This is a genomic window from Achromobacter denitrificans NBRC 15125, from assembly GCF_001571365.1.
Taxonomy (GTDB): Bacteria; Pseudomonadota; Gammaproteobacteria; order Burkholderiales; family Burkholderiaceae_B; genus Achromobacter; species Achromobacter denitrificans.
This window is the reverse complement of record NZ_BCTQ01000001.1, coordinates 56,458-167,966: the sequence shown is the minus strand read 5'-3', so window position 1 is coordinate 167,966 and position 111,509 is coordinate 56,458. Positions and strand designations below refer to the sequence as shown.

104 protein-coding genes (1 of these 104 running past the window's edge) are annotated in these 111,509 nt (G+C 66.6%); 65 read left to right on the top strand and 39 right to left on the bottom strand.

From position 1 onward, the window contains the following. Nucleotides 1-299, top strand: the final stretch of a protein-coding gene (locus ADE01S_RS00785) for a phosphatase PAP2 family protein (protein WP_062679551.1). The gene continues 469 nt to the left of window position 1, outside the view; the window shows 299 of its 768 coding nt (coding positions 470-768); its start codon lies off the left edge, out of view; its stop codon occupies nt 297-299. Here the strand turns inward: ADE01S_RS00785 and ADE01S_RS00780 are convergent. Genes ADE01S_RS00780 through ADE01S_RS00770 form a run of 3 tightly spaced genes read right to left on the bottom strand, consistent with a single transcriptional unit; the run spans nt 270 to nt 1,758 of the window. Further along, nucleotides 270-707: an NAD(P)-binding domain-containing protein gene (locus tag ADE01S_RS00780; RefSeq protein WP_062679550.1), complete on the bottom strand. Its 438-nt coding sequence runs from the start codon at nt 705-707 to the stop codon at nt 270-272. The genes ADE01S_RS00785 and ADE01S_RS00780 overlap by 30 nt on opposite strands. After that, nucleotides 704-1,147, bottom strand: coding sequence for a PaaI family thioesterase (locus tag ADE01S_RS00775; RefSeq protein ID WP_062679549.1), 444 nt, complete (start codon nt 1,145-1,147; stop codon nt 704-706). Before ADE01S_RS00775 ends, ADE01S_RS00780 begins: the two co-directional genes overlap by 4 nt. Next, complete coding sequence (locus tag ADE01S_RS00770; protein WP_062679548.1) at nt 1,144-1,758, bottom strand: TetR/AcrR family transcriptional regulator; 615 nt, start codon at nt 1,756-1,758, stop codon at nt 1,144-1,146. The genes ADE01S_RS00775 and ADE01S_RS00770 overlap by 4 nt, the downstream gene beginning before the upstream one ends. Before the next feature lie 469 nt (nt 1,759-2,227). On the opposite strand from ADE01S_RS00770, the gene ADE01S_RS00765 reads away from it, so the two are divergent. The 17 genes from ADE01S_RS00765 to ADE01S_RS00685 all read left to right on the top strand — a co-directional run bounded on the left by ADE01S_RS00765 (nt 2,228) and on the right by ADE01S_RS00685 (nt 21,329). Continuing rightward, nucleotides 2,228-3,343 (top strand): porin, encoded by a 1,116-nt coding sequence (locus ADE01S_RS00765; RefSeq protein ID WP_062679547.1) that lies wholly within the window; start codon nt 2,228-2,230, stop codon nt 3,341-3,343. A 289-nt stretch (nt 3,344-3,632) separates the two neighbouring features. Next, on the top strand, nt 3,633-3,992 hold the full coding sequence (locus ADE01S_RS00760; protein WP_006217959.1) for an NADH-quinone oxidoreductase subunit A: 360 nt from the start codon (nt 3,633-3,635) through the stop codon (nt 3,990-3,992). A gap of 39 nt (nt 3,993-4,031) precedes the next feature. Then, nucleotides 4,032-4,508: a NuoB/complex I 20 kDa subunit family protein gene (locus ADE01S_RS00755; protein ID WP_006217960.1), complete on the top strand. Its 477-nt coding sequence runs from the start codon at nt 4,032-4,034 to the stop codon at nt 4,506-4,508. A gap of 75 nt (nt 4,509-4,583) precedes the next feature. Then, nucleotides 4,584-5,210, top strand: coding sequence for an NADH-quinone oxidoreductase subunit C (locus ADE01S_RS00750; protein WP_062679546.1), 627 nt, complete (start codon nt 4,584-4,586; stop codon nt 5,208-5,210). Nucleotides 5,211-5,213: 3 nt separating this feature from the next. After that, nucleotides 5,214-6,470: an NADH-quinone oxidoreductase subunit D gene (locus ADE01S_RS00745; protein WP_062679545.1), complete on the top strand. Its 1,257-nt coding sequence runs from the start codon at nt 5,214-5,216 to the stop codon at nt 6,468-6,470. 47 nt (nt 6,471-6,517) lie between these two features. Further along, a complete protein-coding gene (gene nuoE, locus ADE01S_RS00740) occupies nt 6,518-7,012 on the top strand; it encodes an NADH-quinone oxidoreductase subunit NuoE (protein WP_043543414.1) in 495 nt (164 codons plus the stop codon). Then, nucleotides 7,009-8,376: an NADH-quinone oxidoreductase subunit NuoF gene (nuoF, locus tag ADE01S_RS00735; RefSeq protein ID WP_062679544.1), complete on the top strand. Its 1,368-nt coding sequence runs from the start codon at nt 7,009-7,011 to the stop codon at nt 8,374-8,376. Before nuoE ends, nuoF begins: the two co-directional genes overlap by 4 nt. Nucleotides 8,377-8,391: 15 nt before the next feature. Further along, nucleotides 8,392-10,719 carry an NADH-quinone oxidoreductase subunit NuoG gene (gene nuoG, locus ADE01S_RS00730; RefSeq protein WP_062679543.1) on the top strand — a complete coding sequence of 776 codons (2,328 nt, stop codon included), beginning with the start codon at nt 8,392-8,394 and terminating at the stop codon, nt 10,717-10,719. After that, nucleotides 10,719-11,792, top strand: coding sequence for an NADH-quinone oxidoreductase subunit NuoH (gene nuoH / locus ADE01S_RS00725; protein WP_062679542.1), 1,074 nt, complete (start codon nt 10,719-10,721; stop codon nt 11,790-11,792). The genes nuoG and nuoH overlap by 1 nt, the downstream gene beginning before the upstream one ends. 21 nt (nt 11,793-11,813) lie before the next feature. Next, nucleotides 11,814-12,302 (top strand): NADH-quinone oxidoreductase subunit NuoI, encoded by a 489-nt coding sequence (gene nuoI, locus ADE01S_RS00720; protein WP_043543405.1) that lies wholly within the window; start codon nt 11,814-11,816, stop codon nt 12,300-12,302. Between the two features lie 17 nt (nt 12,303-12,319). Further along, on the top strand, nt 12,320-12,967 hold the full coding sequence (locus ADE01S_RS00715; protein WP_062679541.1) for an NADH-quinone oxidoreductase subunit J: 648 nt from the start codon (nt 12,320-12,322) through the stop codon (nt 12,965-12,967). Further along, nucleotides 12,964-13,272, top strand: coding sequence for an NADH-quinone oxidoreductase subunit NuoK (nuoK, locus tag ADE01S_RS00710; RefSeq protein WP_025137065.1), 309 nt, complete (start codon nt 12,964-12,966; stop codon nt 13,270-13,272). Before ADE01S_RS00715 ends, nuoK begins: the two co-directional genes overlap by 4 nt. Before the next feature lie 17 nt (nt 13,273-13,289). After that, a complete protein-coding gene (gene nuoL, locus ADE01S_RS00705) occupies nt 13,290-15,320 on the top strand; it encodes an NADH-quinone oxidoreductase subunit L (protein WP_062679540.1) in 2,031 nt (676 codons plus the stop codon). Beyond that, entirely contained in the window at nt 15,317-16,819 is a 1,503-nt protein-coding gene (locus ADE01S_RS00700) for an NADH-quinone oxidoreductase subunit M (RefSeq protein WP_062679539.1), read from the top strand. Before nuoL ends, ADE01S_RS00700 begins: the two co-directional genes overlap by 4 nt. 9 nt (nt 16,820-16,828) lie before the next feature. Beyond that, nucleotides 16,829-18,313: an NADH-quinone oxidoreductase subunit NuoN gene (nuoN, locus tag ADE01S_RS00695; RefSeq protein ID WP_062679538.1), complete on the top strand. Its 1,485-nt coding sequence runs from the start codon at nt 16,829-16,831 to the stop codon at nt 18,311-18,313. Between the two features lie 15 nt (nt 18,314-18,328). Continuing rightward, nucleotides 18,329-18,658, top strand: a complete 330-nt coding sequence (locus tag ADE01S_RS00690; RefSeq protein ID WP_062679537.1) for a DUF2818 family protein — start codon at nt 18,329-18,331, stop codon at nt 18,656-18,658. A gap of 430 nt (nt 18,659-19,088) precedes the next feature. After that, a complete protein-coding gene (locus ADE01S_RS00685; RefSeq protein WP_062679536.1) occupies nt 19,089-21,329 on the top strand; it encodes a TonB-dependent receptor in 2,241 nt (746 codons plus the stop codon). Between the two features lie 344 nt (nt 21,330-21,673). Here the strand turns inward: ADE01S_RS00685 and serB are convergent, their stop codons facing one another. Beyond that, on the bottom strand, nt 21,674-22,531 hold the full coding sequence (serB, locus tag ADE01S_RS00680; protein WP_062679535.1) for a phosphoserine phosphatase SerB: 858 nt from the start codon (nt 22,529-22,531) through the stop codon (nt 21,674-21,676). Between the two features lie 23 nt (nt 22,532-22,554). Then, complete coding sequence (gene mfd / locus ADE01S_RS00675) at nt 22,555-26,037, bottom strand: transcription-repair coupling factor (RefSeq protein ID WP_165695646.1); 3,483 nt, start codon at nt 26,035-26,037, stop codon at nt 22,555-22,557. Between the two features lie 29 nt (nt 26,038-26,066). Here mfd and ispD point away from each other — a divergent pair, with 29 nt between their 5' ends. Both ispD and ispF read left to right on the top strand, forming a co-directional pair. Beyond that, entirely contained in the window at nt 26,067-26,750 is a 684-nt protein-coding gene (ispD, locus tag ADE01S_RS00670; RefSeq protein ID WP_062679534.1) for a 2-C-methyl-D-erythritol 4-phosphate cytidylyltransferase, read from the top strand. Then, complete coding sequence (gene ispF, locus ADE01S_RS00665; RefSeq protein ID WP_062679533.1) at nt 26,747-27,232, top strand: 2-C-methyl-D-erythritol 2,4-cyclodiphosphate synthase; 486 nt, start codon at nt 26,747-26,749, stop codon at nt 27,230-27,232. The genes ispD and ispF overlap by 4 nt, the downstream gene beginning before the upstream one ends. A gap of 105 nt (nt 27,233-27,337) precedes the next feature. Here the strand turns inward: ispF and ADE01S_RS00660 are convergent, their stop codons facing one another. The 4 genes from ADE01S_RS00660 to risA all read right to left on the bottom strand — a co-directional run bounded on the left by ADE01S_RS00660 (nt 27,338) and on the right by risA (nt 30,699). Further along, the gene (locus ADE01S_RS00660) at nt 27,338-27,856 is read right to left on the bottom strand and encodes a carboxymuconolactone decarboxylase family protein (protein ID WP_042796792.1); all 519 of its coding nucleotides are present in this window, start codon (nt 27,854-27,856) and stop codon (nt 27,338-27,340) included. Between the two features lie 75 nt (nt 27,857-27,931). Next, on the bottom strand, nt 27,932-28,480 hold the full coding sequence (locus ADE01S_RS00655; RefSeq protein ID WP_006389231.1) for a peroxiredoxin: 549 nt from the start codon (nt 28,478-28,480) through the stop codon (nt 27,932-27,934). A 55-nt stretch (nt 28,481-28,535) separates the two neighbouring features. Then, nucleotides 28,536-29,930 carry a sensor histidine kinase RisS gene (gene risS / locus ADE01S_RS00650; protein WP_043543387.1) on the bottom strand — a complete coding sequence of 465 codons (1,395 nt, stop codon included), beginning with the start codon at nt 29,928-29,930 and terminating at the stop codon, nt 28,536-28,538. 34 nt (nt 29,931-29,964) lie between these two features. Beyond that, nucleotides 29,965-30,699 (bottom strand): response regulator transcription factor RisA, encoded by a 735-nt coding sequence (gene risA / locus ADE01S_RS00645; RefSeq protein ID WP_003813882.1) that lies wholly within the window; start codon nt 30,697-30,699, stop codon nt 29,965-29,967. A gap of 131 nt (nt 30,700-30,830) precedes the next feature. Here risA and tsaB point away from each other — a divergent pair, with 131 nt between their 5' ends. Both tsaB and ADE01S_RS00635 read left to right on the top strand, forming a co-directional pair. Continuing rightward, nucleotides 30,831-32,087, top strand: a complete 1,257-nt coding sequence (gene tsaB, locus ADE01S_RS00640) for a tRNA (adenosine(37)-N6)-threonylcarbamoyltransferase complex dimerization subunit type 1 TsaB (protein ID WP_062679532.1) — start codon at nt 30,831-30,833, stop codon at nt 32,085-32,087. Next, nucleotides 32,084-33,040 (top strand): uracil-DNA glycosylase, encoded by a 957-nt coding sequence (locus ADE01S_RS00635; protein ID WP_062679531.1) that lies wholly within the window; start codon nt 32,084-32,086, stop codon nt 33,038-33,040. The genes tsaB and ADE01S_RS00635 overlap by 4 nt, the downstream gene beginning before the upstream one ends. 63 nt (nt 33,041-33,103) lie before the next feature. On the opposite strand, the gene lplT is transcribed toward ADE01S_RS00635, so the two are convergent. Continuing rightward, a complete protein-coding gene (gene lplT / locus ADE01S_RS00630) occupies nt 33,104-34,417 on the bottom strand; it encodes a lysophospholipid transporter LplT (RefSeq protein WP_062679530.1) in 1,314 nt (437 codons plus the stop codon). Between the two features lie 264 nt (nt 34,418-34,681). Between lplT and smc the strand changes: the two genes are divergently transcribed. From smc to ligA, 3 genes are all read left to right on the top strand, one after another. Then, on the top strand, nt 34,682-38,215 hold the full coding sequence (smc, locus tag ADE01S_RS00625) for a chromosome segregation protein SMC (protein WP_062679529.1): 3,534 nt from the start codon (nt 34,682-34,684) through the stop codon (nt 38,213-38,215). 46 nt (nt 38,216-38,261) lie between these two features. Further along, the gene (locus ADE01S_RS00620) at nt 38,262-39,344 is read left to right on the top strand and encodes a cell division protein ZipA C-terminal FtsZ-binding domain-containing protein (protein ID WP_062679528.1); all 1,083 of its coding nucleotides are present in this window, start codon (nt 38,262-38,264) and stop codon (nt 39,342-39,344) included. Nucleotides 39,345-39,481: 137 nt separating this feature from the next. Next, nucleotides 39,482-41,587, top strand: a complete 2,106-nt coding sequence (ligA, locus tag ADE01S_RS00615) for an NAD-dependent DNA ligase LigA (RefSeq protein WP_062679527.1) — start codon at nt 39,482-39,484, stop codon at nt 41,585-41,587. A 59-nt stretch (nt 41,588-41,646) separates the two neighbouring features. On the opposite strand, the gene ADE01S_RS00610 is transcribed toward ligA, so the two are convergent. From ADE01S_RS00610 to msrB, 4 genes are read right to left on the bottom strand one after another with little or no spacing between them, the layout of a single operon-like run. After that, on the bottom strand, nt 41,647-42,423 hold the full coding sequence (locus tag ADE01S_RS00610) for a peptidylprolyl isomerase (RefSeq protein WP_062679526.1): 777 nt from the start codon (nt 42,421-42,423) through the stop codon (nt 41,647-41,649). A gap of 17 nt (nt 42,424-42,440) precedes the next feature. Continuing rightward, a complete protein-coding gene (locus ADE01S_RS31035; protein ID WP_075873222.1) occupies nt 42,441-42,710 on the bottom strand; it encodes a BolA family protein in 270 nt (89 codons plus the stop codon). A 60-nt stretch (nt 42,711-42,770) separates the two neighbouring features. Beyond that, nucleotides 42,771-43,352, bottom strand: a complete 582-nt coding sequence (locus ADE01S_RS00600; RefSeq protein WP_062679524.1) for a septation protein A — start codon at nt 43,350-43,352, stop codon at nt 42,771-42,773. Continuing rightward, nucleotides 43,353-43,751 carry a peptide-methionine (R)-S-oxide reductase MsrB gene (msrB, locus tag ADE01S_RS00595; RefSeq protein ID WP_062679523.1) on the bottom strand — a complete coding sequence of 133 codons (399 nt, stop codon included), beginning with the start codon at nt 43,749-43,751 and terminating at the stop codon, nt 43,353-43,355. 52 nt (nt 43,752-43,803) lie between these two features. Between msrB and ADE01S_RS00590 the strand changes: the two genes are divergently transcribed. The 7 genes from ADE01S_RS00590 to ADE01S_RS00560 all read left to right on the top strand — a co-directional run bounded on the left by ADE01S_RS00590 (nt 43,804) and on the right by ADE01S_RS00560 (nt 50,864). Beyond that, the gene (locus tag ADE01S_RS00590; RefSeq protein ID WP_062679522.1) at nt 43,804-44,481 is read left to right on the top strand and encodes an energy-coupling factor ABC transporter ATP-binding protein; all 678 of its coding nucleotides are present in this window, start codon (nt 43,804-43,806) and stop codon (nt 44,479-44,481) included. Further along, nucleotides 44,478-45,077 (top strand): energy-coupling factor transporter transmembrane component T family protein, encoded by a 600-nt coding sequence (locus ADE01S_RS00585; protein WP_062679521.1) that lies wholly within the window; start codon nt 44,478-44,480, stop codon nt 45,075-45,077. The genes ADE01S_RS00590 and ADE01S_RS00585 overlap by 4 nt, the downstream gene beginning before the upstream one ends. A 28-nt stretch (nt 45,078-45,105) precedes the next feature. Further along, nucleotides 45,106-45,660, top strand: coding sequence for a biotin transporter BioY (locus tag ADE01S_RS00580; RefSeq protein WP_062679520.1), 555 nt, complete (start codon nt 45,106-45,108; stop codon nt 45,658-45,660). A gap of 237 nt (nt 45,661-45,897) precedes the next feature. Beyond that, entirely contained in the window at nt 45,898-47,061 is a 1,164-nt protein-coding gene (locus ADE01S_RS00575; RefSeq protein WP_062679519.1) for an ABC transporter substrate-binding protein, read from the top strand. A gap of 163 nt (nt 47,062-47,224) precedes the next feature. Then, on the top strand, nt 47,225-48,262 hold the full coding sequence (locus ADE01S_RS00570; RefSeq protein ID WP_062679518.1) for a branched-chain amino acid ABC transporter permease: 1,038 nt from the start codon (nt 47,225-47,227) through the stop codon (nt 48,260-48,262). A gap of 5 nt (nt 48,263-48,267) precedes the next feature. Continuing rightward, the gene (locus tag ADE01S_RS00565) at nt 48,268-50,103 is read left to right on the top strand and encodes a branched-chain amino acid ABC transporter ATP-binding protein/permease (protein ID WP_062679517.1); all 1,836 of its coding nucleotides are present in this window, start codon (nt 48,268-48,270) and stop codon (nt 50,101-50,103) included. Beyond that, nucleotides 50,103-50,864 carry an ABC transporter ATP-binding protein gene (locus ADE01S_RS00560; protein WP_062679516.1) on the top strand — a complete coding sequence of 254 codons (762 nt, stop codon included), beginning with the start codon at nt 50,103-50,105 and terminating at the stop codon, nt 50,862-50,864. Before ADE01S_RS00565 ends, ADE01S_RS00560 begins: the two co-directional genes overlap by 1 nt. A gap of 51 nt (nt 50,865-50,915) precedes the next feature. On the opposite strand, the gene ADE01S_RS00555 is transcribed toward ADE01S_RS00560, so the two are convergent. From ADE01S_RS00555 to fdxA, 14 genes are all read right to left on the bottom strand, one after another. After that, nucleotides 50,916-51,338 (bottom strand): ASCH domain-containing protein, encoded by a 423-nt coding sequence (locus ADE01S_RS00555; protein ID WP_062679860.1) that lies wholly within the window; start codon nt 51,336-51,338, stop codon nt 50,916-50,918. Continuing rightward, a complete protein-coding gene (locus ADE01S_RS00550; RefSeq protein WP_062679515.1) occupies nt 51,335-53,488 on the bottom strand; it encodes a phosphocholine-specific phospholipase C in 2,154 nt (717 codons plus the stop codon). Before ADE01S_RS00550 ends, ADE01S_RS00555 begins: the two co-directional genes overlap by 4 nt. 71 nt (nt 53,489-53,559) lie before the next feature. Next, nucleotides 53,560-54,405 carry a branched-chain amino acid aminotransferase gene (locus tag ADE01S_RS00545; RefSeq protein ID WP_062679514.1) on the bottom strand — a complete coding sequence of 282 codons (846 nt, stop codon included), beginning with the start codon at nt 54,403-54,405 and terminating at the stop codon, nt 53,560-53,562. 92 nt (nt 54,406-54,497) lie between these two features. After that, complete coding sequence (locus tag ADE01S_RS00540) at nt 54,498-55,523, bottom strand: ABC transporter substrate-binding protein (protein WP_062679513.1); 1,026 nt, start codon at nt 55,521-55,523, stop codon at nt 54,498-54,500. A 123-nt stretch (nt 55,524-55,646) separates the two neighbouring features. Next, nucleotides 55,647-56,630 carry a branched-chain amino acid ABC transporter permease gene (locus tag ADE01S_RS00535; protein ID WP_062679512.1) on the bottom strand — a complete coding sequence of 328 codons (984 nt, stop codon included), beginning with the start codon at nt 56,628-56,630 and terminating at the stop codon, nt 55,647-55,649. Beyond that, nucleotides 56,627-57,514: a branched-chain amino acid ABC transporter permease gene (locus ADE01S_RS00530; RefSeq protein WP_062679511.1), complete on the bottom strand. Its 888-nt coding sequence runs from the start codon at nt 57,512-57,514 to the stop codon at nt 56,627-56,629. The genes ADE01S_RS00535 and ADE01S_RS00530 overlap by 4 nt, the downstream gene beginning before the upstream one ends. A 92-nt stretch (nt 57,515-57,606) precedes the next feature. Then, a complete protein-coding gene (locus ADE01S_RS00525) occupies nt 57,607-58,821 on the bottom strand; it encodes an ABC transporter substrate-binding protein (RefSeq protein WP_062679510.1) in 1,215 nt (404 codons plus the stop codon). 60 nt (nt 58,822-58,881) lie between these two features. Then, nucleotides 58,882-59,592: an ABC transporter ATP-binding protein gene (locus ADE01S_RS00520; protein WP_013392192.1), complete on the bottom strand. Its 711-nt coding sequence runs from the start codon at nt 59,590-59,592 to the stop codon at nt 58,882-58,884. Then, nucleotides 59,589-60,362: an ABC transporter ATP-binding protein gene (locus ADE01S_RS00515; RefSeq protein ID WP_062679509.1), complete on the bottom strand. Its 774-nt coding sequence runs from the start codon at nt 60,360-60,362 to the stop codon at nt 59,589-59,591. The genes ADE01S_RS00520 and ADE01S_RS00515 overlap by 4 nt, the downstream gene beginning before the upstream one ends. 352 nt (nt 60,363-60,714) lie before the next feature. After that, entirely contained in the window at nt 60,715-61,350 is a 636-nt protein-coding gene (nth, locus tag ADE01S_RS00510; RefSeq protein WP_062679508.1) for an endonuclease III, read from the bottom strand. Continuing rightward, on the bottom strand, nt 61,347-61,988 hold the full coding sequence (gene rsxB, locus ADE01S_RS00505) for an electron transport complex subunit RsxB (protein WP_062679507.1): 642 nt from the start codon (nt 61,986-61,988) through the stop codon (nt 61,347-61,349). Before rsxB ends, nth begins: the two co-directional genes overlap by 4 nt. A gap of 199 nt (nt 61,989-62,187) precedes the next feature. Further along, nucleotides 62,188-63,414 carry a polyhydroxyalkanoate depolymerase gene (locus ADE01S_RS00500; protein ID WP_062679506.1) on the bottom strand — a complete coding sequence of 409 codons (1,227 nt, stop codon included), beginning with the start codon at nt 63,412-63,414 and terminating at the stop codon, nt 62,188-62,190. Between the two features lie 211 nt (nt 63,415-63,625). Next, a complete protein-coding gene (locus tag ADE01S_RS00495) occupies nt 63,626-64,426 on the bottom strand; it encodes a ferredoxin--NADP reductase (RefSeq protein WP_062679505.1) in 801 nt (266 codons plus the stop codon). A gap of 50 nt (nt 64,427-64,476) precedes the next feature. After that, nucleotides 64,477-64,800, bottom strand: a complete 324-nt coding sequence (fdxA, locus tag ADE01S_RS00490; RefSeq protein ID WP_062679504.1) for a ferredoxin FdxA — start codon at nt 64,798-64,800, stop codon at nt 64,477-64,479. A gap of 155 nt (nt 64,801-64,955) precedes the next feature. On the opposite strand from fdxA, the gene pncB reads away from it, so the two are divergent. Together pncB and ADE01S_RS00480 are read left to right on the top strand one after the other, a co-directional pair. Next, nucleotides 64,956-66,131: a nicotinate phosphoribosyltransferase gene (gene pncB / locus ADE01S_RS00485; protein ID WP_062679503.1), complete on the top strand. Its 1,176-nt coding sequence runs from the start codon at nt 64,956-64,958 to the stop codon at nt 66,129-66,131. A gap of 71 nt (nt 66,132-66,202) precedes the next feature. Continuing rightward, nucleotides 66,203-66,553: a RidA family protein gene (locus ADE01S_RS00480; RefSeq protein ID WP_062679502.1), complete on the top strand. Its 351-nt coding sequence runs from the start codon at nt 66,203-66,205 to the stop codon at nt 66,551-66,553. Between the two features lie 94 nt (nt 66,554-66,647). Here the strand turns inward: ADE01S_RS00480 and ADE01S_RS00475 are convergent, their stop codons facing one another. Next, nucleotides 66,648-67,157, bottom strand: coding sequence for a flavodoxin family protein (locus ADE01S_RS00475; RefSeq protein ID WP_062679501.1), 510 nt, complete (start codon nt 67,155-67,157; stop codon nt 66,648-66,650). Further along, a complete protein-coding gene (locus tag ADE01S_RS00470; protein WP_062679500.1) occupies nt 67,154-67,987 on the bottom strand; it encodes a M90 family metallopeptidase in 834 nt (277 codons plus the stop codon). The genes ADE01S_RS00475 and ADE01S_RS00470 overlap by 4 nt, the downstream gene beginning before the upstream one ends. A 104-nt stretch (nt 67,988-68,091) precedes the next feature. Between ADE01S_RS00470 and ADE01S_RS00465 the strand changes: the two genes are divergently transcribed. After that, complete coding sequence (locus ADE01S_RS00465) at nt 68,092-70,359, top strand: RelA/SpoT family protein (protein WP_062679499.1); 2,268 nt, start codon at nt 68,092-68,094, stop codon at nt 70,357-70,359. Nucleotides 70,360-70,397: 38 nt separating this feature from the next. Here ADE01S_RS00465 and ADE01S_RS00460 read toward each other — a convergent pair whose 3' ends face one another. Continuing rightward, nucleotides 70,398-71,711 carry an MFS transporter gene (locus ADE01S_RS00460; RefSeq protein ID WP_082775642.1) on the bottom strand — a complete coding sequence of 438 codons (1,314 nt, stop codon included), beginning with the start codon at nt 71,709-71,711 and terminating at the stop codon, nt 70,398-70,400. Between the two features lie 134 nt (nt 71,712-71,845). On the opposite strand from ADE01S_RS00460, the gene argE reads away from it, so the two are divergent. From argE to ADE01S_RS00425, 7 genes are all read left to right on the top strand, one after another. After that, nucleotides 71,846-72,997, top strand: a complete 1,152-nt coding sequence (gene argE, locus ADE01S_RS00455; protein ID WP_062679497.1) for an acetylornithine deacetylase — start codon at nt 71,846-71,848, stop codon at nt 72,995-72,997. A 131-nt stretch (nt 72,998-73,128) separates the two neighbouring features. Beyond that, a complete protein-coding gene (trpB, locus tag ADE01S_RS00450; protein ID WP_062679859.1) occupies nt 73,129-74,328 on the top strand; it encodes a tryptophan synthase subunit beta in 1,200 nt (399 codons plus the stop codon). A gap of 17 nt (nt 74,329-74,345) precedes the next feature. Then, the gene (gene trpA / locus ADE01S_RS00445; protein ID WP_062679496.1) at nt 74,346-75,209 is read left to right on the top strand and encodes a tryptophan synthase subunit alpha; all 864 of its coding nucleotides are present in this window, start codon (nt 74,346-74,348) and stop codon (nt 75,207-75,209) included. 35 nt (nt 75,210-75,244) lie between these two features. Next, nucleotides 75,245-76,120 carry an acetyl-CoA carboxylase, carboxyltransferase subunit beta gene (gene accD / locus ADE01S_RS00440; RefSeq protein ID WP_062679495.1) on the top strand — a complete coding sequence of 292 codons (876 nt, stop codon included), beginning with the start codon at nt 75,245-75,247 and terminating at the stop codon, nt 76,118-76,120. Between the two features lie 268 nt (nt 76,121-76,388). Continuing rightward, on the top strand, nt 76,389-76,937 hold the full coding sequence (locus tag ADE01S_RS00435; RefSeq protein ID WP_062679494.1) for an acyloxyacyl hydrolase: 549 nt from the start codon (nt 76,389-76,391) through the stop codon (nt 76,935-76,937). Between the two features lie 293 nt (nt 76,938-77,230). Beyond that, a complete protein-coding gene (locus tag ADE01S_RS00430; RefSeq protein ID WP_062679493.1) occupies nt 77,231-78,238 on the top strand; it encodes a Bug family tripartite tricarboxylate transporter substrate binding protein in 1,008 nt (335 codons plus the stop codon). A 59-nt stretch (nt 78,239-78,297) separates the two neighbouring features. Continuing rightward, a complete protein-coding gene (locus ADE01S_RS00425; protein WP_062679492.1) occupies nt 78,298-79,845 on the top strand; it encodes a UxaA family hydrolase in 1,548 nt (515 codons plus the stop codon). Between the two features lie 68 nt (nt 79,846-79,913). Here the strand turns inward: ADE01S_RS00425 and ADE01S_RS00420 are convergent, their stop codons facing one another. Further along, nucleotides 79,914-80,849 carry a dihydrodipicolinate synthase family protein gene (locus ADE01S_RS00420; protein WP_062679491.1) on the bottom strand — a complete coding sequence of 312 codons (936 nt, stop codon included), beginning with the start codon at nt 80,847-80,849 and terminating at the stop codon, nt 79,914-79,916. Nucleotides 80,850-81,020: 171 nt separating this feature from the next. On the opposite strand from ADE01S_RS00420, the gene ADE01S_RS00415 reads away from it, so the two are divergent. Then, the gene (locus tag ADE01S_RS00415; protein ID WP_062679490.1) at nt 81,021-81,953 is read left to right on the top strand and encodes a LysR family transcriptional regulator; all 933 of its coding nucleotides are present in this window, start codon (nt 81,021-81,023) and stop codon (nt 81,951-81,953) included. Between the two features lie 95 nt (nt 81,954-82,048). Here the strand turns inward: ADE01S_RS00415 and ADE01S_RS00410 are convergent, their stop codons facing one another. After that, entirely contained in the window at nt 82,049-85,099 is a 3,051-nt protein-coding gene (locus ADE01S_RS00410) for an Rne/Rng family ribonuclease (RefSeq protein WP_062679489.1), read from the bottom strand. Nucleotides 85,100-85,625: 526 nt separating this feature from the next. On the opposite strand from ADE01S_RS00410, the gene ADE01S_RS00405 reads away from it, so the two are divergent. The 4 genes from ADE01S_RS00405 to msrQ all read left to right on the top strand — a co-directional run bounded on the left by ADE01S_RS00405 (nt 85,626) and on the right by msrQ (nt 89,024). Then, the gene (locus ADE01S_RS00405) at nt 85,626-86,588 is read left to right on the top strand and encodes an RluA family pseudouridine synthase (RefSeq protein ID WP_305954981.1); all 963 of its coding nucleotides are present in this window, start codon (nt 85,626-85,628) and stop codon (nt 86,586-86,588) included. A gap of 1 nt (nt 86,589) precedes the next feature. Continuing rightward, complete coding sequence (locus ADE01S_RS00400) at nt 86,590-87,261, top strand: HAD family hydrolase (protein ID WP_062679487.1); 672 nt, start codon at nt 86,590-86,592, stop codon at nt 87,259-87,261. A gap of 154 nt (nt 87,262-87,415) precedes the next feature. Continuing rightward, entirely contained in the window at nt 87,416-88,378 is a 963-nt protein-coding gene (gene msrP / locus ADE01S_RS00395) for a protein-methionine-sulfoxide reductase catalytic subunit MsrP (protein WP_062679486.1), read from the top strand. A 7-nt stretch (nt 88,379-88,385) separates the two neighbouring features. Continuing rightward, nucleotides 88,386-89,024 carry a protein-methionine-sulfoxide reductase heme-binding subunit MsrQ gene (gene msrQ, locus ADE01S_RS00390; RefSeq protein ID WP_062679485.1) on the top strand — a complete coding sequence of 213 codons (639 nt, stop codon included), beginning with the start codon at nt 88,386-88,388 and terminating at the stop codon, nt 89,022-89,024. An 11-nt stretch (nt 89,025-89,035) separates the two neighbouring features. Here the strand turns inward: msrQ and ADE01S_RS00385 are convergent, their stop codons facing one another. The 3 genes from ADE01S_RS00385 to ADE01S_RS00375 are packed head-to-tail and all read right to left on the bottom strand — an operon-like array spanning nt 89,036 to nt 91,137. Continuing rightward, nucleotides 89,036-89,821, bottom strand: a complete 786-nt coding sequence (locus ADE01S_RS00385) for an N-acetylmuramoyl-L-alanine amidase (protein WP_062679484.1) — start codon at nt 89,819-89,821, stop codon at nt 89,036-89,038. 3 nt (nt 89,822-89,824) lie between these two features. Further along, nucleotides 89,825-90,535: an SAM-dependent methyltransferase gene (locus ADE01S_RS00380; RefSeq protein ID WP_062679483.1), complete on the bottom strand. Its 711-nt coding sequence runs from the start codon at nt 90,533-90,535 to the stop codon at nt 89,825-89,827. After that, nucleotides 90,532-91,137 (bottom strand): Maf-like protein, encoded by a 606-nt coding sequence (locus ADE01S_RS00375; protein ID WP_062679482.1) that lies wholly within the window; start codon nt 91,135-91,137, stop codon nt 90,532-90,534. Before ADE01S_RS00375 ends, ADE01S_RS00380 begins: the two co-directional genes overlap by 4 nt. Nucleotides 91,138-91,254: 117 nt before the next feature. Between ADE01S_RS00375 and ADE01S_RS00370 the strand changes: the two genes are divergently transcribed. The 18 genes from ADE01S_RS00370 to ADE01S_RS00280 all read left to right on the top strand — a co-directional run bounded on the left by ADE01S_RS00370 (nt 91,255) and on the right by ADE01S_RS00280 (nt 108,281). Then, on the top strand, nt 91,255-91,872 hold the full coding sequence (locus ADE01S_RS00370) for a YceD family protein (protein ID WP_062679481.1): 618 nt from the start codon (nt 91,255-91,257) through the stop codon (nt 91,870-91,872). Between the two features lie 52 nt (nt 91,873-91,924). After that, a complete protein-coding gene (gene rpmF / locus ADE01S_RS00365; protein WP_043543314.1) occupies nt 91,925-92,107 on the top strand; it encodes a 50S ribosomal protein L32 in 183 nt (60 codons plus the stop codon). Nucleotides 92,108-92,166: 59 nt separating this feature from the next. Next, nucleotides 92,167-93,234, top strand: coding sequence for a phosphate acyltransferase PlsX (gene plsX, locus ADE01S_RS00360; RefSeq protein WP_062679480.1), 1,068 nt, complete (start codon nt 92,167-92,169; stop codon nt 93,232-93,234). Next, the gene (locus tag ADE01S_RS00355) at nt 93,234-94,220 is read left to right on the top strand and encodes a beta-ketoacyl-ACP synthase III (protein WP_062679479.1); all 987 of its coding nucleotides are present in this window, start codon (nt 93,234-93,236) and stop codon (nt 94,218-94,220) included. The genes plsX and ADE01S_RS00355 overlap by 1 nt, the downstream gene beginning before the upstream one ends. A 96-nt stretch (nt 94,221-94,316) precedes the next feature. After that, complete coding sequence (gene fabD, locus ADE01S_RS00350; protein WP_062679478.1) at nt 94,317-95,255, top strand: ACP S-malonyltransferase; 939 nt, start codon at nt 94,317-94,319, stop codon at nt 95,253-95,255. A 2-nt stretch (nt 95,256-95,257) separates the two neighbouring features. Then, nucleotides 95,258-96,010, top strand: coding sequence for a 3-oxoacyl-ACP reductase FabG (gene fabG / locus ADE01S_RS00345; RefSeq protein ID WP_062679858.1), 753 nt, complete (start codon nt 95,258-95,260; stop codon nt 96,008-96,010). A gap of 213 nt (nt 96,011-96,223) precedes the next feature. Further along, on the top strand, nt 96,224-96,463 hold the full coding sequence (acpP, locus tag ADE01S_RS00340) for an acyl carrier protein (RefSeq protein WP_003813816.1): 240 nt from the start codon (nt 96,224-96,226) through the stop codon (nt 96,461-96,463). Between the two features lie 192 nt (nt 96,464-96,655). Next, on the top strand, nt 96,656-97,885 hold the full coding sequence (fabF, locus tag ADE01S_RS00335) for a beta-ketoacyl-ACP synthase II (protein WP_062679477.1): 1,230 nt from the start codon (nt 96,656-96,658) through the stop codon (nt 97,883-97,885). A gap of 495 nt (nt 97,886-98,380) precedes the next feature. Next, nucleotides 98,381-98,980, top strand: a complete 600-nt coding sequence (gene rpoE / locus ADE01S_RS00325; RefSeq protein WP_062679475.1) for an RNA polymerase sigma factor RpoE — start codon at nt 98,381-98,383, stop codon at nt 98,978-98,980. A gap of 12 nt (nt 98,981-98,992) precedes the next feature. Continuing rightward, nucleotides 98,993-99,505 carry a sigma-E factor negative regulatory protein gene (locus ADE01S_RS00320; protein WP_062679474.1) on the top strand — a complete coding sequence of 171 codons (513 nt, stop codon included), beginning with the start codon at nt 98,993-98,995 and terminating at the stop codon, nt 99,503-99,505. Beyond that, nucleotides 99,505-100,569, top strand: coding sequence for a MucB/RseB C-terminal domain-containing protein (locus ADE01S_RS00315; protein ID WP_082775641.1), 1,065 nt, complete (start codon nt 99,505-99,507; stop codon nt 100,567-100,569). The genes ADE01S_RS00320 and ADE01S_RS00315 overlap by 1 nt, the downstream gene beginning before the upstream one ends. Before the next feature lie 39 nt (nt 100,570-100,608). Then, nucleotides 100,609-102,084, top strand: coding sequence for a DegQ family serine endoprotease (locus ADE01S_RS00310; RefSeq protein ID WP_062679473.1), 1,476 nt, complete (start codon nt 100,609-100,611; stop codon nt 102,082-102,084). 337 nt (nt 102,085-102,421) lie between these two features. Next, complete coding sequence (gene lepA / locus ADE01S_RS00305) at nt 102,422-104,215, top strand: translation elongation factor 4 (RefSeq protein ID WP_062679472.1); 1,794 nt, start codon at nt 102,422-102,424, stop codon at nt 104,213-104,215. A 23-nt stretch (nt 104,216-104,238) separates the two neighbouring features. Continuing rightward, nucleotides 104,239-105,123: a signal peptidase I gene (lepB, locus tag ADE01S_RS00300; RefSeq protein ID WP_062679471.1), complete on the top strand. Its 885-nt coding sequence runs from the start codon at nt 104,239-104,241 to the stop codon at nt 105,121-105,123. A 2-nt stretch (nt 105,124-105,125) separates the two neighbouring features. Beyond that, the gene (gene rnc, locus ADE01S_RS00295; protein WP_062679470.1) at nt 105,126-105,887 is read left to right on the top strand and encodes a ribonuclease III; all 762 of its coding nucleotides are present in this window, start codon (nt 105,126-105,128) and stop codon (nt 105,885-105,887) included. Next, the gene (gene era / locus ADE01S_RS00290; protein WP_062679469.1) at nt 105,884-106,774 is read left to right on the top strand and encodes a GTPase Era; all 891 of its coding nucleotides are present in this window, start codon (nt 105,884-105,886) and stop codon (nt 106,772-106,774) included. The genes rnc and era overlap by 4 nt, the downstream gene beginning before the upstream one ends. Then, the gene (gene recO, locus ADE01S_RS00285) at nt 106,767-107,354 is read left to right on the top strand and encodes a DNA repair protein RecO (RefSeq protein ID WP_062679468.1); all 588 of its coding nucleotides are present in this window, start codon (nt 106,767-106,769) and stop codon (nt 107,352-107,354) included. Before era ends, recO begins: the two co-directional genes overlap by 8 nt. A gap of 18 nt (nt 107,355-107,372) precedes the next feature. Further along, nucleotides 107,373-108,281 carry a LysR family transcriptional regulator gene (locus ADE01S_RS00280; protein ID WP_062679467.1) on the top strand — a complete coding sequence of 303 codons (909 nt, stop codon included), beginning with the start codon at nt 107,373-107,375 and terminating at the stop codon, nt 108,279-108,281. 72 nt (nt 108,282-108,353) lie between these two features. Here ADE01S_RS00280 and ADE01S_RS00275 read toward each other — a convergent pair whose 3' ends face one another. Genes ADE01S_RS00275 through ADE01S_RS00265 form a run of 3 tightly spaced genes read right to left on the bottom strand, consistent with a single transcriptional unit; the run spans nt 108,354 to nt 111,438 of the window. Continuing rightward, entirely contained in the window at nt 108,354-109,451 is a 1,098-nt protein-coding gene (locus tag ADE01S_RS00275; RefSeq protein WP_062679466.1) for a pyridoxal-phosphate dependent enzyme, read from the bottom strand. Nucleotides 109,452-109,457: 6 nt separating this feature from the next. Beyond that, the gene (locus ADE01S_RS00270; protein ID WP_062679465.1) at nt 109,458-110,438 is read right to left on the bottom strand and encodes a M14 family metallopeptidase; all 981 of its coding nucleotides are present in this window, start codon (nt 110,436-110,438) and stop codon (nt 109,458-109,460) included. Between the two features lie 31 nt (nt 110,439-110,469). Next, nucleotides 110,470-111,438, bottom strand: a complete 969-nt coding sequence (locus ADE01S_RS00265; RefSeq protein ID WP_062679464.1) for a Bug family tripartite tricarboxylate transporter substrate binding protein — start codon at nt 111,436-111,438, stop codon at nt 110,470-110,472. Between the last annotated feature and the right edge of the window lie 71 nt (nt 111,439-111,509).

Below are 111,509 nucleotides of genomic sequence, written 5' to 3'. Positions count from 1 at the left end.
GCTATGCCACCGCGGTGGGCTGGAGTTTCCCCAGCGGCCACTCGTCGGCCGCCATGGCCGTCTACGGCACGGCCTGCTATCTATTATGGAAGCTGGCGCCGCCGGCGTGGCGGCTGCCGGCCGTCGCGACGCTGGCTGCGCTCGTCATGGCGATCGGACTCAGCCGCATCCTGCTGCAGGTCCATTTCGCCAGCGACGTGGCCGCGGGTTTCGCCGTCAGCCTGGGCTGGCTGGCGGTGTGCGTCGCGGTGGCTCGGCGCTGGCGCGTCTCAGGCGACGAGCCCCAGCGCCCGCAATAGGCGCGCTTCCGCGCCGCCGGCCGCCGCGGCTGCCGGAAGGGGCGCGCAGGTGTAGCGCCCGCCCGCCGCCACGATAGCCTGGTCCAGCCGGCGCGCGCGCTCGGCGGCCGGAGGCTCCAGGTCCACGATCAGCTTGCCCGCGACCGGCGCCGTCACGTTGCCGTCGCTGAAGCGCTCCAGGGTGCGGTCGATCTCGCGCTCGCGCGGCAGCGCCAGCACGATGGTGTCCGATTCTTCCAGCGCCTCGCGCGCGGACGTGGCGAGCGTGGCGCTGCCGCGGAAGTCCTCGCAACGGTCGGGTTCGATGTCGAAGAGGGTCAGCGCGATGTCCGGCTCGGCCTCCAGCAGGCGCCGGGCGGCCTGCGTGCCGGTCCTTCCCATGCCGACGATACTGACTCGCAGGTTCATGGCTTGGGCACCGACCAGGTGCTCACGATATGGGCCAGGGGCTCGTCCGAGCCTTCGCCGGTCAGGATGACTTCCCCGGCGGACAGCCGCCCCACCTTGAGCAGCCGGGCATCGGCGTAGATCGCGCCGGCCGGGCTCTTGCGCAGGAAATTGATCGTCAGGCTGGCCGTCACGGCGTGCGCCTGGCCGGTGGCGCCGACGACCGCCGCATACATGGTCAGGTCGGCCAGGCCCATCAGCATCGGCCCGGCGACGATGCCGCCCAGGCGCTGGTGGGCGTCGCGCGCGGGCAGCACGGCGCGCGCGGTGCCGTGGCCGATGCGCAGCACGTCGATGCCGAGCAGCAGCGAAAACGGATGCTGGTCCGCCAGCAGGATATGAAAATCAGCCAGGCTGATCAGCGGGGCGTCGGTCCGGGTGTCCAGGTCGGTTGCGGTCATCGTTCTTCCAGGGCGAGGCAATAGGCGTCCAGCAGCGCGTCCGCGCGCTGGCCCAGGGATTTCAGGCGATGGGTGTGCTGCAGCAGCAACAGGCCCATCAGGTAGGTGAAGAGATTCATCTGTTCCACCTCGACCAGGGCGGCTTCCCAGGACTTGGTCCGCGCCAGCGCCAGGCCCAGCAGGTCGACGCACTCGCGCAGGCGGGCATTGAGCCGCTCGTCCATCTCGCGGCCCAGTCCGCGCGGGCCCAGGCCCTGGAACAGGTACATGCCCAGCGAGAAATCGGTGCGGCGCTCCGCGTAATAGCCGAAGAAGGCGTGGATGGCGTTGCGCGCGGCGGCCCGGGGATCGCCGGTGTGGGCGGCATTGCTCAGGTGGGCGTGCAGCCGCTGCAGGGAAGCTTCGAGCAGCGCGCCATAAATGGTTTCCTTGCCCGCGAACCAGGGGTAGATGGCGCCGGTGGTGCAGCCGGCTTCCTTGGCGATCGCGCGGATCGTCGTCTTTTCCAGGCCGTCGCGCTCGAACACGCGCTGGGCGGCATCGAGGATGAGCTGGCGGCGCAGCGCGTTCAGGCGTTCATTGCGGCCGGTGCGGGGGGAAGGTGAGGGCATGGCGCCAGGACAGGGATGCGATGCACTCGATCATATCGGTGATTTTTATTAATAACAATGTTATCAGTCTGGCGCGCGGCGCCCGCTGGACTTGCGCGGAATCGAAACGCGGGGAGGGCCGGAAGGTGGCGCGGGCAGCGCCCGAAATCAGGGCATGCGGACCGGAAATCCGCCGAAGCGGCAGGCGCCCCAAAGGCTCAAAAAATTAGGGGCAGGGCTGAAAGTCGCATGAATAGGACCTTGCCTAGTTTTGTAAGGGTAAGCCCTAGCGGGATCGCCAGCCCCTCCGTGTGATGTTGCAATATCCCAACAGGCCTGTCGCAAACCTGCACTTTTCTGATGCCGACCGTAGCCATCCCCCCTGATTTTTGATGCAATAGCGTCAACTTCCCTTCGCGGAGTTAGGGGGGCGGCAGGCTGGTTTGCTGGATTGCTGCTCTTGTCACTCAAATCAACGGAGATTTCTTAAATGAAAAAGACTCTGCTCGCTGCCGCCCTGCTCGCCGGTTTTGCCGGTGTCGCCCAGGCAGAAACGTCTGTCACCCTGTACGGCATCATCGACACGGGTATCGGTTACAACAAGGTCAAGGGCAACGGCTTCGACGGCAGCCGCATCGGCATGATCAACGGCGTGCAGAACGGTTCGCGCTGGGGTCTGCGTGGTTCGGAAGATCTGGGTGACGGCCTGCGCGCTGTTTTCCAACTGGAATCGGGCTTTGATTCGGGCAACGGCAAGTCGGGCCAAAACAGCCGCCTGTTCGGCCGTCAAGCCACGATCGGTCTGGCCTCCGACAGCTGGGGTCAACTGGACTTCGGTCGCCAAACCAACATCTCGTCGAAGTACTTCGGCTCGATCGACCCGTTCGGCGCTGGCTTCGGTCAAGCTAACATCGGCGTTTCGCTGAGCGCAGCGAACACCGTCCGCTACGACAACATGGTCCTGTACCAAACCCCGTCGTTCAGCGGCTTCCAGTTCGGCCTGGGCTACTCGTTCAACGCCGACGACCAAAACGCCCGTCAAACCGGCTGGCGCACCGCCGACAACACCCGCGCGATCACCACCGGTCTGCGCTACGTCAACGGCCCGCTGAACATCGCTTTCTCGTATGATCAGCTGAACGCTTCGAACAACCTGACGCAAACGGAAGTCGACGCCACCCCGCGTATGTACGCTCTGGGCGCTTCGTACGACTTCGAAGTGGTCAAGCTGTCGTTGGCCTACGCTCGCACGACCGACGGCTGGTTCGGCGGCCAAGGCGTTTCCGGTCCGGCCGGCAACATCAACTTCGGCAACAACATCTTCGCTGACGGCTTCAAGGCCAACTCGTACATGGTCGGCCTGTCGGCCCCCATCGGCGGCGCCAGCAAGCTGTTCGGTTCGTGGCAGATGGTTGACCCGAGCAACGATCGCCTGAACACGGCTCCGGGTGCTGACGAGACGATGAACGTCTTCTCGCTGGGCTACACCTACGACCTGTCCAAGCGCACCAACCTGTACGCCTACGGTTCGTACGCCAAGAACTACGCCTTCATCGACGACGTCAAGTCGACCGCCGTCGGCGTCGGTATCCGCCACCGCTTCTAATCCAAAGCAGGGTGCAAGCCCTGCCTGGATTCAAGCGTGCGAACGGGCTTCGGCCCGTTCGTATGAAGCCACCCTTCGGGGTGGTTTTTTTCGTTCCGCGAGCGGTTTTTTCGCGTTTTTCACGCAGGGTTGCGCGGAGTGTTGTAAGCTTGCCGCGTTGTCCGGGAAGACCCGACTGTTCCATTTGAGGAATGCAGTCTTTCACCTGCTGTTCGGGCTACAGAGTTCAGCCAGAAGTAACCGCGCGAATGCTACAATCCTAAGGTTTGCGCATTTGACGGACGCCTGAATGAACCTGCAACAGTATTTCCCCGTCCTGCTGTTTATCGTAGTGGCCACCCTTATCGGGTTCGCGCTTCTAACGGCCGGCTCCCTCCTTGGTCCGCGGCGTCCGTACGCCGAGAAGCTCTCGCCGTACGAATGCGGCTTCGAAGCTTTCGAAGACGCTCGCATGAAGTTTGACGTGCGCTACTACCTGGTGGCGATTCTGTTCATTCTTTTCGACCTCGAAATCGCGTTCCTGTTCCCGTGGGCCATTGCCCAGGGCACGGTCGGGCTCGTCGGCTTCTGGACGGTCATGGTTTTCCTGGCCGTGCTGACCGTCGGCTTCATCTACGAATGGAAAAAGGGCGCGCTGGACTGGGAATAAGCCGCAGGCTTCCTACACAGCACGCTATCAGAGACGAATATGGCTATAGACGGCATTCTCAAGCAAGGGTTCATCACAACCAGCGCGGACAAGTTCCTCAACTGGGCGAAGACCGGCTCCATGTGGCCCATGACCTTCGGTCTGGCCTGTTGCGCGGTCGAGATGATGCACGCGGGCGCGGCCCGCTATGACCTGGACCAGTTCGGGATCATCTTCCGGCCCAGCCCGCGCCAGTCCGATCTGATGATCGTCGCCGGCACGCTGTGCAACAAGATGGCGCCGGCGCTGCGCAAGGTCTACGACCAGATGCCCGAGCCGCGCTGGGTGGTGTCCATGGGCTCCTGTGCCAACGGTGGCGGCTACTACCACTACTCGTATTCGGTGGTCCGTGGCTGCGATCGCATCGTACCGGTAGACGTCTACGTGCCAGGCTGCCCGCCCACGGCCGAGGCGCTGGTCTACGGCTTGCTGCAAATGCAGAACAAGATCCGCCTGACCAACACGATTGCGCGCTGATCCTTCGCCCGCCCCGCGGCAGACCCTGCCGCCGGCCCCGCGAAGCCAGCGTATCGGTTCACCTAAGCGTACAAGATGATGACCAGGCTCGAAACCCTGAAAAACAATTTGCAGACCACCCTCGGCGCGGATATCGCGCTGACCGAGGCGCTGGGCGAGCTGACGCTCGAAGTGCCCGCGCAGCAGTGGTTCTCGGTCTGCAACAAGCTGCGCACCGAAGCCGGCCTGCGCTTTGAAACCTGTATCGACCTCTGCGGCGTCGACTACCTGACGTGGGGCAACGGCACCCGCCAGATGCCCGAGGAAACGAACGTCAAGATCCATCGCGCGCGTTTCGCCGTGGTTGCGCACCTGTTGTCCATCGAGAACAACTGGCGCCTGCGCGTGCGCACCTGGGCCGAGGACGACGAGTTCCCCGTGATCGCCTCGCTGATGGAGTGCTGGCCGTCCGTGGGCTGGTTCGAACGCGAAGCCTTCGACCTGTACGGCATCGTCTTCGAAGGCCACCCGGACCTGCGCCGCATCCTGACCGATTACGGCTTCATCGGCCACCCGTTCCGCAAGGACTTCCCGTTGTCCGGCACCGTCGAAATGCGCTACGACCCCGAACAACGCCGCGTCATCTACCAGCCGGTCACGATCGATCCGCGCGAGATCACCCCGCGCGTGGTCCGCGAAGACTCCTACGGCTTGGGGCGTTAAATCATGGCAGAAATCAAGAACTACACGCTCAACTTCGGTCCCCAGCACCCGGCCGCGCACGGTGTGCTGCGCCTGGTGCTTGAGCTCGACGGCGAAGTGATCCAACGCGCCGACCCACACATCGGCCTGCTGCACCGCGCCACCGAAAAACTGGCCGAGCACAAGACCTACATCCAGGCGCTGCCCTACATGGACCGCCTGGACTACGTGTCCATGATGTGCAACGAGCACGCCTACGTCATGGCCATCGAAAAGCTGCTGGGCGTCGAAGCCCCGCTGCGCGCCCAGTACATCCGGGTGATGTTCGACGAAATCACCCGTCTGCTGAACCACCTGATGTCGCTGGGTTCGCACGCGCTGGACGTGGGCGCCATGGCGGTGTTCCTGTATGCCTTCCGCGAACGCGAAGACCTGATGGACTGCTACGAAGCCGTCTCGGGCGCGCGCATGCACGCGGCCTACTACCGTCCGGGCGGCGTCTACCGCGACCTGCCGGATTCGATGCCCCAGTACGGCGAAACCAGCAAGTACCGCGGCGACAAGGAAGTGCGCGTCATGAACGACGCGCGCTCGGGTTCGCTGCTGGACTTCATCGAAGACTTCACCAACCGCTTCCCCGGCTGCGTGGACGAATACGAAACGCTGCTGACCGACAACCGCATCTGGAAGCAGCGCCTAGTGGGTATCGGCGTGGTCGATCCCGATCGCGCCAAGGCGCTGGGCTTCACCGGCCCGATGCTGCGCGGTTCGGGCGTGGCCTGGGACCTGCGCAAGACGCAGCCCTACGAAGTCTACGACCTGCTCGATTTCGACATCCCCGTGGGTGTCAACGGCGATTGCTACGACCGCTACCTGGTCCGTGTCGCCGAAATGCGTGAAAGCAACCGCATCATCCGCCAGTGCGTGGAATGGCTGCGCAACAACCCGGGCCCGGTCATGATCGAGAACCACAAGATCGCACCGCCCAAGCGCACCGCCATGAAGACCAACATGGAAGAGCTGATCCATCACTTCAAGCTCTTCACCGAAGGTTTCCACGTTCCTCCCGGTGAAGCGTACGCCTCGGTGGAACACCCCAAGGGCGAATTCGGCATCTACGCGGTGTCCGACGGCGCCAACAAGCCTTACCGCCTGAAGATTCGGGCCCCCGGCTTTGTCCACCTGCAAGCGCTGGATGAAATGTCGCGCGGTCACATGATTGCCGACGCCGTCACCATCATTGGCACGCAGGACATCGTTTTCGGCGAGATCGACCGCTGATCCGCCCAGACAGTCACGAGCACGCCCGCATAACCCGGATTCAAACTATGCTGCTTTCCGAACAGGCCTACCAGAAAATCGACCGAGAACTCGCGAAGTTCCCGGCCGACCAGCGGCAGTCCGCCATCATGGCCTCGCTTGCCATCGCGCAAGAAGAGAAGGGCTGGTTGGCTACCGAAATCATCGAAGATGTGGCCAACTACATTGGCGTTCCGCCCATCGCGGTCCAGGAAGTCGCCACGTTCTACAACATGTTCGACGTCAAGCCCGTCGGCAAGAACAAGATCGCCGTCTGCACGAACTTGCCCTGTGCCTTGCGCGATGGCGAGCGCGCCGGCGACTACCTCAAGCGCAAGCTGGGTGTCGATTACCGCGAAACCACCGCCGACGGCCAGTTCACGCTGGTGGAAGGCGAGTGCATGGGCGCTTGCGGCGATTCGCCCGTGCTGATCGTGAACAACAAGCATATGTGCGTGCGCATGACCGAAGAAAAGCTGGACGCGCTGGTCGCGGCCCTCAAGGCGCAAGGAGAGTCGGCATGAACGCGCCGGACCTGTACAAGCAGTTCGCGCAGGGGCTGGACCCCAACCCGCTGAACGACCTGTCCAATTCGATGTGCCTGCACGGCCGGCACATCCAGCCGCAGATCATGGCCGACGTCGACGGCGCCAACTGGCGCCTGGCCGACTACGTCAAGCGCGGCGGCTACGAGGCCCTGAAGAAGATCCTGACCACCGGCATGAAGCCGGAAGACGTGATCGCCGAAGTCAAGGCCTCGGGCCTGCGCGGCCGCGGCGGCGCGGGCTTCCCCACCGGCCTGAAGTGGAGCTTCATGCCGCGCGCCTTCCCGGGCCAGAAGTACCTGGTCTGCAACTCCGACGAAGGCGAGCCGGGCACGTTCAAGGACCGCGACATCCTGCGCTTCAATCCGCACATCGTGATTGAAGGCATGGCGATCGCCGCCTACGCCATGGGCATCAGCGCCGGCTACAACTACATCCACGGCGAAATCTTCGAAGTCTACGAGCGCTTCGAGGAAGCGCTGGAAGAGGCGCGCGCCGCCGGCTTCCTGGGCGACAAGATCCTGGGTTCGGATTTCAGCTTCCAGCTGCACGCGTTCCATGGCTATGGCGCGTACATCTGCGGCGAGGAAACCGCGCTGCTGGAGTCGCTGGAAGGCAAGAAGGGCCAGCCGCGCTTCAAGCCGCCGTTCCCGGCCAGCTTCGGCCTGTACGGCAAGCCCACCACGATCAACAACACCGAAACGTTCGCGGCCGTGCCGTGGATCATCCGCAACAGCGGCCAGGCCTACCTGGAAGTCGGCAAGCCCAACAACGGCGGCACCAAGCTGTTCTCGATCACCGGCGACGTCGAGCGTCCCGGCAACTACGAGATCCCGCTCGGCACCCCGTTCTCGACCCTGCTGGAACTGGCGGGCGGCATGCGCGGCGGCAAGAAGCTGAAGGCCGTGATCCCCGGCGGGTCCAGCGCCCCGGTGCTGCCGGCCGACATCATGATGGAAACCACGATGGACTATGACTCCATCGCCAAGGCGGGTTCCATGCTGGGTTCCGGCGCCGTGATCGTCATGGACGAGACGCGCTGCATGGTGAAATCGCTCTTGCGCCTGTCGTACTTCTATTTCGAAGAAAGCTGCGGCCAGTGCACGCCGTGCCGCGAAGGCACCGGCTGGCTCTACCGCATGGTGCACCGCATCGAGAACGGCCAGGGCCGTCCGGAAGATCTGGACCTCCTGGACAACGTGGCAAGCAACATCATGGGCCGCACCATCTGCGCCCTGGGTGACGCCGCCGCCATGCCCGTCCGTGGCTTCCTCAAGCATTTTCGCGACGAATTCGCGCACCACATCGAGCACAAGTCTTGTGTGGTCCCGCAATATCTGTAGGTCTCAGGAACAGCAATGGTTGAACTAACCGTCGACGGCAACAAGGTCGAAGTGCCCGAAGGCAGCATGGTCATGCATGCCGCTCAGAAAGTCGGGCTTTACGTGCCGCATTTCTGCTACCACAAGAAACTGTCCATCGCGGCCAACTGCCGCATGTGCCTGGTTGAAGTGGAAAAGGCGCCCAAGGCGCTGCCCGCCTGCGCCACGCCCGTGACCAATGGCATGGTCGTCCACACCTGCTCCGAGAAGGCGCGCGCCGCTCAGAAGTCGGTGATGGAATTCTTGCTCATCAATCACCCCCTCGACTGCCCGATCTGCGATCAGGGCGGCGAGTGCCAGCTGCAGGACCTGGCCGTGGGCTACGGCGGCTCTTCTTCGCGTTACCAGGAAGAAAAGCGCGTGGTCTTCCACAAGGACCTGGGCCCGCTGGTTTCCGCCGAGGAAATGAGCCGCTGCATCCACTGCACCCGCTGCGTGCGCTTCGGCCAGGAAATCGCCGGCGTCATGGAACTGGGCATGCTGGGCCGTGGCGAGCACTCCGAGATCACGACATTCGTCGGCCGCTCGATCGAGTCCGAGCTGTCGGGCAACATGATCGACATCTGTCCGGTGGGCGCGCTGACCTCCAAGCCCTTCCGCTACAGCGCGCGCACCTGGGAACTGGCTCGCCGCCGTTCGGTCAGCCCGCACGACAGCCTGGGCGCCAACCTGGTGATCCAGGTCAAGGGCGACCGCGTCATGCGCGTGGTTCCATTCGAAGACGAAGCCGTCAACGAATGCTGGATCAGCGACCGCGACCGCTTCTCGTATGAGGGCCTGAACAGCGAGGACCGCCTGTCGGCCCCGATGATCAAGGGCACCGACGGCAAGTGGCAGGAAGCTTCCTGGGCCGACGCGCTGCAAGCCGTGGCCCAGGGCCTGTCCCGCGTGCGCGACAGCTTCGGCGCCGGCCAGATCGGCGCGCTGGCGTCCGAGTACGCCACCACCGAGGAATACGCGCTGCTGGGCCGCCTGGTCCGCTCGCTGGGTTCCGAGAACATCGACTTCCGCCTGCGCCAGACCGACGCCGCCTTCGACGCTTCCCTGACGGGCGCGCCGTGGCTCGGCATGCCGATCGCCGAACTCGACAACCTGGATCGCGTCCTGGTCGTGGGTTCGTTCCTGCGCAAGGATCACCCCCTGATGGCGCAGCGCCTGCGCCAGGCCGCCAAGCGCGGCACGCAGATCCTGATGGTCGACAGCGCCGCCGACGATCCGCTGATGCCCGTGACCGCCCGCATCACCGTGGCGCCCTCCGAGCTGGCGCGCGCGCTGGCCGAAGTGGCCGTCGCGCTGGCCCAGGCCAAGGAACAGGCCGTCCCGGCCGAGTTCGCCTCGGTCGTCCCGGGCGATAACGCCAAGGCGATCGCCGCCAGCCTGGCTTCCGGCGCCAACACCGCCGTGCTGATGGGCAACCTGGCCGTGGCCAGCGCCCAGGCCTCGACCCTGGCCGCCAACGGTCGCGCCGTGGCCGGCCTGGCCGGCGGCAAGTTCGGCTTCCTGACTTCCGGCGGCAACACCGTCGGCGGCTATCTGGCCGGCGCCGTTCCGGGCAAGGGCGGCAAGAATGCCGCCGCCATGCTCGCCGAGCCGCTCAAGGCTTACGTGGTCCTGCACGCTGAGCCGCTGCTGGATGCCGACAACGGCCAGCAGGCCATCGCCGCGCTGCGCGGCGCGCAATTCGCCGTCGCCCTGACGCCTTACCGCTCGGCCGCCGCCGAGTGGGCCGACGTCATGCTGCCGGTGTCGCCGTTCACCGAAACCTCGGGCACCTACGTCAACGCCCAGGGCCTGGCCCAGAGCTTCAAGGGCACAGTCGCGCCGTTCGGCCAGACCCGCCCGGCCTGGAAGGTCCTGCGCGTGCTGGGCAACGTCCTGCACCTGGCCGGCTTCGACGACGAGACCTCCGAGTCCGTGCGCGACGCCGTGCTGGCCGGCGGCATCGAAGGCCGCCTGTCCAACGACATCAAGGCTCCGCTGGGCCTGGGCCAGGCCGGCACCGGCCTGGAACGCGTCGCCGACGTGCCGATCTACCGCACCGATGCAATGGTCCGCCGTTCGGAGCCGCTGCAGGCCGCCCCGGCCTCGAAGAAGCCGGCTGCCGCCATGAACGGCCGCACGCTCACCAGCCTCGGCCTGACGGCCGGCGTCAAGGTGCGCGTGTCGGGCGGGCAGGGCGCCGTCGAACTCGTAACCGTGCAGGACGATGCCGTGGCCGACCGCGCCGTGCGCATTTCGGCTGCCTTTGAAAACACCGCGGCCCTGGGTGGCGCATTCGGTCAAATCAGCGTGGAGCGTGCCTGATGGAATGGCTTAATGTTCTTGAGAGCCAGGGTACGGCATTGCTGGGCCCGACGGTCTGGATGGTCCTCTGGACCCTCATCAAGATTGTGATCATCGCCGTGCCCATCATCCTGTGCGTGGCTTACCTCACGTACTGGGAACGCAAGATGATCGGCGCCATGCACGTGCGCATGGGCCCGAACCGCGTCGGCTTCAAGGGGCTGCTGCAGCCGTTCGCCGACGTGTTCAAGCTGCTGACCAAGGAAGTGGTGGTTCCGTCGCAGGCCAACAAGGTGCTGTTCATCGTGGCCCCGGTGGTCACGCTGATGCCCGCGCTGGCCGCCTGGGCGGTGGTGCCCTTCGGTCCCGACGTGGTGCTGGCCAACGTCAACGCCGGCCTGTTGTACATCATGGCCATCACGTCCATCGGCGTGTACGGCGTGATCGTCGCCGGCTGGGCGTCCAACTCCAAGTACGCCTTCCTGGGCGCGCTGCGCGCCTCGGCGCAGATGCTGTCGTACGAACTGGCCATCGGCTTCGTGCTGGTGACGGTCCTGCTGGTATCCGGCAGCCTGAACATGTCCGAGATCGTGCATGTGCAGAACCGCGGCTGGTTCGCCGAGAAGGGCCTGACGTTCCTGTCCTGGAACTGGCTGCCGCTGTTGCCGCTGTTCGTGATCTACGTGATCTCGGCCGTGGCCGAAACCAACCGCCACCCGTTCGACGTGGTCGAAGGCGAATCGGAAATCGTGGCCGGCCACATGGTCGAGTACTCGGGCATGGCGTTCGCGCTGTTCTTCCTGGGCGAATACGCCAACATGATCCTGCTGTCCTGCATGGCCTCGATCATGTTCCTGGGCGGCTGGGCGTCCCCGATCGACATCGCGCCGCTGACCTGGATTCCGGGTTGGATCTGGCTGGGTCTCAAGACGTTCTTCGTGGTCTCGTTGTTCGTGTGGTTCCGCGCGTCGTTCCCGCGTTACCGCTACGACCAGATCATGCGTTTGGGTTGGAAAATCTTCATCCCGCTGACCGGCGTGTGGCTGGTCGTGGTGGCGATCTGGATGCAGACGCCCTGGAACATTTGGCGCTAAACCGCCAGGCAGAGGCAGGATATGGAAGCGATCAAGGATTTCTTCGGCAGCCTGATGCTGACCGAATTGCTCAAGGGCATGCGCCTGACGGGCAAGTATTTCTTCAAGCGCAAGGTCACCTTGCGCTACCCCCAGGAAAAGACGCCTGCGTCGGCGCGTTTCCGTGGCCTGCACGCGCTGCGCCGCTACCCCAACGGGGAAGAGCGTTGCATCGCGTGCAAGCTGTGCGAAGCGGTGTGCCCGGCACTGGCGATCACCATCGAGTCGGATCAGCGCGATGACGGCACCCGCCGCACCACGCGTTACGACATCGACCTCACCAAGTGCATTTTCTGCGGCTTCTGTGAGGAAAGCTGCCCGGTGGACTCCATCGTGGAAACGCATATCCACGAATACCACGGCGAAAAGCGCGGCGACCTGTATTTCACCAAAGACATGCTGCTCGCCGTGGGCGACCGCTACGAAGCCGAAATCGCCCAACGCCGGGCCGAAGACGCTCCCTACCGTTGAAGCCCAGGGTCTGATCCATGACTTTTACCACTGTCCTGTTTTACATACTGGCCGCCGTGCTGGTGATCGCGGCTTTCCGCGTGATCACCGCGCGCAGTCCGGTCACTGCCGTCCTGCACCTGATCCTGGCGTTCGCCAACGCGGCCATGCTGTGGATGCTGCTGGGCGCCGAATTCCTCGCGCTGCTGCTCGTGCTGGTGTACGTGGGCGCCGTGATGGTGCTTTTCCTGTTCGTCGTCATGATGCTGGATATCCGCATGGATACCCTGCGCCAGGGCATGAAGACCTACCTGCCGCTGGGCCTGGTGATCGGCCTGGTGATGGTGCTGGAAATGGCCTTCGTGCTGGGTTCGACCTGGTACGGTTCGGGTCCGCAGGCGCCGGTCGCCGGCGACTACAACAACGCCCGCGCGCTGGGCGAAGCCATGTACACGCAGTACGTCTACGCCGTTGAAGTGGGCGCCGCGCTGCTGCTGGTGGGCATGGTCGCCGCCATCGCGCTGACCCTGCGTCGCCGCCGCGACGTCAAGTACAACGACCCGGTCGCCGCCGTCCGCGTGCGCGCGAAGGACCGCTTCCGCCTGGTGAGCATGCCCGCCCAGAGCGAGCGCGCCCAGTCGCAAATCGGTGCCAAGTCCGCCGCGCCCCAAGGAGAACAAAAATGACGCTGACGCTGGCCCATTACCTGATTCTGGGGGCGATCCTGTTCGCCATCGGGATCTTCGGCATCTTCCTGAACCGCCGCAACCTGATCATTCTCCTGATGTCCATCGAGCTCGTGCTCCTGGCCGTCAACATGAACTTCGTGGCGTTCTCCAGCTGGTTCGGCGACACCGCCGGCCAGGTGTTCGTGTTCTTCATCCTGACCGTGGCCGCCGCCGAAGCGGCGATCGGCCTGGCCATCCTGGTGCTGCTGTTCCGCAACCTGAACACGATCAACGTCGATGATCTCGATCGCCTGAAGGGCTGACGGGGTATTGGAAGAAAATGTCTAGCTCACCCAATCTCTACTTGCTCATCGCGCTGGCACCGCTGGCCGGAGCGATTCTCGCGGGCCTCTTCGGCACCGGCTTCCTGGGCCGTCCGATCGGCCGCCGCGCTTCGCACATGATCACCATCCTGGGCGTGCTCATCTCCACCATCGGTTCGGTGGTGGTGCTGAACGACGTGCTCAACGGCCTGCGCTTCGACGGCGCGGTCTACACCTGGAGCCTGATCGGCCAGACCAAGCTGGAAATCGGCTTCCTGATCGATCCGCTGTCGGCCATGATGATGGTCGTGGTGACCTCGGTGTCGCTGATGGTGCACATCTACACCATCGGCTACATGGCCGACGATCCCGGCTACCAGCGCTTCTTCTCCTACATCTCGCTGTTCACGTTCTCCATGCTGATGCTGGTGATGTCGAACAACATGGTGCAGCTGTTCTTCGGCTGGGAAGCGGTGGGCCTGGTGTCGTACCTGCTGATCGGCTTCTGGTACACGCGCCCCACGGCGATCTTCGCCAACATGAAGGCGTTCCTGATCAACCGCGTCGGCGACTTCGGCTTCGTGCTGGGCATCGGCCTGCTGTTCGCGTACGCCGGCACCATGCACTACGGCGAAGTGTTCGCCCAGGCCGACAAGCTGGCCACGCTGACGCTGCCCGGCTCCGACTGGATGCTGCTGACGGTCGCCTGCATCTGCCTGTTCATCGGCGCCATGGGCAAATCGGCCCAGGTTCCGCTGCACGCCTGGCTGCCGGACTCGATGGAAGGCCCGACCCCGATCTCCGCGCTGATCCACGCCGCCACCATGGTGACGGCCGGTATCTTCATGGTCGCGCGTTTCTCGCCGCTGTTCGAACTGTCCGACGTGGCGCTGTCCTTCATCATCGTGATCGGCGCCATCGGCGCGCTGTTCCTGGGCATCCTGGGCATCATCCAGCATGACATCAAGCGCGTCGTCGCGTACTCCACGCTGTCGCAGCTGGGCTACATGACCGTGGCGCTGGGTGCCTCGGCCTACTCGGTCGCGATCTTCCACCTGATGACCCACGCCTTCTTCAAAGCGCTGCTGTTCCTGGGCGCGGGCTCGGTCATCATCGGCATGCACCACGACCAGGACATCCGCAACATGGGCGGCCTGCGCAAGTACATGCCCATCACCTGGATCACCTTCCTGCTGGGCACGCTGGCGCTGGTCGGCACGCCGTTCTTCTCGGGTTTCTACTCGAAGGAACACATCATCGAGGCCGCTGGCGCCGCGAACGTCTGGGGCGCGAATTTCGCGTATTACTCGACCCTGATCGGCGTGTTCGTCACCTCGCTGTACTCGTTCCGCGTGTACTTCCTGGTCTTCCACGGCAAGGAACGCTTCGACACCACCGGCCATGGCCACGACGACCATCACCACGCGGCCGACGTCGACCATGAGCCCGACGGCCACGGCCATCACGGCACTCCGCACGAGTCGCCCTGGGTGGTCACGCTGCCGCTGGTGCTGCTGGCGATCCCCTCGGTCATCATTGGCGCCCTGGTGGTCGACCCGATGCTGTTCGGCAAGTTCTTCGACGGCGTGATCAAGGTCCTGCCGCAGCATCCCGCGATGCACGAGCTGCACGAAGAATGGCACGGCTGGGTGGCCTTCGGCCTGCACGCCTTCCAGACGGTTCCGTTCTGGCTGGTCGTGGCTGGCGCCGTCACCGCCTGGTACTGCTACCTGATCAATCCCAAGGTTCCGGCCGCCATCAAGTCCAGCCTGTCCGGCATCAACAAGGTGCTTGAGAACAAGTACTACGTGGACTGGGTCAACGAGCAGATCATCGCCCGCGGCCTGCGCTGCCTGGGCCGTGGCCTGTGGCAGACCGGCGATCGCGGCATCATCGACGGCCTGCTGATCAACGGCAGCGCCCGTGTGGTGGGCTGGGTGGCAGCGGTCAGCCGTCACCTGCAGTCCGGCTTCATCTATCACTACGCGTTCGCGATGATCATCGGCATCATGGCGCTGGTGACTTTCTTTGTGCTGATTCCCCAATGATGGCAAGCGAGATGGCATCCAACACTTTCCCCTGGCTCACGCTTGCGATCTTTGTTCCGATCGTATTCGGCCTGCTGGTGCTGGCGGTGGGCCGTGACGACCGTCCCGGTCTGACGCGCGGCTTGTCGCTCATCGGCTCGATCGCCGGTTTCCTGGTCACGATCCCGCTTTACACTGGTTTCGACTCCTCCACGGCCGCCATGCAGTTCGTGGAGAAGACCTCCTGGATCGAGGCGTTCAACGTCAACTACCACCTGGGCATCGACGGCATCTCGATGTGGTTCGTGCTCCTGACCGCCTTCATCACGATCATCGTGGTGCTGGCCGGCTGGGAAGTCATCACCAGCCGCGTCGCCCAGTACATGGCCGCCTTCCTGATCCTGTCGGGTCTGATGGTGGGCGTGTTCGCGGCCGTGGACGGCATGCTGTTCTACGTGTTCTTCGAAGCCACGCTGATCCCGATGTACATCATCATCGGCGTCTGGGGCGGCCCGAACCGCGTGTACGCAGCCTTCAAGTTCTTCCTGTACACGCTGATGGGCTCGCTGCTGACCCTGGTCGCGTTCGTCTACCTGTGGAACGTGTCGGGCGGGTCGTTCGACATCCTGACCTGGCAGCAGACCAAGCTGGGCTATACCCCGCAGATCCTGATCTTCGTGGCCCTGCTGGCGGCCTTCGCCGTGAAGGTGCCGATGTGGCCGGTCCACACGTGGTTGCCGGACGCCCACGTCGAGGCGCCCACGGGCGGCTCCATCGTGCTGGCCGCGATCATGCTGAAGCTGGGCGCCTACGGTTTCCTGCGCTTCTCGCTGCCGATCGCCCCTGACGCCTCGCACAGCCTGGCCGGCCTGATGATCACGCTGTCGCTGATCGCCGTGATCTACATCGGCCTGGTCGCGATCGTCCAGGACGACATGAAGAAGCTGGTGGCCTATTCGTCCGTCGCCCACATGGGCTTCGTGACCCTGGGCTTCTTCATCTTCAATACGGCCGGCGTCGAAGGCGCCATCGTGCAGATGATCTCCCACGGCTTCGTGTCGGGCGCCATGTTCATGTGTATCGGCGTGCTCTACGACCGCATGCACTCGCGCCGCATCGCCGATTACGGCGGCGTGGTCAACGTGATGCCGCGCTTCGCGACGTTCTTCATCCTGTTCTCGATGGCCAACAGCGGCCTGCCGGCCACCAGCGGCTTCGTCGGCGAATTCATGGTGATCATGGGCGCGGTCGAGCACAACTTCTGGATCGGCCTGCTGGCGGCGACCGCCCTGATCCTGGGCGCCTCGTATTCGCTGTGGATGGTCAAGCGCGTGGTCCTGGGCGACGTCGCCAATGATCACGTGCGCGAGCTGACCGATATCAACCGCCGCGAGTTCGTGATTCTTGGCGTGATGGCGATCGCCGTGTTGTACATGGGGATCTATCCCAAGCCCTTCACCGACGTGATGCACGTTTCGGTGGAGGCCCTGCTGCAACACGTTGCCGTCTCGAAACTGTAAGACAAGACAATGATGCAATCCCAAATCGATTTCGCCCTGGCGACACCGGAAATCCTCTTGCTGGTTTTCGGCCTGGCTATCCTGCTCATCGACGCGGTCAGCAATCACCCCGAGCGCAAGCCGACGTTCCTGTTGACCATGCTTGCATTGGGCGTGCTGACCGTCGTGTCGGCGGTGCAATGGAAGAACGGCGTGGCCGGATCGACCTTCAACGGCCTGTACGTGGCCGACGAACTGTCGCACCTGCTGAAGATCGCGTCCTACATCGCGGTCGCCGTCACCCTGGTGTACGGCCGCGTCTACGCCCAGGTGCGCGACATGCTCCGCGGCGGCGAGCTCTATGTGCTGACGCTGTTCGCCCTGCTGGGCCAGATGGTCATGATCTCCTCCGGGAACCTGATCTCCATCTACCTGGGCCTGGAGCTGATGTCGCTGGCGCTGTACGCGCTGATCGCGCTGCGCCGCGACAACGTCGTGGCCACCGAAGCCGCCATGAAGTACTTCGTGCTGGGCGCGCTGGCCTCGGGCTTCCTGCTCTACGGCATGTCCATGGTCTACGGGGCCACCGGCCACCTGGACCTGGCCGAAATCGCCAAGGTCATCGCGTCGGGCAAGGCCGAGAAGCTGGCCCTGGTGTTCGGCATCGTGTTCCTGGTTTCGGGCCTGGCGTTCAAGCTCGGCGCCGTGCCGTTCCACATGTGGGTGCCCGACGTCTACCAGGGTTCGCCCACGGCCGTGACGCTGATCCTGGGCGCCGCGCCCAAGCTGGCCGCTTTCGCGATCACGCTGCGCCTGCTGGTGGACGGCCTGCACGGCCTGGCCGCCGACTGGCAGCCGATGCTGATGATCCTCGCGGTGCTGTCGCTGGCCATCGGTAACCTGACCGCCATCGCCCAGACCAACTTCAAGCGCATGCTGGCCTACTCGACCATCTCGCACATGGGCTTCGTGCTGCTGGGCCTGATGTCGGGCTCGGTCGCCGGCAAGCCGGACCTGTCGTCCGCCGCCTACGGCGCGTCGCTGTTCTACATGCTGACCTACGTGCTGACGACGCTGGCCAGCTTCGGCATCGTGCTGCTGCTGTCGCGCCAGGGTTTCGAGTGCGAGCAGATCGATGACCTGAAGGGCCTGAACCGCCGCAGCCCGTGGCACGCCGCCATCATTCTGCTGCTGATGTTCTCGCTGGCCGGCATCCCGCCGCTGGTGGGCTTCTACGCCAAGCTGGCCGTGCTGCAGGCGCTGATCAGCGCCGGCCACGTGACGCTGGCCGTGATCGCGGTGCTGTTCTCGCTGATCGGCGCGTTCTACTACCTGCGCGTGGTCAAGGTCGTGTACTTCGACGAGCCGGCGGCCGACGCCGCGCCCATGGTGGCCACGGCCGGCCAGCGCGGCGTGCTGTCGATCAACGGCGCGCTCATCCTGGTGCTGGGCCTGTTGCCGGGCGGCTTGATGGCGCTGTGCGTGCAGGCCATCCGCAGCTCGCTGAGCATGTAAACGGAAAACGGGGCCATGAACCAGACTTTGGCGGTATGGCTGCTGATCGCGCTGGCCCTGGTCAGCGCGAATCTCCCGTTCCTCACCGAGCGGGTGTTCGCCGTCATGCCCTGGAAGCGGGGCGGGGCGGCGGCGGTCAAGCCGTTCTGGGTCCGCCTGGTCGAAGTGCTGGTGTTCTACGCCATCGTGGGTGCCCTGGGCTTTGCCTTCGAGTCCACGCTGGGCAACCGCTTCTCCCAGACCTGGGAGTTCTACGCGATCACGCTGAGCCTGTACCTGGTGCTGGCCTATCCGGGGTTCGTGTACCGGTATCTGTTCAAGCGCCATCCGCGCCTGCGGACCTGAGCAATATCCGTCCCCGAAGAAAACGCCCCTGTAGGGCGTTTTTTTTTGCGGGTAGGCATATGGGCACCGGCCGTCGCGTCGGCGACGCCTGAAGCCGTTCCTGCGCGGCGGGCGCGGATTTTCAGGGGGAAGGGGACCTGGCGGGAAGGGCGGTGAAGCTCGCATGCCGGGCGGCAGGCACAGGGCTGCAACGATTTGCGCGGACGAGCCAATAATTCAGATTCTTGTCAGAATTTAAAAGCCCTTAAAGGGTCCGACCCCGACAGGTCGCAAGCGGCATGCAGACGCCTAAAACCCGGGGCCAGGTGTTGTTTTTTCATCTTTTGGATGGGTTTGGATACTTCGTTCAGGTTTCATTCAGCCAGCGGGTTCAGAATCGCAAACGTTAAAAAAACAAGAATCGTTGCTATTCACAATTGGAGAAGCTGGTTTGAAGCCCCAAGATTCGTATTCGCTGAATACGCTCACTACCTCGCTGGCCGCCGCCATCGCAGTTCCCGCCCTGTTCATCAGCCCTTATGCCTCCGCCCAGTCCGGCGACGGCGTGACGCAGCTCGCGCCGGTGCGCGTGGAAGGCGAGGGGTCTTCGTACCAGACCACCACGGTGCCGTCGCCCAAGATGACCGCGCCCTTGCTGGATACGCCGCGCACCATCCAGGTGGTGCCCAAGCAGGTGATCCAGGACCAGTCGGCCTCGACGCTGCAGGACGTGCTGCGCAACTCGCCGGGCATTACGTTCGGCGCCGGTGAAGGCGGCCGCCCGGGCGGCGACCTGCCCATCATCCGCGGCCAGAACTCCGCGGGCAGCCTCTTCCTGGACGGCATCCGCGATTCCAGCACGCAGGTGCGCGACACCTTCAACCTGGAAGAGGTGGAAGTGATCAAGGGCCCGGACTCCGTGTATTCGGGCCGGGGCGGCGCGGGCGGCAGCATCAACATGATCAGCAAGACGCCCAAGCCCACGGACTTCACCGAAGGCACGGTGCAGATCGGCACGGACAACAACTACCGCGCCACGATCGACAGCAACTGGCGCCTGGACGACAAGGCGGCCTTCCGCCTGAACGTGATGGGCAACAAGGGCGACGTGCCGGGCCGCGACAATGCGGTGGATTTCGAGCGCTGGGGCGTCGCGCCGTCGCTGACGCTGGGCGTGGGCACGCCGACCCGCATCACGCTGAGCTACTACCACTACCAAGACGACAGCATGCCCGACTACTCCATTCCGTATGACCCGAAGACGGGTCAGCCGGTGACGGAGACGATGGGCGTGAGCCGCAAGAGCTTCTACGGCCTGACCGGCCGCGACTTCATGAAGACGCGCGACGACGTCGCCACCGTCGACTTCCAGCACGACTTCTCGGACAAGCTGCAACTGCGCAACGTGGTGCGTTACGGCCGCGGCACTACCGACTTCGCCGCCACCAATCCTGACGACAGCAAGGGCAACGTGCCCAAGGGCCTGGTGTACCGCGCGCTCAAGTCGGGCTATTACGTCACCAAGAGCTTCGCCAACCAGACCGACCTGACCGGCGAATTCGAGACCGGCAGCCTGAAGCACTCCTTCGACCTGGGCTTCGAGTACAGCAACATCAAGCAGGACAAGGACGGCTATACCGAGTCCGGCGTTCCGACCAGCACCAATTGCACCCGTGTCTCGGCGATGTGCGCGTCGCTGTGGGATCCGGATCCGCACGTTTCGTACCCGGGCCGCCTGCAGCGCAACGACAATCCCGCGCGCTACAACACCGATACGGTGGCGCTCTACGGCTTCGACACCATCAAGTTCAACGAACAGTGGCAAGCCAGCCTGGGCATGCGCTGGGACAACTACCGCACCAGCGGCAGCAACATCGCGCGCGGCCGCAACGATCCGGCCGGCACGCCCGCGTTCTACAGCACCAGCCGCGAGGACAACCTCTTCAACTACCAGGTCGGCCTGGCCTACAAGCCGCTGCCGAACGGCACGATCTACGCCACCTACGGCACTTCGTCGACGCCTTCGGCGATCGCCGCCGGCGCGATCAGCGACGCCGCCACGATGACCAGCCAGTCGCTCGAACCGGAAAAGAGCCGGACCGTCGAGCTGGGCACGAAGTGGCAGGTGTTCGACGACCGCCTGACCCTGTCGGCCGCGGCCTTCCAGGACATTCGCAAGAACACCAGCGTGGCCGTGTCGGCGACCGAAACCGAGCAGATCGGCGAAGCCAAGGTGCGCGGCATCGAACTGGGCTTCTCGGGCAGCATCACGCCCCGTTGGAACGTGTTCGGCGGCTACACCTTCATGAACAGCGAAATGACCAAGGGCGCCTTCAACAGCGGCGCAGTCGGCCAGGACCTGCCCAACACCCCGCGCAACGCGTTCAGCCTGTGGACCACCTACAAGGTGCTGCCCAAGCTGACCGTGGGCGGCGGCGCGTACTACGTGGACAAGGTGTACGGCAATTCGGATTCGACGAAGAACGCCGACGGCACGCCCAAGGCGCGCTGGGTGCCCTCGTACTGGCGCTTCGATGCCATGGCGTCCTACGACTTCAACGAACGCGTGTCGGCCCAGCTGAATGTGCTGAACATCTTCGACGAGACGTACTACACCAAGGCCTATGCCGCGCACTATGCCGCGCTGGGCACCGGTCGCGCCGCGCTGCTGTCGCTGCGCATGCGCTACTGATCCCGCCAGCGGGAATGGAAAAGCCAGCCGGGAGCTTCCTGGCTGGCTTTTTTTTATTGCGATGCGATGGGTTGCGCGCGTTGATGGTTGTTGTTCTTGCGGAGGGTGTCGCGCGCTGCACCCATCCTACGGAAGGGCAAGGCGGGCGAATAACGTAGGATGGGTGCAGCGCGCCCTGACTGCCGCAAATACGCCGACGCTCAACGCGCGCAACCCATCGCCCGCGCAACGCCTCTCCCGGGACGGGCTGCGCCGGTCCCTCCCGCTCGGCTTTCGGACCAAGTCAGTCCGCGGTTCCCAACCGCTCGGCTTTCGGGCCAGGTCTGTCCGCGGTTCGCAGGCGCTCAGTCTTCGAACCAGTTGAGCACGCCGTCCAGTCCGGACACGTTGAGCGCGTAGCGGGTCTGCTGGCGCACCAGCGGCTTGGCGTGATAGGCCACGGGGAATCCCGCCGCGGCCAGCATCTTCAGGTCGTTGGCGCCGTCGCCCATGGCGATGATCTGTTCCGTGGCCGCGCCGTGCTGGCGGGCGAATGCCTGCAGGTGCGCGGCCTTGGCGTCGGCGTCCAGGATGTCGCCGACCACCTTGCCGGTCAGCACGCCGTTGGCGATCTCCAGGGTGTTGGCATGGGCGCTGTCCAGCTTCAGGCGCTCGCGCAGGCGCTCCGTGAAGAAGGTGAAGCCGCCGGACACCAGCAGCACCTTGATGCCCGCGGCCTGGGCCGTGGAGACCAGGCGCTCGGCGCCCGGGTTCAGGCGCAGTTTTTCCTCGTACACCTGTTCCAGCGCGCTGGCTGGCACGCCTTCGAGCAGGGCGACCCGGCGGCGCAGGCTTTCGGAGAAGTCCTTGATTTCACCGCGCATCGCGGCCTCGGTGATTTCGGACACCTTGTCCTTCAGCCCCGCCACGCCCGCGATCTCGTCGATGCACTCGATGTTGATCAGCGTGGAGTCCATGTCCATGGCCAGTACCTTGCAGGCCGAGAGCTTCAGGCCCGCCGGCAGGAAGGCGGTGTCGACGCCATGCCGTTCGGCCCAGCCCACGACGTCGGCGCGGGTCTGGTCGTCGTGCTGCACGTCGAGCAGCCGGGCGGCGGTGGCGCTGATGCGCGCGACGCCCTGCGCCTGGGCCAGGGCCGCCAGTTGCTCCGCGTGTTCGACGCTCAGGGCGGGGGATTGGACGACAAGGTGATGGGTAGTCATAGGAAGCCGAATGATGGGTAGGGTTACTTCAAGGCGCGCAGCACTGCGCGCACGGCGTCGGCGCGGGCCGGCACCTGCGGGGCCTTGATCTCGACCCGCAATTTATCCTGTCCCGCCAGTTTGATGTGGCGCTGGCGCTGGACGAGTTCGATGATCCTGGCCGGGTCCACGGTGGTCTTGGGACCGAATTGCAGCAAGGCCTGGGTTTCGCTGGCGTCGATCTTGACGATGCCCAGCGGCTGCGCGGCCAGGCGCAGGCGATGGGTGGCGAGCAGCGTCTGCGCGGCTTCGGGCAGCTTGCCGAAACGGTCGATCAGCTCTTCCTGGATGTGGATGAGGTCGTCCTCGTCGGCGGCATGCGCCAGGCGCTTGTAGATGCCCAGGCGCGCGTGCACGTCGGCGCAGTAATCCGACGGCAGCAGCGCCGGCGCGTGCAGGTTGACTTCGCAGGCCAGGTTGAAGGGCGCGTCGAGATCGGGTTCCTCGCCGGCGCGCAGCGCCCGCACGGCCTCGTTGAGCATCTCGTTGTACATCGAGAAGCCCACTTCCTGGATATTGCCCGACTGCGAGTCCCCCAGCACCTCGCCGGTGCCCCGGATTTCGAGGTCGTGCATGGCGAGGTAGAAACCGGAACCCAGTTCCTCCATCGCCTGGATGGCTTCGAGGCGCTTCTTGGCGTTGTTGGTGATCGCGTCTTCGCCCGGGGTCAGCAGGTAGGCGTAGGCCTGGTGGTGCGAGCGTCCGACGCGGCCGCGCAGCTGGTGGAGCTGGGCCAGCCCGAAGCGGTCGGCGCGGTGGATCACGATGGTGTTGGCGCTGGGCACGTCGATGCCGGTTTCGATGATGGTGGTGCACAGCAGCACGTTGTAGCGCTGCTGGTAGAAGCCCTTCATCACCTGTTCCAGCTCGCGTTCCGGCATCTGGCCGTGGGCCACGGCGATGCGGGCCTCGGGCACCAGCTCTTCGAGCCGGGCGCGGCGATTGTGGATGGTCTCGACCTCGTTGTGCAGGAAATAGCACTGGCCGCCGCGCTTGAGCTCGCGCAGCAGCGCCTCGCGCAGCGTGCTGCCGTCCTCGCGCCGCACGAAGGTCTTGATCGCCAGCCGCTTCTGCGGCGCGGTGGCGATGACGGAGAAGTCGCGGATGCCTTCCAGCGACATGCCGAGCGTGCGGGGAATCGGCGTGGCGGTCAGCGTCAGCACGTCGACCTCGGCGCGCAGCGCCTTCAGCGCCTCTTTCTGGCGCACGCCGAAGCGGTGCTCTTCGTCGATGATGACCAGGCCCAGCCGCTTGAACTTGACGTCCTTGGACAGGATCTTGTGGGTGCCGATGACGATGTCGACCCGGCCGTCGTTGATGCCCTCGATGGCGGCGGATACTTCCTTGGCCGAACGGAAGCGCGACAGTTCCACGACGCGCACCGGCCAGTCGGCGAAGCGGTCGGAGAAGGTCTGCGCATGCTGCTCGGCCAGCAGGGTGGTGGGGCAGAGCAGGGCCACCTGCTTGCCGTTGGCCACGGCCAGGAAGGCGGCGCGCAGGGCGACTTCCGTCTTGCCGAAACCCACGTCGCCGCAGACCAGTCGATCCATGGGGCGGCCGGAGGTCATGTCGGCGATGACGGCTTCGATGGCGGCGGCCTGGTCGACGGTTTCCTCGAAGCCGAAGCCTTCGGCGAAGGCCTGGTAGTCGTTCAGCGGCAGGTTGAAGGCATACCCCTCGCGCGCGGCGCGCTGGGCGTACAGCGCCAGCAGCTCGGCCGCGGTGTCGCGCACCTGCTTGGCCGCCTTGCGGCGCGCCTTGTCCCATTGGCCCGAACCCAGCTGGTGCAGCGGAGCGGCCTCCGGATCGGCGCCGCTGTAGCGGGCGATCACGTGCAGCTGCGAAACCGGCACGTACAGGGTGCTGCCGTTGGCGTATTCGAGGTGGAGGAATTCCATCCTGCCTTCGCCCATGTCCATATTGACCAGGCCGTGATAGCGGCCGATGCCGTGCTGCGCATGGACGACTGGGTCGCCCTCGCGCAGCTCGGACAGGTCGCGCACCATGGCCTCGACGTTGCTGGCGCGCTCCTGGTCGCGTTTACCGCGCCGGCCGGTGGCTGCGAGACCCGGGTACAGGTCGTTCTCGGTCAGGAAGACCAGGTTGGCCTGGGGCAGCTGGAAGCCGGTGGACAGCGGGGCGGCGACGATGCCGAAATGGGCGTCAGAGGCCAGGAAGGCCTCGATGGCGTCGGGCTGCGCGTCCGGCGTCACGCCGAATTCGTTCAGCATCTGCACCAGCGTTTCGCGCCGGCCCGCGGAATCCGCGCACAGCAGCACCCGCGTCTGGCTCGTCTGGACCAGGGCGCGCAGCTTGGCGATGGGATCCTCGGAGCGCCGCGCCACGCTGACGTCGGGGGCGGCGCGGAAATCGGGATGCGGGTCGCCCGCGCCCAGGGACAGGCGGCGGAAGCCCTTCAGGCGGGAATAGAGCGCCTCGCTGTCGAGGAACAAAGCCGAGGGCGGCAGGACCGGGCGTTCGCGATCGCTCTTGAGAAAGCCGTAGCGGCTGGCGGTGTCCTGGTTGAAGCGCTGGATGGCGTCGTCGATGTCGCCGACGGTGACGGTGACCGTGCCGTCCGTCAGGTAGTCGAACAGGGTCGCCGTTTCTTCGAAGAAGAGCGGCAGGTAGTACTCGACGCCCGCGAACGGGATGCCGTTGCCGATGTCCTTGTAGGGCAGCGCGCGCGACGGGTCGCCTTCGAACACTTCGCGGAAGCGGGCGCGGAAGCGGGTGCGCGAATCCTCGTCCATCGGGAATTCGCGGCCGGGCAGCAACTGCACCTCGCGCACCGGATACAGGCTGCGCTGCGTGTCCACGTCGAAGCTGCGGATGGTTTCGATTTCGTCGTCGAACAGGTCCAGGCGGTAGGGCACGACCGATCCCATGGGGAACAGGTCTATCAGCCCGCCGCGCAGGCAGAATTCGCCGGGCGCCGTCACCTGGGTGACGTGGTTGTAGTTGGCCAGCGTGAGCTGGGCGCGCAGCGCCGCTTCGTTCAGCTTGTCCTTCTGCTTGAAGGAAAAGGTGTAGGCCGCCAGGAACGAGGGCGGGGCCAGCCGGTACAGCGCGGTCGTGATGGGCACCGTCAGCACGTCCACCGATTTCGTCATCAGCGAATGCAGCGTGTGCAGGCGCTCCGAAATCAGGTCCTGGTGCGGCGAGAACGCGTCGTAGGGCAGGGTTTCCCAATCCGGGAGCTGGCGCACGCGCAGGCCGGGGGCGAACAGCTGGATCTCTTCCGCCAGGCGCTGGGCCTCGACCGGCTCGGCCGTAAGAATGACCACGGGCGCCGACGCCTGGCGCGCCAGGTCGGCCAGCAGCCAGGCGTCGCCCGAGCCGGGAGGCCGGGGTTGCGCGTAGCGCGAGCCGGGCTTGAGCGCGGACAGGGTCGGGGCCGTGGCGGGGACGGGGGGCGCGGCGGTGGCGGGGAGAGAGGGGGCGGGCATCAGGCTGGCAGCAGGCATCAAGCGGAAGATTATAAAATCACCGCACCATGTCTGCTTCCATCATTGCAATCGTGCCCGCCGCGGGCGTCGGCGCCCGCGCCAGCCGGCCCGGGCACGAGACCGTCCCCAAGCAATACCGCCCCTTGTCCGGGCAACCCATGCTGCGCCTCGCGGTCGGCGCGCTGCTGGCCGACGAACGGATTTCCCAAGTCCGCGTGGCCGTGACGCCGGGCGACGGCTGGGTGGATGCGGCGCTGGCCGGCCTGCCGCGCACGGTGTGGCGCGCCTGCGGCGGCGCGACCCGGGCCGATACGGTGGCCGGCGCGCTGGCCGACAGCGGCGCGGCCGACGATACCTGGGTGCTGGTGCATGACGCGGCCCGTCCCGGCCTGCCGGCCGAGGCGCTGGGCCGCCTCATCGACGCCTGCCTGGCGGATCCCGTGGGCGGCCTGCTCGCCGTGCCGGTGGCCGATACGGTGAAGGGCGGGCATGAACGCGTGGAGCGCACGCTGGACCGCAACGGCCTGTGGTTGGCGCAGACCCCGCAGATGTTCCGGGCCGGCGTGCTGCGCGATGCCCTGACGGCGGCCTCGGTGAGCGGCGCGGCCGTCACCGACGAAGCGTCCGCCATCGAGGCCGCCGGCTATGCGCCGCTGCTGGTGCCCGGCGCCATGCGCAACTTCAAGGTGACCTGGCCGGATGATTTCGAACTGATGGAAAAATGGCTATGAGCATTCCCTTTCGCGTCGGGCAGGGCTTCGACGTGCACGCCCTGGTCGAGGGCCGTCCGCTGATCATCGGCGGCGTCACGATCCCCCACACGCACGGCCTGCTGGGCCATTCCGACGCCGACGTGCTGTTGCACGCGATCACCGACGCGTTGCTGGGCGCGGCCGGCCTGGGCGACATCGGCCGCCATTTCCCGGATACCGATCCGGCGTTCAAGGGCGCCGACAGCCGCGTGCTGCTGCGCGAAGCGATGGCCCGGGTGCGCAAGGCAGGCTGGGCGCCGGTCAATATCGACGCCACCCTGCACGCGCAGGCCCCCAAGATCGGCCCGCACGCGCCGGCCATGGTGAAAAACATCGCCCAGGACACCGGGCTTGCCGAGACCGAGGTCAACATCAAGGCCAAGACAAATGAAGGCCTGGGCTACCTCGGCAGGAAGGAAGGCATAGCGGCGACGGTCGTGGCGCTGCTCGCCCGGGTCTGAGTTCGGGTCTGAGCCCGGCTTTGATCCCGGATTCGATTGCCGCAAAGGCGGCAAGAAAAGCAAAAGGGCCCGGTGGGGCCCTTTTTTGCATCGAGCAGGCGGTGCTTACTTGCCTTGGGCGGCCAGCGCCAGGGCGGCGGCGTTGACGACCGCGGCGATGCGGCCGGCGTCGCGCAACTGCTCGGTCGAGAGTCCGTCGTTCTTCAGGTTCTCGTAGTGCGAAGCCACGCAGAAATGGCATTTGCCGATGATGGACGCCACCAGCGCGAACAGTTCGAAGCGCTTCTTTTCCACGCCGCCATGGGTGGCGTAGGCGTTCATGCGCAGTTGCGCGGGCAGGCTTTTCAGCTGGGCGTCACCGGTCATTTCCACGTAGGGGTACCAGGTGTTGTTCATGCCCATGAGGGCCGAGGCGGTCAGCGCGGCGTTGGCGTCGCCTTCCGACAAGCCGCTCTTGAAGGCTTCCACCAGCACCGGGCTGCGCGCCGCGTAGGCGGCCGACAGGGCGGCGCCGACGGCGTCTTCGGGGGCCAGCGTCGAGCGGGCGATCACGGCGTCCAGATTCAGGCGGATGTCCTTGGCCCAATCCGGTAGCTGTTCCTTAATGGTCGTAAGAAATTCCATAGTTTTTACCTATAATCTAGAGCAGTTAAAGCCCAGCGCGGGACCTGCTGGGCAGGTCCCTGGCCGGGCTGGAAATTACAGCGTGGCGCCGCCAACCGTACGGTTGCACGGGCACAGCTCGTCGGTTTGCAGGCCGTCGAGCAGACGCAGAACTTCTTCCGGATTACGGCCGACGTTCAGGTTGTTCACCGAAACGTGCTGGATCGTGTTGTCCGGGTCGACGATGAACGTGGCGCGCAGGGCAACGCCAGCACCCTTTTCACGCACGCCCAGCTGATCGATCAGGGCGCCGGTGGTGTCGCCGAATTGGTAGTGACCCAGCTTGTTCAGGTCCGGGTGCTCACGGCGCCAGGCCAGCTTGACGAATTCGTTGTCGCTGGAACCGCCCAGCAGGACCGCGTCGCGGTCTTCGAAATCCTTGGCCAGCTTGTTGAAGCCGACGATTTCGGTCGGGCAAACAAACGTGAAGTCTTTCGGGTAGAAGTAGATCACCTTCCACTTGCCGGGGAACGAGCTTTCGGTGATGTCTTCAAACGCCGACACGCCATTTTCTTCGTGCTGGTTGAAGCCGGGCTTGACGCCGGTGACCTTGAAGGGTTCGAGTTTGTCGCCAACAGTTTTCATGTTTACTCCCAGTTGTTGGTGGAATTAAGGCTGTGCCTCAAACCTTAATTCTACGCTATGGATTGTCGTTGTCTAATTGATAATTCCTAAACTTCGCTTTGGGCAACTCTATCCTTGCGGTCAGGCCGCCACCCTCTCGGGGAAGCATGCGCAAGGAGCCGCCCACGTGCTTGAGCAGGCGTTCGACGATGGCCAGGCCCAGCCCCGCGCCGCTGACGCCGGTGCGCGCGGCTTCGCCTCGGGAGAAGGGGCGAAGCAGGCGGTCGACGTCTTCGGGGGCGATGCCGGGGCCGCGGTCGGAGACCTCGATGGCAATCATGGCGCCGTCAGCTTGCAGTGTCATGACCAGATGGGCCATGCCGTCGCTGGACCGGCCGTAGCGGCGGGCGTTCTCGATCAGGTTGCTGACGATGCGCTTGAGATCGAGCGCCGTGATGCGGGCGCGCAGGCCCGGCTCCAGCGACGCCTCCAGTTCCCCGCCCAGCGAGGCGGTATGGCTGCGCTCGCGCTCGTAGAGTTCGGCCAGCACGGCGGAAATGTCGGTGGCCAGCTGCGGCAGCGTGCCGGCCGGACGCGCGTACTCCATCAATTGGCCGATGCTGTGGTCGATCTGGCCCAGGTCTTCGTCGATGGCCTGGCGGGCGTCTTCGGAGACGCCGCTCAGTTCGATTTCCAGCCGCATGCGCGCCAGCGGCGTGCGCAGGTCGTGCGAAATCCCCGCCAGCATCAGTTCCCGGTCGGCCTCGGCCTGCCTGAGATCCTTGGCCATGCGGTTGAAGGACGCGTTCAGGTCGCGGATCTCCAGCGGCCCCTGCTCGGGCAGGGCGGCCGGCGTTTCGCCGCGCGACAGGACCTGGGCGGCCCGCGCCAGCCGCGAGAGCGGCCGGTTGACGAAGCCCACGCTGACCGCGGCCCCCACCAAGGAGAGCAATAGCGCGGTAGCGCCCCAGCCTAGCCACTCGATCCCGCCAGTCAGCCCGATCTGTTCCCGTTCGAACACCAGCCAGTAGAGGTCTTTTTCTATCTGGAAGCTGACCCAGAAGCCGGGCACCTGGTTCACCCCCCAGGCTATCTGCGTTTCCGGGCCGAAGCGCGTGCGGATGTGCTGGGCGACGCGCTGCCAGTAGTCGTCGTCGGGGAGGGCTTCGGCGAAGTCGGTGACTTCGCGCGGATAGACCTGGATGCCTTCGTTGGTGGCCAGGTCCAGCAGGAGCTTGCTGCGCTCGTCGTTATGGGAGTAGATCAGCGCGGTGCGCGTGATATTGACGGCCGTGATCACCCGCTGCGCCATTTGATTGGCGCGCGGGCCCAGTTCCATGCTGAAGAAGACTTGTAGCCACGCGCCCAGGCTGACGAGCATCAGCGCGGCGAGCAACAGGAACGTGCGGCCGAACAAGCCGAGCCGCAATCGTGATGTCAGGTTCCTGAAGGTTCTGCGCAAGCGGGGCACGAAGCTGCGCTCCTGCCCGGGGCGGGCAAGCCGATCAACTACCACCGTCCGGCACGAACACGTATCCCAGGCCCCAGACGGTCTGGATGAATACGGGCTTGGACGGATTCGGTTCGATCAGCTTGCGCAGGCGCGAGATCTGCACGTCGAGGCTGCGATCGAAGGCCTCGTACTCGCGGCCGCGGGCCAGCTCCATGAGCTTGTCGCGCGACAGCGGGATCTTCGGGTGGCGTGCGAACACCTTGAGCACCGAGAATTCGCCCGTGGTGATGGGCACCTGTTCGCCGTTGCGCGTGAGCGTGCGGGTGGACAGGTTCAGCACGTACGGGCCGAAGGCGATGGATTCGTTCTCCTGGCTGGGGGCGCCGGGGTGTTCCTCGGTGCCGCGGCGGCGCAGGATCGCGTTGATCCGCGCCAGCAGTTCGCGGGGGTTGAACGGCTTGGACAGGTAGTCGTCCGCGCCCATCTCCAGGCCGACGATGCGGTCGATCTCTTCCGCCTTGGCCGTCAGCATGATGATGGGGGTATTGTCGTGGCCACCGCGCAGCCGGCGACAGATGGACAGGCCATCCTCGCCGGGCAGCATCAGATCCAGCACGAGCAGGTCGAAATGCTCGCGTTGCCAGAGTTTGCCCATCTCTTTGGCGTCTTCGGCGACGAAAACGTTGAATCCCTGCTCGGACAGATACCGGCGCAGCAGATCGCGCAAGCGCGGATCATCGTCGACGACGAGGATTTTTCGGGTGGGGGTGGTGTTTTGCGTATTCATGGCCGGAAATGTAACAGTGACAAGAACCAGCGGCTAGTGGGCGTTCACAAGATATTACACATTGCGATCCATCGTTGAAATCCCCCTTACAACCGGGGGCGGAGCCGCGGTATTTCGTACAATCTGCATCTATGGAACTAAACCTGCTGGCCTTGGAAACTTCTTCGTCCCGTTGCGGCGTGGCTCTCTTGCGCGCGGCCGGCGGCCGCCTGGAGGTCAGCGTCAGGGAACATGAGGGCTCCCAGGAGCATGCGGAACGCCTCCTGCCGATGGCCAATGAGCTGCTGGCGGCCTCGGGGCTGACGCCGGCCGCCCTGCATGCGGTGGCTTTCGGCCAGGGGCCCGGCGGTTTCACGGGGCTGCGCGTGGCTTGCGGCGTAGCCCAGGGGATGGGCCTGGGGCTGGGTATTCCGGTATTGCCTATTGTCTCTCATCAGGCGGTCGCCGCCCAGGTGGAAGCGACATCCGCGGACGCGATCGTGGTGGCGCTGGACGCCCGCATGAACGAAGTCTATCTGGCGGTCTACCGACAGGCGGGTGTTTCGGATGGTGAGATCGTCTGGGAGGCGCTGCAGGCGCCGCTGCTGATCGCGGCGGCCGAGGTCGTGCCCTGGACCGCCCATCATCTGCCCGGCTGGTCCGCCCGAGCGGGCCGGCCGCTGGACGCGGTGCTGGCCGGCGACGCCTGGGACGCCTACGCGGCCGACATGACCCCGCCCGCGGGGTGGCGCCGCGCCGAGGGCGCGCAGCGGCCCGAAGCCGCCAGCGTGGCTCGCCTGGCGCGGCAGGGCTGGCTGCGCGGCGAAGCCCTGGCGCCCGAACTGGCCGCGCCGCTCTACGTGCGAGACAAGGTCGCTTTCACGACCGCCGAGCGCATGCGCGGCGAGGGCGGCAATCCCAAGGCCCAGCCGTCGCTGGCCCCCTGGGTTCCGCAGCCGATGACGGACGCGGACCTGGACGAGGTGGTGGCGCTGGAAGCGCACGTGCAGTCCTTTCCCTGGACCCACGGCAATTTCGCCGACGCCCTGGCGGCGGGCTATGGCGCCTGGGTGCTGCGGCGCGAGGGCAAGCTGGCGGGATTCTGCATCGTGATGTACGCGCCGGACGTGGCCCACCTGCTCGTGATCGCCGTGGCCCGGAAGCTGCACCGCCAGGGCCTGGGCGGCATTCTGCTCGACTGGTGCGAGCAGCAGGCGCGCGAGCGCGGCCTGGAGGGCGTGCTGCTGGAAGTGCGCCCGTCCAACGCGTCGGCCATCAGTTTCTATCAGCGTCACGGCTATCTGCAGATCGGCGTGCGCCGAGGCTACTATCCGGCCGAGAAGGGCGGTCGGGAAGACGCCCTCGTCATGCAGAAGCGCTTCGATACGGCAAACGGAGCGGCGGCATGACGGCCCCGGTTTCCATTCCCCAGGGTGCCCCACGGGTCAATCCGCTTCAGCGCATCTGGCTGCGCGAGATCGGCATGGAGCGGCTGTGGCTGCGCCCGGCGCCGGCCGCGAGCCGTCCGGCCGCGGAGCCCCAAGCCCTTGTTTCCAAACCGGTTTTGCCGGTTCAGGCGCCGGTTGTCCAGGCCCCCGCCGCCGTGCCGGAAACGGCCGCGCCCGCAGTCGCGGTCGCGGTTGCGCCCGCGGCACCCGCCGCCGCGGCCGAACCCGCGGCCGCGCGCCAGGGCATTCCCGCCTCCATCCTGAACCGCAATGGCCCGCCGCCGCGTCCCGCTCCCAAGGTGGAAGCGGAGGCGCCGGAGGCCGCGCCGATCCCGGTGGCCGAGGCCATCAGGAATTCCAGCCTGGATGAAATGCGCGAGCAGGTCGTGGCCTGCGCGGCCTGCGGCCTGTGCAAGGGGCGCCGCAACGCGGTATTCGGCCACGGCGGCCAGCCGACGCGCTGGCTGGTGGTGGGCGAGGCGCCCGGCGAACAAGAGGACAGGCAGGGGCAGCCTTTCGTGGGCCGCTCCGGCCAGCTGCTGGACGCCATGCTGTCGGCGGTGTCGATGAGCCGCGAGCGCGACGTCTTCATCACCAATGTCATCAAGTGCCGCCCGCCCGGCAACCGCAACCCCAAACCGGAAGAGATCGCGGCCTGCAGTCCTTACCTGATGCGGCAGATCGCGCTGCTCAAGCCGGAGCGGATCCTGGTGCTGGGCCGCTTCGCCGCGCAGACGCTGCTGGGCACGGACGCCACGATCGGCAGCCTGCGGGGGCGCATCCACCACTTGAAGACCGACGAAGGCCGGCAGATTCCGGTCGTGGTCAGCTATCACCCGGCCTATCTGCTGCGCAGCCCCGGCGAGAAGGCGCGCGCCTGGCAGGACCTGAAGCTCGCGGCCCGCATGGACTGAGCGCCGCCAGCCGCCGAAAAAAAACCGGGCCTCAGCCCGGTTTTTTCTTGGAACATCAAGCGCTTAGTGCGACGAGTCCAGCGCGCGGCCGTGGCCCTCCTGGCCGATCTGGTCGTGGAGTTCCGGGTTGGCCTGCAGGTTGCGCTTGCTCCAGCGCATGAAGACCACCATCAGCACGGCGACCACGGTGCCGAAGATCACGATGATGATATTGATCGGCAGCTGCAGCCACAGCAGCAGCGTGTACATCGCCACCATCAGCAGGATGTTGAGCTGCTCGTTGAAGTTCTGCACGGCGATGGAGTGGCCGGCCGACAGCAGGACGTGGCCGCGATGCTGCAGCAGCGCGTTCATCGGGACCACGAAAAAGCCGGCCAGGCCGCCCGTGATGAGCAGCAGCAGGTAGACGCTCCAGGGCGAGTAGACCAGCGGCATCAGCAGCACGACCAGGCCCATGGCGGCGCCGACGGGCAGGACGGCGAGCGCGCGGCGCAGCGGGATGCGGCCTGCCAGGATGGAGCCGACCACCGTGCCCAGCGCGGCCACGCCCATCAGCATCGAGGCCTTGTCCAGCTGGTATCCGAGGTGGCTGCGGCCCCATTCGATGACGATCAGCTGCAGCGTGGCGCCCGCGCCCCAGAACAGGGTCGTGACGGCCAGCGAGATCTGGCCCAGCTTGTCTTTCCAGAGCACGCAGACATAGCCCCAGAACGTCCGGACCAGGCGGATCGGGTTCTTCTGCTGCGGCGGGTAGCGCACGTGGGTGTGCGGGATCATCAGGTTGCACAGCGCCGCCAGCAGGTAGACGAACGCGATGACCAGGATCGCGGCCTCGGCCGGCGTATGGACCAGGCTGCCGATGAAGGAGTGGCTGAGCAGGGCGGCGGACACGGAGGAAGAGATGAGCAGGCCGCCCAGCACCGTGCCCAGGATGATGGAGAAGACCGTCAGGCCCTCGATCCAGCTATTGCCCTTGACCAGCATGGAAGGGGGCAGCATTTCGGTCACGATGCCGTATTTGGCGGGCGAGTAGGCCGCCGCGCCGATGCCCACGATGCCGTAGGCCATACAGACCAGGTAGGTCTGATATTGGGGAGGGACGCCGATATTCGCATAAGAGAACATCAGCATGCAGCCGCCCACCTTCAGCGCGTTGGTCGAGAACATGACGCGCCCCTTGGGGAAGGAGTCCGCCAGCGCCCCGACGAAGGCGGCCAGGACGACGTATGCCAGCGCGAAGGACCACTTCATCATCGGGGCCAACCAGTCGGGGCCGTGCAGCTCCTGTATCAAGGCGATGGCTGCGATGAACAGCGCATTGTCCGCCAATGACGAGAAGGCCTGCGCGGCCATGACCAGATAGAAACCACGTTTCAAGAATGTCCCCGTTCTTCGGCCTGAGTCCGGCCAGTCCGCGTGAAAATTTATGTGTCGTGCCAAAAAGTGTCAGGGAGTATAGCCGGAGCCTAAACCGCGGCCAGTGAGCGTTTGCCCGCGGGTTGACCATTGCTGACTTCGGCGACGGAGCGCCTGCGGTATCATACGAGGCATATGAGAGCCGGCCCTCCAGGGGCCGGTTTGCAATCTGCGCGGCAGGTCCGTTAACGCCTTTCGTTCAACCCACCCCGTCGTCATCGTACTGTGCGTCTTACTCAGCTCAAACTCGCCGGCTTCAAGTCCTTCGTCGATCCCACCGTGATTCCCGTGCCCAGCCAGCTGGTGGGCGTGGTGGGTCCGAACGGCTGCGGCAAGTCGAACATCATCGACGCCGTGCGCTGGGTGCTGGGCGAGGCCAAGGCCTCGGAACTGCGCGGCGAGTCCATGCAGGACGTCATTTTCAACGGCTCCGGCAACCGCAAGCCCGCCGCCCGGGCCTCCGTGGAAATGGTGTTCGACAACAGCGAGGGGCGCGCCGCGGGCCAGTGGAGCACCTACGCGGAAATCGCGGTGCGCCGCGTGCTGACCCGCGACGGCACCAGCAGCTACTTCGTCAACAACCAGCAGGTCCGCCGCCGCGACATCCACGACATCTTCCTGGGCACGGGCCTGGGCGCCCGGGGCTACGCCATCATCGGGCAGGGGATGATCAACCGCCTGATCGAGGCGCGCCCGGAAGAACTGCGGGTGTTCCTGGAGGAAGCGGCGGGGGTGTCGCGCTACAAGGAACGGCGTCGCGAGACCGAAAACCGCCTGTCCGACACGCGCGAGAACCTGACCCGCGTCGAAGACATCCTGCGCGAACTGACCAGCCAGCTGGAAAAGCTGGAGGCGCAGGCCGAAGTGGCCACGCGCTACCGCGAGCTGCAGGCCGATGGCGAAAAGAAGCAGCATGCGCTGTGGTTCCTGAAGGAAACCGGGGCGCGCGAGGAGCGCGCCAAGAAGGCACAGGAAATGGCGCAGGCCCAGAACGAGCTGGAAGCCGCCATCGCCGGCTTGCGGGCGGGCGAGGCGGCGCTGGAATCCCGGCGCCAGGCCCACTACGCCGCCAGCGACGCCGTCCACTCGGCCCAGGGCGCCCTGTACGAAGCCAACGCCCAGGTCAGCCGGCTGGAAGCCGAGATCCGGCACGTGGTGGATTCGCGCAACCGCCTGCAGGCCCGTCGCGAGCAGCTGCAACAGCAGATCGCCGAATGGACCGCCCAGCGCGAACATTGCACCGAACAGATCGCCCAGGCCGAGGATGACCTGGCCACCGGCGCCGCCCGCACCGAAGAGGCGCGCGCCAAGGCCGAAGACGCCCAGGCCGTCTTGCCGGCCGTGGAGCAGCGCGTGCGCGAGGCCGCCTCCGGGCGCGACGAGATGCGCGCCGCGCTGGCCCGCGTCGAACAGAACCTGGCCCTGGTCGCCCAGTCGCAGCGCGACGCCGATCGCCAGATGCAGGTCCTGGAGCAGCGCCGCGAGCGCCTGCAGCAGGAATTGCGCGAATTGCACAGCCCCGATCCGGTTCGCCTGGAGCAACTGGCCGGAGACCGGGTCGCCGGCGAAGACCAGCTTGAGGAAGCCCAGGAAGAACTGGCCGCGCTGGAAGGCCGCGTCCCCGAGGCGGATGCCGAGCGCAGCCGCGCCCAGGCCGCCGCCCAGACTGACGCGCAGAACCTGGCGCGCCTGGAAGCGCGCCTGTCCGCGCTGGTGAAGCTGCAGGAAGACGTGCAGAAGCAGGGGGCGCTGGAGCCTTGGCTCGCCAAGCACGAACTGGCCGGCCTTGCCCGCCTGTGGCAGAAGCTGCACGTCGAACCCGGCTGGGAAACCGCCCTGGAAGCCGCCTTGCGCGAACGCATGGCGTCCCTGGAAGTGCGCAGCCTGGATTGGGCCCGGGCCTTCGCCGACGATGCCCCGCCGGCCCGCCTCGCGTTCTATCAATTGCCGGTCGCCGCGCCGGCGCCGGCCGCGCCGGCCGGGCTGACGCCGCTGGCCAGCCTGCTGCGCATCACCGATCCCGACCTGCGCACGCTGCTCAACGAATGGCTGGGCGGCGTCTACACGGCCGCCGACCTGACCCAGGCCCTGTCCATGCGCGCCAGCCTGCCTGCCGGCAGCGCCTGCGTGGTCAAGGCCGGGCACCTGGTGGACGCGCACAGCGTGCGCTTCTACGCCCCGGATTCCGAGCAGGCCGGCCTCCTGGCCCGCCAGCAGGAAATCGAGAACCTGCAGCGCGAGATCAAGGCGCAGCAGCTGATCGCCGACCAGGCGCGCGCCGCCGTGGCCCGCGCCGAGGCTGCCTGGCAGCAGGTGTCCCAGGCCATCGCGCCGGCGCGCCAGCGCGTCGCCGAGGTCACCCGCCGGGTCCACGACATCCAGCTGGAACACTCCCGCCTGCAGCAGCAGGCCGAGCAGTCGGGCGAGCGCGCGTCGCGCCTGCGCCAGGACCTGGAAGAAATCAAGGTCCAGGAAGAAGACCTGCGCGCCACCCGCGAAGAGGCCGAGGCGCGCTTCGAAACCCTGGACGAAGAGCTGGCCGAGCACCAATCCCGCTTCGCCGACGCCGAGATCGACGGCGAAACCCTGGCCGCCCAGGCCGAGGCGGCCCGCGCCGGGCTGCGCGAGCTGGAGCGCGCCGCCCAGGAAGCCGAATTCGCCGAGCGCAGCATCCAGGTCCGGATCACCGACCTGCAGCGCAACCAGCAATTGGCCGCCGACCAGAGCCAACGCGCCGGCGTCGAGCTGGAGCAGTTGCAGGGAGACCTGGCCGAACTCGACGCATCGGCCTCCCAGGCCGGCCTGCAGGACGCCCTGGAAGTGCGCGCCGAGCGCGAAGAGGCGCTGTCGCGCGCGCGCCAGGAACTCGAAAACCTCGCGGCCCTGCTGCGCGGCGCCGACGAAGACCGCCTGCAGCAGGAACAGACGCTGGAGCCGCGCCGCGCCCGCATCATGGAACTGCAACTGCAGGAGCAGGCCGCCCGCCTGGCCGAAGAACAATTCACCGAGCAGCTGAACGCGCGCGAGGTCGACCGCGAGGCCTTGGCCCAGGAGCTGGCCAACCAGTCCGACGAATGGCGCCGCGCCAGCTGGCTGCAGTCGGAAGTGGGCCGCATTTCGCGCCAGATCGAATCCCTGGGCTCGGTCAACCTGGCCGCGCTGGACGAACTGAACACCTCGCGCGAGCGCAAGGGCTTCCTGGATTCGCAGCACCAGGACCTGATGACCGCCATCGAGACGCTCGAAGACGCCATCCGCAAGATCGACCGCGAAACGCGCGAGCTGCTCCAGGAAACCTTCAACGTCGTGAACGGCCACTTCGGCGAGCTGTTCCCCAAGCTGTTCGGCGGCGGCGAGGCCCGGCTGAGCATGACCGGCGAGGAAATCCTCGATGCCGGCGTGCAGGTCATGGCCCAGCCCCCGGGCAAGCGCAACAGCACCATCCACCTGCTGTCGGGCGGTGAAAAGGCGCTGACCGCCACCGCGCTGGTGTTCGCGCTGTTCAAGCTCAACCCGGCCCCGTTCTGCCTGCTGGACGAGGTGGACGCGCCGCTGGACGACGCCAACACCGAACGCTACGCCAATCTGGTTGCCAACATGAGCGAGCAGACCCAGTTCCTGTTCATCTCGCACAACAAGATCGCGATGCAGATGGCCAAGCAACTGATCGGTGTAACCATGCAAGAGCAAGGGGTTTCGCGTATCGTTGCGGTAGATATAGATTCGGCCGTGCAGATGATGGCCTCCGAAGCGGCATAAACCAATATTCAGAAGGGCGCCGGGCGTTTCGGCGCGGGATTGATACATGAGTGATTTGCAGATCGGGCTGATTGCCCTTGGCGTCCTGCTGATACTGCTGGTACTGGGATTCAACTGGTGGCAGGACCGGCGCGTCCGGCGCAAGATGCAGAGCCATTTCCCCACCTCCGAACAGGATCCGCTGTTGGGCGCGGGAGCGGCCGGCGCCGCGGGCGCCAGCGCCGGGGGCGCTCCGGGCCCCCGCCGCGAACCCGGCATGGGCGGCGAGGCGCCGCGCGCGCAATCCGGCCAGCCGGCCCCGGTCGATCCGGGCACCGACGCCGACGACGCGGCCGAACCGGATCCCGCCTGCGAAGTGGTCATCGAGATCAACTTCGCCGACCCGGTGCGCGGCGCCGAGCTGCTGCCCTACATGCAAAGCCTGCGGCAGGTGGGCCGCAAGCCCATGCGCGTGTTCGCCGAAACCGACCAGCGCCGCCACCGCGCGCACATCCATGCGGGCGAGTCCTACGCGTCGATGCAGCTGGCCGTGCTGCTGGCGAACCGCAGCGGCCCGCTGACCGCCATCGAGTGGTCGCAGGCCTGGGCCCGCGCCCAGGACATGGCCGAGCGCTTCGACGCCACCATCGAGGGTCCGGACCAGCAAGCCGTCCTGGAGCAGGGCGCCCGCCTGGACGACACCTGCGCCGCCCTGGATACCCAGGTGGGCCTGACCTTGTTGCTGGGCGCCGCCCAGCCCGCCGCCGAGGTGCTTGCCGTGGCGCGCGATACCGGCTTCGTCCCCGACGGCAACCGCCTGGCCTGGCCGGCGGAAAACGGCGTGGCGCGCTTCACCCTGGCGCGCGCGGACGGCGCGGCGTTCGACGCCGGCATGGGCGGAATCGAACGCCTGTACCTGCTGCTCGACGTGCCGTGCAGCCCCGCCGATACCCGGGCGTTCGGCCGCATGGTCGACGTCGGCCGCGACCTGGCCGCCCGCCTGCGCGCGGAACTGGTCGACGACCAGGGCAAGCCGCTGGCCGATGGCTCCGAAACGGTCATCGATGAACGGCTGCAGGTGCTGTTCGGACAACTTGAGCAGGCGGGCCTGCCTGCCGGCAGCGAACGCGCCCAACGGGTATTTGCTTGATGGGGTTCCCCCTGGAGCGCTGCGCGCCTGCTTGCCAGGGGCGCAGCGGCTCGGTTCCGCCCCGGCCCCGCGCTCACTCCAAGCGTCCTGCTTGAGTCGCGAGCTGCGGGCGGTCCGCGGTGTTATGGATAACTGATATGAAAGGCTCTTCCGACGGTGAAAACGCGGCGCAGGCCGCGGCGCGCCTGCGCGCTGAAATCGAACAGCACAATGTCCGCTATTACGTCTACGACGAGCCCTCCATCTCGGATGCCGAGTACGACGGACTGATGCGGGAGCTGCAGGCCCTGGAGGCCGAGCACCCCGAGCTGGTCACGCCCGAATCGCCCACGCAGCGCGTGGGCGCGGCGCCGGTGTCCGCGTTCGGCGCCGTGCGCCACGCGGTGCCCATGCTGTCGCTGGGCAACGCCTTCGACGAGGAAGACGTGGTGGCGTTCGACCGCCGCGTGACCGACACGCTGCGCGGAGCGGGGCTGTTGGGCCCGGCGCAGCAGGCGGACTACTTCTGCGAACTCAAGCTGGACGGGCTGGCCATCAGCCTGCGCTACGAGGACGGCCGCCTGGTGCAGGCCGCCACCCGCGGCGACGGCCAGACGGGCGAAGACGTCACCTCCAATATCCGCACCATCAAGGCGATCCCGCTTCAGCTCAAGGGCGCTTTCCCCAAGGTGCTGGAAGTGCGCGGCGAGGTGCTGATGAATCGCGCCGACTTCGAGAAACTGAACCAGGCCCAGGCCAAGCGCGACGAAAAAGTGTTCGTCAATCCGCGCAACGCGGCCGCGGGCAGCCTGCGCCAGCTGGACCCGCGCATCACCGCCAAGCGGCCGTTGCGCTTTTTCGCCTACGGCTGGGGCGAGGTGCAGGGCCTGCCGGGCTCGCAGGGCGGCCTGTTCGCCGAGGCCTCCGCGGGCGCGGCCGAAGCGTCGCAACTGCCCGAGAAGTCCCACGGCGCCATGCTGGAGTGGCTTGCCTCCCTGGGCCTGCCCGTCAACGTCAAGCACAATCACCGCGCCAGCGGGGCCGAAGGCCTGATGGCCTTCTACGCCAAGGTCGGCGCGATGCGCGCCGAATTGCCCTACGACATCGACGGCGTGGTCTACAAAGTGGATTCGCTGCCGGCCCAGAAAGTGCTGGGCTTCGTGGCGCGCGCGCCGCGCTTCGCGCTGGCGCACAAGTTCGCCGCCGAGGAAGCCACCACCACGCTGCTGGACATCGAGGTGCAGGTCGGCCGCACCGGCGCCATCACCCCCGTCGCCCGGCTCAAGCCGGTATTCGTGGGGGGGGTCACCGTCACCAACGCCACGCTGCACAATGAAGACGAAATCCGTCGCAAGGACGTGCGCATCGGCGACACGGTCATCGTGCGCCGAGCGGGCGACGTGATTCCCGAAGTGCTGGCGCCCGTGCTGGAAAAGCGGCCGGACGACGCCCGCGAATTCGTCATGCCCACCGCCTGTCCGGTTTGCGGCTCCGCCATCGAACGCCTCGAAGACGAAACCATCGCGCGCTGCACCGGCGGCCTGTTCTGCGGCGCCCAGCGCAAGCAGACGCTCTGGCACGCCGCCAGCCGCAAGGCGCTGGACATCGAAGGGCTGGGCGAGAAACTGGTGGACCAGCTGGTCGACAGCGGCCGCGTCAAGACGTTGGCCGACCTGTACAGCCTGCGTCCGCTCGAACTGGTGGGGCTGGACCGCATGGGCCAGAAGTCCGCCGACAACCTGGTAGCCGCCATCGAGAAGGCGCGCACGCCCGGGCTGGCCCGCCTGCTGTTCGCCCTGGGCATCCGCCACGTGGGCGAAACCACGGCGCGCGACGTGGCGCGGCACTTCGGCAGCATCGACGCGATCATGGACGCCGACGAGGAGGCCCTGTCCGCCGTGCCCGACGTGGGCCCGGTGGTGGCGGCTTCGATCCGCCATTTCTTCGCCGAACAGCACAACCGCGACGTGATCGGCCAACTGAAGGCGCAGGGCGTGGATCCGGTGCCCGAAGCCGCGCCGCAAGGCACTACCCTGGCCGGCAAAACCTTCGTGCTGACGGGCACGCTGCCCAATTGGACGCGCGAAGAAGCATCGATGCACATCCAGGCCGCCGGCGGCAAGGTCAGCGGCTCGGTGTCCAAGAAGACGGCCTACCTGGTGGCCGGCGAGGATTCCGGCAGCAAGCTCACCAAGGCCCAGGAACTGGGCGTGGCGGTGCTGGATGAAGACGGGCTGAAGGACTTGCTCGGCATGGGCGGCTGAGCCCGCCCGCAAAAAAAAACTGCCCGCATCGCGGGCAGTTTTCGTTTGGGCGGCCAGGTTTACTGGATCTTGGCCTTTTCGCGCAGTTCCTTCTGGTAGTCGGCCAGGGTTTGCTGGCGCAGCATTTCTTCCAGCTGGGTGCGGACTTGGTCGAGCGGCGGGAATTCCACCGGACGGGTGTCGTCGACCATGATGATGTGCCAGCCGAACTGGGTCTGGACCGGCTTGTCGACCAGTTCGCCCTTCTTCAGCTGGGTCACGGCTTGCGCGAACGGCTGGACGTAGTTGGTCGGGGGAGCCCAACCCAGGTCGCCACCCTTTTCGGCGCTGCCGGGGTCCTTCGAGTTCTTCTTGGCCAGGTCGTTGAACTTGCTCTTGTTGCTCTTGATCTGGGCCAGCAGGTCGTTGGCCGTCTTCTCGTCTTCGACGAGGATGTGACGGACCTTGTATTCCATCTTGCCGGCCTGTTCCTTCTTGATCTTCTCGTATTCAGCCGTGACCTTGGCGTCCGACACCGGGTGCTTGGCCAGGTAGTCGGCCATCAGGGCGCGGACCAGGATGCCCTGGCGAGCCAGTTCGATCTCGGTCTGGACGTCGGCCTGCTTGGCGATGCCGCTGGATTCGGCGGCTTGCACGAAGATCTGGCGGTTGATCATTTCCTGCTTGACCTGTTCGCGCAATTGCGGCGAATCGGTCGCGCCCTGGCTGACCAACAGCTTGACGAATTGATCCAGGCTCTTCTGCGAAATGGCCTTGCCGTTGACGGTGGCCACGTTCTGGGCGAAGGCCGGCACGGCGATGACGCAGGCCGCAGCCAGCATGACGATGCGTTTCATGAATATCCTTTTACTTTCTATTTGGGAGCCTGGGCATCAAGCGCAAGCGCATGAATCGGATAAGGGATCAAATCTTGCAAATGATGATACACCAGCCGATGTCGCGCGACGGGGGAGAGCCCCGCGAAGCAAGACGCAACGATGATCACGCGATAGTGGCCGGCGCCGTTTTTACTGCCTTCGTGGCCAGCGTGCAAATGGGAGTCGTCCTGGATATCCAGGCTGATGGGTTCCAGGGCGGCGAGCCGTTCCCGGATCAGGGAGATGCGGTCGGGGGTATCTGACATGGCGGAAGAAGGGGGAAAGGTCCGGCGCGCGGGCGCCGGAGGGGAGCAGGGCGGGGCGGATCAGGGCTTGCCGGCCGGCGTGTCGGGGCCGGAAGGCGTCTGTTCCTCGGCCTGGATGTGCTTGCCCAGCCAGATGGACTGCCCGATCACGAAGACCACCATCAGGCCCATCAGGCCGAAGGCCTTGAAGCTGACCCATTGCGATTCGGTGAAATGGCCGGAGAACGCCACGTAGAGATTGAGCGCGCCGGCGACCAGGAAGAACGCGGCCCACACCAGGTTCAGCCGTTCCCAGGCCGAGTCGGGCAGCTGGATCTGCTTTTCCATCAGGCGGCGGATCAGGTTGCGGCCGAACAGCAGGCGGGCGAAGACCAGGGCGCCGCCGAACAGCCAGTACAGCACCGTGGGCTTCCATTTGATGAAGACGTCGCTGTGCAGCCAGATCGTGGCGCCGCCGAAGACCAGGATGACCGTGAGGTTGATCCAGTGCATGGCCTCGGTGGCGCGGCCGGTGGCCTTGAGCCAGACGATCTGCGCGACGGCCGCGGCCATGGCGACGCCCGTCGCGATGAAAATGTCCGTGTACCGATAGGCGATGAAGAAAAGGAACAGCGGAAACAGGTCGAACAGGAACTTCTTCATTCAGTCTTCTATGGGTTCAAACGTCATCGACAGGGAATTGATGCAATAGCGCAGGCCGGTGGGCTCGGGGCCGTCGGGGAAGACGTGGCCCAGGTGCGAGTCGCAGACGTTGCACAGCACCTCGGTGCGGACCATGCCGTGGGTGGTATCCCGTTCCTCGCGGACCTTTTCCGGGTCCAGCGGCTGGAAATAGCTGGGCCAGCCACAGCCGGCGTCGAACTTGGTGTCCGACGCGAACAGCGCCGTGCCACAGCCCACGCAGCGGTAGATGCCGTGTGAAAACGTATTCCAGTAACGCCCGGTGAATGCGCGTTCGGTACCCTTTTCGCGGGTGACGACGTATTCTTCGGGGGAAAGCTGGGCCCGCCATTCGGCGTCGGATTTGCGTACTTTGTCCATATGAGCTCTTGGAGTCCCGATGCCCGAAATGGTTCGGGCATAATCCCGCCCCATGTTAATCGAGTTTGACCAGGCGGTTGTATCCACGCCCCAGGCGGAAGTGCTGCGCGGGGTGAGCCTTGCCCTGGCCGAACGCCGGGTGGGCGTGGTCGGCCCCAACGGCGCCGGCAAGAGCACGCTGGCGCGCCTGGTCAACGGCCTGGTGCTGCCCTCGTCGGGCAGCGTGCGGGTGGGCGGCCTGGACACCCGGCAAGACCTGAAGGCGGTGCGCCGCCAGGTGGGATTCGTCTTCCAGAACCCCGAAAACCAGATCGTCTTTCCCATCGTGCGGGAAGACCTCGCCTTCGGCCTGAAACACCTGGCGCCGGACCGTCGGCAGCGCGAGGCCCGCATCGAGGCTCAGCTCGACAGCCTGGGGGTAGGGCATCTGGCCGACCGCAGCAGCCACACCTTGTCAGGCGGCGAACGCCAACTGGTGGCGCTGGCCGCAGTGTTGGTGATGGAGCCGGCCCTGATCGTATTCGACGAACCCACCACCCAGCTGGATCTGCGCAACCGCAATCGCGTGCGCGACGCCATCGGCGCGCTGCCCCACGACGCCATCGTCGTCAGCCACGACCTGGAACTGCTGGAGGATTTCGACCGCGTGCTGGTCGTGCGCGACGGCAATATCGCGGCGGACGACACCCCGGCCGCCGCCCTGCGCTGGTACCGGGAGCACTGCGCATGATGGAGCCGCTCTATGTGCCGGGCGGCACGCCGCTGCATCGCCTGCCGGCCTGGCTGAAACTGTCGGCGCTGGTGGCGGCGGGCGCCGGGCTCTTCCTGCTGCGCGACCCGCGCTGGCTGGCGCCGGCCTTCCTGGTTGCCATCGTCCTGGTCTGGTCCACGGGCGTGTCCGGGGCCGCGGTCTGGCGGCAGCTCAAGGGGCTGGCCTGGGTGCTGCTGGCCGTGGGCGGTTTCACCGCATGGTTCCAGGGCGCGATGGAGGCGTTGGCCGTGCTGTTGCGCGTGGGGGCGCTGGTGGGCCTGGCGCTGGCCGTCACCCTGGCTACCCGCACGTCCGACCTGATCGCCGTCTGCGAAAAAGCGCTGATGCCGCTTCAGCGCATCGGGTTGGTCGACGCCGGCAAGGTGGCGCTGGCCCTGGCGCTGGCCTTGCGCTTTGTGCCCGAGATATGGCGCAATTTCCAGGAAATCCGCGAGGCGCAGGCCGCGCGAGGGCTGGGCGCCCACCCGGTCGCGCTGATCGTGCCCTTGATCGTCCTTACCCTGAAAAGGGCCCAGGAAGTCGCCGAAGCCATCGACGCGCGCAGCACCTTCTGATCGTCATCCACCTGCAAGGGGAAAACCCATGAAATCCAGCAACACCGTGCTGATCGCGCTGTTCGCGGCGCTCATCGTCGTCCTCAGCCTGATCCCGCCCATCCCGTTGCCTGCCATCCCGGTGCCCGTCACGCTGCAGACGCTGGGCGCGATGCTGGCCGGGGCGATGCTCGGTCCTGGCCGGGGCGCGCTGGCCTGCCTGCTGTACCTGCTCCTGGCGGCCATCGGGCTGCCCGTGCTGCCGGGCGGACGAGGCGGGCTGGGCGCGTTCCTCGGCCCGACGGGCGGCTTCCTCGCAGGCCTGGTCGCCGGCGCCTTCGTGACGGGCTGGCTGGCGCGGCGCCTCGCCGCCCGCAAAACGGGCGCGGCCCAGATCGCCGGCTACGCGGCGGCATGCGTGATCGGCGGCATCGCCGTCGTGTATGCCTTCGGCGTGCCGTGGCTGGCCGCCGTGACGAAAATGGAATTGGGCAAGGCGGCGCTGGCGGTGGCGGTGTTCCTGCCGGGCGACCTGATCAAGGCCGTGGTGGCCGCCTGGGTGGCGTCGCGCGTGGAGCGCGCGTGGCCGATGCCGGGACGCTGAAGCGGGCGGGCCAAGGGAATCCCCCAACTGACGCGCCACAGTCTTTTCTAGTACAAGTTCGCCATTAACGAATGCGTTTGCTGAAATGCGTTTATGTAGCACATCAGGGATTTACCGGAGTTGCGCATCGTCATCTGATACTGTTTTAACCCTATAATATTTTTTTCTGTATAACTTTAACTAGGCTCGCCCTTGCCTCTGTCGAGGCGCCTCTGAGCCACCACAGGAGACAAAAATATGCGCAAGCACTTCGGCTTGTCCGCGGCGGCTGCCGCTGTTGCCCTGACCCTGCCGCTTCTGGCAAGCGCGCAGGTCAAGGTCGGCGTGACGGTGTCCAGCACCGGCCCCGCCGCGTCGCTGGGGATCCCCGAGCGCAACACCGTGGCGCTGTTGCCCAAGGAAGTGGCCGGCCAGAAGATCGAATGGATCGTCCTGGACGACGCTACCGATACGACGCAAGCCGTCAAGAACTCGCGCAAGCTGGCTTCCGACGACAAGGTCGACGTGCTGATCGGCACCTCGGTCACGCCGGGTTCGCTGGCCATGGTCGACGTGGCCGCCGAAGCCAAGGTGCCCATGATCAGCGTGGCGGCCAGCGCCAAGATCGTCGAGCCCGTGGACGACAAGCGCCGCTGGGTCTTCAAGACCCCGCAGAACGACGCGCTGATGGCCGGCGCCCTGGCTGACGCCATGGCCAAGTCCAAGGTCAAGACGCTGGGCTTCATCGGCTTCGCCGACGCCTACGGCGACGGCTGGCTGGACGTGATGCAGAAGGCCGCCAAGGCCAAGGGCATCGAGATCGTCGCCATCGAAAAATACAGCCGCACCGACACCAGCGTGACGGGCCAGGTGCTGAAGCTGGTCGGCGCGAAGCCCGACGCCATCCTGATCGCCGGCGCCGGCACCCCGTCCGCGCTGCCGCAGAAGGAACTGAAGGCCCGCAACTACGGCGGCACCATCTATCAAACGCACGGCGCCGCCAACAACGACGTGCTGCGCGTGTGCGGCAAGGACTGCGACGGCATGCTGTTGCCGGCCGGCCCCCTGCTGGTCGCGGCCCAACTGCCGGACAGCAACCCGGTCAAGAAGTCGGCGCTGGCCTACGTGGACGCCTACGAAAAGGCCAACGGCGCGGGTTCGACCAACACGTTCGGCGGCCACATGTGGGACGCCGGCCAACTGGTCGTGGCCGCCCTGCCGGTGGCGCTGAAGTCGGGCGCCAAGCCGGGCACGCCGGAATTCCGCGCCGCCATGCGCGACGCCCTGGAAGGCGTGAAGGACCTGGCCGCCTCGCAAGGCGTGTTCAACATGTCGCCCACGGACCACGCCGGCTTTGACGAGCGCTCGCGCGTCATCGTCAAGGTGGAAGGCGGCAAGTGGGTCTACCAGCCCAACCTGTAAATCCACCGGATCGCCCGATCCACGGGTGCACAATGCGGCGGCGCCGGCCAGGCGCACGTCCGCGGCACCCGGGCAATGCTTCGCACCGGCCTTTCCGGCCGGTGTGTCGTATCAGTGTCCCGGACGGGGCCGGGGCACCAAGAAACCACAAGGTAGTTGTTAGATGGATTCCTCAATTGCGCTGATCCTGCTGCAAGACGGTATCGTCAACGGCGCCATCTATGCCCTGCTGGGCATGGCTCTGGTGCTGGTGTTCGCCGTTACGCGCGTCATTTTCATTCCCCAGGGCGAGTTCGTGGCGTTCGGCGCCCTGACGCTGGCCATGCTGGTGGATGGCAAGGTGCCCGGCACCGCCTATCTCCTGCCGCTGTTGGGCGTCGTGTGCCTGGCGCTGGAGCTGCTGCGCGCGATGCGCACCCGCAGCTTCGCCGGCCTGCCCAAGGCCGTGGCGACCTGCGTGGTCCTGCCGCTGGCGCTGCTCTGGCTCACCGTGACCTATACCGCGGCCGGCAATTCGCTGTGGCTGAACATGCTGCTGACGCTGCTGCTGGTGATCCCGATGGGCCCGATGGTCTATCGCATCGTCTATCAGCCGCTGGCCGAAGCCACCGTGCTGGTGCTGCTGATCGTTTCGGTGGCGGTGCACTTCGCGCTGACCGGCCTGGCCCTGGTGTTCTTCGGCGCCGAAGGCTGGCGCACGCCGGCGTTCGTCAGCGGACAAGTCGACCTGGGCTTCACCACCTGGTCCGCGCAAAGCCTGTTCGTGGTCGCGACCTGCGCGATCCTGATCGTGGGCCTGTGGCTGTTCTTCGGCAAGACGCTTTATGGCCGCGCCTTGCGCGCCACCGCCGTCAACCGCCGCGGCGCCCGCCTGGTGGGCATCAGCACCACGATGTCGGGCAGCCTGACCTTCACGCTGGCGGTCGCCATCGGCGCCATGTCCGGCATGCTGATCGCGCCCATCACCACCGTCTACTACGACACCGGCTTCCTGATCGGCCTGAAAGGCTTCGTGGGCGCCATCATCGGCGGCCTCGCCAGCTATCCGGTGGCGGCCGCGGGCTCGCTGCTCGTGGGCGTGCTGGAATCCTTTTCTTCCTTCTGGGCCAGCGCCTACAAGGAAGTCATCGTCTTTACCCTGATTATCCCGGTTCTGGTCTGGCGTTCGTTCAGCACCCATCACGTGGACGAAGAGGAATAAACGTCATGAACCGCATTCTGCTTGCCGTCTTCATCGTCGTCCTGGCGGGCCTGCCGCTGGTGCCGGCCACGCCCGAATTCTGGGTGACGCAACTCAACTACATCGGGTTGGCCAGCCTGGTCGTCCTCGGCCTGGTGCTGCTGACCGGCGTGGGCGGCCTGACCTCGTTCGGCCAGGCGGCGTTCGTGGGCCTGGGCGCCTACACCACTGCCTTCCTGACCACCCAGTACGACGTGTCGCCGTGGCTGGCGCTACCCGCCGGGCTGGTCCTGACCGCCGTGGTGGCCTACCTGCTGGGCGCCATCACGCTGCGCCTGTCGGGCCACTACCTCCCGCTGGGTACCATCGCCTGGGGCTTGTCCCTGTACTTCCTGTTCGGCAACATCGACTGGCTGGGCAAGCATGACGGCATCGCCGGCATCGAGCCCATCAGCATCTTCGGCATGTCGCTGGCCAGCGGCCGCCACATCTATTTCCTGATCTGGGTGTTCGTGCTGCTGGCGCTGTGGGCGACCCGCAACCTGCTGAACTCGCGTCCGGGACGCGCCATCCGCGCGCTCAAGAGCGGCGCGGGCATGGCCGAATCCATGGGCGTGAACACCGCCGCCTACAAGGTCGTGATCTTCGTCTGGGCGGCGCTGCTGGCCTGCGTGTCCGGCTGGCTCTATGCGCACATGCAGCGCGCCGTCAGCCCCAGCCCGTTCGGCATCAACTACGGCATCGAATACCTGTTCATGGCCGTGGTGGGTGGCGCGGGCTACGTCTGGGGCGCCCTGCTGGGCTCCAGCGTCATCCTGGTGCTGAAGGACCAGCTGCAGAACCTCCTGCCCAAGCTGCTGGACACCAACGCCAACTTCGAGATGATCGTCTTCGGCGTGCTGCTGATCCTGATGCTGCAATACGCCCGCAATGGCCTGTGGCCGATCCTGGCCGGCTGGTGGAGCAGCATCACTGGTGCCGACGGCTCGCGCCGCAACCTGGCGCCGCCGGCCCCGGCCCCGGCCCTGCCGACGCGCGCGCGCCCGCAGCCCGGCCAGGTGGTGCTGGAAGTGGACGCCATCCGCAAGGAGTTCGGCGGCCTGGTCGCTGTCAACGACATCTCCTTCAAGGTCGCATCCGGCGAAATCATGGGCCTGATCGGCCCGAACGGCGCCGGCAAGAGCACGACCTTCAACCTGATCAGCGGCGTGCTGCCGGTGACGCGGGGCAAGGTCACGTTCATGGGCCAGCGCATCGACAGCCGTTCGGCGCGCGAAATCGCCAAGCTGGGTGTCGGCCGCACCTTCCAGCACGTGCAGTTGCTGCCCGGCATGACGGTGCTGGAGAACGTGGCCCTGGGCGCGCACTTGCGCTCGGACGTCGGCGTGCTCGCGGGCGCGCTGCACTCGGACCGGGCCCGCGAAGCCCAACTGCTGCACGAAGCCGCGGAACAGATCAAGCGCGTGGGCCTGGGCGAATACCTGTACGAACAGGCGGGCAACCTGGCGCTGGGCCAGCAACGCATTCTGGAAATCGCGCGCGCCCTGGCCGCCGACCCGGTGCTGCTGCTGCTGGACGAACCCGCGGCCGGCCTGCGCTACAAGGAAAAGCAAGACCTGGCCCGCGTGCTGGAACAGCTGCGCGCCGAGGGAATGAGCATTCTGCTCGTCGAACACGATATGGATTTTGTGATGCGCCTGACCAACCACCTCGTGGTGATGGATTTCGGCACCAAGCTGGCCGAAGGCGTGCCGGCCGACGTGCAAAAGAACCCGGCGGTGCTGGAAGCCTACCTGGGCGGCATCGACGACGACCTGCCCGAAGCGGATCAGGCCAAGCCCGTGTCGGCAGGAGGCGTGTGATGAGCGCAACCCAATCCCCCGTTCTCGAAGTCAGCAAGCTGTCGGCCCGCTACGGCAAGGTCGGCGCGCTGGTGGGCGCCACGCTCACGGTGCCGGCGGGCAGCATCGTCACGGTGATCGGCGCCAACGGCGCCGGCAAGTCCACCATGCTGAACGCGATCATGGGCTCCTTGCCCCAGACCGGCCACGCGGCCGGCGCCGTGCAGTACGCGGGCGCCGACGTGTCGGGCTGGCAGGTGGAGCGCCGCGTCGCGGCCGGCATGTCGCTGGTGCCCGAGCGCCGCGAACTGTTCGGCACCATGTCGGTGGAAGACAACCTGCTGCTGGGCGGCTTCCGGCGCTACCGCGCGCGCGAAAGCGGCTGGCGCGACACGCTGAACGAAGTCTTCGATCTGTTCCCGCGCCTGCGGGAGCGGCGCGGCCAGCAGGCCGGCACCCTGTCGGGCGGCGAGCGTCAGATGCTGGCCGTGGGCCGCGCGCTGATGGCCAAGCCCAACCTGCTGATGCTGGACGAGCCCAGCCTGGGCCTGGCGCCGCGCATCGTGCGCGAGATTTTCCACATCATCGCGCGCCTGCGCGAAACGGGCGTGGCCATCCTGCTGGTCGAGCAGAACGCGCGCGCGGCGCTGCAGGTGGCCGACTACGGCTACGTGCTGGAAACCGGCGAAGTCATCCTGCATGGGCCGGCGCGCGAGCTGGCCGGCGACCCGAAGGTGATCGAAAGCTACCTGGGCCTGGGCAAGGGCGGCGAGCAGGGCTGAGCGGCCCCGCGCCTCTGATCCTTCCTCGTCCCAAGGAAAAAAAGCGCCGGCTTATGGCAAGCCCGGCGCTTTTTCATTCCGGACGAAAACGTCGACCACGCGGAAGCGCTCGCACACCAGCATCATGTCCGGCGCATAGCCGCCGTTGCGGTCGAAGTACGCGATATGTCCGTCGCGCCAGGCCTCGTACGGGCCTTCGCCCTCGGCCAGCGCGAAGGCCTCGTCCACCTGGTCGAAACGCTGGATCAGCACGCTGGTGGTTTCGATGGCGCAGGCCGGCCGGCCTTGCCCGTCCAGCACCACGTCGCGCCGACCGGCCTGGGGCACCGGCTCCCGGTCGTTGAAGTCGCGCAGCGCGCCGCAGGTGGCGGTTTTCGCGCCGGCCAGCACCAGGGCCAGCAATTCATCGGCCAACGCGGGCGAATCGCCGAACTGGAACGTCACGGCGTCTTCGTAGGGCGGGGGCGGTTTCATGCCGCGGGCGTCCATTGCAGGATCAGCTCCTGTCCCATCGCGGGATCGGAAATGGAGGGCGCGCCGGTCTCGACGCGTCCGGCCAGCCGGCGGGTATAGCCGGGCTCGGCGTCGTCGCGCACGGTGACGTCGTACCAGCCCCCGCTGCGGGTCATGTCCCACGACAGGCTGACCGTCTCGCCGGGAGCCAGCGTGGCGGGGGGCTGCCGCGGATAGTCATAGGCATTGGCCTCCACCTGGATCGAGCGGGGCCGCGAGGCAGGGTTGTGCAGCGTCAGGCGCAGCGGCACGCCGGGCCCCTGATGATCGGCCGCGACTTCCAGCGGCGGCATGCCCGCCGTGCCCGCGCGTCCCGTGCAATGCCGGTGGAATCCGTTGGGGCCCAGTACCCAGAGGTCATAGCGGCCATCGTCGGCCGAGGCCGGCCACGCATCCGCCAGCTGCTTGCCGGCCTCCACCGTGTAGCGGCGCGGCCCGCGCTCCAGGCGCAGCCTGTCGTACACATGGAACACCGCGCCTGCCGTGCCGGTATTCTCGAACCGCAGCGATACCCGTTCCCCTTCCACGGCGGCATGGACCTGCAGCGCATAAGGCAGCGGACGCGAAGGCCGCGTGCCGGATTGCTGCCGCGCCCGTTCTGGCTGGAGCGGCGCGGGCGGGGTGACCGTGCCCGGCAGCGCCGAGGCGAGCCCGGCGCGTTCGGCCGTGGCCGGCAGGCCGCCGGGCAGGCCCGCGCCTTCCGGCGCGGAGAAATCGAAAATCGAGGTCAGGTCGCCGCAGACGGCGCGGCGCCAGGCCGAGATATTGGGTTCGGCCACGCCGAATCGTTGCTCGATGAAGCGCAGCACCGACGTGTGGTCGAACACTTGAGAATTGACCCAGCCGCCCTTGGTCCAGGGAGACAGCACGTACATGGGCACGCGCGGCCCCAGCCCGTACACGCCGTGCAGATGCGCCGGCGTATCGTCCTTTTCGGCGCCTGTGACGATCTCGTGGTATTCGCCGGCGGTATCCACGGTGGACGCGCCCGCCAGCGCGCCGGAGGTGTCGCGCGAGGGCGGCGCGGGCGGCGGCATGTGGTCGAAGAAGCCGTCGTTCTCGTCGAACATCAGCAGCAGGACGGTCTTGCTCCAGACCTCCGGATCGGCCGTCAAGGCATCCAGCACCCGGGCCGTGTAGTCCGCGCCCTGGGCCGGGCTGGACGGGCTGGGATGCTCGGATCCGGCCTTGGTGGCGCAGATCCAGGACACCTGCGGCAGCTTGCCGTCCAGCACGTCCTGGCGCAGCGCATCCAGGCTGCGGGTGCTCAGGGCCTTGTCCTTCAGCGCCGCGCGCGAGCCGGGCAGGCCGTGGTAGGCATCGCGGTAGGCCTTGAAGCCCGCGGTGGGATTGAGCGAATAGTTGTCCGCCATGTCCTGGTAGATGCACCAGCTGACCCCCGCGGCTTCCAGCCGCTCCGGATAGGTCGTCCAGGTGTAGCCGCCCGCCGGATCGCCGCCCTTCAACTTGTTGTAGAGGTTGCCCAGCGCCGGACCCTTGCCCCGGCCCAGGCCGTCATTGGTGCCCGTCCACAGGAACAGCCGGTTGGTGTTGGTGCCGCCGGTGAAAGAGCAGTGATAGGCGTCGCACACGGTAAAAGCGCGCGCCATGGCGTACTGGAAAGGCATATCGCCTTCCGTGTAGTACGCCATGGAGTGGTTCTTCTTGGCGGCAGGCCAATTGCCCATGCGGCCGGCGTCCCAGGCGTCCTGGGCATTGGACCAGGTGTGCGGCGTGCTGGCCACGCGCATGGTTTCAAAGGCCTCGCGCGTATCCAGGCGGAAGGGCAGCACCGTGCGAGGGGCGCCGTCCTCGGGCTTGTCGTTGTACTGCGCCCAGACGCTGCGGCGGCGCGCGTCGGGGCTGTCCGGCACGGGGATGGGAAAGCGGTCGCCAAACCCGCGCACGCCCGCCAGTCCGCCGAAATAATGGTCGAACGAGCGGTTCTCCTGCATGAAGACCACGATGTGCTCCACGTCGCGGATCGTGCCCGTGCGACGGGCGGCGGGAATCGCGAAGGCGCGGCGCAGCGGCGCCGGCAACATGGCCAGGGCGCTGCCCGCCGCGGCGAGCGTGGCGCTGTTGCGGAGGAAAGTGCGGCGGGTGTGCATGGGCAGTCCTCAGAACGGCACTGCCCGCGCGTGGCGGGCAGTTTTTCTAAAAATGGCGGCGCAAGGCGATCCTACTTCTTGCCGGTGCTTTCCGCGTAATCCATATACAGCTTGTGCGCGCGGCGCGCCATCGGGCCATATTCCAGGGCGCGGTCTTCGACGCGGTTCACGTGCACCACCTTGCCGTAGTTGCCGGAGGAGAAGACTTCGTCGGCGGCTTCGACGTCGGCCCGCGTGAGGCTGCGTTCGCGCACGTCGACGCCGTCGGCCTTCAGCAAGGCGAGGACGCGGCGGCGGGTGATGCCGTTCAGGAAGGTGCCGTTGTCCGCGGGCGTGGACACCACGCCGTCCTTGGCGATCCAGAGGTTGCTGGTGGCGAATTCGGCGATGTTGCCGTCGCCGTCCAGCATGATGGCGTTGTCGAAGCCCTTTTCGGCGGCTTCGCGGATCGCGCGCTGGCCGTTGGGGTAGAGGCAGGAGGCCTTGGCGTCGGTGGGCGCCATGTTGGGCCAGGAGCGCGCGAAGCTGGAGAAGCAGGCGGAAAAGCCCTGGTCGCCGGGCATCGGCACCTTGAACACGTGCAGCACGAACTGGGTCTTGTCGGCGTCGGGCAGCAGGAAGCCGTCGGCGCAATAGAACATCGGCTTGATGTAGAGCTCGGTGCCCGGGGGGAACTTGGCGACGGCCTGCAGGCACAGCGATTGGATCTCTTCCCAGCCGATCTGGGGCTTCATCAGCATCTTTTCGGCCGAGCGCACCACGCGCTGGCAGTGCAGGTCCAGGTCGGGCGTCAGGCCGCGGAAGGCGCGGGCGCCGTCGAAGACCATGCTGGCCATCCAGAAGGCGTGGTCGGCGGGACCGAGCAGTTTGGGGTTTTCAGTGGTCCAGCGACCGTCGTGCCAGTACAGGGCGTCCATGGTTGTCTTCCTTCGCTTGTATGGGGTGGCGCGTCAGCCGCGCCGAAACGTCAGGATACATGAGCCGGGGGCGGCGGGCGGGCCCGTCCGCCTCATTCCTTTGCCAGCGCCGCCTGCACGCGCGCGGCGGTATCGGCGGGTATCCATTGCCGCCAGACCTCGCCGTATTGCTTGAGGAAATAGCGGGCGGCGTCCTCGGGCTCCTTGCCTTCGTTTTCCAGCCAGCCCAGGGTGGCGTCGATGGCGTCCTCGGGCACGGTCAGCTTGGCGAAGAAGGCGGCCAGCTGGGGAGCCTGCTTGGCGAAGCCGGCGTTCAGCCCGGTCACCACGGGGTTGGGCTTGAACTCCGTCGCCACCGGATGCGCGCATTTGGGGTCGGTCATGCAGGTGTAGGCCTGCTGGTCGAAGGGCGGCAGTTCCAGTTTGACCAGGTCCAGCGCGCCGACCAGGGAGGTGGGCGTCCAGTAGTAGAAGACGATGTCGCGCTTGCGCTTGTAGGCCGAGACGATGGCGGCCTTCTGCGCGGCGCCCGAGCCGGGCGCGAACAGCGCATAGTCGCGGTCCAGGCCCAGAGCGCGCAGCAGGTTGTCGTTCAGCGTCCCGCAGGCCCAGCCGGCGGGGCAGCCGTAGATGCGCCCGCGCCCCGGGTCCTCGGGGTCGGCGAAGACGTCCTTGAAGCGGGCCAGGTCGGATGCGGCCTTCAGGTCGGGATGGCGCTCGACGGTGTAGCGGGGCACGTACCAGCCTTCGCCGGCGTCGTAGACATGGCCCACGCCCAGCACGCGGCCGCTGGCCAGGGCTTTTTTCCAGGCGCCCTCGATCTGGCCGGGCCAGACCTCGGGGGTGACGTCCACGTCCCCGCGTTGCAGGGCGGCCAGCATGGGCAGCGTTTCGCCGATCTCGACCGTGGTCTTGCAGCCGTAGCCGTGTTCCAGCACGTAGCGTTCGATGCCGGCCAGCACCAGGTTGGATTCCCAGTTCAGGCCGCTGAAACGAATGGGGCGGTCGACTTCGCAGGCAGGGGGAGCGGCGGGGGCGGATTGCGCCGCCGCGGCGGACGGCAAGGCCGAGGCCAACGCCAGGGCGCAGAAGGCGGAGGCGATGTGCAAGTTGCGCATGGTCAGGCACCTGTCGGGTTGGGTCCCGCCATTGTACGGGGCGGGGGAATCGGCGCCGGCGGGGCGCAAAAGCAAACGGGGCCGCAAGTTGCGGCCCCGTCCGGTTGGCGCAAGGGTTTTGCCCTAGGCGCGGGCGGCGCGCCGGCGGTCGATGAAGGCGCCGATCTCGCCCACGATGCCGCGGCGGAACGCCAGCACGCAGATCACGAAGATCAGCCCGATCACGATGGTGACGGATTCGCCCAGGCGCAGGAACCAGTCCACGCCGGTCAGGCTGGCGAGCATCTGTCCGAAGTCGCCCACCTTGTTTTCGAGCAACACCACGATGAAGGCGCCCAGGATGGGGCCGGTCAAGGTGCCCAGGCCGCCGATCAGCGTCATGAGGATGACCAGGCCCGACATCTGCCAGGTGGCGTCCGAGAGGGTGGCGGACACGAACACCAGCGTCTTGGTGGCGCCGGCCAGCCCGGCGATGGCGGCCGACAGCACGAAGGCGAGCAGCTTGAAGCGGTCGACGTCGTAGCCCAGCGAGATGGCGCGCGGCTCGTTCTCGCGCAGAGCTTGCAGCACCTGCCCGAAGGGCGAGTGCACCGTGCGCCAGATGATGAAGAAGCCCAGCGCGAACACGCCCATCACCAGGTAGTACAGGTTCAAGTCCTTGGAGAGGTCGACCAGGCCCAGCAGGGTGCCGCGCGGCACGCTTTGCAGCCCGTCTTCGCCGCCGGTGAACTTGGCCTGCAGGAAGAAGAAGAACACCATCTGCGCCAGCGCCAGCGTGATCATGGCGAAGTAGATGCCGCTGCGGCGGATGGCAAGCGCGCCCATCGCCAGGCCCAGGAGCGCCGCGACGGCGACGCCGAACAGCAGGCCGATCTCGGTGGGGAAGCCCCAGACCTTCATGGCGTGCCCCGCTGCGTAGGCCGCGCTGCCCAGGAAGGCGGCATGGCCGAACGACAGCAGCCCGGTGAAGCCCAGCAGCAGGTTGAACGCGCAGGCGAAGAGGGCATAGCACATGACCTTCATGGCGAAGATCGGATACACCCCAACGAAGGGAAGAATGGCCACCACGATGGCCAACGCCGCATAGCCCAGGAATTGACGATTCATTTCTCTTTTCCGAACAGCCCGGCCGGGCGGATCAACAGAACAATGGCCATGATGATGAAGACGACCGTGCTGGAAGCTTCGGGCCAGAACACTTTGGTGAGGCCTTCGATGACGCCCAGGCCCAGCCCGGTGACGATGGCGCCCATGATGGACCCCATGCCTCCGATCACGACGACCGCGAACACGACGATGATGAGGTTGGACCCCATCAGCGGGGAAATCTGCAGGACCGGCGCGGCCAGCACGCCGGCGAAGCCCGCCAGCGCCACGCCGAAACCGTAGGTCAGCGTGATCATGCGGGGAACGTTCACGCCGAAGGCTTCGACCAGCCTCGGGTTTTCGGTGCCGGCGCGCAGCAGGGCGCCCAGGCGGGTGCGTTCGATGACGAACCAGGTGGCCAGGCACACCACCACCGACGCCGCCACGACCCAGCCGCGGTAGTTCGGCAGGATCATGAAGCCCAGGTTGGTCGCGCCGCGCAGGGCGTCGGGCGTGGGGTAGGGTTGGCCCGACACGCCGTAGAAGCTGCGGAACAGCCCCTCGATGAGCAGCGTCAGCCCGAAGGTCAGCAGCAGCCCGTACAGATGGTCGAGCTTGTACAGGTGCTTGAGCAGGAGTTTCTCGATGATGATCCCGAACAGCCCCACGATCAGCGGCGCCACGATCAGCATGACCCAGTAATTCAGCCCGAAGTACGACAGGCCCATCCAGGCGATGAACGCGCCCAGCATGTAGAGCGCGCCGTGCGCGAAGTTGATGACGTTAAGCAGCCCGAAGATGACGGCCAGCCCGAGCGACAGCATGGCGTAGAAGGAGCCGTTGACCAAGCCTAGCAATAGCTGGCCGAACAAGGCCTGTATGGGGATGCCGAAAAAGTCAGTCATCTTGTGAAAGTCCTGCGCGTACGGATGGGAGCGAGCGATTCGGGATGCTGCCCGGCGGGTGGCCGGGCAGCATCAGGGACAGATAAGCTGGATTACTTCTTGACCAGCTTGCAGGTGGACTCGGACAACTTGGTGTAGACCTCGTCGCCGGGCAGCGTGGCCACGACCTTGTAGTAGTCCCACGGGCCCTTCGACTCGGCGGGCGTCTTCACCTGCATCAGGTACATGTCATGGATCATGCGGCCGTCTTCGCGGACGTAGCCGCCCTGGGCGAAGAAGTCGTTGACCTTGTTCGACTTCATCCACTTCATCACGGCGTCGCCGTCATCCGTGCCGGTGGCCTTGATGGCGTTCAGGTAGAAGGCGGTGGCGGAGTAGTCGCCGGCCTGCAGCATGGAGGGCTTGCGGCCCACCTTGGCTTCGAACTTCTTGGACCAGGCGCGCGAGGCGTCGGATTGGTCCCAGTACCAGCCGTCGGTCAGGTACATGCCCTGCGTGGCTTGCAGGCCCAGCGCGTGCACGTCGTTGATGAAGACCAGCAGGCCGGCCATCTTCATGGTCTTGGTCACGCCGAATTCATTGGCGGCCTTGATCGAGTTGATGGTGTCGCCGCCCGCGTTGGCCAGGCCCAGGATCTGTGCCTTGGAGGCTTGCGCCTGCAGCAGGAAGGACGAGAAGTCCGACGCGCCCAGCGGCGCCCGCACCTGGCCCTTGACCTCGCCGCCCGCGGCCTTGACCACGGCCACGGTGTCGCGCTCCAGCGCGTGGCCGAAGGCGTAGTCCGCGGTCAGGAAGAACCAGCTCTTGCCGCCGTCCTTCACCACGGCGGAACCGGTGCCGCGAGCCAGGGCCACGGTGTCGTAGGCGTAGTGCACGGTATAGGGCGAGCACTGGGCGTTGGTCAGGTCCGATGCGCCCGCGCCGATGGCCATGAAGGGCTTTTTCTTCGCCGCGGCCACGCCGGCCATGGCCAGGCTGGTCGACGAGTTCGTGCCGGCGATGATGACGTCCACCTTCTGCTCGTCGAACCATTCGCGCACGCGTGCCGAAGCCACGTCGGCCTTGTTCTGGTGGTCGGCCGAGACAACTTCGATCTTCTTGCCGTTGATCGAACCGCCGGCGTCCTCGATCGCCATGCGAACGGCTTCCAGACCGGCCTTGCCGTCGATGTCGGAATAGACGCCGGACATGTCAGTGATGAAGCCGATGCGGATGACATCGTCGGAGATACCTTGCGCGTGGGCGGTTGCCCCCGCAAATCCCAGGCCCGCCAGGGCCAATGCAGCAGTGATGGTGTGCAGCTTCATGGGATGACTCCTCTTCCCTACGGTGTAGTGTTGCCGGGATCCCGGCGGATGACAGGTTTCTTACACGCCCAGCAGTTCGTTGAGCGTGTCCTGTTTTTCTGAAAGTTCTGCGGCTTCGAAGTGCTCGACGATCTGGCCGTGCTCCATGACGTAGAAGCGGTCGGCCAGCGGCGCGGCGAAGCGGAAGTTCTGTTCCACCATGACGATGGTGTAGCCACGCTGCTTGAGCGCCGTGATCATGCGCGCGAGCGCCTGCACGATGACGGGGGCGAGGCCTTCGGAGATCTCGTCGAGCAGCAGCAGGTTGGCGCCGGTGCGCAGGATGCGCGCGACGGCCAGCATCTGTTGTTCGCCTCCCGACAGGCGGGTGCCGGGAGAATTCCGGCGTTCCTGGAGGTTGGGGAACATGTCGTAGATCTCGGCCAGCGACATGCCGCCGCCCAGCGAACCGACGACGGGAGGCAGCAGCAGGTTCTCTTCGCAGGACAGACTGGCGAAGATGCCGCGTTCCTCGGGGCAATACCCCACGCCCAGGTGGGCGATCTTGTAGGTGGGCAGGTCGATGGCTTCGGTGCCATGGATGCGCACCGAGCCCTTGCGCGATCCCGTCAGGCCGAGAATGGCCCGCAGGGTCGTGGTGCGGCCGGCGCCGTTGCGGCCGAGCAGCGTGACCACTTCGCCCTGCCCGACGCGCATGTCCACGCCGTGCAGGATATGCGATTCCCCGTACCAGGCCTGCAGGCCCGAAATTTCCAGTGCCGGGGTGCTCATGCGTGCGCTCCTTGAAGTTCGCCGTCGGTGGTGCCCATGTAGGCCTGCATCACTGCCGGATGGCGGGAGACTTCGGCGTAGGATCCTTCGGCCAGCACCGAACCGCGCGCCAGCACGGTGATGGTGTTGGCGATGGAGGACACGACATTCATATTGTGTTCCACCATGAGAATGGTGCGTCCCGCGCTGACCCGCTTGATCAGTTGCGTTACGCGATCCACGTCTTCGTGGCCCATGCCCTGGGTGGGTTCGTCCAGCAGCATCAGCTCGGGTTCCATCGCCAGGGTGGTGGCGATTTCGAGCGCGCGCTTGCGGCCGTACGGCAGGTTGACGGTGGTTTCGTTGGCGAAGGAGCCGAGGTCCACCTGGTCAAGCAGGGCCCGGGCCGGTTCGTTCAACGAGGCGAGTTGCTTGTCGCTTCTCCAGAAGTGGTACGACAGGCCGGTCTTGCGTTGCAGGCCGATGCGCACGTTCTCCAGCACGGTCAGGTGGGGAAACACCGCCGAGATCTGGAACGAGCGTATGACGCCGCGCCGCGCGATCTGCGCGGGCCGCTCGCCGGTAATGTCGATACCGTTGAACTTGATGGTCCCCGAAGTGGGAGATAGAAACTTCGTAAGCAGGTTGAAGCATGTGGTCTTGCCGGCGCCGTTAGGCCCGATCAAGGCATGAATCTCGCCTCGCTTGATACGCAAATCGACCCCATTGACCGCGACGAAACCGCGGAATTCCTTCGTGAGGCCTTTTGTCTCCAGGATCGTGTCGTCCATATTCGCTGCACCAGCGTTGTATTTATTGATCTGCACCTGCCGTTATCGCGCCAGGTCCCCGCGGGGTTCGGAAAATCAGCGAAGTGTCGCAATTTTTCGATGAGTTGCCGGCGAGTATGCGCACCTATTTATCAAAATTCCATGAGGGTTTGTCATAGGTTTTGCAGTGCGGAAAGGGCAATTGTCGGCAGGCCGACAATGCTTTCGCGTCAGGGGGAGAAAGCATTTCCATAATGGAAATGCATCGCAGCAAATATGCGTTGATCGTCATCAACGCGTCATGATTTCGCGGGCGAGGGAAAACCCGGTTTTCCCCGCGCGAATGCGGCCGGCGCGGCGGAGCGCGCGGAGATCAGGCGGGTGTTTTCTGCTTGAATTCGCAGAGATCGGAAATACCGCACTGGGGGCATTTGGGCTTGCGGGCGACGCAGACGTAGCGGCCCAGCAGGATCAGCCAATGATGGGCGTCCTGCATGTATTCGCGCGGCACGAACTTTTCGAGTTTCCGCTCGACTTCCAGCACGTTCTTGCCCGGCGCGATGCCGGTGCGGTTCGAGACGCGGAAGATGTGCGTGTCCACGGCCATCGTGGGTTGGCCGAACGCGGTGTTGAGCACCACGTTCGCGGTCTTGCGGCCCACGCCGGGCAGGGCTTCCAGCGCTTCGCGCGTCCGCGGCACTTCGCCGCCGTGCTGCTCAAGCAGGATCTTGCAGGTGGCGATGGTGTTCTTCGCCTTGGTGCGGTAGAGCCCGATGGTCTTGATGTAGTCCGCCAGGCCTTCTTCGCCCAGCGCCAGCAGGCCTTGCGGCGTGCCGTGTTCGGGGAAGAACTTGCGCGTGGCGATGTTGACCGATTTGTCGGTGGCCTGCGCCGACAGCAGCACCGCGATCAGCAGCTGGAAGGGCGTGTCGTATTCGAGCTCGGTGGTCGGGTGCGGATTGGCCGCTTGCAGGCGGGCGAAGATCTCTTGGCGTTTGGCGGCGTTCATGGCTGCGAGGAATTGCGGCGGGCCCGGGCGCGGGCCAGCGCGGATTCGATGGCGGAGCGCTTGCGCTCCTCGTTGCCGGTAGCGTCGGCGAGGGAAGGCGCGGCGGGCGCTTGCGGGGCTTCAGGGGCCATCAGGCGCGCGTTGTCGGCCGCCAGGCGTTCCACGCGCGCGAGGTGGCTGCGATGGCGCTCGCGGCTGATCGCGGCATCCTGCGCGCTCCAGGCGCGCCCCGCGGGCACCATCTCGATGCAATCGACCGGACAGGGCGGCACGCACAGGTCGCAGCCGGTGCACCAGTCGTTCAGAACGGTGTGCATGTGCTTGTTGGCGCCGACGATGGCGTCCACCGGACAGGCCTGGATGCACAGCGTACAGCCGATGCAGTGCGATTCGTCGATGCGGGCGACCAGCAGGGGGCCGGGTTCGCCGCGGGCCGTGTCTAGGGGCAGGACGGGCGTGTCGAGCAGGGCCGACAGCGCGGCGATGCCTTCATCGCCGCCGGGCGGGCAGCGATTGATCGGGGCGGCGCCGTCGGCGATGGCGTCGGCGTAGGGCCGGCAGCCGTCGTATCCGCACTTGGTGCATTGCGTCTGGGGCAGCAAGGCGTCGATGCGGTCGGCTAGGGTGCGACAGGACATGATAAAGAAACAGAAAGCCGTAGGATGGGTGGAGCGCGAGAGTCCTTAAGCAAAAACCCGAACGCCCAACGCGCGTAACCCATGCGGCCGCGGGCAGACCGTGCCCGGCTCCGGCCGGAAAACAGTCTTTTACGGCAGCATGGGTTACGCGCGTTGGATACCTGAGTCCTTGCTTAAGAACTCTCGCGCTTCACCCATCCTACGCAGATTGCCGGATGAATTCGGCAATTTTAGGACAGATCATTTCGCGCCAGCGGCGGCCCGAGAAAATCCCGTAGTGGCCGCAGTTGGGGGCCGTGTAATGCGTCTTGCGATCGGCGGGGATGTTCTTGCACAGTTTGATCGCGGCGCGGGTCTGGCCCTGGCCGGAGATATCGTCCAGCTCGCCCTCGATGGTCAGGAGCGCGACCTTCTTGATGTCCGCGGGGCGAACCAGCTTGCCGTCGACTTCCCAGGTGCCGTTGGGCAGCTGGAATTCCTGGAACACCATGCGGATCGTGTCCAGGTAGAACTCGGCCGGCATGTCCAGCACGGCGTTGTATTCGTCGTAGAAGCGGCGATGCGCCTCGGCGTCGCTGTCGTCCCCGCGCAGCAGGTCCAGATAGAAGTCGTAATGCGACTTCATGTGGCGGTCGGGGTTCATGGCCATGAAGCCCGCGTGCTGCAGAAAGCCCGGATAGACCTTGCGGCCCGAGCCCGGATAGCGCGGCGGCACCGGATGGATGACCTGGTTCTCGAACCAGGAATAGGGCTTGGTCGTGGCCAGGCGGTTCACCTGCGTGGGCGACTGTCGAGGGTCGATGGGGCCGCCCATCATCACCATGCTGCGCGGCTGGCAGGGATCGTTGGCGGAGGCCATCAAGGAAACGGCGGCCAGCACCGGGACCGTGGGCTGGCAGACGGACATGACGTGCACGTCGGGGCCCAGGTGGCGGATGAAGTCCTGCACGTAGCGCACGTAGTCGTTCAGATGGAACGGCCCGGCGGACAGGGGCACCATGCGGGCGTCGACCCAATCCGTGACATACACGTCGTGGGCGGGCAGCAGGGCGCGCACGGTGTCGCGCAGCAAGGTGGCGTGATGGCCCGACAGCGGCGCGACCAGCAGGATCTTGGGATCGTCCTGGCGGGCATGGCGGACGTCGCGGTGGAAGTGCACCAGGCGGCAGAACGGCTTGTCCATCGCCACGCCTTCGGTGACGTTGACGGACTTGCCATCGATCTTGGTGGTGGGGAGATTCCAGGCCGGCTTCTGGTATTCCTTGCCGATGCGCGTCATCAACTCGTACCCCGCCGCCATCTGGCGCGAGATCGGGGTGTAGGCGAGAGGGCTGTAGGGGCTGGAAAACAGCTGAGAGCCGGCGTCCGTAAATGCAGCGAACGGAGTCAGGAAGGCGCGCTGCATTTCGTGCAATTGATACAGCATTTGGGAAAAGTCCTTCTGGGTCGTGCGTGTGTCCCGATTATTGCTCCCGGGACTAACGATATTTCCAAACAGCCTGAAGAAACGCCGTCAAAAAAAGCAAATCTGTTGCTAAAAAGCGACCCAATATCCGTTAGGCACCAGTTTAGGGCGCTTTTTGCGCCCCGCAGCGATACCAAATGGAGGATTTATGCACTACGCCGGACTGGCGGCTTTACCAGTAGTTTTCTACCGCCAGGTTGCCGGGGATGCCGCGGCGGCCGGGCTTGAAGCCGCGCTCGCCCAGCAGCTTGCGGGCGTCCGCGAGCATGGCGGGGTTGCCGCAAAGCATGACCTTGGCCTGCTCGGGATCCAGCGGCTGGCCGGCCAATTGCTCCAGGCGGCCGTCGGCGATCAGCGTGGTGAGGCGTTCCTGCGGCATGCCGGGCAGGGGTTCGCGCGTGGCGATGGGCAGGTAGATCAGCTTTTGCGGATCAGCGGCGAACAGCTCGGCCAGGCCGGGCTGATTGCGCAAGGATTCGATCTCTTCGCGGTAGGCCAGCTCCGCGGCGGTGCGCACGCCGTGCACCAGGACGATGCGGCGGTAGGCGCGCCAGACGGCGGGATCGCGCAGGATCGAGAGGTAGGCCGACAGGCCGGTGCCCGAGGCCAGCAGCCACAGGTCGCCGCCCGGGGCGAAGCGCTCCAGCGTCAGGAAGCCGTAGGGGGCCTTTTCCACGTACAGCGCGTCGCCGGGTTGCAGCCGGGCCATGCGCGGGCTGAACAGCCCCTCCGGCACCACGATGGAATAGAACTCCAGCCACGGTTCATGCGGGGCCGATACCATCGAATAGGCGCGCCACAGCGTGGGGGCGCCGTCGGGGGAATCCGCTTCCGGCAGGCCCACTCGCGCGAACTGGCCGGGCAGGAACGTGTACGCGTCGTCGCGCGTCACTCGGACGGAGAACAGCTTATCGGGTACCCAGGTATGGACGTGGGTGACAGTCTGGCGCGTGTATTTGGAGTCGTCGGTCATCGGGGCATCGCGCGATGCCGGCCGCCAGGCGGAGGCCGGCGCTCGCGGATTTATCTTTCCAGGTATTGCAGCTTGTCCTGCTTGCCGTTCCAGTCGTCGGCGTCGGGCAGGGGCTTCTTGGCGCGGCTGATGCTGGCGAACTCGGGCGAGAGTTCGGCATTCAGGGCGATGAAGTTCATCTGGTCCTGCGGCACGTCTTCTTCGGCGTAGATCGCGTTGGCCGGGCATTCCGGGATGCAGACCGCGCAATCGATGCATTCGTCGGGATCGATCACGAGGAAGTTCGGACCCTCACGAAAACAGTCCACCGGGCACACGTCTACGCAGTCGGTGTACTTGCACTTAATACAGTTTTCGGTGACAACGTGGGTCATTCAGGAACTCCGGGATCGGCGGCTTTGTGTCTTGTTGCGCCGATTTTACCCAATGCCGCGCTGATGTGCCGGTAATACCCGTATTGACATCGTGGCCCGAGGCCGTTCGGGGCGTCCGCTCTATGCTATGGTGTCGCGAAACGAAACGCGCAATCATGATAATTACTTCGCTGCTCGACACCGACCTGTATAAATTCAGCATGATGCAGGTGGTGCTGCACCAGTTTCCCGCTGCCCAGGTCGAGTACCGTTACAAATGCCGTACTCCGGGGGTGGATCTGCGCCCCTATCTCGATGAAATCCGCGAGGAAGTGCACCAGCTGTGCCAGCTCCGCTTCACCGAGGACGAACTTAAATATCTCGGCGGCTTGCGCTTTATCAAAAGCGACTTCGTTGATTTCCTCGAACTGTTCCACATGCCCGAGCGCTGCATCCACATCGGCGAGGGCGAGGCGCCCGGCGAAATCAGCATCGAGGTCAAGGGGCCGTGGCTGCACACGATTCTTTTCGAGATTCCGGTGCTGGCCATCGTCAACGAGGTCTATTTCCGCAATACGCGCAAGAACCCGGACTGGGAAGAAGGCCGCAAGCGCCTGCAATCCAAGATGCACCTGGTGCTGGACGATCCCGCGCTGGCCGATTTCCGCGTGGCCGAATACGGCACGCGGCGCCGTTTCTCCAAGGTCTGGCACGAGGAAATCGTGTCCACCATGAAGGCGCAGATGGGGCCGCATTTCGCCGGCACCAGCAACGTGCTGCTGGCCAAGGAGCACGAAGTCCTGCCGCTGGGCACGATGGGCCACGAATACCTGCAGGCCTGCCAGGCCCTGGGTCCGCGCCTGCGCGACTCGCAGGTGTTCGCGCTGGAGGTCTGGGCCAAGGAATACCGCGGCGACCTGGGCATCGCGCTGTCCGACGTCTACGGCATGGATGCCTTCCTGCGCGACTTCGACATGTATTTCTGCAAGCTGTTCGACGGCGCGCGGCACGACTCCGGCGATCCGTTCGTCTGGGGCGAGCGCCTGCTCGAACACTACCGCAAGAACCGGGTCGACCCGCGCGCCAAGACGCTGGTGTTCTCGGATTCGCTGACCTTCCCGCGCGCCATCGAGTTGGCCCGCCAATTCTCCGGGCGCTGCAAGGTGTCCTTCGGCATCGGCACCAACCTGACCAACGACCTGGGCCACGAACCCCTGCAGATCGTCATGAAGATGGTCCGCTGCAACGGCCAGCCCGTGGCCAAGGTGTCGGACGCGCCGGAAAAGACCATGTGCGACGATCCGGCCTACCTGGCCTACCTGCGCCAGGTCTTCCAATTGCCCCCCGCTTGAGCGCGGCTCGGGGTAAATTGCGGGTTCCTTGCATTGTTTCACCCAACCCACTCGATCCTAGGGGAATATTCATGAGCAGCATCAAGCGCTTCCACGTCGACAAGCGCCTGTCGGACATGGCCGTGTACAACGGCGTCGCGTACCTGGCGGGCCAGGTGCCGGACGATGCCACGCTGGACATCACCGGCCAGACCGAGCAAGTGCTCGCGACGATCGACCGCCTGCTGGCCGAAGCCGGCACCGACAAGACCAAGATCCTGATGGCCCAGATCTACGTGGCCAACATGAAGGAATTCGACGGCATGAACAAGGCGTGGGACGCCTGGGTCGCCGCCGGCAACTCGCCTCCGCGCGCCACCGTCGAAGCCCGCCTGGCCAATCCCGACTACAAGGTCGAGATCGTCGTCACGGCCGCTGTGTAAGAGGCCCCGCGCGCCGGGCGCCTAGCGTGCCTGGCGCCTCCCCGGGCGGCCGGCGCCTTGCCGCCGCCCCGGGCTCCCGGCTGCCGCGTCCGCCTCACTGCCCCAGCAGCAGCGTCCCGGCCAGCAAGCCCCCCAGTTCCTCGCATTTCTCCAGTTCCGCCTGCGCCACCGTCTTGGGCGCGAGGATCTGCTGCGGCGTCTGCGCGCCCATATTGACGATGAGCGCGGGGGCCACGGCATTGAGCCGCCAGCCGGTGCAGATGCGTTCGGCCTGGCGCGCGGCGCCCGAGCCGTCGCTGCCCGCGCTGATCGCGCAGGCGTAGGGCAGCCCTTGTATCCGGTCCAGCACCGCGTAGTAGTTGCGGTCGAAGAACTCCTTCATTTCGCCGCTCAGCCCCGCCAGGTTCTCGGGGGCGCAGAAAAGATAGCCCTGGCTGGCAAGCAGGTCGCCGGCCTGCGCGTCCGAGGCGCGCAGCAGCACGACCCGCAGATCGGCGTCCTGCTCAAGCTGGGCGGCGGCGTCGCGCGCGCCGCGGGCGGCCGCCTCGGCCATCTGGCGCGCGGCGCCGGTGCGGGAATGCCAGACGATCAGCAGCTGTTTCATGCGTAGCGTTCCACCGGGTCCTGCCGGTAATAGGCCTTGAGCAAGTCGTACCACTGCGGCAGCGCCTCGCGCATGGGTTGGGGGTCCACGAAGAAGTGCTCGGAGCTGACGGCGAAGAACTCGGCTTCGTCAGTGGCCGCGTACGGGTCCATCGGCAGCTGCCCGTACCAGGCATCCGCCTCTTCGCTCTCGGGATCGACGTCCGGAGGAATGGCGGCTTCCACCGCGTCCAGGGCGGCGATGAAGCGGTCCAGGCTGTCGTCCAGGACGCGGCGCCAGGTCCGAGGCTGCAATTCGGGATGCGCCGCCAGCGACGGCATGCCGTCCGCGAAGCCCGAGCGCAGGTCCAGCTTGTGGGCGAATTCGTGGATGACCACATTGAAGCCGCCGTCCGACAGCTGCGTGTCTTCCCAGGACAGGACCAGCGGGCCGCCCTCCCAGGCTTCGCCTGCAGCGTCCTCGATGTACTCGTGCACCACGCCGTCCTCGTCCTGGCGCGATCGGGGGATGCGGAAGCTTGCCGGGTACACGATGATCTCGTCCCAGCCTTCGTAGAGTTCGGGCGTCAGGTTCAGGATGGGCAGGCTGGCCTGCGCCGCAATGGACAGGCGCATGAAGTCGGACACCTCCAGCCCCTGGGCGCCGTTGATGTTCTTGCTGGCGAGCAGCCAGGCCGAACGCGCCAGCAGCTGGTCGGCCTCACCGGGGGTCAATGCCGCCAGGAACGGGTGGGCGTCCAGCACCTGCCGCCATAGGTCGGGAGAGATGCGGGACTGCATTTCGGCCACCGCGGACGGGCGGGCGCCGCGTCCTTTCAGCCAGCGCAACATAAGCTCGGGTTCCTTCCATATGCCGCGGAGCGCGGCGTCTTTTGGGGTTGATACACGCTAGTGTAGAGTGTCGGAATATCAACCTATACCCGCTTCCGCCCGTCATGTCCGCCCCGCCTGTTCTCGACGCGCCTACGCCTTTCGACGCCGCCTGGCGCCAGGAGGTAGGGGCTGGCCTGGATGCCGACGGCCTGGCGTTGATCGACCGGGCCGTCGCCTGGGCCGAACCCCGTTTCGAAGGGCAGCGTGCGCCCACGGGCGAGTCGCTGGCCGAGCACGGCGCCGGCGTGGTCAGGGTACTGGCGGCGCTGCACACCGACGCCCCGACGCGGGCGGCCGCGCTGCTGGCCGCCTTGCCCACCGACTTGATGGCGCCCGCGCCGTCCCTGCGCAACGATCCGGTCGCGACCGCCTTCGGCGCCGAGGTCGCGCGGCTGGTGCAGGGCACGCGGGCCCTGCTGCGGCTGGGCGTGGTGGCCCGGCAGGCCAGCGACGCCGAGGCCGAAAGCGGCTCCCAGAAGGAAATGCAGCGCAAGATGCTGCTGGCCATGGCGGCCGACCTGCGCATCGTGCTGATGCGGCTGGCGTCCCGGCTGCGTTCCCTGCGCTGGCACGCGGAAAGCAAAACGCCGTGCTCGGTCGCCTTCGCCCGCGAAACCCTGGACCTGTACGCGCCCCTGGCCAACCGCCTGGGGATCTGGCAGATCAAGTGGGAAATGGAAGACCTGGCCTTCCGCTTCCTCGAACCCGAGAAGTACAAGCAGATCGCCCGCCTGCTGGAAGAAAAGCGGGTGGAGCGCGAGGCCTTCATCGCCGGCGCCATCGAGCGCCTGCAGGCCGCGCTGGCCAAGGCCGGGGTCGAGGCCGAGGTGAGCGGCCGGCCCAAGCACATCTACAGCATCTGGAACAAGATGCGCGTGAAGGGCCTGGACTTTTCCCAGATGTACGACCTGCGCGCGCTGCGGGTCATCGTCGAGGACGTGCGCGGCTGCTACACCGCCCTGGGCATGGTGCACGAGATGTGGACGCCGATCTCCGAGGAGTTCGACGACTATATCTCCCGGCCCAAGCCCAACGGCTACCGCTCCCTGCACACGGTCGTGACCGACGACGACGGCCGCCCCTTCGAAGTGCAGATCCGCACCCGCGAGATGCACCAGTTCGCCGAGTACGGCATGGCCGCCCATTGGCGCTACAAGGAAGCGGGAGCCAAGGGCGGCCAGGTGGCCGCCTCCAGCGAATACGACCGCCAACTGGCATGGATGCGCCAGCTGCTGGCCTGGAATTCCGATGTCGAGGGCGGCGGCGAGCCGGCCAAGCCGGCCGCCGGCAAGTCCGCGACCGGCAAGGGCCGCAACGCGGCCGTGGCGCCCGCGCACACCGACGAGCGCATTTACGTGCTGACGCCGCAGGCGCGCGTGATCGAACTGCCCGCCGGCGCCACGCCGGTCGACTTCGCCTATCACTTGCACACCGACCTGGGCCACCGCTGCCGCGGCGCCCGCGTCGACGGGCAGATGGTGCCGCTACAGACGCGGCTGTCCACCGGCCAGACCGTGGAGATTATTTCCGCCAAGTCGGGCGGCCCCTCGCGGGACTGGCTCAATCCCCAGCTGGGATTCCTGGCCAGCCCGCGGGCCCGCGCCAAGGTGCGCATGTGGTTCAACGCGATCGAGCTCCAGCAGCGCATCACCCAGGGCCAGGCGCTGGTGGAAAAGGAATTGCAGCGCCTGGGCAAGACGGCGATCAACCTGGAGCAGTTGGCGCAGAACCTCGGGTTCGCGCGCGCCGACGACCTGTACGTCGCCGCGGCCAAGGAAGAATTCAGCCTGCGCCAGATCGACACGCTGTTTCAGCAGCCGGCGCCCGTTGCCGAACCCCAGCCGGCGGCGCTGCGCAACGCCAGCGCCGGCAGCGCCGAAAAGAGCGGCAAGAGCGGCGTGCTGGTGGTGGGCGTGGGTTCGCTCCTGACCCAGCTGGCGCGCTGCTGCCGCCCGGCGCCGCCGGACGCCATCGCGGGCTTCGTGACGCGGGGGCGCGGCGTGTCCATCCATCGCAGCGATTGCCACAGCTATCTGGCCCTGGCCGCGCGCGAGCCGGAACGCGTCATCGAAGTGGCGTGGGGCGAAACGTCCGATACCTTCTATCCGGTGGACATCAGCGTGCGCGCGCACGACCGGTCCGGCCTGTTGCGGGACCTCTCCGAAGTCTTCGCCCGGCTGCGTCTGAACGTAGTGGGCGTGAACACGCAGAGCCGGCAGTCGCTTGCCCATATGGTGTTCACGGTGGAAGTGCGGGGAGGGGAGTCCCTCTCGCGGGCCCTGGACGCGCTGGCCGAGGTGCCGGGCGTGTCGTCGGCGACACGCCGCTGACCCCCGCGGCGCGCGAGGCGCCGGGGGGGGGTGCGGACTCAGTGGTCCAGCTTGTCGTGCGCGCGGTCGCGCATGTAGAACGCGGCGACCAGGCCCAGGGCCACGCCGAACATGACGTAATAGGCGGGCGCCATGGGCGAGCCGGTGGTCTTGATCAGCCAGGTCACGATGAACTGGGCGAAACCGCCGAAGATCATCACGGCCACGTTATAGGCCAGGGACAGGCCCACGGAGCGCACGCGCGCCGGGAACAGCTCCGCCATCACGGTGCTGAACACGCCGAAGAAGGCCGAGACGAACAGGCAGACCACGACCTGCACGGTCAGGAGGCGGCCGATCGACGGCGCATCCGACAGCCAGTGGTACAGCGGGTACAACACGATCAGGTAGCCGATGAGCGAGCCGATCACGATGGGGCGGCGGCCGACGCGATCCGACCAGGCGCCCATGAAGGGCGTCAGCAGCACCATCAGCGCGGCGCCCGCCATCTGCACCAGGAACGTCTGGTTCAGCGGCAGCTTGAGGATTTGCGTGGAGTACGTCACCAGATAGGTGAAGGTGATGTAGATGGAGACCGTCGCGGTGACGACCAGGCCCACGCCGATCAGCGTTTCGCGCGTGTGCGTCTTCAGCATCTGGCCCAGGCTCAGGCGCTGCACCTCGCCGCGCACGGCCGCCAGGCGCTCTTCTTCCTTGATCTGCTTGAAGGCGTCGGTTTCGTCGACGTTGCGGCGAATATAGATGGCGATCGGCACGATCACCAGGCCGAAGGCGAAGGGCAGGCGCCACGCCCAGTCGGCGATCTGCTGCGGCGTGAAGAACTCGGTGATGAGGGTGCCGCAGGCGGCGCCGATCAGCAGGGCCAGCATTTGCCCGGCCATCTGCCAGGAACCATAGAAGCCGCGCTTGCCGTCGGGCGCCATTTCGATCAGCAGCGCCGTGGAGGTGCCGAACTCGCCGCCCGCCGAAAAGCCCTGCAGCAGGCGCGCGATCAGGATGAAGATCGGGGCCAGGATGCCGGCGGCGTGGTAGGTGGGGGCGACGGTGATCAGGGCGATGGACACGGCCATGAGCGAGGTGACCATCACCATCGCGGCCTTGCGGCCCTTCTTGTCGCCGTACAGGCCGAGGATGATGCCTCCGACCGGACGCATGAAGAAGCCGACGCCGAAGATCGCCGTGGTCATCAGGATGGCATTCAATTCGCTGCCGGGGACGCTGGGATCGGTGGGGAAGAACAGCTTCGAGATGATCGGCGTCATGAACGCGAACACCAGGAAGTCATACCATTCGAGGGCGTTGCCGATTACTGCCGCCACGATGTTGCGCGTGGGAACTGCCTTGTGCTGCACGGTTTCTCCTTGGGGGTGTGTACTGAATCCGGCCGACATTCTAGGCGCTTCGCCGCCCCGGGGCCGGCGGCGGCGCCGAGACGCGGGCGCCGCCTGGCCTTACACTCCTCCTTTTCCCCCACGAGAGTAGTGACATGAACGCGCGCACCTGGCTGGAAACGCTGGTCGGTTTCGACACCACCAGCCGTAATTCCAATCTTGCCCTGATCGAAACCGTCCGCGATTGGCTCAAGGGCCAGGGCGTCGACGCGTGGCTGGCGCACAACCCGGAGCGCACCAAGGCCAACCTGTTCGCCACCCTGCCGGCGCAAGACGGCAACCTGCAGGGCGGGATCGTCCTGTCGGGCCACACCGACGTGGTGCCCGTGGACGGCCAGGACTGGAGCACGGATCCGTTCAAGCTCATCGAAAAAGACGGCCTGCTCTATGGCCGCGGCAGCTGCGACATGAAGGGTTTCATCGCCGGGTCCCTGGCGATGGTGCCGGAATTCCTGGCCATGCCCCGCAAGAAGCCGATCCACCTGGCGTTCTCCTATGACGAGGAAGTCGGCTGCGCCGGCGCGCCCTACATGCTGGCCGACCTGATCGAGCGCGGCATCCGGCCCGAAGGCTGCGTGGTGGGCGAACCCACGGGCATGCAGGTGGTGGTGGCGCACAAGGGCATCAATCTGTTCCGCTGCAAGGTGCACGGCAAGGCGGCGCACTCGTCCTTGACCCCGCGCGGCTGCAATGCCATCGAATACGCCGCCCGCCTGATCTGCCGCATCCGCGATCTGGCCGACAGCTTCAAGGCCAAGGGCCCGTACGACCAGTTCTACGACGTCCCGTTCTCCACCATGACCACCAACCAGATCCACGGCGGCATCGCGGTCAATACCATTCCGGAGTCCTGCGAATTCAGCTACGAATTCCGCAACCTGCCCGGCATGCAGCCCGACGAGATCCAGGCGGAAGTCGAAAAATACGTGCGCGATGAGCTCCTGCCGCGCATGAAGGCCGAATTCGAGGGCGCCAGCATCGAGATCGAGACCGGAGCCGCGGCGCCGGCGCTGGAAGCCTCCGAGGAAGCCGCCATCACCCAGCTGGTGCGCGCCCTGACCGAAGACCGCGCCACCCGCAAGGTCGCCTACGGCACCGAGGCCGGCCTGTTCCAGGGCATCGGCATTCCCACGGTCGTCTGCGGCCCCGGCCACATCGAACAGGCCCACAAGCCGGACGAATACGTCGCGCTGGAGCAGCTGGCTTCCTGCGAGATCTTCCTGCGTCGCCTCGGGCAGTCGCTCTGAGGCCTGTCGGGCCGATTCCGGGCCGGGCGGCATGCCCGCGCCCGGCCGCAGCCGGCGTCAGGTAAAATGCCGGGTTGCAAACCGGATTTGCGGACGGCACTGGCCTGCCGCGATGCCGGGGGAGATGCTTGGTGAAACCTTACGACTTTCCGGATGCCAAGGGCCATTTCGGCCCTTATGGTGGCGTTTTCGTGGCGGAAACGCTGATGCACGCGCTCGACGAGCTGCGCGCGGCCTACGACCATTACCGTGTCGACCCCGCCTTCCAGGAAGAGTTCAACTACGAACTCAAGCATTTCGTCGGCCGGCCCAGCCCGGTCTACCATGCCCGCCGCTGGTCGGAAATGCTGGGCGGCGCCCAGATCTGGTTCAAGCGCGAAGACCTGAACCATACCGGCGCCCACAAGGTGAACAACTGCATCGGCCAGGCCTTGCTGGCCAAGCGCATGGGCAAGCCCCGCGTCATCGCCGAAACGGGCGCCGGCCAGCACGGCGTGGCGACCGCCACGGTGGCGGCCCGCTACGGCATGGAATGCGTGGTCTACATGGGCAGCGAAGACGTCCGCCGCCAGGCCTCGAACGTCTACCGCATGAAGCTGCTGGGCGCCACGGTGGTGCCGGTTACCTCCGGCTCGCGCACGCTCAAGGACGCGCTGAACGAAGCCATGCGCGACTGGGTCACCAATATCGAGAACACGTTCTACATCATCGGCACGGTGGCGGGTCCCGACCCCTATCCCCGCATGGTGCGCGACTTCCAGACCGTGATCGGCAATGAATGCCTGACGCAGATGCCCGAAGCCATCGGCCGCCAGCCCGACTACGTCGTGGCGGCGGTGGGCGGCGGCTCCAACGCCATGGGCATTTTCCATCCCTACATTCCGTACGAAAACGTCCGCCTGATCGGCGTCGAGGCGGCGGGCGAGGGCATGGATACCGGGCGCCATGCCGCGTCCCTGGCCGCGGGCCAGGTGGGCGTGCTGCACGGCAACCGCACCTACGTCATGCAGGACGCCGACGGCCAGGTGCAGGAAACGCATTCCGTGTCGGCCGGCCTGGACTACCCCGGCGTGGGCCCGGAACATGCCTGGCTGAAGGATTCCGGCCGCGCCGAGTACGTCGGCATCACCGACGACGAAGCCCTGAAGGCCTTCCACGACTGCTGCCGCATCGAAGGCATCATGCCGGCGCTGGAGTCGTCGCACGCCATCGCCCAGGCGGTGAAAATGGCGGCCACGCTGCCGCGCGATGCCGTCATCCTGGTCAATTTGTCGGGCCGTGGCGACAAAGACATGCATACCGTCGCCGAGAAGGCCGGTATCGAGCTTTAAGGGTTTAAGGGCCGACCATGGCAACTCGCACCGACCGCATCGCCGCCGCTTTCGCGCGCACCGCCGAATCGGGCCGCGCCGCGGCGCTGATTCCCTACATCGCCGCGGGCGATCCCACGCCCGCGACCACCGTGCCCCTGATGCACGCGCTGGTCGAGGCCGGCGCCGACGTGATCGAACTCGGCGTGCCGTTCTCCGATCCCATGGCCGACGGCCCCGTCATCCAGCGGGCCGCCGACCGCGCCATCGCGCAAGGCGTGGGCCTGTCCCGCGTGCTCGCGATGGTGGCCGAATTCCGTCAGCGCGACGCCGACACCCCGGTGGTGCTGATGGGCTATGCCAACCCGATCGAACGCATGGGCCAGGACCGCTTCGCGCTCGACGCCGCGCAGGCCGGCGTGGACGGTGTGCTGGTGGTGGACTATCCGCCCGAGGAAGTCGTCGAATTCGCCGCGAAGCTGGGCGAGCAGGGCATTGCCCCCATTTTCCTGCTGGCGCCCACCTCCACCGAGGCCCGCATCAAGGCGGTCGCCGCCGTGGCCCGCGGCTACGTGTATTACGTGTCGCTCAAGGGCGTGACGGGCTCCGGCTCGCTGAACACTGACGATGTGGCCGAGCGCGTGGCCGTGATCCGCCGCCACGTGCGCGATATTCCGGTCGGCGTGGGCTTCGGCATCCGCGACGCCGAGAGCGCCCAGCGCGTGGCGCGCGCCGCCGATGCGGTCGTCATCGGCAGCAAACTGATTGAAACCATGGAGCAGGCGGTGGCGGATGTGCCGGCTGCCCAAAAAACCGATGCCGCAGTCGCCGCCGCCAGCGGCTGGCTGCGCACCATCCGGCAGGCGCTGGATCTAGTGAAACGAGAAAACGCGTCGGCCTGAACGGCGGGCGCGACCTCATACGGGATGAAAAAACAATGAGCTGGATCGAAAAACTCCTGCCTCCTCGCATCAACAAAACCAGCGACAGCGGCGCTCGCCGCGTTCCCGAAGGCCTATGGGTGAAATGCCCGTCGTGCGAGTCGGTGCTGTACAGCGAAGACCTGGCCGCCAACCTGCATGTCTGCCCGAAGTGCGACCATCACATGCGTATCGGCGCCCGCGCCCGCATCGATTCGCTGCTCGACATGGAAGGCCGCGTCGAAATCGGCCAGACCACGCGTTCGGTCGACACGCTGAAGTTCAAGGACACGCGCAAGTATCCCGAGCGCCTCCAGGAAGCGGTCAAGCAGACGGGCGAAACCGACGCCCTGGTCGTCATGAGCGGCTCGATCCGCGGCGTGCCGGCAACGCTGGCCTGCTTTGAATTCGAGTTCATGGGCGGTTCCATGGGCTCGGTGGTCGGCGAGCGCTTCGCGCGCGGCGCCCAGGCCGCCCTGGACAACAAGACGCCCTTCATCTGCGTGGCCGCTTCGGGCGGCGCGCGCATGCAGGAAAGCCTGCTGTCGCTGATGCAGATGGCCAAGACGAACGCCATGCTGACCCGCCTGTCGGCGGCCGGCCTGCCGTTCATCAGCGTGCTGACCGATCCCACGATGGGCGGCGTGTCGGCCAGCTTCGCCTTCATGGGCGACGTGGTCATCGCCGAGCCCAAGGCCCTGATCGGCTTCGCCGGCCCGCGCGTGATCGAACAGACCGTGCGTGAAAAGCTGCCGGAAGGCTTCCAGCGCGCAGAATTCCTGCTGCAGAAGGGCGCGATCGACATGGTCGTGGACCGCCGCCAGCTGCGCGAGGAAATCGCGCGCCTGCTGGCGCTGCTGACCAATCAGCCCGCGGACGTGGTTACCGCCTGACGAGGCCGCGAAGGCCCGTCGGTCGCGCGCGGCCGATGGGCCGCCTGGCGATGGCGATATGCCGTCGGTGGCCTGGTTCCGCCGGCGGCATTTTCATGCGGCGCGGCCAGGCATCTTTCTTGCTGAAGACACGCCCGCGGCTGGGGCGCCTGTTTTACGGAACAGTGTTTTCCATCCGCGATGTTGTCTGCGTGCGACACAAATCAAGTCGTGTGGCCCGTATTTTGCTATGTTGCGATCTAGTGCTGAAATCAACGGAGTAATTCCAATGCAGTCGACCAAGAAGAAAATGCTGACACGCCTTGTCGGGCTGGCCCTGGCGGCAACCGCGACGTTCGCGAGCGCGCAATCGTCCGAAGGCACCCAAGGCGGCGTAAGCATGCATTACGGCATTGGAGACCACTATCAGCGCCTGACGCTGAACTACGAAACCCCCTCCGTCTGGACGTACCAGTTCGGTGGAAACTGGGGCCGCCTGGACCTGACGCCCGAACTCGGCGCCTCGTACTGGTGGGCCGACGGTTCGCGCTCGCCCGGCCACGTCTGGCAATTCAGCGCGATCCCGATGTTCCGCTGGTGGACGGGCGAACGCTTCTACATCGAAGCGGGTATCGGCGCCACGGTGTTCTCCAGCACGCGCTTCGCCAACGAGAACATCAGTACCGCTTTCCAGTTCGGCGACCACGTCGGCCTGGGCTTCCTGGTGACGCCGAACAACCGCATCGGCCTGCGTTATTCGCATTTCTCGAACGCCAGCATCAAGCGCCCGAACCCGGGCCTGGACGTGCTCCAGCTGACCTACACCTACCAGTTCTGATTCCGCTGCCCGCCGCGGGGCCCTCGTGTCCGAGGGGCCGCTTCGCGGGAATGCGTCCGAAATCCACCCGCGGGTGGATTTTTTTTCGCCGTCGTCCGGCTGGGCCTGGCGACGGGTAGGCGCTATCCAAAACCATAAAAAAATTATGTTCTGACGGCGCGTTCGCGTACTTGTTGCTGTGGAGTGCAATAGCCAGAATGCCCTGGCACTACACAAAACACACAATGAGCCGTCGCAGGGCTCCGCGCGCCTGGCCGCGGAGGACCCGGCACGGCGGCAAACGGAGACCGTCAATGAACACCCCCTGTACGCCCGCGCGTCCGATGACGCGCATGCTTGGAGCGATCGGCCTGGCCCTCGCGCTTTCCGGCGGCCCGGCCGCCGTCATGGCCCAGGATTTTCCCAGCAAGCCGCTGAGAATGGTCGTGGGTTTCGCGCCGGGCGGCGGCGCGGACATCGTGGCGCGCCTGGTCGGCGCCAAGATGGCCGAAAACCTGGGGCAGCAGGTGGTGGTGGAGAACCGCGCGGGCGCCACGGGCACGATCGCGGCCGACAACGTCGCGCGCTCGCCCGCCGACGGCTATTCGCTGTTCCTGGGATCGCAGTCCACCATGGTGGTGGCGCCCTCCCTCTTTCCCTCGCTGCCGTTCAAGCCCGAGAAGGATTTCGCGCCGGTATCGCAGGTGGTGACCATGCCATTGATCCTGGTGGTCAATCCCGCCCTGGTCGACGCCAAGACGGTGCAGGAACTCACCGACCACATCCGCAAGGCCGGCGACGGCGCGGTCAGCTACGCCTCGTCGGGCCAGGGCGGCCCGCAGCACATCGCCGGCGAACTGTACGCGCACATGGTGGGCACGAAGGTGACGCACGTGCCCTACAAGGGCGAATCGGCGGCCATGGCCGACGTGCTGGGCGGGCACGTGCCGTACATGTTCGCCAATCTGCCCGTGGCGCTGCCCCACATCAGTTCGGGCAAGGTCCGGCCGCTGGCCATTACCAGCCTGAAGCGAGATCCCAAGGCGCCGCAGATCCCGACCCTGGCCGAATCCGGGTTCAAGGACTTCGAGGTCTCGACCTGGTATGGCGTCTTCGCGCCGGCCAATACGCCCAAGCCCGTCGTGGACAAGCTCTCCAAATCCATCCAGACCGTGCTGGAGCAGAGCGAGATGCAGGCCAAGCTCAGCGAACAGGGCTTTACGGTGGTGGGCAGCGACGCCGCCGCCTTTTCCGGCTACGTGGCTTCCGAGTTGCCCCGCTGGTCCGTGGTGATTCGCGACATAGGCATCAAGCCCGAGTAAGGGCCGTCTTCCAGGGGCGCCCGCTGCCGGGCGCTCCGCCAACCATCCGAGATGACGACATGATCGATTTGAATGAAAAGCGCGCGGCCGGGCCCGTCATACGGCTGCATTCCGGGGACAACATCGTGGTGGCGCGCGTGCCCATCGGCATCGGCACGGCCGTGCCCTCCGAAGGCATCGTCAGCCGCAGCCAGATTCCGGCGGGCCACAAGATCGCGGCGCGCGACCTGCGCGCCGGCGAACCCATCCTGAAGTACAACGTCTGTATCGGCTTCGCCGCGGCCGACATCCCGGCCGGCACCTACGTCCATTCGCACAACCTGGCGTTCCAGGAGTTCGACCGCGACTATGCGCATGCCCGCGACTACGTGCCCACGGCCGTCCTGCCGGACGCCGAGCAGGCGCGCTTCCAGGGCATCGTGCGCGCCAACGGGCAGGTGGGCACCCGCAACTACATCGGCATCATGGCGACGGTGAATTGCTCGGCGACGGTGGTGCATCGCATCGCCGCCGCCTTCACGCCCGAGGTGATGGCGGCCTATCCCAACGTGGATGGCGTGGTGGCGCTCAGCCATGGCATGGGCTGCGGCATGGAAATGTCCGGCGAGCCGATGGACCTCCTGCGCCGCACGATGGGCGGATACGCCTGCCATGCGAACTTCGCGGCCGTGCTGATCGTCGGCCTGGGCTGTGAACGCAACCAGCTCGACGCGCTGCTGAAGGACCAGGGCCTGGAAGCGGGCGCGCGCCTGAAGACGTTCATCATGCAGGAGACCGGCGGCACGCGCAAAACGATCGAGGCGGGCGTCGCCGCCGTGCGGGACCTGCTGCCGCAAGCCAATGCCGTCACGCGCGAGCCCGTGCCGGCTCGGCACCTGAAGATCGGCCTGCAGTGCGGCGGCTCGGACGGCTTTTCGTCCATCACCGCGAACCCGGCGCTGGGCGCGGCCATGGATATCCTGGTGCGCCACGGCGGCACCGCCATCCTGTCGGAAACGCCCGAGATCTACGGCGTCGAACACACACTGACTTCGCGCGCTCGCAACCGCGAGGTCGGCGAGAAGCTGGTGCAGCGCATCCGGTGGTGGAAAGAAGAATACTCGCCGGGCCGCGACGTGCAGATCAACGGGAAGGTCAGCCCCGGCAACCAGATGGGCGGCCTGGCGAACATCTTCGAGAAATCGCTGGGCTCCTCGATGAAGGGCGGCACCACAGGCTTGATGGAGGTGTACCGCTACGCGGAACCGGTGCGCCAGCCGGGCATGGTGTTCATGGATACCCCCGGGTTCGATCCCGTGTCCGCGACGGGGCAGATCGCGGGCGGCGCCAACGTGATCTGCTTCACGACGGGGCGCGGCTCGATGTTCGGGGCCAAGCCCGTGCCCTCCATCAAGCTCGCCACCAATACGCCGATGTACCAGCGGCTGACGGAAGACATGGACGTCAATTGCGGAGACATCCTGGACGGCACCGCCACGTTGCAAGAGGTGGCGCAACGCATCTTCGAGGAGATCCTGGCCGTGGCGTCGGGCACCCGCAGCAAGAGCGAGCTGCTGGGGTTGGGAGACCATGAGTTCGTCCCCTGGAACATCGGCGTCGTGAGCTGACCGGCGGCGCAATGGAAACGGCCCCGGACGCTCGCGCATGAGCGTCCGGGGCCGCGTGCTTCAGCGGTTCAGGCGTCGGCCAGCGCGCTCGCGCCCGGCATGTCGAAGCCGTTGTCGTCCAGCGCGGTTCTCAGGGCGGCGGCTTGCGCCGCGTTCAGTTCCACCAGGGGCGGGCGCACCGTCGCCCAGGCGGGATCGCCGGACTTCCAGGCGATGGCGGCCTTCATGGCGGGAATCATCGGGAATTGCTGGAACACATTGCGGGTGGCGTTCAGCCCGGCCTGGCGCGCGTCGGCGTCCGCTTCCTGCCAGCGCTGCTGCAACGCGACGATGGGGCCGGGATTGACGTTGCCTGTGGCGGTGATGCAGCCCACGCCGCCGGCGCGCAGGGTCTGGAGCAGGAAGGCTTCGCTGCCCGCGTAGACCTGGAAGCCGCGCGGCGCGAAGCGTTCGATCATGGCTGCCGTGTTGTTCCAGTCCCCGCCGCTGTCCTTGACGCCGGCCACGATGCCGGGATAGCGGCCGAGCAGGCGTTCGATCAGGTCCAGGCTCAGCGGCACCTGGCTCACGGGCGGGATGTGATAGAGGTACATGCGCAGCGCGTCATCGCCCACGCCCTCGATCAGCTCGGCGTAGTAACGGAACAGGCCCTCGTCGCTCACGCCCTTGTAGTAGAAAGGCGGCAGGACCAGCACGCCCATGCTGCCGCTGCGCACCGCATGCCGGGTCAGGTCGATGGCGTCGGGCAGCGCGCAGGCGCCCGTGCCGGGCATCAGGGCCGCCGGTTCCACGCCGGCTTCCAGCAGCGCGTCCAGCAGGCTGTGCTTTTCGGACACCGAAAGCGAGTTCGCTTCCGAGTTGGTGCCGAAGATGGCCAGGCCGACCGCTTGTTCGCGCAGCCAGCGGCAGTGCTTCACATAGCGTCCCAGGGCCGGCCGGTAGGTCTCGTCGAACGGCGTCAGGACGGGAGAAAAAACGCCGGGGATGCGGGCATGGGTCGTCATGATCTCTACTCGTGGTCTGGTGAAAGGAAAAGGCGCGCCGCGGCGCGGCAGCGTCAACACTTGATTCTGGCACCGATCCTGACTAGGAACATCTGCTGTTTAATTGCTTCAATCCATAAAATTGTTGTGGTTTGCCCTGACGCAAACCGCGAGTCCGTAGAGGGGGAAACCATGGACACTCGATATGTGCAGAGCTTCGTGTCGGTGGTCGAAAGCGGATCGCTGGCGGAAGCGGCGCGGCGCCTGGACCTGACGCCCGCCGCCATCGCCGCCCGAGTGCGCACGCTGGAGGAGGAACTCGGCGCCACCCTGGTCAAGCGGGTGGGGCGCAGCGTCAAGGCGACGGAAGCCGGCCTGAAAGTCCTGGAGCGCGCCCGCTCCGTGCTGCGCGAAGTGCGCGATCTGCGCGCCAGCGCCGGCGACGACGCGCCGCTGGGCGAACTGCGCCTGGGGGTATCGGCCTCGGCGCTGACGGGCATGATGCCGATGGTGCTGGCACGCCTGTACCGGCGCATGCCGAAACTCGCCGTGTTCATGGAGCCCGGCACCTCCAATCACCTGTATCACCGGGTCATCAATGGGGATCTGGACGCGGCCTTCATCGTCCAGCCCCAGTTCAACCTGTCCAAGGGCTTTGGCTGGAAACTGGTGGCCGAGGAGCCGCTGGTGGTGCTTGCGCCGCCGGACACCCCGGGCGACGACGCCCACGAGCTGATGCGGACCCAGCCCTTCATCCGATACGACCGCAACGTCTGGGGCGGCCGCCTGGCGGATCAATACCTGCGCCAGCATGGCATTGCCCCGCGCGAGCGCCTGGAAGTCGACGGCCTGATGGGGATCGCGTGCATGGTGTCGGAAGGGCTGGGGGTGTCCCTGGTGCCGGACTGGGCGCCGGACTGGCTCGACAGCCGGCGCGTCAAGCGCGTGCTGCTGCCGGGGCGCGCGCCGCTGCGCCGCATGGGGATCATCTGGGCGCGGCACATGCCGCATTCGGCCCTGGCCGAAGCGTTCGTCGAAGAGGCCGGGCTGGCCTTGAACCTGCCGGCGCGTCCGGAGGAGGAGCGCCCGGCGGTCGAGCAGGTTCCGGACGGGCCCGCGCAATGAAAAACACCCCGGAAGCCGGATGGGAATCCAGCTTCCGGGGTGCGAATTCCGGGCTGCGAATCCGGAACGGGCCGAGGCTCGTTCCGGCTTGCGGCTTAGTGGCGCGTTTCGACCTGAACCAGCGGTTCGTTCGAGACGGCCGCGACCGGCTTGCGCTCGCGGCCCAGGCGGACCGGCGTGTGCGCCGCGGCGATGCGCAGCTGGGTCTGGGCGTGGCGGTCCGGATCGGTTTCGACCCACTGCAGGCCGGCGGCGTTGACCACGTCATGCAGGGCCTGGGCCTTGGCCGAGGGGGCCATGGCGGGCACCACGATGGGCTGCTGCGCGCTGACCGGAGCCGGTGCGGCGGGAGCCGGCGCGGGCGCGACGGCCGGAGCGGGAGCTTCCTGCGGAGCCGGGGCGGCAGGCGCCGTGACCACGGGTTCGACGGCGGGGGCTTCCACCGGGGCGGCGGGCGCCACGGGAGCGGAAACCTCGCTGGCGGGCTGCACGGCGACGGGCTGCGTCGTTTCGGCGGCCGGCGCTTCCTGCGCGGCGGGCTCGGCGGCCTGGACCGGCGCGGGTTCAGCCTGGGCCGGGGTGGCTTCGACCTGGACCGGCGCGGTTTCGGCGGCGGGAGCCTGGACCGGTTCAGCGGCCTGCGCCGGCGTTTCGGCGGCCTGGACAGGCGCTTCGGCGACCTGGACGGGCGCTTCGGCGGCTTGGGCGGCGCCTTCCGGTTGTTCGCCGGCTTCTTCGTCGGCGCCGTCTTCGAGCTGCTCGTCGCCAGCGTTCAGGCCGGCTTCTTCCTGGCTGCGGCGGCCACGGCGGCTGCGGCGGCGGCGGCGCTTGCGTTCCGGATCGACCATGCCTTCCGCGCCTTCGGCGCCTTCAGCGGCCGGAATGGCATCGGCAGCCTGCTCGACGGCGTCGTCGGCCTCGGGGGCGGTTTCCGCGACGGGCGGCTTGGCGTCGGGCAGGGCGGTGGCAACCGTCTGGGCCAGCGCGGCGACCATGCTTTCCTGTTCGCTCATCGGCGCGTCGGATTGGCCCTCCTCGCGGCGGTTGCGGCCACGGCCGCGGCGGCGGTTGCGGCCGGCGCCGGCGTCGTCACCGGCGGCCTGTTCGGCCTGCTCGGGGCGGTTCGATGCCAGGGCCGACTGAGCGACCTGGGTATCGCGCTCGGCGCGCGGTTCGTTGCGGTTGTGGCGCTCGCTGCGTTCCTGGCGTTCGCCTTCGGCGCGACGGCCGCCGCGCACGTGGTGACGGCCGCCTTCGCCGCCTTCCGCGCCTTCGCCGCGCGCTTCGCCGCGGCGGTTGCGGTTGCGGTCCGAACCGTGGCGTTCGCCACGGCGTTCCTGGCCGTCATGGCCGGCGCGGCCCTTGCCACGGCCGGAAGCGGCGCGCTTGGCGCTGTCTTCCTGGGCGGCGGGAGCGGGCTTGGCGGCTTCGGAGCCGCCGGTCAGCCAACCGACCAGGCGCTTGAACAGGCCGCCCAGGCCGCCGGATGCGGCCGGAGCGGGCGCCGCGGCAGGCGCGGGAGCCGGCGTCGAAACGGGGGCGGGTTGCGAGGGCGTAATGCCCTTGACCAGCGCCTCGGGACGGGACTTGACCTCGTGCTCGCGGGGCTGCCAGGGGGCGTCCGTGGCCGGGGCCTCGACCAGTTCGAAGCTGGTCTTCAGCTCTTCCAGGCGCGGATCGTCGTGGCGCAGGCGCTCGATGTGGTGATGCGGGGTCTCCAGGTGCTTGTTGGGGATCAGCAGCAGGTTGACCTTCAGGCGGGCTTCCATCTTGGTGATGTCGGCGCGCTTTTCGTTCAGCAGGTAGGTCGCAACGTCGACCGGCACTTGGGCGTGCACGGCGGCGGTGTTTTCCTTCATCGCCTCTTCCTGGAGCAGGCGCAGCACGTGCAGCGCGCTGGACTCCGCGTCGCGGATCACGCCGGTGCCGTTGCAACGCGGGCAGGTGATGTGCGAGCCTTCGTTCAGGGCGGGACGCAGGCGCTGGCGCGACAGTTCCATCAGGCCGAAGCGCGAGATCTTGCCCATCTGGACGCGGGCGCGGTCGAAATGGAGGGCATCGCGCAGGCGCTGTTCGACGGCGCGCTGGTTCTTGCTGTCCTCCATGTCGATGAAGTCGATGACGATCAGGCCGCCCAGGTCGCGCAGGCGCAACTGGCGGGCCACTTCGTCGGCCGCTTCCGAGTTGGTGCGCAGCGCGGTTTCCTCGATGTCGGCGCCGCGCGTGGAGCGGGCCGAGTTGACGTCCACGGACACCAGCGCTTCGGTGTGATCGATGACGATGGCGCCGCCGGAGGGCAGGGTGACCGTCCGGGAGTACGCCGTTTCGATCTGGTGCTCGATCTGGAAGCGGGAGAAGAGGGGGATGTCGTCGCGGTAGCGTTTGACGCGCTGGACGTTGTCAGGCATCACCACGCTCATGAAGGCGGTGGCCTGATCGGCGATCTCGTCGGTATCGATGAGGATTTCGCCGATTTCCGGGGAGAAGTAGTCGCGGATGGCCCGGATGACCAGGCTGGACTCCAGGTAGATCAGGATGGGCGCGGAGTTGTCGCGCGCGGCGCCGTCGATGGCCGTCCAGAGCTGCAACAGGTAGGACAAGTCCCACTGGAGTTCTTCGACGTTGCGGCCGATGCCGGCGGTGCGGGCGATGATGCTCATGCCCTGGGGCAGATCGAGCTGCTCCATCGTGTCGCGCAGTTCCTGGCGGTCCTCGCCCTCGACGCGGCGCGATACGCCACCGCCACGGGGGTTGTTGGGCATCAGGACCAGGTAGCGGCCGGCCAGCGAGATGAATGTGGTCAGGGCGGCGCCCTTGTTGCCGCGCTCTTCCTTTTCGACCTGGACGATCAGTTCCTGGCCTTCGCGCAGGGCGTCCTGGATGCGGGCGCTGCGGACATCCACGCCTTCCTTGAAGTAGCTGCGGGCCACTTCCTTGAAGGGCAGGAAGCCGTGACGGTCTTCACCGTAGTTGACGAAGCAAGCTTCGAGGCCGGGTTCGATCCGGGTGATGACACCTTTGTAGATGTTGCCTTTGCGTTGTTCGCGGCCGGCAGTCTCGATGTCGAGGTCGATGAGTTTCTGCCCATCGACGATAGCGACGCGTAATTCTTCCTGATGCGTCGCATTGAACAGCATGCGCTTCATGAGAGGGGTTCTCCGTTGTCATGACGCGCCGATATCGGCGCGTGACCTCGGGTCACTCGGGCTGCGGGCTGAAGCGGGCAAGAAAGAATGCGGACCGTACCTGGGCGGCGCCCAGGCGTATCCGCCGCGGGTCAGGCGGGCACGTCGTGCCGTGGGGCACGGGGTTCTGTCAGCAGGAGGGTCAGCTTCACTGAATGTGGTTTGACGGAAAGATTGCTGTGAACGGCAGTTGCGGTCGGAATGGTTGCCCACGCGCAGCTGGTGCTTTAAATATGCGACGATTCTTGCAGTGCTTCAGAGCCGCTTGCGGCATGCAACGGACCTGCTGGGACAGCGGGCAAAATGTATGCCACACCACTATCCGGCAGGGCGCGGTTGCGCCGGCGACCAAGAGACCCAGGGACTGAACGAGCAGGCAGTACAATGGCGGCCCACGCGCTCGACGGAGTTGCGTACAGGTGCATCTCTACGTCAGGCGGCTGGTTCAGCCCCTTTAGGCTGTCCCGATTATATGTCGCTTTCCGCAATGCGCAAAGAAACTTCCTCCCCTTCCTCCCCCTCTAAAGCCGCCCCCGCCGTCCGCATGGTCGAGGTGGGCGCCGAGCACGCCGGCCAGCGCCTGGACAACTATCTCGTCCGGCTGTGCAAGGGCGTCCCCAAAACGCACATCTATAAAGCCATCCGGGGCGGCGAGGTGCGGGTAAACAAGGGACGCATCTCGGCCGATTACCGCGTCGCCGAGGGCGACATCGTCCGAATCCCGCCGCTGCGGCTGCCCGACCCGGGCACGCCCAGGCCGGTGCCGGGCGCGGAGTTCCCGATCGTCTTCGAGGACGACGCCCTGCTGGTGGTGGACAAGCCCGCCGGCGTGGCGGTCCACGGCGGCAGCGGCGTGTCCTTCGGGGTGATCGAGCAGTTGCGGGCCGCGCGGCCCGACGCCAAGTTCCTCGAACTGGTGCACCGGCTGGACCGCGAAACCTCGGGCCTGCTGATGGTGGCCAAGAAGCGCAGCGCACTGCTGGCGCTGCACGCCATGCTGCGGGAAGGAAAAGGGGACAAGCACTATCTGGCGCTGGTCGAGGGCGATTGGGTCAACGACCGCCAGCACATCAAGCTGGGGTTGTCCAAATGGACCACCCAGTCGGGCGAGCGCCGGGTCAAGGTGGATCCGGACGGGCAGTCGGCCCACACCATCGTCACGCTGAAGCGCCGCTTCGGCAGTTACAGTCTGGTCGACGCCGAGCTGCGCACCGGGCGTACCCACCAGATCCGGGTGCACCTGGCCGCCAGCGGCTTTCCCATCGTGGGAGACGACAAGTACGGGCATGATGAGGTGCGGGCGCACTTCGCGCGCCTGGGTTTCGGCCGGATGTTCCTGCATGCCCATATCCTGACCCTGGCCCATCCCGTTACGGGCGAGCCCTTGACGCTGACGGCCGAGCTGCCGCCGGCCTGTCTGAAAATACTGAAACAACTGGAGTCGGTCTGATATGTCGTCGTATTCGCTGGTCGTGTTTGACTGGGATGGCACCTTGATGGATTCCACGCACAGCATCGTGGCCGCCATCCAGGGCGCCTGCCGCGACCTGGAACTGGCGGTGCCGTCGGCGTCCGACGCCAGTTGGGTGATCGGTCTGTCCCTGGAAAGCGCCTTGCGCCGCGCCGTCCCGGAACTGACGCAGGCCATGCTGCCGCGTTTCCTGGAGCGCTACCGCACGCACTACCTGCTGCGGGATCCCGAGTTGCGCCTGTTCGAGGGCGTGAGGGAACTGCTGACCGAGCTGGCGAACCAGAATGTGCGCCTGGCTGTCGCCACCGGCAAGAGCCGCGTCGGCCTGACCCGCGCCCTGGCCGCCACCGGCCTGGGGCCGCTTTTCGATGCCACCCGCACCGCTGACGAAACCTTCAGCAAGCCGCACCCGGCGATGCTGCATGAATTGATGCAGGAACTGGACATGGCGCCGGGCCGCGTCGTGATGATCGGCGATACCTCGCACGATCTGCAGATGGCGACCAACGCCGGCGTGCACGGGCTGGGCGTGACCTACGGCGCTCACACCTTGAAGGAACTTCAAGGTTGCAGCCCGCAAGCCGTGCTCGACAGCGTGCCGGGCGTGCGCGAATGGCTGTTGCCGCGGACGCTGACCGGCGTCTCGCCGTAGCGGCCGCGGCAGTCGGGCACGGAACGCCCGGCTCGCTTGCGGGTCTATAGAAAATACCCGCGAGTGCCGCGCCAGCGGCGGAATATCATGGGCTCCCGCGTCGTCCATGGATTGCGCGGGGCGCTATGTCGCAGGCGCCACACCGGAGACCATGATGCTGATACGCAAGCCCGACGATATTCTTTCCTCCGAGATCACCTCCGAGGCGGTCTGGCGGTCGCGCCGCGAGCTGATGCTGCGGGCCGGGGTGGTCGCGGCCGCGGCCGGGCTGCCGGGCTGGGCCGCGCGCAGCGCCTTCGCGCAGGATGCCGGCGCCTTGCCCGGCACCGCCAACGCCGCCCTGAGCGTCATGGACAAGCAGACCTCGTTCGCCGACGTCACGTCCTACAACAACTACTACGAGTTCGGGGTCGATAAAGGCGACCCGGCCGCCAATGCCGGCAAGCTGCAGACCCGTCCCTGGACCGTAAGCGTGGAGGGCGAGGTCGGCAAGCCGCGCACGTACGCCATCGACGAACTGCTCAAGCTGGCGCCGATGGAAGAGCGCGTCTACCGGCTGCGCTGCGTGGAGGGGTGGTCGATGGTCATCCCCTGGATGGGCTATTCGCTGTCGGCGCTGCTCAAGCAGGTCGAACCCACGGGCAACGCCAAGTACGTGGAGTTCGTGACGGCGGTGCAGCGCGAGAACATGCCGGGCGTGCGCGCCGCGATCCTGGAATGGCCGTATGTCGAGGCCCTGCGCATCGACGAGGCCATGAACCCGCTGGCCATGCTGGTCTTCGGCGTGTACGGCAAGGTCCTGCCCAACCAGAACGGCGCGCCGCTGCGCCTGGCCGTGCCCTGGAAGTACGGTTTCAAGTCGGGCAAGTCCCTGGTGAAGATCCGGCTGGTCGAGAAAGCGCCCGTGTCGTCCTGGATGCGGGCCGCGCCCCAGGAGTACGGCTTTTACGCCAATGTGAATCCCGACGTGCCCCATCCGCGCTGGAGCCAGGCCACCGAGCGCCGCATCGGCGAGGACGGCCTGTTCTCGCCCAAGCGCAAGACCCTGATGTTCAACGGGTACGGCGAGCAGGTCGCGTCGCTCTATCAGGGCATGGACCTGAAGGCGAATTACTGAGGCGCCCATGCCCGACGGCATTTCACAGGCGCCGCCGCGAAAGACGCAGCTTTCCGCGAAGGCGATCGGGCGTTTCAAGCCTGTCCTGTTCCTGCTGGGGCTGGCGCCGTTCGCGCGCTGGTTCTGGCTCGGCGCGAACGACGGCCTGACTGCGAATCCGGTCGAATTCCTGACGCGGTCTTCAGGCACCTGGACGCTGGTCTGCCTGCTGGTCACGCTGGCCATCACGCCGCTGCGCCGATTGACCGGCCAGCCCGCCCTGGTGCGCCTGCGGCGCATGTGCGGGCTGTTCGCCTTTTTCTATGGCGCCATGCACTTCATGGCCTGGGTCTGGTGGGACCGGGGCCTGGATCCGGCGGCGATGGTGCGCGACATCGGCGAGCGTCCGTTCATTACGGTCGGATTCGCCGCCTTCGTGCTGATGACCGCGCTGGCGGCCACGTCCACGCAGTGGGCCATGCGCAAGCTGGGCAAGCGCTGGCAAAGCCTGCATCGCGCCATCTATGCCATCGGCCTGCTGGCGGTGCTGCATTTCTGGTGGCACAAGGCCGGCAAGAACGACTACGCCCAGCCGCTGGCCTACGCCGCCGTCCTGGCCCTGCTGCTGGGGTGGCGGGTGGTGGCGTGGCTGAGGCGGCGCTCCTAGCGGGGCCGTCCTTACAGCATCGCCAGCATGATGGCGGCGGTTTCCGCGTCCGGCTGGCCGTCGTGCAGGGCGGGGCGGTAGTGCATCTGGAACGCCGCCAGGGTGTTGATCGTGGTCTTGTCCAGCACGCCGTCCTGCGGGCAGGTGTAACCCAGCCGTTGCAACTGCCGCTGGAACCACGCGACGTCGGGGGTGCCCTGGGCCTGCAGGCGCGCCAGGTGCTCGGCGGCGCCGGTTTCGTCGTACCAGCGCCCGATCCCGGCATCGGCCAGGGCCTTCCAGGGGAAGAGGGGGCCCGGATCCACCTTGCGCTGCGGCGCGATGTCGCTATGGCCCACCACGTTCTCGGGGGCGATGCCGTGGCGCTGGATGATGTCGCGCAGCAGGATGGTCAGCGCGCGCAGCTGGCGGTCGTTGTACGGGTGCCATAGCGGCTTGCCGTCGGGGCCCTCCGTCCAGCCGGGGTTCACGACTTCGATGCCGATGGACGTGCTGTTCATGGCGATGTTGCCATACCAGGCGCTGGCGCCGGCATGCCAGGCGGCGCGGTTCTCGTCGACCAGGCGGTAGGCCCGGCCCGATTCGTTCACCAGGTAGTGGGCGCTGACCTTGCCTTTGGAGAGCAGCTGCATCGAGCGGGCGTCGTCGACGGAGGTGTAGTGCAGCACGACGGAGCGGACGCGACTGGCCTGGCTGACGGCCGTGACGGAAGTGTCCAGGTCGAGGCCGGCGGGGCCGCGCGCGGCGCATCCCGCCAGGGCTGCCGCGGCAAGCAGCACGGTGATCGGGCGGAGCATGGTTCAGCGGGCCAGGAAGAGGAACATCGTGGGCAGCTTGTCGAGCTGGGGCGCAGGTTGCTGCTTCCAGTCGGCCACGCTGCGGGTCGAGATCCATTCGTCGTCGGTCGTGACCGAACGGGCCACGCACAGCCGGGTGTCGCCCTTCAGGGTGGCCAGCAACGTGGCGAACATGGCGGCGTTGCGATAGGGCGTTTCGATCAGCAACTGGGTCTGGTTGTGTTTGGCGGAATACTGTTCCCAGGCGCGCAGCTGCTTGGCGCGTTCGGTCGGGTCCACGGGCGCGTAGCCGTGGAAGGCGAAACGCTGGCCGTCCAGCCCGCTGGCCATCAGGGACAGCAGGATGGAGGAGGGGCCCACCCAGGGCTTGACGGCGAAGCCCGACCGGTGCGCGGCATCGGCGACCTTGGCGCCCGGGTCGGCGACCGCGGGGCAGCCGGCCTCGGAAACCAGCCCGATTTCCGCGCCGTTCCGGATGGGTTCGAGCCAGACCTTGATCTGGGCGGCATCGACCCTGTCGTTCAGGGTGTGGATGGTGATTTCCTGGAGCGGACGGACCGTGCCGATCAGCTTGAGGAAGGCGCGGGCGGTCTTGGCGTTCTCGGCGATGTAGGTGTCCAGCCGGCCGGCCAGGGCGCGCACCTCGGCGGGCAGCCAGCGCTCCGGCGGGGCTTCGCCCAGGCCGACGGGGATCAGGTGCAGGGCGCCGCTCATGCTGCGGGCGTCCCGGGGGCGTCCAGGGGATCCAGGCCGAACCGCGCCAGCATGCCGGTCAGCGCGATCAGCGGCAGGCCGATGATGGCGGTCGGATCGTCGCTCTGGATGCTTTCCATGAGGGCGATGCCCAGGCTTTCCGCCTTGGCGCTGCCTGCGGTATCGTAGGGCTCCTCGGCGCGCAGATAGGCTTCGATCGCCTGGTCCGTCAGCCGGCGGAAGCGGCAGCGGGTGACGATGTCGGCTTTTTCCACGCGCTGGCCGTCCGTGACCGCCAGCGCGCTGTGAAATTCCACGACCTGCCCCGACAGCGCCCGCAATTGCGCCAGCGCGCGCGGAAAGTCTCCGGGCTTGCCGATGGGCTCGCCGTCCACGGTGGCCACCTGGTCCGAGCCGATGACGATGCTGCCGGGGTGGTTCGCGGCCACCGCCATGGCCTTGGCCACCGACAGGCGCAGGGCCAGGGCCTCGGGCGTTTCACCGGGGTGTGGCGTTTCGTCTACATCGGGGGAGACCGCCGTGAAGGGCAGGCGCAGGCGGGACAGCAGTTCTTTGCGGTAACGCGAGCTGGACGCGAGGATCAGGCTGGGTTTTGAAGGCATGCGATATTTGACGTTAATGCGTAAGTCACAGTATTATCTAACGTTTTGCGGGATTTTTGCATGAATGGCCTGGGCCGGAATGGCACAGGCATGTCAACACAGAATGTTGGCGCAGCCATGCACGACGATCTTCGCGAATGCAAAGGACTGAACATCAAGCGCATCGATGCATACGCATTTGCCCACATGGGCAAGGAAGCGCAAGGAACCATACCTCTTGTGCGGTTTACGCGCGCGGTTGACGGGCTTCCCGAACAACCGCTAGGCGAAGCCGGGCTCGTGACGTGGTCCGTGCGCGGCGAAATGGGCAAATCCGGCCTTTTGCTGGATCGGCCGCTTCTGCATGTCCATGTGCAGGCGAACCCGGTTCTGGTGTGCCAGCGGTGCAACGAGCCGTTTGTGTACCCGATCGATAGTGAAGTTCTTTTGCAGCTGGTCAAGTCCGAAGCCGATCTCGACGACGATACTTCCTACGGGGAGCAGTCCGACGAGGACGACGAGGGCGAAGAAGGAAAAGGTTTTGTGTCCAACCTGCCTGAAAAGGTGGTGGGTTCACATCATTTCGATCTGCTGGCCCAGATCGAAGATGAGCTCATTCTGAGCGTTCCGTATGTGCCCAAGCATGATGTATGCCCGGGCGCGCAGGCCAATGCCGGCGAAGCTCCTCCCGAGGAGCCCGCTGTCAAGCGTCCGTCGCCGTTTGCGGTGCTGGAACAACTGAAGCACAAAGATTGAGATCAACATCGGGCCGCATCGCGTACAATGCGCCCCGTTTCTAGGAGTCATCATGGCCGTTCAACAAAACAAGAAGTCCCCGTCCAAGCGCGGTATGCACCGCTCGCACGATTTTCTGGTGAATCCGCCGACCGCGATCGAGCCCACCACGGGCGAAGCGCATCTGCGTCACCACATCAGCCCCAACGGCTTCTACCGCGGCCGCAAGGTCCTGAAGACCAAGGCCGACGAATAAGGCCCCCGGGCCGAACTCGTACTCGGACCATTTCGGCTGAGCGCTGATACCTGGCACCCGTGATACGCATCGCCATAGACTGTATGGGCGGAGACTTCGGTCTGCCCGTCACGATTCCGGCTGCGATCGAGTTCGCCCGGCAATTTCCGGACACCCGGCTATTGCTGGTCGGGCTACCCGACGCCATCGAAGCGGCGCTCTCCGAGCACCGCGGCGTGGAGCGCGATCGCCTTGAGATCGTGGCGGCTACCGAGGTCGTCACCATGGACGACCCGGTCGAGGTCGCCTTGCGCCGCAAAAAAGACTCCTCCATGCGCCTGGCCGCCCAGTCCGTCAAGGACGGGCGCGCCGACGCCTGCGTTTCCGCGGGCAATACCGGCGCCTGGATGGCCATTTCACGCTACGTGCTCAAGACGCTGGACGGCATCGACCGCCCCGCGATCGCCACGTCCATTCCGAACCAGACGGGCCGCGCCACCACGGTGCTGGACCTGGGCGCGAACGTGGACTGCACGGCCGAGCACCTTCTGCAATTCGCCATCATGGGCGCCGCGCTGTCGCAGGCGGTGGACCATCGCGAGCGCCCCTCCGTGGGCCTGCTCAACATCGGCGAAGAAGTCATCAAGGGCAACGAAGTCGTCAAGGAAGCCGCCGAGCTCCTTCGCAACAGCCCGCTCAACTTCTACGGCAACGTGGAAGGCAATGACATTTTCAAGGGCACGGTCGACGTCGTCGTTTGCGACGGTTTCGTCGGCAACGTCGTGCTCAAGTCCGTCGAAGGGCTGGCGAAGATGCTTTCCAGCGTCATTCGCGAAGAATTCAAACGCAACCTGATCACGCTGCTCGCCGGCGCGGTGGCCAAGCCGGTGCTCAACCGCCTGCGCACCCGCGTCGACAATCGGCGCTACAACGGCGCCGCGTTGCTGGGCCTGCGCGGCGTGGTCATCAAGAGCCACGGTTCCGCGGACGTCTACGCCTACGGATTTGCCTTGCAGCGTGCCCGCGAAGCCGTAGTGAGTAAACTGCTGGAGCGAACCGCTCAGACGGTCGCTCAGATTACCAAGCGCGTTCAATCCGGCGACGTCTCTTCGGCGCCGCCGCAAAACGTGGCTGGGGACACCGCTTGATGGATACCGCAATGAAATACTCCGTGATCGCGGGCACCGGCAGCTTCCTGCCGGAACGCGTGGTTTCGAATGACGATCTGGCTGCGGAACTGGCGACGCGCGACATCGCCACCTCCGACGAGTGGATCGTCGAGCGCACTGGCATCCGGCAGCGCCATCTGGCCGAACGCGGCGTCACGACCAGCCAACTGGCGACCGAGGCTTCGCGCCGCGCGCTGGCCGATGCGGGTGTGGACGCGTCCGAGGTCGACCTGATCGTCCTGGCCACGTCGACGCCGGATTTCGTGTTCCCGAGCACCGCCTGCATCGTGCAGGCCAATCTCGGCGCCAAGGGCTCCGCCGCCTTCGACGTGCAGGCCGTGTGCAGCGGCTTCGTGTACGCGCTGACCACCGCCGACAGCTTCATCCGAGCCGGCCGCGCGCGTTGCGCGCTGGTCATCGGCGCCGAAGTCTTTTCGCGCATCCTGGACTGGAACGACCGCAGCACCTGCGTGCTGTTCGGCGACGGCGCGGGCGCCGTGGTGCTCAAGGCTTCCGACAAGCCGGGCATCCTGGCCGCGCAGCTGCATGCCGACGGCAGCCAGGGCAAGATCCTGAACGCCGCGGGCAACGTGGCCTATGGCGACGTCACCGGCGATCCGTTCCTGCGCATGGACGGCCAGGCCGTGTTCAAGCAGGCCGTCACCGTGCTGGACCGCTCGGCGCGCGACACCTGCGCCGAGGCCGGCGTGGAGCTCGGCCAGGTCGACTGGCTGATCCCGCACCAGGCCAACGTGCGCATTCTGAATTTCCTGGCGCGCAAGCTGTCCGTGCCGGTCGACAAGGTCGTCATCACCGTCGACAGCCATGCCAACACCTCCGCCGCGAGCGTGCCGCTGGCGCTTGACGCCGCGCGCCGCGACGGCCGCGTCAAGCCGGGCCAGCTGGTCCTGATGCAGGGCGTGGGCGGCGGATTCACCTGGGGCTCGGTCCTGGCCCGCATGTAAGGGCGAAACCCGGCAGGAGGCGGCGCGAGCGTCGCCACCGCCGGGTCGGCGCGCCCGACATCCACACAGACACTGAATCAATCCATACGGTCAACCATGAAAATCGCTTTTGTCTTTCCTGGCCAAGGTTCTCAAGCTGTCGGCATGCTGGACGCCTGGTCGGGCGTCGCCGCCGTCGCGGACACCGTGTCGCGGGCCTCGCAGGCCCTGGGGCAGGACCTGGGCGCGCTGATCGCGCAAGGTCCCGCCGAGCAACTCAACCTGACCACCAACACCCAGCCCGCCATGCTGACGGCCGGCGTCGCGATGTACGCGGCCTGGTGCGCCGCCGGCGGCCGCAAGCCGGACGTCGTGGCCGGCCATAGCCTGGGCGAGTACGCGGCCCTGACCGCGGCCGGTTCGCTGGCGCTCGAAGATGCCGTGCGCCTGGTGCGCGTGCGCGCCGACGCCATGCAGGCGGCCGTGCCGGTCGGCACGGGCGCCATGGCCGCCATCCTGGGTCTGGACGACGACGCCGTGCGCGCGGCCTGCGCCGCCGCGGCCCAGGGCGAAGTGGTCGAAGCCGTGAACTTCAACGCGCCCGCCCAGGTCGTGATCGCCGGCCACAAGGCCGCCGTCGAGCGCGCCTGCGAACAGGCCAAGGCGGCCGGCGCCAAGCGCGCTTTGCTGCTGCCGGTGTCCGCGCCGTTCCACTCCAGCCTGCTCAAGCCCGCCGCCGAAGTGCTGGCCGGCGCGCTGGCCGGCGTGACGGTGGCCGCGCCGCAACTGCAGGTCATCAACAACGTCGACGTGGCCTCGCCCACCGAACCTGGGGCAATCCGCGATGCGCTGGTGCGCCAGGCATGGCATCCTGTGCGCTGGGTCGAAACCCTGCGCGCGATGAAGGCGCAAGGCGTCACGCACGTCATCGAATGCGGTCCCGGCAAGGTGCTTGCCGGCCTGACCAAGCGCATCGATCCTGAACTCACGGGCATGGCCATCACCGACCCGGCTACGCTCGAAGCCGCGCTGGCCGCCGTCAACGGAAACCAATGAACATGGACAACCCCTCGATCGAACTGCAAGGCAAGATCGCGCTGGTGACCGGCGCCACGCGTGGCATCGGCCGCGCCATTGCCCAGGAACTGGCGGCGCGCGGCGCCACCGTCGTCGGCACCGCCACGTCCGAATCGGGCGCGGCGGCCATCACCGAAGCACTGGCCCCGATGGGCGGCCGCGGCGTGGTGCTGGACGTGACCGACGCGGCGGCCTGCGACGCCCTGATCGACGCCCTGGGCAAGGAAGGCGGCGGTCCGCACATCCTCGTCAATAACGCCGGCATCACGCGTGATACGCTGGCGATGCGCATGAAGGACGAAGATTGGTCGGCCGTCATCGATACCAACCTGGCGTCGGTGTTCCGCCTGTCGCGCGCGGTGTTGCGCAGCATGATGAAGGCCCGTTGGGGACGCATCATCAACGTGACCTCGGTGGTCGGTTCCAGCGGCAATCCGGGCCAGGCCAACTACGCGGCCGCCAAGGCCGGCGTGGCCGGCATGTCGCGCGCCCTGGCGCGCGAGCTCGGCAGCCGCAACATCACCGTGAACTGCGTGGCCCCCGGCTTCATCGATACCGACATGACGCGCGCCCTGGGCGAGAACCAGACCGCCGCCCTGTTGCAGCAGATTCCGCTGGGCCGCCTCGGCTCGCCCGCGGACATCGCGCACGCGGTGGCCTTTTTGTCCGGGCCGCAGGCGGGTTACATTACCGGCACCACCCTGCACGTCAACGGCGGGATGTACATGCAATAAATCACGAATCGCGCGAAGGCGGCCCCGGCCGCCGCGCCACGGCCGGGCAACCGGCGGGGCAACGCGCGGTTCAACCGGAAACGCCGCACACCGGTTTCCTGCGCCATTCTCGGCGACAGATCAAGTGCGCGGTGTTATTTTTGTCACGGCCAGGCGTCGCAATACTCCGCGCTTGGCTATAATTCGCGGGATTTTTCCCATTTGGAGATCTGCATGGAAAGCATCGAACAGCGCGTCAAGAAGATCGTCGCTGAACAACTTGGCGTCAACGAAGCCGAGATCAAGAACGAATCCTCCTTCCTTGACGACCTCGGTGCCGATTCGCTCGACATGGTCGAACTGGTCATGGCGCTCGAAGACGAATTCGAGACCGAGATCCCCGACGAAGAGGCCGAAAAGATCACGACCGTGCAACAAGCGATTGACTACATCAATTCGCACGGCAAGCAGTAAGCTAGGCTCATACCCTTCTGGTGGCCCGAGGACGGACTTCGGAGCCCGCCGGAAAATCGGGGCGGTTTCTGGAATTTGCCGTGTGGTCCGCATGCGGGAAGGGCGTGGTAGAGCCCGACCCGCTTTTGCGTGGGCCGCATGTGCAGCGCATCCCGAAAACCGCCTTTCTTTTGTCTGTTTGAGGAGTCATCCGTGAAGCGACGTGTCGTCATCACCGGCCTGGGTATCGTTTCTCCCGTGGGGAACGACCTGACCACCGCTTGGGACAATATCGTCAACGGACGTTCTGGCATCAGCCGCATCACCCGTTTCGATCCCTCGGCCATCACCACGCACATTGCCGGCGAAGTCAAAGACTTCGACATCAGCACCTATATCTCGTCCAAAGAAGCCCGCCAGATGGATACGTTCATCCATTACGGCCTGGCTGCCGGGATGCAGGCATGGCGCGACTGCGGCCTGGAAGTCACCGAAGCCAATGCCGAGCGCATCGGCGTGATCGTGGGTTCCGGTATCGGCGGCCTGCCGCGCATCGAAGAAACCCAGGTCGAATACCTGTCCAAGGGTCCGCGGCGCATTTCGCCGTTCTTCGTGCCGGGTTCGCTGATCAACCTGATCTCCGGCCACCTGTCCATCGCCTACGGCATGAAGGGTCCGAGCTATGCGGTCGTTTCGGCCTGCACCACCGGCCTGCACTGCATCGGCGACGCCGCTCGCCTGATCGAGTACGGCGATGCCGACGTCATGGTGGCCGGCGGCGCCGAGTCGACCGTGTCGCCTTTGGGCATCGGCGGTTTCGCCGCCATGCGCGCGCTGTCGACCCGCAACGATGATCCTCAGACGGCCTCGCGTCCCTGGGATCGCGACCGCGACGGCTTCGTCCTGGGCGAAGGCGCCGGCGTGCTGGTGCTGGAAGAGTACGAACATGCCAAGAAGCGCGGCGCGCGCATCTATGGCGAGTTCGTGGGCTACGGCATGAGCTCCGACGCGCACCACATCACCGCCCCGGACAAGGATGGTCCGCGCCGCGGCATCGTGAACGCGCTGCGCAACGGCGGCCTGAACCTGGAAGACATCCAGTACGTCAACGCCCACGGCACATCCACGCCCCTGGGCGACAAGAACGAAACCGACGCGCTGAAGCTGGCTTTCGGCGACCACGCCAAGAAGCTGGTGGTCAACTCGACCAAGTCCATGACCGGGCACCTGCTCGGCGCGGCCGGCGGTATCGAGGCCGTGTTCACCACGCTGGCCGTGTACAACCAGGTCTCGCCTCCGACGATCAACATCTTCAATCAAGATCCGGAATGCGATCTGGATTACTGCGCCAACGAGGCGCGGCAGATGAAGATCGACGTGGGCCTGTCCAACTCGTTCGGCTTCGGCGGCACCAACGGCTCCATGGCCGTTCGCCGGGTCTGATTTGGAAGGCCCGGCAGGGGAGCGTTGGTCGTTCCGCGTGCCAGTCTCGCGTCCAAGCGGCGCCAGGGCGATTCACGGCCTGGCGCTGGCCTTGGCCGCGGGCAGCGCGCTGACGGCCGCGTCCTGGCACGGCCTGGCCGCGCCGGCAGGCGCGGCGCTCGCGTTCCTGCTCGGTCTGGCAGGGCTGTTACACTTGGCGCGGAGCGGCCCGTCCCCGGTATCCGAGCTGCATACGGCGGCAGGGGCGGGGCGGTGGCGGCTGAGGCTGCCGCAAGGCTGGCAGGAGGCTACCCTCCTGGACCGGCATCGCGGCCCTCGCTGGCTCACGCTCACCCTGCAGCCCTTGCCCACCGGGAGTACGGCCTTTACTCATAGCAAAATCACCCTCACCGTCTGGCAGCGGACGTTGCGACCCGAGTCCTGGCGGCGCCTGTGCCTGCTGACGGGCACGGCGCGGCGCGACGACCGGCCGGCGGCCCGCCCGCGGGAGGCGTCATGAGCGAGCGCGAAGTCGACGCCGAGCTTGTCGCGCGCGTGCAGCGGGGCGACAAGAAAGCATTCGATCTGCTGGTGCTCAAGTACCAGCGCAAGATTCTCCGTCTGCTGGCCCGGATGATCCGCGACCCCGCCGAAATCGAGGACGTGGCCCAGGAAGCCTTCATCAAGGCCTACCGGGCCTTGCCCCAGTTCCGGGGGGAAAGCGCGTTCTACACCTGGCTGTACCGCATCGCCATCAATACGGCGCGTAACTGGCTGGCCTCGCAAGGCCGGCGCCCGAGCGCGCCCAATGCGATAGAAACGGAAGACGGTGAAACTTTTAACGAAACCGACAACCTAACCGATATAAGCACGCCGGAATCAATGGTCGCCAGCCGCGAAATCGCCGAGACGGTGAACGCGGCTATCGAGGAATTGCCCGAGGAATTGCGCACTGCAATCGTCCTGCGTGAAATCGAAGGTATGAGTTACGAAGACATCGCCCAGAGCATGGATTGCCCGATCGGTACGGTGCGCTCCCGCATTTTTCGTGCGCGTGAAGCCATCGCAGCCAAATTGCGCCCATTGCTAGGCACCGATGACGAGCGTCGCTGGTAAGGAGTGGCAGTCATGCAAACAGCAGCCAAACCCGTCGTGATCCCCGAGTCCTCCTGGGAGGAGTCGGTCTCCGCCTGGATGGACGGAGAGGAATCCGACGACATCATTCCCGGCTTGTTGTCCCGCGAGGGACGCCAGACCTGGGACACCTATCACTTGATCGGTGATTCCCTGCGCAATGCCGACCTGGCGCTGACCCCCAGCGCGGCCTTCCAGACCCGGTTGGCACGGGCCCTGGACGCGGAATTGCCCATCGTTGCGGCGCCTCGGCGCCGTTCGCCTTTGCGCGTGGGCCTGTCCGGCCTGGCCGTGGCCGCCGCCGTGGCGACCGTCGCCTGGGTGGCGCAGCCCTACCTGACCGGCGAGCCGGGCGGTGAAGTGCGCGTGCTGGCCGACGCCAGCTCGCCGGCTTCGGCCTCCGCGGCGGACGATTCCGGCTTGCGCGATTACCTGGAGGCCCATCGCCAGATGGCCGGCCCCAGCGCCGTCCGGCAGGTGTCGTTCGACGTGGGAGCGGGGCGTTGATGGCGCTGGTGCTTCCATCACGCTGGCCGGTGCTGAATCTGGGACGCGCTGCTTCGTTGCAGGCTCATCGCGCCGGCTGGCTTGCCGCAACGCTTCTGACCGCTTTCCTGGCCGCGCACGAACCCGCGCGCGCCGCCGACGCCGCGCCGGCCGCCACCGATGACGTGGTCCAGTTGCTGACCCGCATCCAGCAGGCGGCCCGCAAGCAGGACTACGCGGGCGTCTTCATGTACCAGCAGGGCGAGACCATCCAGTCCTCGCGCCTCGTGCACGTCCTGGACGGCACCGGCGAGCGCGAGCGCCTCGAAATCCTCGACGGCCAGCCCCGCGAATACCTGCGTCACAACGACGACGTGCAGTGCCTGATCCCCGAGCGCAAAACGGTGCTGATCGAGCGCCGCCGCGGCGACCGCTTCCCCGGCCTGCTCCTCGGCGACGCGGCCAACCTGTCTGAAAACTACCGGATCCGCACCGAATCCGCGCTGCATCGCGTGGCCGGCCGGGAATGCCGCCTGATCACGATCGAGCCGCTGGACAAACTGCGCTACGGCTATCGGCTGTGCGCCGACGTCGAAACCAACCTGTTGCTGAAGGCCCAGACCCTCAATGCCGCCCGCGGCGTGGTGGAGCAGGTGTCGTTCACCTCGCTGCGCCTTGGGGCCGACGTCGATCCCCAATTGCTGACCTCCCGCTGGAGCACGCGCGACTGGAAGGTGCTGGAAGCCGCCATGAAGCCGGTGGATCTCGCCGCCCAGGGATGGCGGATTCCGGCCCCCAAGGGTTTCAAGCCGGTCATGCAGGTGGCGCGCTCCATGGGGCGCGGGGCCACGGTCAGCCAGATGGTGCTGTCCGACGGGCTGGCGGCCATCTCGGTGTTCATCGAGCCGTACGACAGCCAGCGCGGCCATCGCCCGCCCCATGGCGCCGCACAGCGGGGTTCGATTACCGTATATGGCACGCGCATCGCGGATTTCTGGCTGACCGCCGTGGGCGAAGTGCCCGTGGCGACGCTGGAGCAGCTTGCCGAGTCCACAGAATACGTGCCCGCCGCCGGATCCCAGTGATCGGCCGGGCGCGGCAAGCCGAAATTTCGGAGTAAGTCTATGAAAGCAATGTCAGTGTCGAATGCGTTTTTCCGGCGCTTTCTGGCGGCGGCGACGCTGGGCGTGATGGTGTCGGTCGCCCAGGCTCCCGTGGCGCTTGCCCAGTCCCCTGGCGTGGTGCTGCCCGATTTCACCAGCATCGTCGAGAAAGCCGACCCCGCGGTCGTCAACATCCGCACCACGGCGACCGTGCCCGTGCGGGGCATGGGACCGGGCGGCGGCAACGACCCCTACGAACTGTTCCGCTGGTTCTTCGGCCCCGAATTCCAGCCGCCCGGCGGCGGCACGCCGAATCCGCGCCAGCGCCCGCAGCCCCAGCCCGAGGAGCGCACCGTGCCCCGCGGCGTGGGATCGGGCTTCTTCATTTCCGACGACGGCTACATCCTGACCAATAACCACGTGGTCGTGGACGCGACGGACATCTACGTGACGCTTACCGACGGCCGCGAGTTCAAGGCCAAGGTCATCGGCACGGACGAGCGCACCGACGTGGCGCTGATCAAGATCGAAGCCAAGGACATGACCCCGCTGGTCATCGGCGATCCCAAGAAGTTGAAGAAAGGCCAATGGGTGCTGGCCATCGGTTCGCCTTTCGGCCTGGATTCCACGGTCACGTCGGGCATCGTCAGCGCCATCGGCCGCGATACCGGCGAATACCTGCCTTTCATCCAGACGGACGTGGCGGTCAACCCCGGCAACTCGGGCGGTCCGCTGATCAACCTGGACGGCGAGGTGGTGGGCATCAACTCCCAGATCATCTCGCGCAGCGGCGGCTTCATGGGCATTTCGCTGGCCATCCCGATCGACGAGGCCATGCGGGTCGTGGACCAGCTGCGCGCCACCGGCAAGGTCACGCGCGGCCGCGTGGGCGTGCAGATCGGCGAAGTGGGCAAGGACGTGGCCGAAGCCATCGGCCTGCCCAAGGCCGAGGGCGCGCTGGTCAGCAGCGTGGAAGCCGACGGCCCCGCGGAGCAGGCGGGCGTGCAGCCGGGCGACGTGATCCTGAAGTTCAACAACGAGCCGATCAAGCGCTGGTCCGATCTGCCGCGCATCGTGGGCGAAACCAAGCCGGGCACCCGCGCCGACATGCAGGTCTGGCGCAAGGGCAAGACCCTGACGCTGACGGTCAAGGTCGGCGAGATACCGACCGAGAAGGCGCCCGCCGCGGGCAAGCCGGGCGCGGCGCCCGTGCCCGAGGCCACCAATGCGCTGGGCCTGGGCGTGACCGACGTGCCCGCCGATATGCAGAAGAAGCTGCGCATCAAGGGCGGCGTCCAGGTGAAGGTCGCGGAAGGCGCGGCCGCCAAGGCGGGCCTGCAGGAAGGCGATATCGTGTTGGCCCTGAACGACACCGACGTCACCGGCGCCAAGCAATTCGGCGAACTCGTGTCCAAGCTGGACAAGGGACGCGCGGCGGGCCTGCTGGTGCGCCGCGGCGACCAGACGCAATGGGTGGCGGTGCCGGCGTCGAAGTAGGCGCCCCAGGCCGCGGGCACGTCGTGCGCTTGCCGTTCCCCGAGGATGCATCATGGTTTGCCTCGGGGCGGCCGCAGGGTGAAATCGGTTCCGGCGCCGCGCCCCTTTCGGGGATTGCGGCCGCCGCGGCAAGGGCGATTTCCGCTCCGCGACGGTCCGCCGGCAAAAATGGGCCAAGACCGGCTAAAATGCCTGGTTGCCGCAAGAGGGGGCGCATGGCGCCCCCTCGTTTTGCCCGGGCTATGCCCACAGGCACCCCTCTCGTCAGCCGTGCGTACTCCGGCGGCGGTGTCTTCCGGCCCTGTGCCGAGTGTTCCGTCCCCTTATAATTTCAAGCATGCAGCATATCCGCAACTTCTCCATCATTGCCCACATCGATCACGGCAAATCGACCCTGGCCGATCGCCTGATCCAGCGCTGCGGCGGATTGGCGGACCGCGAAATGTCGGCGCAGGTCCTCGACTCGATGGAAATCGAACGCGAGCGCGGCATCACCATCAAGGCGCAGACGGCTGCCCTGCACTACAAGGCGCAGGACGGCAAGATCTACAACCTGAACCTGATCGACACGCCGGGGCACGTGGACTTCTCGTACGAAGTCAGCCGTTCCCTGTCGGCCTGCGAAGGCGCGCTGCTGGTCGTGGACGCTTCGCAGGGTGTCGAGGCGCAGACCGTGGCCAACTGCTACACCGCCATCGAACTGGGCGTGGAAGTGCTGCCCGTGCTGAACAAGATGGACCTGCCGCAGGCCGATCCCGATGGCGCCCGCCAGGAAGTCGAGGACGTGATCGGCATCGACGCGTCCCAGGCGGTGCTGGCCAGCGCCAAGACCGGCATGGGCATCGACGATATCCTGGAAATGGTCGTGGCCCGCGTGCCGCCTCCCAAGGGCGATCCGGACGCGCCGCTGCAGGCGCTGATCATCGACTCGTGGTTCGACAACTACGTGGGCGTGGTGATGCTGGTGCGCATCATCAACGGCGTGCTCAAGCCCAAGGACAAGATCCTGCTGATGGCGTCGGGCGCCACCCACCTGTGCGAGCAGACCGGCGTGTTCACGCCGAAGTCGCAGCAGCGTCCGAACCTGTCGGCGGGCGAGGTCGGTTTCATCATCGCCGGCATCAAACAGCTGGAAGATGCCAAGGTGGGCGATACCGTCACCTTGGCCAACAAGCCCGCCGCCGAGCCGCTGCCCGGTTTCAAGGAAGTGAAGCCGCAGGTGTTCGCGGGCCTGTACCCGGTGGAAAGCTCCGAGTACGACCAGCTGCGCGATTCGCTGGACAAGCTCAAGCTGAACGATGCCGCCCTGATGTTCGAGCCGGAAGTGTCGCAGGCCCTGGGCTTCGGCTTTCGTTGCGGCTTCCTGGGCCTTCTGCACATGGAAATCGTGCAGGAGCGCCTGGAGCGCGAATTCGACATGGACATCATCACCACCGCGCCTTCGGTGGTGTACGAGGTCGAGCAACGCGACGGTTCCGTGATTACCGTGGAAAGTCCGTCGCGCATGCCTGAAGTGGGCAAGATCGCGGACATCCGCGAACCCATCGTCAAAGTCACGCTGTTCATGCCGCAGGACTACGTGGGCCCGGTCATGACCTTGTGCAACAACAAGCGCGGCGTCCAGATCAACATGAGCTACCACGGCCGCCAGGTGCACCTGGTGTACGAGATCCCGCTGGCGGAGATCGTGCTCGACTTCTTCGACAAGCTGAAGTCGGTGTCGCGCGGCTATGCGTCCATGGACTACGAGTTCCTGGAATACCGCTCGGCCGACGTAGTGCGCGTGGACCTGCTGATCAACAACGACCGCGTCGACGCGCTGGCCGTCATCGTCCACCGCAGCAACGCGCGCCATCGCGCCCGCGACGTGGTCACGCGCATGCGCGGGCTGATCCCGCGGCAGATGTTCGACGTGGTCATCCAGGCGGCCATCGGCGCGGAAATCATCGCGCGCGAGAACGTCAAGGCGCTGCGCAAGAACGTGTTGGCGAAGTGCTATGGCGGCGACATCTCGCGCAAGAAGAAACTGCTGGAAAAGCAGAAGGCCGGCAAGAAGCGCATGAAGCAGGTGGGTAGCGTGGAAATCCCGCAGGAGGCGTTCCTGGCCATCCTGCAAGTGGAAGACAAATAGAACCAAATGAAGGCGGTTAGCTGATGAGTTGGAACTTTGCCCTGATCCTGTTTGTGTTGCTGGTGTTGACCGGCACTATCTGGGTGCTTGATCTGGCAGTGCTGCGGCGGGGCCGCGAACGTCGCGCCGAGGCCGCGATGGCGCAGTACGACGCCGCCCTGGTCGGAGACGCCCAGGAGGCCGAGCGGCTGCGCCGCGAGGCGGGCGACGCGGCGCGCCGCGTGCCGTGGTGGATCGAATATGCGGTGAGCTTCTTCCCCGTCATTCTTTTCGTGTTCATGCTGCGCTCGTTCGTGGTCGAGCCGTTCCGCATTCCGTCGGGCTCCATGTTGCCGACGCTGCAATCGGGCGACCTGATCCTCGTGAACAAGTTCAGCTACGGCTTGCGCCTGCCGGTCATCGACAAGAAGGTGATCGAAGTCGGCAAGCCCCAGCGCGGCGACGTGTTCGTCTTCCGCTATCCCGTGGATCCGGACGTCGACTACATCAAGCGCGTGGTCGGCCTGCCGGGCGATGAGATCGCCTACCTCGACAAAAAGCTCTATGTCAATGGGGAATTGGTGCCGCATGTGCGCGACGGCGACTACTTTGAACCCGATCGCGTCTCCTATATAGCGCAATATAAGGAGAATTTGGGCGAAGTTGAGCACAAAATACTGCTGGATGAAGGCAAGCCGCAGGAATATGCCCCGATGTGGCAATTTCCCAACCGTCAAAACTGCCAATACAGCCGCAATGGGGTACGCTGCAAAGTACCCGAGGGCCAATTTTTCGCAATGGGCGATAATCGGGACAACAGCGCGGACAGCCGGTACTGGGGCTTCGTTCCTGAATCCAATATCGTCGGGCGCGCGTTCTTCATCTGGATGAACTTCAGCGATCTCAGCCGCATCGGCCGGTTCAACTGATTATGTCGCTAGCCACGCTAGAAAACCGCCTGGAGCACCACTTCGGTGATCCGGCCTTGCTCGAACAGGCGCTGACGCATCGCAGTCACGGTTCGCGCCACAACGAGCGTCTGGAATTCCTCGGGGATTCCGTGCTGAACTTCGTCGTCGCGGCGATGCTGTTCGAGCGCTATTCCAAGATCGACGAAGGCGACCTCTCGCGCCTGCGGGCCAATCTGGTCAAGCAGGCCTCGCTGGCGGAAATCGCCCAGCGCCTGGAACTGTCGCAGTACCTGCGCCTGGGCGAAGGCGAGCTGAAGAGCGGCGGCTTCCGCCGCCCCTCGATCCTGGCCGACACGGTGGAAGCGCTGTTCGGCGCCGTTTTCCTGGACGCCGGTTTCGACGCCGCCCGCCGCGTGATCGTGCGCCAGTACCAGCCGGTGCTGGCGTCGGTCGACCCCAAGACCCTGGGCAAGGACGCCAAGACGCTGCTGCAGGAATTCCTGCAAGGCCGCAAGCTGGCGTTGCCGCAGTACACGGTCGTGGCCACGCATGGCGCGGCCCACAGCCAGCAGTTCGAAGTCGAGTGCGCCATCCCGGCGCTCGAAATCAAAGTCATGGCCGCGGGCGCCAGCCGCCGCGCGGCCGAGCAATCGGCGGCCAAGCTGGCGCTTGAGGCCGCATTGGCCGTCAGCCCGGCCTCCAAGGCGGCCCGCAAGTCGGGCAAGGCGCGCAAGACCGCGCAATTGTCGCTGCCCGTGGCAGTGGCTCAAGAGACTAAATGAGCGATACCCCTTTCCGTACCGGCTTCGTTGCCATCGTGGGCCGTCCCAACGTGGGCAAGTCCACGCTGACCAACGCCCTGATCGGTTCCAAGATTTCCATCGTGTCGCGCAAGGCGCAGACCACGCGTCACCGCATCCATGGGGTGCTGACGCGCGAGCACGAGCAATTCGTTTTCGTCGATACTCCCGGCTTCCAGACGCGGCATGGCGGCGCCATGAACCGCATGATGAACCGCGTGGTCACGCAGGCCCTGGCCGACGTGGACGTGGTGGTGCACGTGGTGGAGGCGGGCAAGTGGTCCGAAGGCGACGCCAAGCTGCTGCCGCTGCTGCCCTCGCCGGAACGCACCATCCTGGTCGTCTCCAAGATCGACGCCCTCAAGAACCGCGACGATCTGTTCGCGTTCGTGTCCAAGATCATGGCGCTGCATCCCTTCGGGGCCGTGGTGCCCGTGAGCGCCACCAAGAACCAGCAGCTGGACCAGCTGCTGCAGGAAATCGCGGCGCGGCTGCCGGAAGGCGAGCCCATGTTCGAGGAAGACACGCTGACCGACCGGCCCATGCGCTTCATCGCCGCGGAACTCGTGCGCGAGAAGATCTTCCGCCTGGTGGGCGACGAACTGCCCTACGGCTGTACCGTCGTCATCGAGCAGTGGGAAGAAACCAGCAAGGGCGCCAGCATCAATGCCTGCGTGGTGGTCGAGCGCGACAGCCACAAGCCCATCCTGCTGGGCACGGGCGGCATGCACATGAAGCGCATCGCTTCGGAGGCGCGGCAGGACATTGCCAAGCTGCTGGACAAGCCGGTGCACCTGGAGGTCTACATCAAGGTGCGCAAGGGCTGGTCCGACCGCGAGGGTGCGCTGCGCGACCTGGGCTATGAGTAGACGGGCGCCTCGCGTCCAGGATCGCCCGGGGTATATGCTGCACGCCACCGCGTGGCGTGAGACCTCCCTCATCGTTCAGACTTTTTCGCGCGACCACGGCTGCGTGGCCATGGTCGCCAAGGGCGCCAAGCGCCCGTATTCCGTGCTGCGTCCGGTGCTGTCCGCGTTCCAGCCCTTGCTGCTGTCATGGACCGGCAACGGCGAAGTGAAGACGCTGACGCGGGCCGAGATCGCCGGCATCCGGCCGCTGACCGGCACCGCGCTGATGTCGGCCTGGTACATGAACGAATTGCTGCTGCGGCTGCTTCCGCGCGAGGACGCCCATCCGTTGCTGTTCGATGCCTACGACACCGCCTTGCAGCAGTTGTCGGGCGGCACCCGCGCGGCCGGCGCGCTGCGCCGCTTCGAATGGACGCTGCTGCGCGAGACGGGCTACGGCGTGGACGAAGCGCCGCCCGATTTCGACGACCCGGCGATCGAGCCGGCCCTGCGCCGCGATCTGCGCGAGCGCCTGGCCGAAATCCTGGCCGGCCGGCCGCTGTCGACCCGGCGCGTGCTGCTGGACCTGCAGCGCATCTGAACGCATCGCGTCCCGGCCATGACCTTCACGCTCAAGCAGGTCGAGACCTTCCGCACCGTCTACGAGACGGAAAGCGTCACCGCCGCCGCCAGGCGCCTGGACGTTTCCCCGGCTACCGTCAGCGCGACGCTGGCGGCGCTGGAGGCCAGCATCGAGCTGCGCCTGTTCGAGCGCGTGCGCCAGCGCATGCAGCGCACGCCCGAGGCGACCCTGCTGTATGAGGAGATCCGCCGCCTGAACGTCGGGCTGGAAAGCCTGGGCCGCAAGATCCGCGCGATCCGCGGCGCCGCCCAGCCGCGGCTGCGCATCGGCTGCATCCATGCCTATAGCGGCGCGGTGGTGAGCGACGCCATTTCCCGCTTCCGCGCGCGCTACCCCGATACGGCGCTGTACCTGCAGATCCGAGACTCCAACACCTTGCGCGACATGGTGGTGTCGGGCGAGCTGGACCTGGCCGCGGTGGCGGACGAGTCGGAACTGGAGGGGCTGCGGGGCCATCGCCTGGCCAGCCTGCGCGCCGTGGCGGTCTTCCCCAAGGGCCATCCCCTGGCGCGGCTGGAGCGCGTGGAGTTTTCGCACCTGTCCGAGGTGGACGTGATCGCGCTGAATGCCGAGGACGGGTCGCGCAAGCGCCTGGACGCGCTGCTGGCCCAGGCGGGACGTCATTTGAAGGTGGCGATCGAGACGCCGTATTCCAGCACCGTGTGCCAACTGGCGCTGGCGGGCCACGGGGTGGGCATCGCCAATCCCGCCACCGCGGTCGGCATGGAGGCGGCCGGGCTGAGCTACCGGCCGCTGGCCGCGCCGGTGCATTTCGAATGCCACATGATCCTGCATGGCAGCCGCCCCTTGTCCGAGGCGGGAAAATTCTGGGCCACCTGCCTGCGCGGCGCGCTGGCGCCGCTGGTGGACAGCTTCGGCGTCTAGCCGCCGCGGCGGCCGCCAGTGGCCGGGATGTCCGCCGGCCGCCCCGAACTCGGCCGGCCGCGGCCGAGTCCGTTAGCCGCGACGCCCGTCCGAGGTCAGCAGCAGCACGACGGACGACTCGGCATCCACCAGCCCCGCGCGCCGCAGCCGGGAGACGGCGGCCAGCGCGGCGGCGGAAGAAAGCTCCGTGGCCAGCCCGACGCGCTCCAGGCGCTGCTGCGCCTGCGCCGCGGCCGCGTCGGAGATCTCGACGGGCGAGCCGCCCGAGCGCGACAGGACTTCCAGCGATTGCAAGGTGCTCGTGCTGCCCGCGATCGAATACTGATCGGTCACGCCTTCCCAGTTCTTGCGCGCGTCGCCGGCTGCCCGGGCCCGCGACAGGCGGGCATACGGCTCCACGGCGTGCATCCGGGGCAGGCGATCGATCAGCCCGGCCCGTTGCAGGTGCTGCCAGCCCAGGAAGATGCCCCAGAACAGGTCGCCGCGCGCCACGGGCACGACGATGTCCGTCGGCACGCCGCAGGCATCGAAGATTTCGCGGGCGATGGGCTTGTAGCCCTCTACGCCGTAGGCGTGCGTGCCGACGGGGGGATTCAGGTAATTGGTGCCGGCGAACGCGCCGTGATTGCGGCACAGGTCGGCGATATAGGGCCAGCGGCTGAGGCTGTCGTCGAAGGCGCGCAGCCTCGCGCCGAAGCGCTGCATGGCGTCGCGTTGCAGCGGCGGGCAGTCGCGGGTGATGGCGATATCGGCCTCCAGGCGCGCCGCCGCGCAATAGGCGGCCAGCGATACGCCCGCGTTGCCGCTGGAGGCCGCCGCCACGCGCGTGGCGCCGGCCAGCCGGGCCCGCGATACCAGCTGGGCAGCCATGCGGTCCTTGTGGCTGCCCGTGGGGTTGGCGTTTTCGCACTTGAGCCACAGCCGGCCCACGCCTTCCGCCTGCGCCAGCGCCGGCGCGTCCAGGCAGGGCGTGGCGCCTTCGCCCAGCGTGACGGGGGCGAGCACCGGCAGCGGCATGGCTGGGTCCGCCGAGGGCTCGTAGCGGCATTCCAGCGAGGCGGGGTGGCCGGCTTCCAGGCAGCTGGGGCAGCCTTCGGGGTAGTCGGCCGGGGGCCACAGGCTGTCGCAGCGGATGCAACGCAGGCCGGACAATCTCGGGTTCATCTGCATGGTTCTTCAGTACCTCGATGGGAGGGAATCCAGGGGGAGGGCGGGCGCGATCTGGAACAGGCAGTCGCCGTCGCCGCTGCGGGCGATGGCGCGCAGGCAGACGACCGTGCCGGCCTGCGGGCTGGCCAGGACGCGCGCGGGAGTATCGGGGCGGGCGGGCTCGATCAGCCGGCCGATCTGCTGGCGGGCGGCGACCGATTGCCCCAGCTCGACGTCCGGGATGAACACGCCCGGCTCCCGGGCGCGCAGGGTCGCGGCGGGCGCGTCCAGGTCGTACAACCGGACTTCGGCGTCGCGCGCCAAGGGGCGGGCGGGCAGCAGGCCCAGTTCGCCAAGGCAGCCCAGCAGACCCTCGCGGCAGCGTTCGACCAGGCTGCCGCTGGTTTCCCGGCCGCCGCCGATCTCGGCACTCAGGCGCACGATGCCATGGCGGCTGGCGGCGGCGGGCATGGAGCCGGCTTCGTTGCCGCGGAAGAACACGCATTGCGGCAGGCCGAAGGCGCGCGCCAGCGCGGGCAGGCGGGCGTCGTAGGCGTCGTCGCCATAACGGGTGATCACGGAAGAGGGCAGGTAGCGCAGCGACGCGCCGCCGCTGTGCACGTCCACCATCGCCTGGATGCGCGGCAGCAGGCGGGCCTCCAGCGCGGCCGCCACGCTCTCGGTATAGCCCCGGGCCGGTGCGCCGAGGAAGGCGCGGTTCAGGTTGCCGCCGTCGGCGGGCGACAGGCGGGTGCCGGCCAGGGATGCCTCGGCGTTGACCGCTGGCAGCAGGTAGACGGTGCCGCGCTGCAGGATGCCCGGCAACTGGTGCCACAGGTCCAGGATGGCGGCCTGTCCCTCCCATTCATCGCCGTGCACGCCCGCGATCAGGGCGACGGCCGGCCCCGGCCCCGCCTCGATCTTCAGCACCGGTACGGTCACGCGCCGATAGGCCGACTCGTTGGTGGCGGCGGCGCAGGAAAAGTCCTCGCGGCTTACCGTCGCCATGCGGCGGCTCCCTGGCGCGCCGGGGCGCCGCTCAATCCAGCGTGGTGCCGGCGGCCTTGATGATGCCTTCCCATTTGGGCAGCTCCTTGCGAATCTGGGTCTGTACGTCTTGCGGCGCGCCGCCCAGGGGTTCCTGGGAGCGGCTGCGCAATTCCTTGCTGACGCTGTCCGAACGCAGCGCCTGGTTCATCGCCGTGTTCAGGCGGGCGATGACGGCCGCGGGCGTGCCGGCGGGCGCGACCAGCGCGCTCCAGGCCGATTGCTCGTAGTCGGGATAGCCTTGCTCGGCCACGGTCGGCACGTCGGGGTTGGACGCGGCACGGGTCTTGGTGGTGACCGCCAGGGCGCGCAGCCGGCCGTCCTTCAGGTTGCCGATCAGGGGCGGCAGGTTTTCCATCATGGAATCGACATGGCCCCCGAGCAGGTCGGACAGCTGCGCGGCGGTGGCCTTGTAGGGAATCTGGCGCACGGCGGCGCCGGTCTGTGCGATGAAGAGCTTCACCCCGACTTCGCTGGTCGTGCCCGGGTCCGCCGAGGTCATCGTCAGGCGCTCGGGCTGCGCGCGGCTGGCCTCGATGAAACCCTTCAGGTCGCGATAGGGCGAGGCCGCGTTCACCACGATGACGTTGGGCGTTTCGGCCACCAGGCCGATGGGCGCGATGTCGCGGTCCAGGTCGTAGAGCTGCTGCTTGAACAGGAAGCGATGCAGGACGAGCGTGCCGACGTGCGCGTAGCCGATGGTGTAGCCGTCGGCCGCGGCGCGCGCCACGGCCTGGGTGCCGATGCGGCCGCCGGCGCCGACCCGGTTCTCGACCACCACGGGCTGGCCCAGTTGGCGGCTCATCTCCTGGCCGATCAGGCGGGCGGTGATGTCGGCGTTGCCGCCGGCCGCGGCGGGCACGATCAGCGTGATCGCGCGTTCCGGGTAGTCGGCCAGCGCGAGGGGCGCGGCCAGGCAAAGCGACAGGGCGGCAAGGCAGGCGGTGGCGGTGCGGTTCATGACGATTCCCGAGGCGTTGAGAGCGGTGCCATTGTGCGGCGGCCGCCTGGGGAATCCGTTTGCTCCAGTGA

What these genes read in the sequence shown, in the direction of transcription:
- ADE01S_RS00320 (WP_062679474.1), top strand. Translation starts at nt 98,993, where the DNA reads ATGCAAACAGCAGCCAAACCCGTCGTGATCCCCGAGTCCTCCTGGGAG.
- ADE01S_RS00660 (WP_042796792.1), bottom strand. Translation starts at nt 27,856, where the DNA reads ATGGAATTTCTTACGACCATTAAGGAACAGCTACCGGATTGGGCCAAG.
- ADE01S_RS00620 (WP_062679528.1), top strand. Translation starts at nt 38,262, where the DNA reads ATGAGTGATTTGCAGATCGGGCTGATTGCCCTTGGCGTCCTGCTGATA.
- ADE01S_RS00715 (WP_062679541.1), top strand. Translation starts at nt 12,320, where the DNA reads ATGACTTTTACCACTGTCCTGTTTTACATACTGGCCGCCGTGCTGGTG.
- ADE01S_RS00560 (WP_062679516.1), top strand. Translation starts at nt 50,103, where the DNA reads ATGAGCGCAACCCAATCCCCCGTTCTCGAAGTCAGCAAGCTGTCGGCC.
- ADE01S_RS31035 (WP_075873222.1), bottom strand. Translation starts at nt 42,710, where the DNA reads ATGTCAGATACCCCCGACCGCATCTCCCTGATCCGGGAACGGCTCGCC.
- mfd (WP_165695646.1), bottom strand. Translation starts at nt 26,037, where the DNA reads ATGCCTGCTGCCAGCCTGATGCCCGCCCCCTCTCTCCCCGCCACCGCC.
- ADE01S_RS00690 (WP_062679537.1), top strand. Translation starts at nt 18,329, where the DNA reads ATGAACCAGACTTTGGCGGTATGGCTGCTGATCGCGCTGGCCCTGGTC.
- ADE01S_RS00555 (WP_062679860.1), bottom strand. Translation starts at nt 51,338, where the DNA reads ATGAAACCGCCCCCGCCCTACGAAGACGCCGTGACGTTCCAGTTCGGC.
- risA (WP_003813882.1), bottom strand. Translation starts at nt 30,699, where the DNA reads ATGAATACGCAAAACACCACCCCCACCCGAAAAATCCTCGTCGTCGAC.
- ADE01S_RS00540 (WP_062679513.1), bottom strand. Translation starts at nt 55,523, where the DNA reads ATGCGCAACTTGCACATCGCCTCCGCCTTCTGCGCCCTGGCGTTGGCC.
- ADE01S_RS00550 (WP_062679515.1), bottom strand. Translation starts at nt 53,488, where the DNA reads ATGCACACCCGCCGCACTTTCCTCCGCAACAGCGCCACGCTCGCCGCG.
- nuoI (WP_043543405.1), top strand. Translation starts at nt 11,814, where the DNA reads ATGGAAGCGATCAAGGATTTCTTCGGCAGCCTGATGCTGACCGAATTG.
- ADE01S_RS00755 (WP_006217960.1), top strand. Translation starts at nt 4,032, where the DNA reads ATGGCTATAGACGGCATTCTCAAGCAAGGGTTCATCACAACCAGCGCG.
- ADE01S_RS00315 (WP_082775641.1), top strand. Translation starts at nt 99,505, where the DNA reads ATGGCGCTGGTGCTTCCATCACGCTGGCCGGTGCTGAATCTGGGACGC.
- ADE01S_RS00535 (WP_062679512.1), bottom strand. Translation starts at nt 56,630, where the DNA reads ATGAATCGTCAATTCCTGGGCTATGCGGCGTTGGCCATCGTGGTGGCC.
- ADE01S_RS00610 (WP_062679526.1), bottom strand. Translation starts at nt 42,423, where the DNA reads ATGAAACGCATCGTCATGCTGGCTGCGGCCTGCGTCATCGCCGTGCCG.
- nuoL (WP_062679540.1), top strand. Translation starts at nt 13,290, where the DNA reads ATGTCTAGCTCACCCAATCTCTACTTGCTCATCGCGCTGGCACCGCTG.
- ADE01S_RS00580 (WP_062679520.1), top strand. Translation starts at nt 45,106, where the DNA reads ATGAAATCCAGCAACACCGTGCTGATCGCGCTGTTCGCGGCGCTCATC.
- ADE01S_RS00265 (WP_062679464.1), bottom strand. Translation starts at nt 111,438, where the DNA reads ATGAACCGCACCGCCACCGCCTGCCTTGCCGCCCTGTCGCTTTGCCTG.
- lepB (WP_062679471.1), top strand. Translation starts at nt 104,239, where the DNA reads ATGAGTTGGAACTTTGCCCTGATCCTGTTTGTGTTGCTGGTGTTGACC.
- ADE01S_RS00565 (WP_062679517.1), top strand. Translation starts at nt 48,268, where the DNA reads ATGAACCGCATTCTGCTTGCCGTCTTCATCGTCGTCCTGGCGGGCCTG.
- ADE01S_RS00400 (WP_062679487.1), top strand. Translation starts at nt 86,590, where the DNA reads ATGTCGTCGTATTCGCTGGTCGTGTTTGACTGGGATGGCACCTTGATG.
- ADE01S_RS00355 (WP_062679479.1), top strand. Translation starts at nt 93,234, where the DNA reads ATGGATACCGCAATGAAATACTCCGTGATCGCGGGCACCGGCAGCTTC.
- ADE01S_RS00370 (WP_062679481.1), top strand. Translation starts at nt 91,255, where the DNA reads ATGCACGACGATCTTCGCGAATGCAAAGGACTGAACATCAAGCGCATC.
- tsaB (WP_062679532.1), top strand. Translation starts at nt 30,831, where the DNA reads ATGGAACTAAACCTGCTGGCCTTGGAAACTTCTTCGTCCCGTTGCGGC.
- ADE01S_RS00470 (WP_062679500.1), bottom strand. Translation starts at nt 67,987, where the DNA reads ATGTTGCGCTGGCTGAAAGGACGCGGCGCCCGCCCGTCCGCGGTGGCC.
- rsxB (WP_062679507.1), bottom strand. Translation starts at nt 61,988, where the DNA reads ATGTCCTGTCGCACCCTAGCCGACCGCATCGACGCCTTGCTGCCCCAG.
- lepA (WP_062679472.1), top strand. Translation starts at nt 102,422, where the DNA reads ATGCAGCATATCCGCAACTTCTCCATCATTGCCCACATCGATCACGGC.
- ligA (WP_062679527.1), top strand. Translation starts at nt 39,482, where the DNA reads ATGAAAGGCTCTTCCGACGGTGAAAACGCGGCGCAGGCCGCGGCGCGC.
- argE (WP_062679497.1), top strand. Translation starts at nt 71,846, where the DNA reads ATGAACGCGCGCACCTGGCTGGAAACGCTGGTCGGTTTCGACACCACC.
- ADE01S_RS00585 (WP_062679521.1), top strand. Translation starts at nt 44,478, where the DNA reads ATGATGGAGCCGCTCTATGTGCCGGGCGGCACGCCGCTGCATCGCCTG.
- accD (WP_062679495.1), top strand. Translation starts at nt 75,245, where the DNA reads ATGAGCTGGATCGAAAAACTCCTGCCTCCTCGCATCAACAAAACCAGC.
- ADE01S_RS00405 (WP_305954981.1), top strand. Translation starts at nt 85,626, where the DNA reads ATGCGCAAAGAAACTTCCTCCCCTTCCTCCCCCTCTAAAGCCGCCCCC.
- nuoF (WP_062679544.1), top strand. Translation starts at nt 7,009, where the DNA reads ATGAACGCGCCGGACCTGTACAAGCAGTTCGCGCAGGGGCTGGACCCC.
- ADE01S_RS00280 (WP_062679467.1), top strand. Translation starts at nt 107,373, where the DNA reads ATGACCTTCACGCTCAAGCAGGTCGAGACCTTCCGCACCGTCTACGAG.
- ADE01S_RS00495 (WP_062679505.1), bottom strand. Translation starts at nt 64,426, where the DNA reads ATGACCGACGACTCCAAATACACGCGCCAGACTGTCACCCACGTCCAT.
- acpP (WP_003813816.1), top strand. Translation starts at nt 96,224, where the DNA reads ATGGAAAGCATCGAACAGCGCGTCAAGAAGATCGTCGCTGAACAACTT.
- msrB (WP_062679523.1), bottom strand. Translation starts at nt 43,751, where the DNA reads ATGGACAAAGTACGCAAATCCGACGCCGAATGGCGGGCCCAGCTTTCC.
- ADE01S_RS00775 (WP_062679549.1), bottom strand. Translation starts at nt 1,147, where the DNA reads ATGACCGCAACCGACCTGGACACCCGGACCGACGCCCCGCTGATCAGC.
- ADE01S_RS00275 (WP_062679466.1), bottom strand. Translation starts at nt 109,451, where the DNA reads ATGCAGATGAACCCGAGATTGTCCGGCCTGCGTTGCATCCGCTGCGAC.
- ADE01S_RS00545 (WP_062679514.1), bottom strand. Translation starts at nt 54,405, where the DNA reads ATGGACGCCCTGTACTGGCACGACGGTCGCTGGACCACTGAAAACCCC.
- ADE01S_RS00480 (WP_062679502.1), top strand. Translation starts at nt 66,203, where the DNA reads ATGAGCAGCATCAAGCGCTTCCACGTCGACAAGCGCCTGTCGGACATG.
- rnc (WP_062679470.1), top strand. Translation starts at nt 105,126, where the DNA reads ATGTCGCTAGCCACGCTAGAAAACCGCCTGGAGCACCACTTCGGTGAT.
- fdxA (WP_062679504.1), bottom strand. Translation starts at nt 64,800, where the DNA reads ATGACCCACGTTGTCACCGAAAACTGTATTAAGTGCAAGTACACCGAC.
- ADE01S_RS00530 (WP_062679511.1), bottom strand. Translation starts at nt 57,514, where the DNA reads ATGACTGACTTTTTCGGCATCCCCATACAGGCCTTGTTCGGCCAGCTA.
- ispD (WP_062679534.1), top strand. Translation starts at nt 26,067, where the DNA reads ATGTCTGCTTCCATCATTGCAATCGTGCCCGCCGCGGGCGTCGGCGCC.
- ADE01S_RS00385 (WP_062679484.1), bottom strand. Translation starts at nt 89,821, where the DNA reads ATGCTCCGCCCGATCACCGTGCTGCTTGCCGCGGCAGCCCTGGCGGGA.
- ADE01S_RS00700 (WP_062679539.1), top strand. Translation starts at nt 15,317, where the DNA reads ATGATGGCAAGCGAGATGGCATCCAACACTTTCCCCTGGCTCACGCTT.
- nuoG (WP_062679543.1), top strand. Translation starts at nt 8,392, where the DNA reads ATGGTTGAACTAACCGTCGACGGCAACAAGGTCGAAGTGCCCGAAGGC.
- ADE01S_RS00375 (WP_062679482.1), bottom strand. Translation starts at nt 91,137, where the DNA reads ATGCCTTCAAAACCCAGCCTGATCCTCGCGTCCAGCTCGCGTTACCGC.
- ADE01S_RS00575 (WP_062679519.1), top strand. Translation starts at nt 45,898, where the DNA reads ATGCGCAAGCACTTCGGCTTGTCCGCGGCGGCTGCCGCTGTTGCCCTG.
- era (WP_062679469.1), top strand. Translation starts at nt 105,884, where the DNA reads ATGAGCGATACCCCTTTCCGTACCGGCTTCGTTGCCATCGTGGGCCGT.
- ADE01S_RS00600 (WP_062679524.1), bottom strand. Translation starts at nt 43,352, where the DNA reads ATGAAGAAGTTCCTGTTCGACCTGTTTCCGCTGTTCCTTTTCTTCATC.
- ADE01S_RS00635 (WP_062679531.1), top strand. Translation starts at nt 32,084, where the DNA reads ATGACGGCCCCGGTTTCCATTCCCCAGGGTGCCCCACGGGTCAATCCG.
- trpA (WP_062679496.1), top strand. Translation starts at nt 74,346, where the DNA reads ATGGCAACTCGCACCGACCGCATCGCCGCCGCTTTCGCGCGCACCGCC.
- ADE01S_RS00570 (WP_062679518.1), top strand. Translation starts at nt 47,225, where the DNA reads ATGGATTCCTCAATTGCGCTGATCCTGCTGCAAGACGGTATCGTCAAC.
- nuoH (WP_062679542.1), top strand. Translation starts at nt 10,719, where the DNA reads ATGGAATGGCTTAATGTTCTTGAGAGCCAGGGTACGGCATTGCTGGGC.
- ADE01S_RS00655 (WP_006389231.1), bottom strand. Translation starts at nt 28,480, where the DNA reads ATGAAAACTGTTGGCGACAAACTCGAACCCTTCAAGGTCACCGGCGTC.
- msrQ (WP_062679485.1), top strand. Translation starts at nt 88,386, where the DNA reads ATGCCCGACGGCATTTCACAGGCGCCGCCGCGAAAGACGCAGCTTTCC.
- rpoE (WP_062679475.1), top strand. Translation starts at nt 98,381, where the DNA reads ATGAGCGAGCGCGAAGTCGACGCCGAGCTTGTCGCGCGCGTGCAGCGG.
- ADE01S_RS00435 (WP_062679494.1), top strand. Translation starts at nt 76,389, where the DNA reads ATGCAGTCGACCAAGAAGAAAATGCTGACACGCCTTGTCGGGCTGGCC.
- msrP (WP_062679486.1), top strand. Translation starts at nt 87,416, where the DNA reads ATGCTGATACGCAAGCCCGACGATATTCTTTCCTCCGAGATCACCTCC.
- ADE01S_RS00765 (WP_062679547.1), top strand. Translation starts at nt 2,228, where the DNA reads ATGAAAAAGACTCTGCTCGCTGCCGCCCTGCTCGCCGGTTTTGCCGGT.
- rpmF (WP_043543314.1), top strand. Translation starts at nt 91,925, where the DNA reads ATGGCCGTTCAACAAAACAAGAAGTCCCCGTCCAAGCGCGGTATGCAC.
- fabD (WP_062679478.1), top strand. Translation starts at nt 94,317, where the DNA reads ATGAAAATCGCTTTTGTCTTTCCTGGCCAAGGTTCTCAAGCTGTCGGC.
- fabG (WP_062679858.1), top strand. Translation starts at nt 95,258, where the DNA reads ATGGACAACCCCTCGATCGAACTGCAAGGCAAGATCGCGCTGGTGACC.
- ADE01S_RS00590 (WP_062679522.1), top strand. Translation starts at nt 43,804, where the DNA reads ATGTTAATCGAGTTTGACCAGGCGGTTGTATCCACGCCCCAGGCGGAA.
- ispF (WP_062679533.1), top strand. Translation starts at nt 26,747, where the DNA reads ATGAGCATTCCCTTTCGCGTCGGGCAGGGCTTCGACGTGCACGCCCTG.
- ADE01S_RS00500 (WP_062679506.1), bottom strand. Translation starts at nt 63,414, where the DNA reads ATGCTGTATCAATTGCACGAAATGCAGCGCGCCTTCCTGACTCCGTTC.
- nth (WP_062679508.1), bottom strand. Translation starts at nt 61,350, where the DNA reads ATGAACGCCGCCAAACGCCAAGAGATCTTCGCCCGCCTGCAAGCGGCC.
- ADE01S_RS00515 (WP_062679509.1), bottom strand. Translation starts at nt 60,362, where the DNA reads ATGGACGACACGATCCTGGAGACAAAAGGCCTCACGAAGGAATTCCGC.
- ADE01S_RS00410 (WP_062679489.1), bottom strand. Translation starts at nt 85,099, where the DNA reads ATGAAGCGCATGCTGTTCAATGCGACGCATCAGGAAGAATTACGCGTC.
- ADE01S_RS00520 (WP_013392192.1), bottom strand. Translation starts at nt 59,592, where the DNA reads ATGAGCACCCCGGCACTGGAAATTTCGGGCCTGCAGGCCTGGTACGGG.
- nuoE (WP_043543414.1), top strand. Translation starts at nt 6,518, where the DNA reads ATGCTGCTTTCCGAACAGGCCTACCAGAAAATCGACCGAGAACTCGCG.
- ADE01S_RS00770 (WP_062679548.1), bottom strand. Translation starts at nt 1,758, where the DNA reads ATGCCCTCACCTTCCCCCCGCACCGGCCGCAATGAACGCCTGAACGCG.
- recO (WP_062679468.1), top strand. Translation starts at nt 106,767, where the DNA reads ATGAGTAGACGGGCGCCTCGCGTCCAGGATCGCCCGGGGTATATGCTG.
- ADE01S_RS00745 (WP_062679545.1), top strand. Translation starts at nt 5,214, where the DNA reads ATGGCAGAAATCAAGAACTACACGCTCAACTTCGGTCCCCAGCACCCG.
- pncB (WP_062679503.1), top strand. Translation starts at nt 64,956, where the DNA reads ATGATAATTACTTCGCTGCTCGACACCGACCTGTATAAATTCAGCATG.
- ADE01S_RS00430 (WP_062679493.1), top strand. Translation starts at nt 77,231, where the DNA reads ATGAACACCCCCTGTACGCCCGCGCGTCCGATGACGCGCATGCTTGGA.
- ADE01S_RS00780 (WP_062679550.1), bottom strand. Translation starts at nt 707, where the DNA reads ATGAACCTGCGAGTCAGTATCGTCGGCATGGGAAGGACCGGCACGCAG.
- nuoK (WP_025137065.1), top strand. Translation starts at nt 12,964, where the DNA reads ATGACGCTGACGCTGGCCCATTACCTGATTCTGGGGGCGATCCTGTTC.
- ADE01S_RS00475 (WP_062679501.1), bottom strand. Translation starts at nt 67,157, where the DNA reads ATGAAACAGCTGCTGATCGTCTGGCATTCCCGCACCGGCGCCGCGCGC.
- ADE01S_RS00380 (WP_062679483.1), bottom strand. Translation starts at nt 90,535, where the DNA reads ATGAGCGGCGCCCTGCACCTGATCCCCGTCGGCCTGGGCGAAGCCCCG.
- ADE01S_RS00465 (WP_062679499.1), top strand. Translation starts at nt 68,092, where the DNA reads ATGTCCGCCCCGCCTGTTCTCGACGCGCCTACGCCTTTCGACGCCGCC.
- nuoN (WP_062679538.1), top strand. Translation starts at nt 16,829, where the DNA reads ATGATGCAATCCCAAATCGATTTCGCCCTGGCGACACCGGAAATCCTC.
- ADE01S_RS00425 (WP_062679492.1), top strand. Translation starts at nt 78,298, where the DNA reads ATGATCGATTTGAATGAAAAGCGCGCGGCCGGGCCCGTCATACGGCTG.
- ADE01S_RS00760 (WP_006217959.1), top strand. Translation starts at nt 3,633, where the DNA reads ATGAACCTGCAACAGTATTTCCCCGTCCTGCTGTTTATCGTAGTGGCC.
- ADE01S_RS00415 (WP_062679490.1), top strand. Translation starts at nt 81,021, where the DNA reads ATGGACACTCGATATGTGCAGAGCTTCGTGTCGGTGGTCGAAAGCGGA.
- ADE01S_RS00750 (WP_062679546.1), top strand. Translation starts at nt 4,584, where the DNA reads ATGATGACCAGGCTCGAAACCCTGAAAAACAATTTGCAGACCACCCTC.
- ADE01S_RS00270 (WP_062679465.1), bottom strand. Translation starts at nt 110,438, where the DNA reads ATGGCGACGGTAAGCCGCGAGGACTTTTCCTGCGCCGCCGCCACCAAC.
- ADE01S_RS00525 (WP_062679510.1), bottom strand. Translation starts at nt 58,821, where the DNA reads ATGAAGCTGCACACCATCACTGCTGCATTGGCCCTGGCGGGCCTGGGA.
- ADE01S_RS00420 (WP_062679491.1), bottom strand. Translation starts at nt 80,849, where the DNA reads ATGACGACCCATGCCCGCATCCCCGGCGTTTTTTCTCCCGTCCTGACG.
- serB (WP_062679535.1), bottom strand. Translation starts at nt 22,531, where the DNA reads ATGACTACCCATCACCTTGTCGTCCAATCCCCCGCCCTGAGCGTCGAA.
- ADE01S_RS00310 (WP_062679473.1), top strand. Translation starts at nt 100,609, where the DNA reads ATGAAAGCAATGTCAGTGTCGAATGCGTTTTTCCGGCGCTTTCTGGCG.